Genomic DNA, 112880 nt, shown 5'->3' with positions numbered 1-112880 from the left:
CGGCCCTGTCGAGGATCGACGGCCCGCGCACGATCCGGATCAGGGCGAGCACGGCGGCGATGCCGAACACCACCATGATCAGCAGCAGGAGAATGTTCATCGGGCACCGCCCTTCGTCAGTCCGAGGCCCGCACGCTCGTCGGCCTTGAGGGCACGATACTGAGCGGGGTCTCCGAGCGCACGCACGACCCGCTGCTCCCAGCGCAGCACGCCCGCACGCTGCCTCTCCACGTCGTCGAGGTTCCGGACGCCGATCACGTGCAGGTACAGGATCCGGCGGTCGCGGTCGGTCTCCACGACCAGCGACCCGGGGATCAGAGACGACACGACAGCGACGTGCGTCATGACGAGGTCGTCCGCGTAGCGCAGCGGCACCGCGATGATGGCCGTCCCCGGCTGTCGGCGGAAGTCGAAGACCTGCACGGTGACCGAGAGGGCGCCGCTCAGCACGGCGAACAGGAACTGCACCACGAAGAGCGCCGCGTACCAGAGGTTGATCCGGCCGGAGAGCGCGACGGTCGGCAGGCGGAACACGCGGGTGACGAAGATCGCGACGACGAGTCCCGTGAGGAACGACAGCACCGTGAACTGCGCCCACAACAGCATCCAGAGCACGACGAGCCACGCGAGGAACGGCAGCTGCACGCGGATGTCGCGCCACAGGTGACGCCGGGTGTCACGCGCCATCAGCCCACCTCGTCTTCCAGTTGCACGAGGCTCACGGGCTGCAGCAGTCCGGCGCCGATGCGGTCGCAGAGGGCGTACAGGGGACCCGCGAACACGGTCAGAGCGAGGGTCACAGCGACCATGCCTCCGGTCGCGAGGGTCATGATCTTCGGGATGCGGCGACGCTCCTGCTGCTCGTCGGCGGCGGGGGCGTTACCCAGGTAGGAGATGCGGCCCTCGGTCTCGGTGGAGTCCTCCTCCTCGCGCCAGAAGGCGAGGTTCCATGCGCGCATCAGCGCGTACAGCGTCAGCAGCGAGGTGATGATACCGCCGAAGATCAGCACGATCATGATCGGAGTTCCGACGGAGGCCGCAGCTTCGAACAGCGCGAACTTGCCGATGAACCCCGAGAAGGGTGGCAGGCCGCCGAGGTTGATCGCGGGAACGAAGTACAGCACCGCGATGACCGGGGCGACCTTCAGCAGCCCCTTGACCCGCAGGATCGACGTGCTTCCCGCTCGGCGTTCCACGAGCCCGACGGCGAGGAACAGCGTCGTCTGCACGACGATGTGGTGAACGATGTAGTACACCGTCGCGCCGATAGCGGCGGGCGTCGCGATCGCGAGCCCGAAGATCATGTAGCCCACGTGGCTGACCAGCGTGAACGACAGGATTCGTTTGAGCTCTGCCTGCGCCACGGCGCCGAGCACTCCGACGATCATGGTCGCGAGCGCGATGATCAGCAGCAGGGTGTCGATGCTGTTCGAGGCGAAGAGCTGCGTCTCGGTGCGGATCAGCGCATACACGCCGACCTTCGTCAGCAAGCCGGCGAACACGGCGGTGACCGGGGCCGGAGCGGTCGGGTACGAGTCGGGCAACCAGAACGACACCGGGAAGATGGCAGCCTTGATGCCGAAGGCCACCACGAGCATCAGGTGCAGCACCAGCTGCGTCTCCTGGGGGAGCTCCGACATCCGCTCGGCGATCTGGGCCATGTTGACCGTGCCGAGCGCGCCGTAGATCATGGCGATCGAGGCGAGGAACAGGATCGACGAGACCAGCGAGACGACGATGTAGACCGCACCGGTGCGGATACGGGACTCGGTGCTGCCCAGCGTGATCAGCACGTAGGAGGCGACGAGCAGGATCTCGAATCCGACGTACAGGTTGAACAGGTCCCCGGCGATGAAGGCGTTGAAGATACCGGCCGCGAGGATCAGGTACGACGGGTTGAAGATGGAGATCGGCGTCTCGTCGGTGCCGTCCGCCGCACCTTGGCCGATGGAGAAGAGCAGCACCGCGAGCAGCACGATGCTGGAGATCAGCACCAGGAGCGCGGCGAGCCGGTCGACATAGAGCACGATGCCGAACGGAACGGGCCATCCGCCGACCGACACCGCGAGCGGAGCACCCGAATCGACGACGACCAGGAGCACGGCGGCGATGATCGAGACGGCGGCGAGGGTGGCGACGGTGACGACGACCTGGAGGCGCGCGTTCCGGCCGAACACGAGAGTGACGGCGGCACCGAGCAGTGGCAGTGCGACGAGGAGGGGGACGAGGGCGGTCATGGCCTGCCCTCCTCGTTCTCGTCGTGGTCATCGGGTTCGTCGGGGCGCGGTTCTCGACCCTCGTCCGCAGCAGAGGGTTCGCTCCCCCAACCGGTCGGAGCGTCATACGGCGCATCGTCGTGGATGGAGGGGTGGTCCCGCATGTGCAGCACCGTGATCGGCGCGGTCTGCACGCCGACGAAGTCCGTGGTCGCCTCGTCGTCGTCCGTCTCGGATTCGTCGTCCATGAGGTCTTCGTCGGCATCGGTGCGCTCGCGCAGGGCGATGTCGGCCTCGTCGTCCTCGACCGTGTCGGCCTGTCCGAGCTGCCAGGAGCGATAGATCAGTGCGAGGAGGAAGGCCGAGACCGCGAACGTGATCACGATAGCCGTGAGGGTGAGCGCCTGCGGGAGGGGGTCGCTCATCTCGCCCTCGGTACCGAAGAACGGGGCGTTGCCCGGCACGCCCATCACGATCAGCAGCAGCAGATTGGTGGCGTTGCCGAGCAGCAGGAAGCCGATCAGCACGCGGGTCAGGCTGCGCTCCAACATCGCGTAGACACCGCATGCGAAGAGGATGGCCATGATGACGATCAGGGTGAGGGAGACGTCCATCAGCTGCTCCTCCCGCCCCGCGAGAGGAATCCTTCAGGACCGGGCGTGGTGCGCAGGGCGGCCTGACGGTCGACCTCGGCCCCGAGGCTGCGGAGCACGTCGAGCACGAGTCCGATCACGACGAGATAGACGCCCACATCGAAGATGGTCGACGTGACGAACTCCATGTGTCCGATGAGCGGGATCTCCCACTCCCAGAACGTGCTGGTCAAGGGGGCGAGGCCGAAGAACAGGGGCACCACGGCCGTGCCGACGGCCAGGATGAGGCCGGTGCCGAGGAGGCGTCCCGCGTCCGTCGGGGCCGCGGCTCCCAGCTCCCAGCGACCGCCGGCGATGTAGCGCATCACCAGCGCCATACCCGCGACGAGACCGCCGGCGAACCCGCCACCCGGCAGGTTGTGCCCGGAGAACAGCAGGAAGATCGACACCACGATGATCGTGTGGAACAGGATGCGGACGATCACCTCGAGCAGGATCGACCTGTTCTCGGGCTTCATCTTCTGGCCGCCGACGAGCCATGCCCGCGGGCTGCTCTCGTTCTCGGACGTCTGGAAGCGGATGCCCTCGGTCGTCTCGACGAGGGGGCGGCTGCGCGCGGCCTTGCGCGTGGCTCGCGGCAGGTTCTTGGTGGCGGCCAGCAGATCGGCGCGGTGCGTGACGAACACGAGGGAGGCGACGCCCGTCGCGGCGAGCACGAGCACCGAGAGCTCGCCCATGGTGTCCCAGCCACGCAGGTCGACGAGCGCCACGTTGACGACGTTCTTGCCGTGGCCGATCTCGTACGCGAGCTTCGGGAACGCCTCCGAGATCGGTTCGGCGACGCGGGACTGGGTGGCGACGACGGCCACGAAGGCCATCGTGACGCCCACGCCGATGGCCAGCAGGGCGCGGGGGATGCGCCCGACCGAGGCGTTGTGCTCGCCCATGCGCGCGGGAAGACGACGCAGCACGAGGGCGAAGGTGACCATCGTGACCGTCTCGACCAGGATCTGCGTGAGCGCGAGGTCGGGGGCGCCGCTCGTCGCGAAGAGCACGACCATTCCGAGTCCAGTGACCGAGACCAGCACCACGCCGGTGTAGCGCTTGCGCGCACGGACCGCGAAGATGCCGGCGATCGCCATGATCGGCGCGACGGCGATCTGCGCCGGGGTGTGCCAGAGGGACAGGTTGTACCGATCGATGTCGCTCGCGATCAGCGCCGTGACCTCGGCGGCGACGAACACCACGAAGATGGTGCCGACGTACACGGGCAGCGAGCCGCGCTGCGTGAGCGTCGTGCTGAGCACCGAGAGACGGTCGACGCCGCGCATGACGAAGTAGTACACGTCGGCCGCGGTGAAGCGCAGGATGCGAGCCTTGCGGTCCCAGGCGGTCCTGCGGGTGAGCAGGAACAGCCCGATGCCGAGCAGGATCGACAGGATCGAGATGCCCAGCGCCGGTTCGAAGCCGTGCCAGAGCGCCAAGTGGCCAGGGCCCTCGACGGCTTCCCCGGAGTGATCGAGGCCGGGGGTCGCCGTGAGGGCGTATCCCTGCAGAGCGGTGTCCAGGGCGGGAGCGCCGATGCCGGTGGCGAGGGTGACCCCCGCGAGGATGATCGGCGCGGACAGGAAGCCCACCGGCGGATCGGGCCATGCGGTGTCGGGAAGCTGCTGGCCCTGGTCGTCGCGCTTCTTCCAGAACGCACCCCAGAGGAAGCGCACGCCATATGCCGCAGTCAGCATGGAACCGAGGACGATCCCGATCAGCGCGACGAGACCCCAGGCGGAGCCGCCCTGCGCGTCGTCGAGGAGCGCGGTGAGCGTCGATTCCTTGGCGACGAAGCCGATGGTCGGGGCGATACCCGCCATGGAGGCGACGGAGATGAATGCCGCTGTGGCCATAACGGGCGCCTGCCGACCGACACCGGAGAGCTCGTTGATGTCACGGGTCGACAGTTGGCGGTCGATCACACCGACGATGAGGAACAGCGCCGACTTGAACAGCGCGTGGCCGATGACCAGGGCGAGACCGGCGAGGGCGGTCGCCTGCGTGCCGTAGCCGACGACGATCGCGAAGAAGCCGAGCTGGCTCACGGTGCCGAAGGCGAGGATGCGCTTGAGGTCGGTCTCCCGAAGCGCCTGGATTCCGCCGAGCAGCATCGTGACGATGCCGAGCGTGATGACGATCGGTCGCCATGTCGTGCTGAACGCGAAGATCGGGGCGAAGCGGGCGATCAGGTAGATGCCGGCCTTCACCATCGCGGCCGCATGCAGGTAGGCGCTGACCGGGGTGGGTGCCGCCATGGCACCCGGAAGCCAGAAGTGGAAGGGGAACAGCGCCGATTTGCTGATGGCCCCGATCAGGAGCATCACGATCGCGGCGTCGATGAGCGGCCCACTGGGCGCGAGCTCGAGGATCTCGCGGATGCTCGAGGTGCCCGTGTCGACGACGAGCAGCACGACGCCGACGAACATCACGAGACCGCCGAGCGTGGTCACGAGCAGCGCCTGCAGTGCGGCACGACGGCTGGCAGCGCGCCGACGGTAATGGCCGATGAGGAGGTAGGAGAGGATGCTCGTGACTTCCCAGAACATGACGAGCATCACGAGGTCGTCGGTGAGCACGAGCCCGTACATCGCCCCGGCGAAGCCGAGCAGGACACCGGCGAACTGGCCGACCCCCGCGGAGTCCTCGTAGAAGTACCAGCGGCAGTAGAGGAGCACGAGCGCGCCGACGCCGGTGACGATCAGCGTGAGCACCCAGCCGAGCACGTCCATGTTCATGGAGAGGTTGAGTCCCAGCTGCGGGATCCACTCGACCGATTCGAACGGGACGGGGCCGTCGAGCACCCGCGGCGTCATGACGAGCGCGTGCACGAAGGCGGCTGCCGGAACGAGGGCGGCGATGGCGAAGGCCTGAGCTCCGAGCCAGCGCACCAGAACGGGCATCAGCAGCGACCCGAGGAGGAACACAGCGAGGAGCATCAGCATATACGCGGCTCCCTCAGGGCTCGTCGGCCATTTCGGCACAGGCGGGCGGGTGTCAGACCAGTTTACCGGCGCGAGAGGTTCCTGCGGTCCACAGTTGCACGATCGTGCGAGAGTTGGCCCATGCGGCGGGTCTGGGTGCGAGAGCTCGCGGGCTGGTCGGGAGCACTGGTCGTGGCGGTCATCACCGTCGCTCAGGTGGCTTCATCCGCCCGCGCGGAGCTGCTGTTCCGAGACGGAGATTCCCTGGTCGTGGGCATGTTCGCTCGGTCGCTGCTCTCCGGCGCACCGCTCGACTGGGCGATGTCGAGCGTACTGTTCCTGCCCGAGTCCGCGGTGTTCTCCGGGCTGGACGCCGCGCTCGGGCTCGATGTGAACGGATTGCTCACGGTGAATGCCGTGGTCAACATGCTGGCCCTCTACGGTGCACTCCGCGTCGCCGTAGGGCGTCGGCGGGACAGGACAGCCCCCGTCGCATGGGCGCTGCTCGGGATGGGCACCTTCGCGATCCTCGCCATGACCGATCTCTCGGGGTCCCGAGACGCCCTGGAACTGGCCTCACTGCTGCTGACTACCACCTACTACGCCGCCACCGTGGTCGCCGTCGTCCTCTGTGTGGGACTGGTCCGTCGTGTGCTCGACCGAAGCGCAGGAGGTATCGGCGCACTGATCGCGCTCGGGGCGATCGCCGCCGTGTCGACGCTCTCGAATCCCCTCTTCGCCGCCTGGGCCACGGTTCCGCTCTCGCTGCTGCTCCTCGTGATGCTCCTTCGCCCGCCACGACGAACACGCACCGCAACGATCCTCGTCGTGCTGGTCATCGGCACCGCGCTGGGCTTCCTCGGACGCATTCCGCTTCGGGCATGGATCGCCAACACCGGTGCCGGCTACATCCAGCCCGAACTCTGGACGGAATCCGCGGGCTACTACGGGGGCCTTCTCCTCGACCGCCTTGCGACGCCCGCAGGGATCTTCGGAGTCGTGGTCGTGGTGGCTCTGGTCGGCTGGGCGATCGCGAACACGGCACGCGTCGGAGACACCGGCTCCCGTTTCGTCGCCACGGTCGCGTGGGCCATGCCCGCTCTCGTCCTGGTCGGGGCGATCGCCCTCGGTACCCACGCCGCCCGTTACCTGCAGCCGCTCGCGTTCGGACCCGTGCTCGTGATCGTGGCCGCTCCCCATATCCCGCGGATGCCCGCCCGGGCACCCCGTGCCCTCACGGCCACCGCGGCCGTGCTCCTGCTCGTGGGCGGGGCGCTTAGTGTGCCTCGGCTCGTCGCGGCGAGCACGACGCCCGACCCCGATCTCACCTGCGTGACCGACTGGGTCGATGCCTCGGGCCGCATCGGCGGAGGACAGTTCTGGACCGTGCGGCTGCCGAAGCTGCATGTCGCCGATCCCCGCCACCTCGTGCAGGTCGATCACGAGCTCAACGCGTACGCATGGTTGGTGAACCGCGAGGACTTCGACGTCGACGGAGTCTCGTTCCTCGTCGAGGACTCCCAGACCGTCGCGTGGCAGCTCTCCACACCGGCGATACCCGACGATGTCGTCGAGTGCGGGCGATATCGCATCCTCGACTTCGGCGAACGCGTTCTGCCGCTCGGCTCACAGCACAGCTGAGCACTCGGCGAGGACGCCGCTAGCGCGGGACGGGGCCCGTCGTGGTGCCGGCTCGGAACGCGCAGGTGAGGTGCTGCGTGCTCCCGGGTTCGCCACGCAGCATGCGGGCGATCTGCTCCCCGGCAGCGCGCCCCTTCTCGACCGCGGGCTGCACGCTGGTCGTGAGCGTGAGATCGCCGAGTCCGTCGACCTCGATGCCGTCGAAGCCCGCGACGGAGAGATCTTCGGGCACGCGGAGACCCAGCTCCTCGGCTGCGCGGATGACGCCGACCGCAAGCAGATCGCTCTGCGCGAGCACGGCCGTGGGTCGAGTGGCCGGGTCGGTCAGGAGCATGCGGCCGACCAGCACGCCCTCATCGATGAAGCTGCCGGACGCCGAGATCGCCGGCGCATCCGGGAAGACCTGACGCATCCCCTCGAGACGGTGCACTGAGACGTCGACGGTCGCTTTCTCGACCCGTTCGGGCGTCACCAGCGCGCGCTCGCGCTCGCTGTCGAGCGAGAGGGTGACCAGCGCCACGTCCCGGTGCCCGAGGTCGTAGACGTGCTGGGCGACGTCAGCGGAGGCTGCGACGTTGTCGAGGGTGATGCGCGGGATGCCCTCTCCGGCGTCGCCTTCGATGACGACCACGGGCAGTCCGCGGCCGAGGACCACTTCGAGCGAGGCCTTCGTGCGCCCGGAACAGCCGATGAGCACGAAGGCGTCGACGGGGGCGTTGGTGATGGCTGCACCCTCCTCCCCCGGCTCGTCGCGCATGAGGAGGATGCCGGCGCTCAGGTCGGCGAGCCCGTCGGTGAGGCCGTCCATCATGGCGGTCGTCACGGGATCGAGGAATGCTGCACGCAGATGCCCTTCGAGCACCACGGCGACGATGCCACTGCGTCCTCGTCGCAGCGAGGCCGCACGAGGGTCCGGCCCCGCATAGCCGAGATCGGCTGCGGCGGCGAGGACGCGCTCCCTCGTGGCGGCGGCCACGTTCGCCTTGCCGCTGAAGACGACGGATGCGGTGGAGGTCGCCACGCCCGCCTCACGTGCGACGTCGGCGATCGTGGGCCGACGCGGCGTCTCCTGGCTGCTCATACTTCGAGGATAGCTCCCCGCGCTTCCCTACGGTCGAATCGATTCGATAGGCTGTCCGGCATGGAAACAGCCCTCTCTCGTTCGCAGTTCGTGCGCTGGCGCGCGGCGATCTTCGCCATCTTCCTCGCGAGCGGCCTCTCGATCGCGACCTGGGCGTCGCGCGTGCCCGGGATCAAGGAGGCGCTGGGACTCGACAACGCGCAGGTCGGTCTGATCCTGCTCGGCATGGGCATCTCGTCCATCCTCGGCATCTCGACAGGCCCCGCGGTGATGGCACGTCTGGGCGCCCGGCGCGGGATGCTCCTCACGATGCTGACGTTCGCGCTCGGCATCGTGCTGGTCGGCCTGGGCGCGAACGTGTTCGGTTCCGTCCCCGTCGTCATCGTGGGCATGGTGCTGTTCGGCTTCGGCAACGGGTCGGTCGACGTGATGATGAACGTCGAGGCGACCGCGATCGAACAGCAGATGGGCAAGACGATCCTGCCGGTCTTCCATGCCTTCTTCAGCTTCGGCACCGTCATCGGTGCGGGGATCGGCGCTCTCGCCGCGCAGCTCGCCGTCGACGTCGCGACCCACGCCGCGATCATGGGCGGGCTGATCGCCGTGATCGCGATCGTCTGCTTCTTCCAGGTCCCGGTGCGCGAGGCCGCCCTCGATCCCGCGGCGCATGAGAAGCCGGCCTTCCGCGTCCGCATGCACACGGCGCTCGAAGCGTGGCGCGAGCCCCGCACCTACCTCATCGGTGTGGTCATGCTCGGCATGTCTTTCGCCGAGGGCGGAGCCAACGACTGGATCGCCCTGGGCACCGAACAGGGTCACGGCTTCGCCGAGGGCACCGGAGCCGTATCCCTGGCCGTGTTCTCGGTCGGCATGACCGTCGTGCGCCTGTTCGGCGGTCCCCTCGTGGATCGCTTCGGCCGCGTCCTGGTCCTGCGCATCCTCGCTGCGACCGCAGCGTCGGGCATCCTGCTGTTCATCCTCGCCCCCACCTTCCCGCTCGTGCTGGTCGGAGCCGCGCTGTGGGGAATCGGCGCATCGCTCGGCTTCCCGCTGGGCATGTCGGCGGCGGCAGACGACCCCGCCAAGGCCGCGGCCAGGGTGAGCGCGGCCGCCACGATCGGCTACATCGCCTTCCTCGGCGGCCCGCCGGTGCTCGGAATCATCAGCGAGCACATCGGTCTGCTCAACACGCTGTTCATCCTGGTCGCGCTGGTCGTGATGTCCGGGCTGTTCTCGGGTGCTGCGCGTCCGCTCCGCGACGACGAGAAGAGCTCGGTCGCGACGGTCGCACAGGGCTGAGCATCAGTCGTCGCGGCCGCGTACGAGCGCGGCCGCATGCGACCGACTGCGTGCGCCGAGCTTGGTGAGCACGTTCGAGACGTGCGTCTTGACCGTGGGGACCGAGATGCGCAGTCGCGCGGCGAGCTGGGCGTTCGACCACCCCTGCAGGATCCCGTCGAGCACGTCCTGCTCCCTGGCCGTCAGCTCGACCATCCCCTCGCGGTGCCTGACCGGTGCCGGCATGGCGGCGATCTCGGCGACGGCGGCGAGCGCTCGTCGCGTCACACGCGGATCGAGCGCGCCTTCGCCCGCCGCGATCGCCCGCACGGCCCTGCCGAGCGTGGGGGCGTCGACCGTCTTGAGGAGGAAGCCGACGGCGCCTGCGCGGATCGCCCCGAACACCAGGTCGTCCTCGTCGAAGCTCGTGAGCACCAGCACGTCGCTCAAATGGCGCTCGACGATCTCCGCCGTCGCCGATATCCCGTCGCGTCCCGGCATCCGCAGATCCATCAGGACCACGTCGGGACGCAGCGCCGCGGCGTTGCGGACGGCGACGTCGCCGTCCGCCGCTTCGCCGACCACCGTGATCCCCTGCGCCTCGAGCATGATGCGCAGCCCCGCCCTGATCGCGCCGTGGTCGTCCGCGAGCAGCACCGTCGGCTCGCTCATGCCGCTGCCTCCGTCGGGATGCGACCTTCCACCGACCATCCACCGGCGACCGGACCGGCAGTGAAGGCGCCCCCCAGCGCGGCGACCCGTTCCCTGAGCATCTGCAACCCCCAGCCCCCATCCGCGGATGCGGACGCTCTGCTCGGCGAGCCACCCCTCGAACGCACCTCGACCCGCACCTCGGGACCGCTCCTGCGGATGATGACGTCGACCTCGGCGCCGCTGGCGTGACGGATGCAGTTGTTCAGTGCCTCCCGCACGATGCGGATGACGGCCTGCTCGAGCGCGGAACCGACATCGTCCACGTGATCGGCGACGAGTCGCACCGTGAGTCCCGCGCGTTCCGCCTCCTGCACGATCCCCTCGAGGTCCCCCCACCGCGGCGAGGACGCGGGACTGCCCTCACCGCGACGGAGCACGGAGATCATCGATCGCAGCGCCGCATGGGCATCGAGACCTGCATCACGCACGGCCTGCAGCGCTTCGCGGTCCCGCGGAGGATCGGGCGGCGTCGACAGGGCGGCCTCCGCGCGGATCGCCATCGCCATCACATGACCGGCCACCACGTCGTGCAGCTCGCGCGCCATGGTCTCGCGCTCCCGTTGCACCGCCTCCACTCGGTCGCGCTCGGCGACGGCTGCGGCATGCTCCGCCCGCTGCCGGTGCAACTCCGCGAGCTCGTGCGCTTGGGAGACCGCCACGGCCCACCAGTAGTCGGTGCCGAAGATCGCTCCGAACTGCACTCCGATGAGGAACGCGACCGGGAACGACACATCGGTGAGCAGCCAGGCGCAGAGGAAGAGGACGACGGTCGCCGCCCCCAGCAGCACCAGCAGCATCCTTCGCCCGCGGGAATCCGCCAGGAAAGCGGCCGTCCACAGGACGTCCAGGAGCACCACGAGGGTCCCGAGGCCACCCACGGTGAGCAGGTCCGCGACGAACAGCAGGGAGACGAGCACGAGCACGGTCACCGGCATGCGCCGCTTGAAGAGGGCGAGCGCACAGGCGGGAAGGGCGAGCACCAGCGCCCACCACGGCGACAGGGGCTCCTGCGGGAGCGAGAACGGCCCCCAGATACCCCGGAATCCGAAGGCCGCCATCACCACGGCGAAGATCGCCATGCCCAGCGGGTCCGCCCACCAACGGTGCCGGCGGTACCAGGCGCCGAATCCGCCTTCGACCTGCTCGTGCATGCCCTCATGCAATCACGACGGCCGCCGCCGCGCATCCGACGAAGGGATGAGTGGTTCTGCGGAGACGGTACTTTCGCCCGATCCGGATCCGTGGAGTGTCCGTGAACGTGGTGGCATGGAACTCTTCGGCGGACTGCCGCTCCCCCTCTCGCTCGCGCTCCTGGCGTTGATCGACGGGCTGAGCGTCGGCACACTCCTCATCCCGGTCTTCCTGCTGCTGCACCCGGGGCGGGTGCGCGCCGGGCGGATCCTGCTGTATCTGGGAACCATCGCCGCGTTCTATCTGGTCGTCGGCCTCCTGTTCCTGTGGGGCCTGGTGAACCTCGTCGACGTCGCGTCCGACTTCCTCGCGTCGCCCGCGGGACTGATCGTCCGGCTCGTCGTCGGAGCAGCGCTCCTCATCACGGCATTCGTGATGCCGACCGGCGGCAAGAACGAGAAGAACGCACCGGCGCCCGCACCGCAGACAGCATCCGCGCCTCCGGTGCCGCTTCGGGGAGGGACACCGGGCGCGCAGGATGCGAACGGCTCCCGCCTGGCTCCCCCGGATGCCGCGTCCGCGATCGCGACCGATCCTGCTCCTCGTCCCGGACGCATCACGCGGTGGCGGGAGCGGCTCCTCGACCCGCGCACCCGCGGCACCGCAGTGATGGCCGTCGCCATCGCCGCAGGGCTCGTCGAGATCGCCACCATGCTGCCGTACATCGTGGCGATGACCATGCTCGCGGATGCCGGCATCGACACGCCGCTGCGCGTGCTCTCGCTCACGGGATACTGTGCGCTGATGATCCTGCCCGCGGTCGTGCTGCTCGTGCTGCGGATGGTGGCCGCTCCACTCGTGCAACGGCCGCTCGAACGCTTCGCCACCTGGATGGAGCGCACCGGGGCGGAGAACACCGCCTGGATCATCGGCATCATCGGGTTCCTCATCGCCCGTTCCGCCGCCACCGAACTCGGCCTCTTCGAGGCGATCGGTTCGTTCCTCGACCGGTGACCGGCACACCCTCCGGGTGCGACCGCGCAGCGCTCCCGACGAAGTAGGCTCGACGAGTGCGTCTCGTCATCGCCCGCTGCTCGGTCGACTACACCGGTCGGCTCAATGCCCATCTTCCGCTCGCCACGCGTCTGCTCGTGCACAAGGGCGACGGGAGTCTGCTCGTGCACTCCGACGGCGGCAGCTACAAGCCGCTGAACTGGATGAGTCCCCCGTGTTCTCTCTCGAACGAGACTCCGGGTGAGGAAGAGGCGAGCGCCGGCGTCGTCGAGGTCTGGCGGGTCACCCACAAGAAGACCGGTGACGCGTTGCGCGTGCAGATCTACGAGATCATCCATGACACCTCACACGAGTTGGGCATCGACCCCGGACTGCAGAAGGACGGCGTCGAGGCAGACCTTCAGCGGCTTCTCGCGGAGCAGGTCGAGCGCATCTCCGAGGGTGCGACGCTCGTGCGCCGCGAGTACCCGACGGCGATCGGGCCGGTCGACCTGCTGGTGCGCGATGCCGACGGCGCGGCGATCGCCGTCGAGATCAAGCGCCGCGGCGACATCGACGGCGTGGAGCAGCTGACCCGCTACCTCGAGCTGCTCGGCCGCGATCCACATCTCTCCCCCGTCCAGGGTGTCTTCGCCGCCCAGGAGATCAAGCCGCAGGCGCGTGTACTCGCCGAGGATCGGGGCATCCGCTGTCTGGTGCTCGACTACGACGACATGAAGGGCATCGAGTCGGGCATCCCCCGCCTGTTCTGAGCAGACGGCCTCAACGGACGGGGATGAGCCGCGGCGTCGGCCCCTCCAGACGCGCGATCGCGATCTTCACCTCGAAGATCTCCTGCTCGACTCGATCGAATCGCGCATCCACGCGGTCGAATCGCGATTCGAGACTCGCGAACCGTGCGCTGAACTTCGCATCCTGCGCATCGAACCGTGCGTCGAGTCGTGCGTCCTGCGCCGCGAAACGCGCATCGAACCGCGCATCGAACTTCGCGTCCTGCGCATCGAACCGTGCATCGAGCCGAGCGTCCTGCGCCGCGAAACGCGCATCCATCCGGTTGATCGTCCAGCCGAATCCGCCGATGATCGCCACCAGCAGCGTCGCGGCCGTGGCCAACATCGTGATGATCTCCACCGACACGTACATACCCCCATTCTGACTCGCACATCCGCCGTTGTCACGACCTTATATGGGGACATAGAGTGCTCACCTGAGACGTGGATAAGCCCTGTTCGTGCACACCTGTGCAGGAAAGGCGACCGTCCTCTTCCGGGCCATAGGGTGGAGGGGTGCCTCACTCCCCTTACTCCTGCGTGCTGTGGGACGTCGACGGCACCATCGTCGACGCGTCCGTCGGCATCCTTCGCCGGCTCGACATCGCGCTCACGCACTTCGGCCACCCCGCGCCCACGCGCGAGCAGCTGGTGCACTGGATCGGTCCGCCCATGTTCCAGTCCTTCCAGGACCAGGCGGGAATGACCCCGGAGCAGTCCGCCGAGGCCGTGGCCTTCTACCGCACGCTCGGGAAGGCCGACGGCTACACGACCGATGTCGCGACCTATCCGGGCGTCGTCGAGCTCATCAACGAGCTGCGCGCCGCCGGGGTGCCGCAGGCGACCGCCAGCTCGAAGCCCGAGAACCAGGTCGATGCCCTCGTCGATCACTTCGGCCTGCGCCCCGCGTTCTTGACCACAGTCGGCGCGACCCCCGACGAGTCGACTCTCGCCTCGAAGACCGACATCGTCGCCGAGGCGCTTCGTCGGCTGCGCGCGCTCGGCGCCGACACGTCACGACCGGTTCTGGTCGGTGACCGCCATCACGACGTGGAAGGCGGGAACGCCAACGACGTCCCCGTCATCTTCGTCGAGTGGGGCTTCAGCGACAGACACGAAGGCGATGACGCCGCGTTCCGAGCGGCCTCGGTCGCAGAATTGCGCGCGCTGCTGCTGAGCTGACCCCACCTCCTCCCGCTGACGGGTATCAGCCGAAGCGGCGCTGAGAACCTCAGAAAGCACAGAACTCCCCGCCGGATGACGCATCGGGGACGCGATCCGGTGGGGAGTTCTGTGTCGCGCCCGTCTCAGACGGGGCGGATGTTCTCTGCCTGCAGGCCCTTCGGACCCTGCGCCACATCGAACTCGACTCGCTGGTTCTCTTCGAGAGACCGGTAGCCGGATGACTGGATGGCGGAGTAGTGCGCGAAGACGTCAGCGCCTCCGTCGTCGGGGGAGATGAAGCCAAAGCCCTTCTCCGAGTTGAACCACTTGACCGTGCCCTGGGTGCTCATGTACTGCCTGTTCTGCTGATGAAGAAGCCGACGCAGGGATGCCCCGACATCGCTAACGCTAGTGGAGGAGGCCCCGAGCGGAATAGCCGCTGCAAGAAGGTAATCCAAATGTTGCACGAGCGGCATCCGCCCGTCATGCGTCGCTTCGCGACCCGCACGGCGCCTGAGGCGCCCGGAAAATGGTGTGGCCCTCACCGCGGGGGGAGCGATGAGGGCCGAAGACGACCGGAGGGTGCGTCAGGAACAGCTTAGCTCCTTTCCGACGCTCTTGTCCCCCTTTTGGGGGACAAATCTGAACTTCGGTGCGAGACTGGACGATAGCGGCCCCCTCGAGTAGCCCATTGGGGACTGAACTACTCGAGAGGGCCCAATCGCATGCACGGATCGTCTGCCCCTGGGGAGGGCCGCCGTCTCCTGGGGAGAGACGGAGACGATCAATCCCCGTGTGCATGCACCTTCACCATAGGGGAGGATGCACGATGTCGCCACGGACTCTCGTCCACGCGATATCGGAGAAGGTCGGGGTACTGATCCCGCAGGGATCGCAGGTTTCGGGCGGAGACGGGACGCACAGCACGGAGGCACCTCCGTCGTCCTCTCTCCCCCGAATCCGCGGGCTCCGTCACTCGCGAGTAGCCTGATGCGGTGACTCTGCTCAACAAGGACATGACGCTGTGCATCTCGCTCTCCGCACGGCCCAGCAACAACGGCACGCGCTTCCACAACCACCTCTATGAGGCGCTCGGGCTCAACTGGATCTACAAGGCGTTCGCCCCCACCGATCTCGGCCAGGCCATCGCGGGCGTCCGCGGGCTCGGGATCCGCGGCTGCGCGGTCTCGATGCCCTACAAGGAAGACGTCATCGCCCTGGTCGACCGGATGGATCCCTCGGCGAGCGCGATCGACTCGGTCAACACCATCGTCAACGACAACGGTGTGCTCACCGCCCACAACACCGACTACTCGGCGATCGCTCAGCTCATCGAACGCGAGCACCTGGATCCTGCGAGCTCGGTGCTGCTGCGTGGGTCGGGCGGCATGGCCAAGGCGACCGCGGCAGCATTCCGGGACGCCGGCTTCTCGCGCGTGACCATCGTCGCCAGGAACGAGGAGAGCGGACGTGCGTTGGCGGACCTGTACGGATTCGACTGGTCGGCGGAGGTCGGCGAGGCCACGGCCGACGTGGTGGTCAACGTGACCCCGATCGGCATGGCCGGGGGCGCGGAGGAGCACGCGCTCGCGTTCCCCGAGGAGACGATCGCACGCGCGTCCGTGGTCTTCGACGTGGTCGCGCTTCCCGCCGAGACTCCGCTGATCGCCGCGGCTCGCACAGCGGGGAAGACCCTGATCACAGGAGCAGAGGTCGCGACGCTGCAGGCATTGGAGCAGTTCGTGCTCTACACCGGCATCCGACCGTCCGCCGAGCAGGTGCGCGATGCCGAGGAGTTCATGCGCGCAGGGAACGCCTGACGGCGAAGAGGGGAGTGGTGCGTCCATGAAGACGATCGGTGTCCTGGGCGGCATGAGCTGGGAGTCGTCACTGGAGTGGTACCGGCTGGCGAACGAACGGGTGCGCGCGCAGCGCGGTGGCCACCACTCCGCTCGCATCCTGTTGGACTCGCTCGACTTCGCGGAGATCGAGGCGATGCAGGCGCGTGGCGACTGGGACGCCGCGGGTGATCTGCTGGCGTCGCGCGCCGCAGCGCTGGAGGGTGCCGGTGCGGAGCTTCTCGTGCTCGCCACCAACACGATGCATCTGGTCGCCGACCGCATCCGAGCGGCGGTCGGCATCCCGTTCCTGCACATCGCCGATCCCGCAGGTGAGGCGATCACCGCCGCGGGCCTGCAGACCGTCGGGCTTCTGGGCACGGCCTTCACGATGGAGCAGCCGTTCTACGCAGAACGGCTCGCGCGGCACGGTGTCCGCACACTCGTCCCCGGCGCCGACGATCGCGCGCTTGTGCACGCCGTCATCTACGACGAGCTCGTGCACGGTGTCATCCGCGACGAGTCCCGTCGACGTTACGCGGAGGTGATCGAGCGCCTGGTGGGCGACGGCGCAGAGGGGATCGTCCTCGGCTGCACCGAGATCGAGCTGCTCATCTCCTCCGGCAATGCACCGGTACCCGTGTTCCCGACGACGGCGCTGCATGTGGATGCCGCGGTCGCCCTCGCTCTCGGCGGCGACGCCGCGGCCGATCGAGCGGACTCAGTCGGCGTGCCCCTGCGCGAGGTATGACAGGCGGTGGAGCGTCTCGGCATTGCGCCAGCGCAGGATCGGGGCGGTCAGGAACCGCGGGATCAGCGCCGCGGGCCCTGCGACGGGCTCCTCGTCGATGCGCACCTGACAACCGGAGGGGGTCGTGCGTGCTCGCAGCGTGACCGTCGCCTCGCCCATCGGCCAGCCGCGCGCCCTGAGCACGACCCGCCGCGGCGGATCCCACTCGCGCACCTCGGTCGTGTCGTCGAGCAGCACGGGCCAGACCCCGACGGAGTGATGCAACTGCGCCGCCACCGCCGGCCACGTCTCGTCGACGTCTCTCATGCGGGAAGCTCCGACCACCCATGCGGGGTAGAGCCAGCCGTTCGCGAGCACGCGGAACACGTCATCCGTCGTGCACGCCAGGTCACGGGTGTTCGTCGCCATGTCTCCTCCTTGCAGCGCCGTCCATTTGCAGCACCGTCTGTTTGCAGCGCCGTCTGCTCCTGCGGAGTCATCCTGCGCGGCATCCAGGCGCCAAGGGGACCCGCTTGACATCGCGGATCCGACGGAGATAGCACACTCCGATCCGGAGCGCTCCCCCCTGGAGGGATCAGGCGGCGCCTGGCACCGTCGGAGCATGTTGCAAAGACTGAGCTCACGCGTGGTGCAGGCCGTCACCGCGGTCGTCCACGACGATTCGCCCTCGCTCCTCACCCGGGGCTACGACTTCGGCGCACGCATCTGGCGGCGTGCGGAGCCCGGTGCACGGTCGGCTCCGATGCGACTGCTCGGAGACGACGCGGTGTTCGTGCGGGGAGTCGAGGGCATCGACCTGTTCTATGACGAGTCGCGCATCGCCCGCCACGGCGCCATGCCGAAGATCGTCCAGGAGACGCTGTTCGGACACGGGTCCGTGCACAGCCTGGACGGGTCGGCGCACCGACACCGCAAAGCGACGTTCGTGGAGGTGGCCTATGAGGATGCGCAGGTCGCGCGCCTGACTGCCTGGCTGGAGCGCGAGTGGAGAGTGGAGGAGGACGCCTGGCTCGATGGGGGAACCCGCAGTGCGTACGACGCGGCGGTCGGCGCCTTCGGCCGCGCGATCATGGGCTGGGCCGGGCTGCCGGGTACACCGGCAGCGAAGACCCGATGGGCGGCTCGGCTGGCGCAGATCGTCGACGGCTTCGGTGTTCCCTACTCACCCGAGTACGTGGCCGCCTTCGTGAACAGGATGTGGTCCGATCGGCATGCGGAGCGACTCATCGATGCCGTCCGATCTGGCTCACTGCACGCCGAAGAAGGCACAGCCCTGGCCGAGTGGGCCGACCACCGCGATCAGGACGGCTCGTTGCTCCCTGCCCGCCTCGCCGGCATCGAACTGCAGAACAGCATCCGCCCGATGATCGCCGCGGCGCGTTTCGTGGCCTTCGCGGCCAAGGAACTGCACGACAGGCCCGAATGGCGCGAGCGGATCGCCGCCGAGACCGTCGAACGGAATGCGCTGGTGAGCGGGCCTCTGGCCGTGATGTTCGCGCAGGAGGTGCGGCGCACCGCTCTGTTCGTGCCCATGCTGCCCGGGCGCGCGATCGTCGACATCGAGATCGGCGACGTGCGGGTGCCGGCAGGCGGGCGCGTGGTGCTCGACATCCTCGGCACCGACACCGACGAGCAATCGTGGGCCCACCCGCATCGATTCGCACCCGAGCGGTTCACCGACGTCGAAAATCACGAGTCGATCCGCACCTTCATCCCGCAGGGCGGTGCCGACGTCGCCACCGGGCACCGCTGCCCCGGCGAGAAGCTCGTGATCGCCGGCCTCTCTGCGGCGATCGCCGTGCTGAGTGATCCGCGTCTCGACATCCTCGACACCGGACTCGAGGTGAACCGGCGACGACTGCCGACCAGACCCGCATCGGGCGGAGCGGTGCGCAAGAGCGGATCGACCCGCGGCTGTCCGTTCCACTGAGACGCGCGTCCGCACGTCAAGAGGCAGCTGTCAACCCGGTGGCCGGTCGCCCTGGGAGCGACGAGCGTGGCGCGGACGAACGAAGACCAAGGATCGGAGGACATCATGAAGGCATTGACCTGGCAGGGCAAGCGCACGGTGACGGTGGAGGAGGTTCCCGATCCGGTCATCCAGCAGCCGGAGGATGCGATCATCCGGGTCACGTCCTCGGCGATCTGCGGTTCCGACCTGCATCTGTACGAGCTGCTGGGCCCGTTCCTCGATCGCGGCGACATCCTGGGCCACGAGCCGATGGGAGTCGTCGTCGAGGTGGGTGCGGACGTGAAGACGCTCGCCGTGGGAGACCGTGTCGTCATCCCGTTCAACATCGCGTGCGGAGAATGCTACCTGTGTCGACGCGGCTTCCAGTCGCAGTGCGAGACCACCCAGGTGCGCGAGTACGGCAGCGGAGCCGCCCTCTTCGGGTACACGAAGCTGTACGGGCAGGTCCCCGGCGGGCAGGCGGAGTATCTGCGGGTGCCCCTCGCCGACTACAACCACATCCCCATCGCGAGCGACCTGCCCGATGAGCGGTATCTGTTCCTCAGCGACATCCTTCCCACGGCGTGGCAGGGAGTGGAGTATGCACAGGTGCCGGACGACGGAACCCTCGTGGTGATGGGGCTCGGTCCGGTCGGACAGTTCGTCTCCCGCATCGGACGGCACCGGGGGCACCGGGTGCTCGCGGTCGATCCGGTGCCGGAGCGTCGCGCCATGGCGGAACGCCACGGCATCGAGACGTTCGACCTCACCGACACGATCGTGGATGAGCTGCGGGACCTGACCGACGGGCGCGGCGCCGATTCGGTGGTGGATGCCGTCGGGCTCGAGGCTCACGGCAACGCGGGCGTCGAGTTCGTGCAGAAGGCGGTGGGCGTACTCCCGGATCCGGCGGGACGACAGCTGCTCGACAAGGCGGGTGTCGATCGTCTGGCCGCCGTCTACGCCTCCATCGACACCGTTCGCCGCGGAGGGACCGTATCGCTGAGCGGGGTGTACGCGGGCGACGCCGACATCATGCCGATGAAGACGCTGTTCGACAAGCAGATCACCCTGCGCATGGGGCAGTGCAACGTGAAGAACTGGGTGGATGAGCTGGTGCCCCTGGTCGAGGACATCGCCGACCCGCTCGGTGTGATGGACCTCACCACGCACAGTGCGCCCCTCGACGACGCGCCTGAGCTGTACCGAACCTTCCAGAAGAAGGAAGACGGCTGCATCAAGGTGGTGCTGCGCCCGTCGACGGTGTGACGCGAGCCTGACAGCCGCGATTGACAGACGCGGCTGTCAATCGTGGGACGGAGACCTCAGGCCCGGCGGCCGGGGTCTCCGTCTTCGCGATTCCCCTCGTCGACATCGGGTCGACGGGTGCCGATACCCGGGTCGTCGTTGTGTGTCGACTCGTCAGGCACCGTCGAGCGGGATCCGGGTTCGACCCCGACCGCCGACGCGGCACCGGAGTCGGCACCCGCTCCTCCGGCCGGTACGTCACCCGGGTCCGCTGGCCGGTCGCCCCCGCGCTCGGCGAGGTGCTGGGCGATCCGGGATTCGGCGTCGCCCTCGACCGGCGAGGTCGCCGCCTCCGGACGCGTTCCCTCGCTCCCGCTCATTCGGTGCCGTCCCTGAGGTCGGTGGGAGCGTCACCGCTGTGGCCCGCGCCCTCGTCTTCCGGAGTGAGGTCACCCTGGCCCTCTTCGCCCAGCTCCGCCTCGATCGGGTCTTCGCCCTGCGTCTCCGGCTGCTCGCCTTCGGTGGGATACACGTCGGGATTCGACATCCTGCACTCCTCTCGTCGGGAGGACCAGGGTGGAACGGAATCCGCGGGTCCGCAGGACCGTTGACACCCGGACGACGGGCGACTAATCCCGAACACGGAGAACGTGAGCAACCTTGGTTGACAGCGCGGGGATGAGCAACGTAGGTTGACAGCATGGAATCCCTCGAGGTCGCACAGATCGCTGCAGACACCACCGATCCCCGAGCAGGGCTGCGCGCGGTCGCATCTCTGCGCCGACTCGCGGATGCGCTCGAACTGCGGCAAGTCGAAGCCGCACTGCGGTCCGGCATGAGCTGGCAGTCCATCGCCGACGCCCTGGGAGTGACCCGCCAGGCCGTGCACAAGAAGCACTCGAAGCGGATCGATCCGTCCATCGAGATTCCGCGGAGGGGATGATGAGCCGATTGGTGCAGGCGGCTGCCACGATGCACACCTTGTCGCTGGCCTCTATGGAAGAGGCCTCACGCTTCGGGGTGCGTGATACCGACATCGATCATCTTCTGCTCGCTCTGACAATCGATCCCGACACGGGTGGTCAGATCCTGCGCGGCATGGGTGCCGGGCTCGACACGGCCCGCGCGGCCGTCGCGGCTCAGCACGCCGCTCAGCTCGAATCCCTGGGCGTCGCCACAGGTGTGGACGAGCCAGGCCGCATCGTCTTCCACGAGACCTCGGGGTACGAGTGGACGGACCGGGCGCTCGCGGTGTGGACCGCGGCGTCGAGTGGCGACCGCCGCGGCGACTCCGCAGCGGTGCTGCGCGCGCTCGTGGATGAGCCGAGCGGTCTCGTCGAAGAGATCCTGCGACGACTCGATGTCGACCCGGACGCGCTGAGATCTCGCCTCGACGACACGCGGGTCGTCGATCCTGCGCGAACAGACAGGATCGATGAGAACAGCTTCTCCGCTAAGCGTTCGATCTTCGTCCCCGCCCCCATCGAGCACGTGTGGGAGTTGCTGTCGTCGGCCTCCCGCATTCCCGAGTGGGATCACGGGGTGGGCGAGGTGGGCTCAGCGATCGCACCCACCGGCCCTTGGGAGGCGCGGACGATCACCGTCCGCAACGGCAAGAACGTGTCCGTCAAAGACACCTACGTACGTCAGCGGATCTTCCTGGACCGGTTCGAGGACCGCGCATTCGTAACCTGGCGCTTCACCTATCCGGACGCGAGTGTCGACACGTCACGGGTGCTCGCATTCGCGCTCGAACATGCCGCTGGGGGAATACAGATCCAGGTGACGCTCACGTGGGAGGTCAGGGGACCCCGACGAGGAATTCTGCACAGCATCCGGCGTCGCGTGCTCCGCCCCGTCCGGCGGCCGGTCGCGCACGTCCTCACCTACTTCCAGCTCACCCAGACCGAGAGCGGCATCACGCGCGTGTTCCGCTGAAACCCCGGGTGGGCGCATCGCGCAGAACTCGCCGATGCGCCCACCGGGTCGAGTCCGCTCAGCCCTTCGCGCCCTTGCGGGGCTTGATGAACTCGGCCGGCGCGTTCTTCTCGCGCTTCGCGGCTCGCTTCTCCTTGAGTGTGAGCTGCGGTGCCTTCTTGGTCTTTCCGGACATGGTGTCTCGCTTCCCCTTCAGTGGCTGGCGTAACCTCCGACCATAGTGAGAATCCAGGGGAAGTCAAATTTCCTTTTGACCGGGAAATTTCCATCACTGACCGCCAGTGCGGCCCAGTCCTTCGAGAACCGCATAGGTTCCGAGCACCGGCGCCGCACCCGGCTGTGCGCCGTCGTCGAGGAGAAGGAGGACGTAGCCCGACTCCTGCGCCGCCCGCCCCCATCCCCGTGGCAGGTCGCTGATGCGATCGGCGAGGAGGGTCGGCCCAACACCGAAACCGTGAAGGTCACGCACCATCAGACTCCGGTCGCCTTGGAAAGCGACGCCGACACGATCGAACGCCCCGAGCGGCCCATCGAAGGGTGGCTCGAGGAGGCTCCATCCGCGCTCACGCAGATGCTCCGTCATACGCTCCGGATCCCCGTCGCCCATCCGGAAGCGCATCGCAGCGATCGCGACCCCGACTCCATCCAGAACGAGGAAGGTGCATTCCGATCTCGGAATGGAAGCATGCTGCCGCCGTGCACGTCGCACCGCGGCGATGCCGACGACGACAACAAAGGCCCCGAACGCTCCCGGAAAACCGCCCAACAGGAAGCCGAGCGCGACGCCGCACGCGGCGAGTGCGTGCGCCGCGCTCGGACGCCAGCGGTCAGCCTTCTCGGGAGTCGGCATTCCCGCTGTCCACGGCCTCGTGCTCGGATCGTTCATCAACGGTCTTCTCCGGCTCCCCGTAGTGCCCGTGCCCCGCGTCGACCGCGTCTATATCTGCCTGCGTGAGCGGCACCAGACGGTCTTCGAAGAACCACCGGGATACGGCCGAGCGCACGTTCTCGGTCCACGGGATGCGACCCTTCGCGTTCGGACGCACCACGAGCGGCTCGTAGATGTCGACGTCGATGAGCTTCCAGCGGTCGTACTCGTCGACGGGCTGGTGCACCTCGACGAACTCGCCGCCGGGGAGGCGGACGATACGGCCCGACTCGAAGCCGTGCAACACGATCTCGCGGTCCTTCTTCTGCAGCGCGATGCAGATGCGCTTGGTGATGAAGTAGCCGAGGATAGGTCCGAGGAGCAGCAGCGCCTGCAGCGTGTGGATGACGCCTTCCATCGTGAGCATGAAGTGCGTCGCGATGAGGTCGGAGGATGCGGCAGCCCACAGCACGGCGTAGAAGATGACGCCTGCGACGCCGATCGCGGTGCGGGTGGCCGCGTTGCGGGGGCGCTGTGCGATGTGGTGCTCGCGCTTGTCGCCGGTGACCCACGCCTCGATGAAGGGGTAGATCGCGACCGTCACGATGAACAGCCCCATCACGGCGACCGGGACGATGATGCCGAACGACCAGGTGCGATCGAACATCACGACATCCCAGTTGGGGGGTGCGAGCCGAAGCGCACCGTCGGCGAACCCGATGTACCAGTCCGGCTGCGTGCCGGCCGAGATCGGCGAGGGGTCGTAGGGACCGTAGATCCAGAACGGCAAGATCTGGAAGAAGGTGCCGAGCACCACGATCACCCCGAACACGATGAAGAAGAAGCCACCCATCTTCGCCGCGTACACCGGCATCATCGGGTAACCCACGACGTTGTCGTTCGTGCGGCCGGGGCCGGCGAACTGCGTGTGCTTGTTGATGATCATGAGCATCAGGTGCACCACGATCAACGCGATCACCAGCATCGGAAGGATGAGGATGTGCAGCGTGTAGAGACGGCCGATGATGTCGGTCCCCGGGAACTCGCCGCCGAACAGCATGAAGGAGGTCCAGGTGCCGATCAGGGGGAGGCCCTTGATCATGCCGTCGATGATGCGCAGTCCGTTGCCGGAGAGCAGATCGTCAGGGAGCGAGTAGCCCGTGAAACCCTCCGCCATCGCGAGGATGAACAACACGAATCCGATCACCCAGTTGAGCTCGCGCGGCTTGCGGAATGCGCCCGTGAAGAACACTCGGAGCATGTGAAGACCGATGCCTGCCACGAAGACGAGCGCTGCCCAGTGGTGGATCTGCCGCACCAGGAGTCCTCCGCGGATGTCGAACGAGATGCGCAGCGCCGAGTCGAAGGCCGCCGTCATCTCCATCCCGCGCATCGGTGCGTAGGCGCCGGTGTAGTGGGTCGGCACCATCGACGCCTGGAAGAAGAACGTGAGGAACGTGCCGGAGATGAACACCACGACGAACGCCCACAGAGCGATCTCGCCGAGCATGAACGACCAGTGGTCGGGGAAGACCTTTCGGCTCAGCTCCTTCAGGAGTCCGGAGACGCTGGTGCGCTCGTCGAGGTAGTTCGACGCGGCACCGACGAAGCGTCCGCCCAGAGGCGGCTCCTTCTTCTGCGCGGTCTGATCCAGAGTCGGAGACTCACGTGACATGGTTCGGTCCTCTTCGGTGGTGGCGGGCCAGGGAGCTCTGAGGCTGCGCATGCAGGAACGCGCGCGAACGATCGGTAGCGCGAGACGTCCGCCGACGGGCGCGACGAAGAGGCGTCCACGGGGGACGGCGAGCGGGATTCAGGGTGGTTCCACACGCACCTGGCAACACGGGACGACCTTCTGGTCAGTCTTGTCGCTGTGCGGGTACTGCGCCCTCGTCCGCCGGTTCAGGAACGAACCTGCCGCCAAGCTATCAGACAACGGACGGCTCCACGGGATCGGCCATCGTCGGACCGTGTTTGCTACCCTGGAGAGGACACGACGGCGGGGGACGACCTCCGACGGTGAGACAGACCGGGGACGACCCCGACAGGAGTCTCCCGTGAACCACCCATCCGCCTGGCCGGTTTGGATCGCATCCCGCGAACCCCGTACCGCCCGCGCCACACTCGTGCTGTGCAGCGCTTCGTTCGCGATGGTCAGCGCTGCGGCCCTCAGCGTCGGCCCGCAGGGGATCTGGCTCGAACTACTCCTCTCGACGGGATTCCTCGCGTGGGCGACCGCGCAATGGGTATGCGTAGAGCACCGTCGACGTCGCGAATCGGCGTTCCGCCGCGACGTGGAGCGTTACATCCGCATGCTCTCCGAGTCCTCCGCTCCGGAGTGACGGATCGCCGTCGTTCGCGAGGCCACCGCCGCGACCGACCGCGTACCATCAGATGCAGTGCGCTGACTCAGCGCCGCGGCCGGGACGACCCGGTCGTGTTCATCATTCGGGGACGGCCCCACCCGAAGGAGTCCGGCGATGTCACGCACGGAACTGAAGACGTTGATCGGCCCGACGGATATCGTCCGCGTCGTCCTGGGATGGGGAGCCTTCGCCGCCCTCCTTCTCCTCCACCCGGTACTGGAGCCTCCCGTGCCCACCCCGGTGCTCGTCATCGCGCTCGCGGTCATCATCGCGGTGATCCTCGTCTGCGCGTTCGGCGTCGTGAAGCAAGCGGAAGCCCTCGCGCACCGCCTCGGAGACCCCTACGGCTCGCTCGTCCTCACGCTCTCGATCGTCATGATCGAGGTGATCCTGATCTCGGCCGTCATGCTCGGACCAGGCGAGCACGCGACCATCGCCCGCGACTCGGTCATGGCCGTCGCGATGATCATCCTCAACCTCGTGATCGGGCTCGCCCTCCTCGTCGGCGGACTCCGCCACCGCGGCATGGCCCACAACCGCACCGGCACCTCCGCGTACCTGTCCATGCTGGTCGTGCTCGTCGCGCTCGCCTTCGGCCTCCCCGCCCTGATCGGCACGGACGGGTCCTACACGGTGGCGCAGGAGATCCCGATCATCGTGCTCACCCTCGCGCTCTACGCGTTCTTCCTCTATCGGCAGATGGGCGCGCAGGCGGGCGATTTCACCGAAGTCGACCCGGTTCTGCTGCAGAGCCCGCAACGCCAGGAGAACACGGAGGAGAACAGCGGGATCCGTGAGGTTCTCGCCGAGCATCGCACGGAGGTCCTCGTCCGGCTCGCCCTGCTGGTGGTCACCGTCATCCCGATCGTGCTCCTGTCCCACGACATGGCGGCACTGCTCGACGACGGGCTGGGCCGCCTCGGCGCTCCGGTCGCCCTCGCCGGCGTGCTCATCGCGGGCATCGTGTTCCTTCCCGAGTCGATCACCGCGGTCCGCGCCGCTCTGGGCGGAGAAGCTCAGCGCGTCACCAACCTCTGCCACGGTGCGCTCGTCTCGACGGTCGGACTCACGATCCCCGCCGTGCTGATCATCGGCATGTTCACCGGCCAGACGGTCGTGCTCGCGGAGTCTCCGGCGAACCTGTTGATGCTCGGCGTCACACTGCTGCTGTCGGTGACGACCTTCGCCGCGAAGCGCGTGACGGCGATGCACGGCGCCGCACACCTGGTGACCTTCGGGGTCTACCTCGTGGTCCTCTTCCGCTGACCTCCGAAGCGGAGTGCCCCGGAGTCACGTTCCGGGAGCTGCGCCGTCCAGGCGCAGAGGGGTCAGCGGCGCGGCACTGCAGACGGCGACGCGCCCTGGCCCCGGCTCGCACAACGGCTCGTTGAGATACTCGAACTCACCGTGTGTGACGGTACGCACGCAAGTACCGCACACTCCGACACGGCATTCGCTCGGCCAGTCGAGACCCGCACTCTCGGCGGCATTCAACAGGCTTCCCGCCGCGGGCTCCCACACGAAGGAGCCCGCAGCCGAATCGACGCGCAACGGGACGTCGGCGCGAGGCACGCGCGGCGGCCCCCACTCCGAACTCGCCGGAGAGGAGAAGAGGTCGACGTGGACGCGCTCGGGAGCGCACCCCGACTGCACGAGCAGGGCGCGCATGGCGGCAGCGAAAGTCGGCGGACCGCATACCGAGGCATCCGCTTGCTCGAGATCCAGGTCGGCCACGATGGACGCCAGGGCCGTGGCATCGATCGAGTCGCGGCGGGCTATCGCGAATGCCCGGTCCCCGCGGAGACCACGACCGGGATCGAGACGAACGGGGTCGCGTGCCGGCACGCCGGAGAGTCCCTTCACCGGATAGCGCACGATGCTGTCGATGGAACCTCGGCTCCTGGTCATGAACGTCCCTTTCCCCTGCTCTGACGATCGATCAGCATCATCGGCTCTCGGATCGTCCCCACCCTCGGTATTCCGGCATTGGATCTCGCGGTCGTCTCCGCTCGCGAGTGCACGGATCCGTGCCGACGTCTTCCGGCCGTGATATTTTTGGCATAGGCCAAAAATATCACGGCGCCGGAACCGGCACGGAGGGAGCATCATGACCACCAAAATCGCCATCAACGGCTTCGGTCGCATAGGACGGAACTACTTTCGAGCCCTGCTCGCGAAGCGATCGGATCTCGAGGTGGTCGCCGTCAACGACCTCACCGACACGCGCACGCTCGCGCACCTGCTCAAGTACGACGCGGCGAACGGCACCCTGGCCGGACCCGTGCAGCATGATGAGGCGCACCTCTTCGTCAACGGACAGGCGATCCGCGTGTTCTCGGAGCGCGATCCGCTACGCCTGCCCTGGGCCGAGCTCGGTGTCGACATCGTGATCGAGTCCACCGGGCTCTTCACGAAGGCGGAACTCGCCGCGAAGCACGTGGAGGCAGGAGCCCGGAAGGTGATCATCTCGGCCCCGGCCACCGGTGACGACGGAACCTTCGTCCTGGGCGTGAACGAGCACACCTACGATCCCGAACGGCACCACATCATCTCGAACGCCTCCTGCACGACGAACTGCCTCGCCCCTGTGGCCAAGGTGTTCCACGAAGCGTTCGGGATCGAGGCCGGACTGATGACGACCGTGCACGCGTACACCGCCGACCAGAACCTTCAGGACGGCCCGCACTCCGACCTGCGGCGCGCGCGCGCCGCAGGAGTCAACATCGTGCCGACCAGCACCGGGGCGGCCAAGGCGATCGGCCGTGTCATCCCCGAGTTGGAGGGCAAGCTCGACGGCTTCGCGCTGCGGGTGCCGGTGCTCACGGGATCCATCACCGACCTCACGGTCACCGCCTCGCGGCCCGTGACTGTGGATGAGGTGAAGGCCGCGTACCGCGCCGCCGCCGAAGGCCCGCTCAAAGGGATCCTCCGTTACACCGAGGAGGAGATCGTCTCCGCCGACATCGTCGCCGACCCGCACTCGTCGATCCTCGACGCCGGACTCATCCGGGTCATCGGCGATCAGGTGAAGGTCTCGGCCTGGTACGACAACGAGTGGGGGTACTCGAACCGCCTGGCAGACCTCACCGAGTATGTCGCCGAGCGGCTGCCGGCACGCGAGGAGGACGCGCGTGCCTGAGTCGACCATCGACACGGCGGCGTTCACCCTCGACGTGTCGGAATGGGTGAACAGCGCTCCGGTCAGCCCGGAATCGCTCCACGGACGGGTGGTGGTGGTCGAGGCCTTCCAGATGCTGTGTCCCGGATGCGTGAGCCACGGACTTCCCCTCGCTCAGCGCCTCCACGGCATGTTCGACCGCAGCGAGCTCGTGGTCCTGGGGCTTCACACCGTGTTCGAACATCACGAGGTCATGGGAAGGGAGGCGCTCGAGGTGTTCCTGTCGGAGTACCGTATCGAGTTCCCCGTGGCGATCGACCGCCCGATCGACGGTCAGGCCATCCCCGCCACCATGCAGCACTACGGCCTCAGAGGAACGCCGTCGATGATGATCGTCGACAGGGAGGGGCGCGTGCGGCAGATCGCGTTCGGCTCCGTGGACGAGCTGGCGCTCGGGACGTATCTGGGGCGACTCCTCGCCGAGCAGACTCCATACTCCGCCCCGTCGATCTCCGGCGGGGCGGAGCGGACCGGGGAGTCCTGCGACGTCGACGGTTCGTGCACCTGACGCCCAGGGCTAGCTCACGGCACCTCGCCGACGACGGATCAGGACCGCTCCCGCGAGGAGCAGCAGCACCCCGATACCGGCCAGCAGCGACGCGGAGGCTCCGTCCACCCCTGTCGTCGGGAGCCCGCCGCCACCGTCCGGTAGCGGGCCGGGGGGCACGACCGGGTCGGGGGGCAGGATCGGGTACACATTGGTGATGGACGCCGTCTGGGTCGTCGGCGGCTCTGCGTCCGCCACCGAGGGTGTCGTGATCGTCACGGTCTGACCGTCTCCGAGTCGGGACTGCTCGCCGTGGGCTCCGACGTCTCCGACTTCCGAGACCACACAGGTCGAGCCCAGTGGCAGAGCGTCGAGCCGCCCCTTCAGCTGGCTCTGCTCCGAGACGGTGATGATCCCGCCGGCGGGGAGCGCCAAGGGAACTCCCGCGACCGAGCATTCGAGTCGGAAGTCGAAGGTGGTGGGCGCCCGCCCTGTGTCGCCGACCACGACCTTCTGCACCGCGAGATCGCCGTCCTGCAGCAGGACCCCGGCCTGCACAGGGGCCACCGAGTACTCCCGGCCCCCGGCGTCGGTCCCCACGGCGCCCATCTGGTTCCATGCGATGCCGCCCGCGTCGGGGACGGCGATCGGGGCGAGGTCGGGGTAGGTGGTGGACTCGGGCACGTTCTGCGTCTCGTAGTGCAAAGACAGCACGTCGCCGGGGCCGAACGAACCGGTGGCGGTACCCGTGAAGTCGATCATGACGCGGATGCCGGTGACGTCCTCCCACGCTCCGCCGTAGGAGTCGGCCGGAGTCCAGGTTGCCGTGGTGTCGCAGAGCAGGTCGTCGAACCACGCAGAGGTGGGTCCGGTGCCCACACACGGGGAAGCGGAGGTGGTGACGTCGAGAGTGAACACCGCACCGCTGGGCAGCACGTTCGCGGTGAGCGAGTCGGGCAGGAGCACCGGCGCGTAGGTGCTGTTGCGCGCCGTGCCGGTCGCGAGCAGACGATCACCGATCCTCGGCAGGGGATCCACGATCGACACGGTCGGGAACCCGACGGTGCCCCCGTTCACGACGGACAGCCGCCAGTCGTCGGTCGCACCCACGGCCGTGTAAGCGGCGCAGGGGGTGCGCGTGTACCCATCGGGGTCGAGCGGGCAGGCAGCGTCCGGATTGTTCAGGTTGACCTGCCCATCGACCAGATCGCCGTCGATCTCACCCTTGACGTACTTGTATGCGGCGAGCGCGCCACCGGGCGATGGCTGCACGTAGTTCGTCGTCCCGCACTGGTCGGCGGCGAGATCCGGAACCGTGCCCTCGCCGTTGCCGGAGGCATTGGTGCAGGAGTCGAGGTCCTCAGCGGTGGTGACGACGAAGCTGTTGGTCGTGAACTGATCGAGAGCGAGCCCCGGAGCCAGCACCAGGTTCACCGTGATCGTGAAGACCTCGCCGGGAGACATTCGGTCACCGCCCTCGGGCCAGGTGAACGTCACGTTCTTGCCCGTGTCGTCGATCAGAGCCGACACGTCGGTGGAGAGCGTTCCTCCCGCAGAGGTCTGATAGGTGGGCGGTGAGAAGTCCCAGTCGAGGTACTCCGGCAGCTGATCGGTGAGCTGGTCGATCGTGACGAAGCCCGTTCCCGTGTTGGTGAACTGCAGCGTCCAGGGCAGGCTCGCGCCGATGGACACCACATGACTCGTTCCCGGCTGCGACTTCACGACGTCGAGCTGGTGGGTCCCCGGGTCGATGGCGAGCTCGGCGTCACCTTGGTCTTCTGCCGCAGGGTAGAGGCCGTCGAGTCTCGCGCTCTCCGCGGTCGCCGCGTTCGGGACGGTGGCGGGCAGCACCAGGGGCGAACCGTCTCGCTGCGTGGTGAGCACCACGACGTCGAAGGAGAGCTGAGCAGTCCAGTCGTCCGGCGGCGCGTTGCGGGAGAACACGTCGCCCGCGGCGTTGCGGAGCACAGCCCTCACCCCGACCACCGTCGCCGGATCGATTCCGGCGGGGAAAGCGGCCGTCGCAGCGAAGGCTCCCTCCGCCCAGGTCGTCCCGACGAGGACGTCGATGCGCACCTGATCGGCGCCGGCGGGGAGGACCACGCTCAGTGCCGGATCGGGGGCGAGGCGCACGGTGTTCCAGAACTCGGCGTCCGCATCGGTGATCGTGACCTGCTGCGTGGCGGCCGTCGAGACGCCGTCCGTCGCATCGAGCGTCACGGTGACCGGGTTCGCCAACTCGGTCTCGAGGATCGCGTCCGGGGTGATGGTCTTCGCGAGAGTCACATCGAGGAACGCACCGATCAACTCGACCGTGTCCCTGGCCGTGTCGTTGGGCCTGGACGCAGAGCCGGACGGGGTGAGCACCGGATCATAGGACTGGGCGATCACGTCATTGGCGACGGTGCCCGGTTCCACGAGCTGGCCGGCATCCGAGCGCTCGTACTGTCGCACGCGCGTCTCGATCTGCACCTCGAGAGCCTCTCCGGCACGGATGCTTCCACCGTCGGTCTCGGGGTCGATGCCGTGGAAGACGACACTGACACCGACCACGGTCGCGAGGTCGGCTTCGGCGAGCGATGACGCTGCCGTGACGGACATCGTGCGCGTGCTCAGGGTGCCGTCGGCGGCGCGATCCCACAGCGTGACGGTGGAGGTCGCCGGGTCGACCTGATCGGCAGGGTAGCTGAACGCGAGCGACAGCACGTCGAGCCGTTCGTAGGGGTTCGTCCCCGCGTCGTAGTCGGCCCCGTCGAAGGGGTCATCCGCCCAGGCATCGGCTGCGCTCACACACTGGTCCGCCGCTCCGGGCGTGCACGGGATCGGATCGGTCACGCGCACGTACGATGCGCGGGCCGTGCTGTCGTTCCTGGCGGCGATGTCGAACATCACGGTCGGATAGTTCGCGGGGTCCACATCAGCCGACTCCGGGATCGTCACAGTCGCCGGCGTGACGGTCTTGTCGACGGACACGAGCGGCGGCTGATCGATCAGCGTGATGTTGTCGCGCTCCGTGTCGCTGCCGTTCCCTGCCGCCGAGGTCCAATCCCCGCGCAGCGTGTTCCACACGACTCCGGGGTCGGCGTCGTTGAAGGTCTGGTCGGCGCTCACCCAGCGGTCGGCGGTGGCACTGTCGTCACGAACGACGTTGCGCAGCTCCCACGTGAGGAATGTCGGTCGGTACTGTCCGACGGCGGAGGTGGCGAGCCCGGAGCCGGGTTCCGGCCTGGTCGGGTCGGAGCTGGCGGTGCGGGCGGCGTCATCCGGACGGTAGACGAGCCGCACACCGGTGGTTCCGGCGGTCTGCTCCGGGGTGAGGGTGTAGCCGATGAACCCGTCCGCTCCCATCCACGAACCGCCGGGCGCAGAGATGGGTGTCCACGCGCCGTCGACGAACAGCCAGACCTCGGTGATGTCGTCCCAGGCCAGCAGCGGATCGTCGGCGAGGGTGACGGGGTCGATGCTCAGCAGATCGAACGCCTGGAAGACAGTCGTCGCCGCGCCGGCGGGATCGGTGTCCGGGGCGGTCGCGGGATCCGTCAGGTTGAGGACGTCGATCCCCGGGGTCCCCGTCCGCCACTCGTTGCGGGTGGACACGATGGCGCCGGACTGCGCATCGACGAAGTCGACGTCGGTGGTCTTGTCTCCGGTCTCGACCCAGCGCTTCTCGGCGTCGACTCCCGCGCCCTCGCCGGTCGCCGGCGTCTGGACGCCGATCGTGTCCTGATCGGTGACCACGGCGCTGTCGATGCCGTCGGGGAGGCCGTCGACATCGCCGTGGCTCTGCGCCGTGGCCTCGTTCTCGTACACGGTGGGTCGCTGCGCCGACTGCTCGTCTTCGGGATCGTCACGCGGGTCGGTGGGGCCCGATCCGTCGCGCAGGTCCGTCCGCGCCTCGAAGACGAGGTTCGGCTCGACGCTGAAGCCCTGGGCGAAGCCGTCCGGATTGTCGAACGTGAAGCGGACGCCGGTGACGTCTGCGGGCGTGTCCGGAGGTGTGAGGGCGGCTGCGAACTCCGCGCGGCTCATCTGGAATGTCTGCGCCGTCGCTCCGGTGCTCACCGTGGCGAGCGTGACCCAAGTGCCGTCCGGGCGCTGATACTCGGCGGTCGCCGTGGTGTTCGGCGGCACCTGTGTCGGGGCGATGCCCACGAGGTCGAACGCGTTCCAGAAGTCGTCGACCTGGTCTTCACGCCAGGTGTCTTCGACGACGATCTGCGTCGGATCGACCTGCGCCACACCTGTCGCCGTCGTGGCGGTCAGACTCGCGACGACGCTGTTCCCCGGCTCGACCGCACCCCTCGGGCTGATCCGCTTGTCGAGCGCGACATCGATCTGCGGGAAGTAGACCGCGATGTCGGCGGAGGCGGAGTCATCTGCCGTTCCCACGTCGTTCGTAGCCGTGACGTCGATCGTGTTCGTGCGCTGATGGGTCGGCGCCTCGGTACTCACCAACGAGAGGGAAGGGTCGATCGCGACGTCGATCGTGGCGGCCGCGTTCGCGGGGATCTCCCCCGTGAACTCGATGACGAACCCGGTGACGGTCCCTGACGGCGGAGCCGGAGACGCGGAGTCGGCGAACGGCACAGGCGCCTGGGCGACTCCGTCGATGTACCAGGTGATGGTTCCCGCTGTCGCTCCCGCGGGGTAGTCGATGCCGGACGGGAATCCGCCGAACACCATGTCCGCGTCGAAGAAGCCCAGATCCGAGATGGTGAGGCTGTCCACGGGACCGTTCGAGGTGTTGGTCGCCGTGAGCTCGGCGGTCGCCTCGCCCCCTGCCGCGAGCTCGGCGGGGGTGATCGTCTTGCCCGCGAGCACCCCGATCGTCAGCGGTCCGATCTCGTAGGGCGCGGTGGCGTCGTCGCTCGCCGTCGCTCCGCCCGGGGCGTTGACGGTCGAGGTGATGCTGTTGGTGACGGAGTCGCCGGTCGCGAGCGTGCTGCCGTCGTTGCGATCCGTGGCGCGTTGACCGACGGAGAACGCCGTGGACGCGGTCGCATCGGAGCCGATCGTGCCGCCCGAGTACGTCAGCCGGATGCCCCCGACGTCTGCCGGGGCGACACCGGTGGGAAGAGCCGGGGTGGCCCCTGGCGTGCCCGCCTGCCAGCTCCATGTGCCGGATCCCTCGTCGTAGACATAGGCGTCGACCTGCACGGCTGTCGCTGCCGGAGGCAGGGTCGTCGCCCCGAATCCCTGGAAGTCGACGACGCGGAACGGGTTGTCGGACGCCAGCGTCGTCGCGCCGTCGGCTGCCGTCGTCGGCTCCTGGATGACGAGCGTCTCCGCGCCGATGTTCGACTGGTTCTGCGCGCCGAGCGTGATCTCCGACGTCTCGCCCGGATCGAATTGCTGGGACGCGGGCGTCCAGCTCTTGCTCGCCTCGACCCCGATGACGGTGTCGACCGTGACGACTGCATCCGCGGAGTCCGTGATCGTCGCCGGCAGGTCGCCTGGACCGTTGTCCCAGTCGGCCGATGCCGTGTTCGTGACGGTGTCGCCGTTGTACTGCCAGTCCGCGGGCAGATCGAGGGGTGCCCGGAGCACCACGCTGAGTTTGAGGGTCCCGCCCGCTTCCAGCCCGATACCGCCATCGACCGGTTGCTGGAAGACCACGCGGACGGTGCAGTCGTCGCTGACCTCGACGGGGACGCCGTTCTCCTCGACGCACCCCGTGGTGGTCGCGGTGAGCGGCAGGTCAGACGGCGTATAGGAGGATCCGACGAACTGGAACCCCGCGAACTCCGCCGGGAGCGTGTCGGTGAGCACGACGTTGAGACAGTCGACGTCGTCGCAGACCAGGTCGACCGTGTAGGTGAACTCATCTCCGGGGCCGAGGGTGTCCTGCGTATCCAGCCCGTCGACGCGCTTGTCGATGCGGAGCGAGGACTCGGCCGCCTGGGCTGCCAGGGGAACGACGAGGCCCGCGCCGACCAGGGCGAAGACCGCGACGAGGGAGAGGAGGAATTTCCGCAGTCGACCCTCAATGGGCTGTGACGTCGTCGACATGGTGCTCGTTTCGTGGGGAAGCCACAAGGGCAACGAAGGAGTGCAGGCCGCCGACAGGTCGATGGATCAGTGATGAGGCCGGGTCGGAGACCACGTGTTCATGTTCTGGCGAGTATAGGAGCGTCAGTCCGCGCCGTTCTAGGGGGATTCTCCAGGTCCTCATCCTGCCGGGGTGAGGACGAGAGGCCGCGGAAACCAATAGTTGCCGCACGCAACTGAGCTGTTATTATGGAGTCATGGCTGTCCACGACGAGCTCGATGACATCCGTGACGCGCTGGTCCGAGTGGTCGCGGAGTGGACGCAGAGCGAGCTGCAGGTGCGTATCGCCGAGAGCGTCGACGACTCCCTCGACGCTCTCGAGGTGCGGGCGCTGTATCTGGTCGGCATGAGCGGGGGTTCGCTCGGATTCGGCCACCTGGCCGATCGGGCGGCACTGTCGCGTCCCACCACCTCGAAGCTGGTCTCGCGCATGTCCGCTCGGGGACTCTTCGACCGGATCCGATCAGGACGCACGGTCGACGTGCGGCTGACGGATGCCGGGCGGGTGGCGTATGCGCGCCTCGTCGACGCCGGGCAGCAGATGGTCGGCGGAGCTCTCGCGGGGTGGTCCGCACAGGAGATCACCCAGTTCCAGGCCCACCTCAGCCGATTCGTCGCCGCCCTCCCCGGGGCGACGCTCGCGACCATATCCCGGTCGTCCGATCCCGTCTCACCACCCCTGGAGGAACAATGACCCGCACTTATGTCGTCACCGGCGCCGCATCCGGTATCGGCGCAGCCACTGCCGAGTTGCTGCGCACGCAGGGACACTCCGTCATCGGCGTCGATCTGGCCGGAGTGGAGGTCACGGGCGACCTGTCGACGCCCGCAGGCCGCCTCGCCGCCGCGGACGCAGTGATCGCGGCCGCCGATGGAGGCATCGACGCGGTCATCGCGTGCGCCGGGATCTCAGCGCCCATCGCCAAGACCATGGCCATCAACTACTTCGGCGTGACCGAGTTCCTGACCGCCCTGCTGCCGAGCCTGAGCCTGGCGGACCAGCCTCGTGCCGCGGTCGTCTCCTCGATGGCCTCGTTGCAGCCCGTCTCGGCTGACCTCGTCGATGCAGCGCTGAGCGGCGACGAGAACCGCGCGCTCGAGATCGGAGACCAGCTAGCCGCCACGCCGGAGGGCGGATTCCTGAACTACTCCTCGAGCAAGCGCGCACTGTCGCGGTGGGTCCGCCGCGCGTCCGTCTCGGAGGAATGGGCCGGTGCCGGCATCCCCCTGAACGCCGTCGCACCGGGAACCGTCATCACGGCGATGACCGCCGGATTGCTTGCGAGCCCTGAGGGACTGGCGCAGGTCGACGCCGCCGTGCCGATGCCGTTGAACTACCACCAGCCGGCGTCCTCGATCGCCGAACTGCTCGTGTGGCTGACGAGCCCGGTCAACACCCACATGGCGGGCCAGACCATCTACTGCGACGGCGGAGCCGATGCCGTGCTGCGCGGCGACGACATCTGGTCCTGGAACGACGCACCGCGCGACTGATCCCCGCGAGACGAGAAGGCCCGATCCGGTTCACGGATCGGGCCTTCTCGTCGTATCCCTCACGCGGCGTCCCCGCGCTTATTTTGAATCACTAAAAATAGCGTGCTACTGTCGGAGAGAACCGGACGGCCAGATCGTCTTTCCCTTCATCGACATCCGACAGCTCTTCGGGAAGGCACCTGGCCGCAGGACGAGCATGCCGTCCATCGGGGGCGCATCGTCCCGGGATGGTTTCGGCGTGCCCGCGCACAGGACCGAGCGCGCCCGCATTCGACGGCGCCCGGCGAGACGAGAGGAAGCACTGATGAAGGAGACCCGAGACGGCTGGAAGCCGAACCCGGTGTTCAGCTCGATGCCGCATTCGATGGGCCGAGGCTCCCGCGAAGACATCGTCTGGGAGGCTCTCGACCGGGTGAACGGCAAGCCCGCCCCCACGATGGGAACGATGCAGGCCGCGATGGGGAACGAGGCGCAGATCCGCATCGTCCATGACACGATCCGCGCCTATCTCGACGCGCACGGTCTCGACGACACCAGCGAGCTCGGTGTCCGCGCCGGAGACGTCGCATGAGGGGGAGGGCCGGCGAGGCCGACCTGACGATGCGCATCCGCCCGACCGAGCTGTGCCGCACTCCACCCGAAACACTGAACGGGGACCAGTTCATCGCCCGACTCGGGTCCGTCGGTCTCGGCAGCACCTCCTATGTGGTCGGACGTCGCGACCCGCACGCCCCGGATTGGATCGTGCTCGACTACGCCACCGGCGCACACGAAAGGGTGTGGAGACACACGGGCGGCGATGCGGCAGGCGTGCTCACCTACGTACTGGTCGACGACGACTCCTCGAAGGGGTACGTCTCGGCTGCCTGACGATCGCTGTCCGAGGGTCATCCGCCGAACACGACCACCGCTCCGGGCCGAGCACGCGCGGCCCGGAGCGCCACGGCGGCCAGGGCTCCGGTGGCGAGGATGCGCGTCAGGATCAGCACGTTGGAGACCGTGATCATCGCGTTCTGGTCGGATACGCCGCCCGACATGACGGCGACCTCCATCAGCGAGCCCAGCACCACCGCGGCGAGCGCGATCGCCGGGATGAGCCTCCAGGGTGTCACCAGCGTGCTGCGCAGAACTCCGGCGACGATCGTCCCCGACAGCGCCAGTTCCACGAGGGCGTTCACGTAGATCGGCACGGCGGAGCTGAAGTCGAACGATGCCGTCAGCAACAGCGGACCGATGGGCAGCCAGCCCGCGAGAAGAAAGAAGGAGACGACCGCAGCCCTCGGCAACCGCGGGGTGTCGTCACGGCGCGCAGCTCCGATCCCGGCGGCGACGAGCGCGAGGCTGAAGGCGAGGGTGGCCGCTGTCGACATCCCGACGAGAGCTTCGACATCGAGGGACCCGGGAAGACTGCGGAAAGCTGCCAGCAGAGCTGAGACGACGAACAGCCCGCCGGATGCCAGCCACCAGGGCGACCACCGCGATGACACGCCCTCGACCGTCACCCCCGAGGTCTCAGATCCACTCATCGCTCACCACTTCATCGTCGGGGACAGGTCCTGCACCCACCCTGTCAGATGCCGCGGGGAGCCACGAGTCGAGCGATCGGCCCAACCGCGTGGCAACCTGGGTGAGGCACCGTCCGACCCCGAGCCGAGAGCGTCACGACCTTCGATGGATATCCGCATCACGCATGTCGACCCGCAGAACACCGCGCTGTTGAACCAGTGGAACGGCATCCTCAGCGGCGGATACGCGGCCGGACGCCGGAAGGTGTGGTCTCGCAGCGATGAGGCGACGCGTCGGCAGTTCCAGAACCCGCATCCGACCCGCAGGTCAGTGCTGTTGCTCGCGGAGATCGGCGGAGTGCCGGTGGGTGCCGCAGAGGCCCACGTGCACCCCGGAGATCCGGCCGACGTCGAGATCGCTGTTCTCGATCGCTTCCGTCGCCGCGGGATCGCCCGCGCCCTGCTCCGCGCTGTCCGCGACGCAGTGCGCGGCACCGCCACACTCGTGCGCACCGAGACGTACTCCGAAGCGGGGGTCTCGTTCGCGCAGTCGGAGGGGCTGCGGGTCGGTATGCGCGAGAGCCGGCAGGTGGTCGACCTGCCTCTGCCGGCGGGAACGCTCGAAAGCCTGCCCGCTGCGCACCCTGATATCGAGGTCGTCTCGTGGGTCGGCGCGTGTCCGGACGAGCTGCTCGCCGACTGGGCGCGGCTTCGCACAGACATGTCGGACGACGTGCCGATGGGCGACCTCACCCGAACTGCAGCAACTGCCGACGTCGCAGCGGTTCGCCGGAACGAGCAGCGCATGTCGGAGCAGGGCTATGCGCTCGTGCGGAGCGTCGCACGAATCGAGGGGAACGCCGTCGGCTACACGGAGATCCTGCTCTCCCGACCCGACCCGACGATCGTGCTGCAGGACGACACCTTCGTCGAGGAGCGGGTGCGAGGTCGCGGCATCGGGCGGGCCCTGAAGGTCGCCAATCTGCGACTGCTCATGACCCTCCCGGAGAGCTCGGCGTCACGATTCCTGCAGACCTACACGGCGCCGGCGAATGCGCCGATGCTCGCCCTCAACCGATCGGTCGGCTTCACCGAGGTCGACGTCCTCACGGTTCTCGAAGGTCCGCTGGGCTGACGACTCGCTCCCGCATGCCGGGTCGATTCTCCGCGTGGTTCCGGTGCCCTCGGTCAGGCGACGGTGTCGGCCTCGGCATCGGCATCGGCATCGGCATCGGCATCGGCATCGGCATCGTCATCGTCGGGGAGGGACCCTATGCTCGTGGAGGACGTCGTAGAGGGGGCGAGTGAAGCGCAGGCCGCGAGTTCGAGCGCCGAGGTGCTGAGTCCGACGGCGGCGAGCGCGAGAGCGAAGCGAGGACTGGGGGTGCGTGAGGTCACGGGATGCCTTCCCTGAGGACGGGAACTTCCATCGTCGCGCCGACGACGGCGTACGGCATCCGCCGAAGGTAGGGACGATGTCGTCCTGCAGACGGATGTTTCACGACCCACCCCTCGGAACCACCTCGGACCCCCGCCCGGATAAGGGCAGGGGTCCGAGCGCTACGCAACCTACCGGCGCACCAGTTCCGCGCTCACCGGCTTCGGGATGAACATCGAGAACACCAGCGCGCCGACGAGGACGACGGCCCCGGTGATCAGCGCCGCGACATATCCGCCCGCCGGCACCTCGCTCGAGGCGAAGGAGGTCTGCGCCGCGTAGATGACGACGAAGCTCAGCCCGGCGCCGAGATTGATGGCGCCGGTGTTCAGGCCGGGGAGTGAACCGGGGCGATCCTTCGGCGAGAGCACGACACCCAGACCGTTGAGCATGATGTTGCCGATTCCCGCGTAGGTGATCCCGACCGCGATCGAGAGGAGGAGCAGCACGAATCGCGATGAGGTCTCCACATTGGCGACCATGAGTCCGAGCACGAGCACGGTTCCGCCCAGCCCGATGCGCAGCATCGTGCGGTATCCGACCGTGGCTGCGAGCCGACCGCTGAGCGGACCCATGAGGAGCCCGGCGAGGGCGTAGGGCATCAGGATCCACAGCGACACCTCCTCCGCACTCATCGAGAGGTTCATCGCGGTGTCCTGCGCGAGTGCGGGGACCACGCCGTTCATGATCGCGAAGATCCCCGACAGGGTCAGGAGCGAGGTCGCGCTCAGTGCCCAGGTAGCCCTCTGCTTCAGCTGGGGGATCGACACGAGCGGATCCGCGATCCGTCCCTCGAGCTTCCAGAAGGCGGCGAAGGATGCAACCGCGACGATGCCGAGGACGACGACGAGCAGCAGGTCCGCGCCGGCGAGCTTGCCGAGCTCGTTGAGCGCGACGAGCATCGATCCCACCGAGACGACGAGCAGCAGCGACCCCCACCAGTCCATGCGGGGACGGTCATCGGCCATGGTCTCCGGGGCGAGCAGGCGCACGGTCAGGGCGGCGACGATCGCCACACCCGCCATGGTCCAGAAGATCGACGCGAAGCCGTGGTTCGTCGCCAGATATCCGCCGAGCAGAGCGTCACCTCCGGCGATCCCTCCGTTGACGGCGGTGACGACACCGAGGAGGGTGCCGTACGCCTTCGGATCCTTCACCGCAGCTCGCAGCATGATCAGGCAGAGCGGAACGACCGGTCCCGACACGCCCTGGATCAGCCGGCCGACGAACAGCATCGGGACGTTCGTGGCCAGCGCCGCCACGACGCAGCCCACGGCCATCACCACGAGCATGCCGACGAGAACCCGTCGACGTCCGATCAGATCACCCAGGCGGGGGAGGAACAGGGTGAACAGCGCGGCAGCTGTGAAGAACACCGTCTGGGTCGCGGCGATCTCGGTGGAGGTGGCGTCGAGTTCGCGCTCCATCGTCACCAGCGCGGGGCTCAGCATGCTGGCGTTGAGCTGGAACGCGAGGCAGGCGGCGAGGAGGGCGATCATCAGCGCCACCACGTTCGTCCGGGTGCGAACAGCTTGTGTGTGGTTGGTCATTGCTCACTTCTTCGTGTCTGGTGGGGGGCTTGTCGGTGGTTGGTCGGTGGCTGATCGGGGGCTGATCGGGGGCTGATCGGGGGCTGATCGGGGGCTGATCGGGGGCTGATCGCGTGCGTAATCCTTTACGCACGCCATATCTTTGACTGATGGTGTCGACGGCGGCACCGATGGGGGGTCGTGTCGTGGTGAAGAAGGCGTCGGTCACGTTGCACGAGGTGGCGGCAGCCGCCGGGGTGTCCATCGCGACCGTCTCGCGGGCCCTCAACGGGAAGGACCGCGTCTCCGGCCGCACCGCCGAGCACGTGGCCGAGGTCGCCGAGCGTCTCGGCTACCGCGTCAATCTCATCGGTCGCGGACTGCGGGCGGGCAGCGGTGCCACGATCGGCGTCGTGGTCCCGGTGATCAGCAACCCTTTCTACGGCGAGCTCATCCACCGCCTCGAAGACCATCTGCAGCGCCGCGGCTTCGATCTCGTCATCGCCGACTCGCACGGCGAGGTCGACCGCGAACGCGACCGTCTCCGCATGCTGGTCGAACGTCGCGTCGAGGGGATCTTCGTCGTGCCCTCCGATGCCGAGCTCTCGTACGACGCCGTCGCGGACACCGCCCGCAGAGTGCCGCTGGTGCAGCTCGACCGCCGCGTGATCGACCTGTCCGCCGACTTCGTTGGAGTGGACAACGACGCCGGCATCGATCTCGCCGTCGACCACGTCACCTCCCGCGGAGCGCGTCGGGTCGTGCTCGTCTCGGGCAACGACGTCACCTCGGTGGGCCGTGAGCGACGCGCCGCGTTCGAGGCCACGGTCCGCACCCGGTCGCTGTCCCGCGAGGACAACATCTTCGGCGAGTACCTGCTCGCCTTCGGAGAGCGGGCCGCGGAAGAGCTGCTCGCCCGCGGGCCTCTTCCCGACGCGATCATCGCCGGAGACGACCTCGTCGCGGCCGGCGCCATCGCGGCGTTGAAGCGCGCGGGCAGGAGCGTTCCCTCCGATGTGCAGGTGACGGGCTTCGACGGGACGATGCTCGCCGACGTCTGCGAACCGCGGCTGACGACCGTCGTGCAACCGTTCGACGGGCTCGCTCAGGAGGCGACCGAGGCCCTGGTGCGACGGATGGAAGACCCCGAGGCCCCGTACGTGCTCCGTCGCCTCGCGCCGAGTCTGCGCGTGGCCGAGTCGACGACGCCCGCCGTTACGCACTGATCCTCATGCCAGCGCGCCGACGGCGTCGGTGACCAGGTTCCAGAACTTCGGCACGTCGAGGGTGATCGCGACGTCGGTGTTCGGCTCCTTGCCGAGCATGTCGTGGAGATCGACGCAGGTCGCACCGGCTGTGAACTCGCCCGTGGTCTCGATGTCCACATGGCAGCGCTGCACGGAGGCGACGGCGCGGTCGATCGCGATGGCCACGGTGATGGGGTCGTGCAGAGGGCCCTCGGGCATGCCCTCCGCCTTCTCGTAGGTGCTGCAGAAGAACCGGAGCAGCTCGATCCCGAAGGCTGCGGTGTCGTTGCCGACCGCACCGATGCGCTGGATGACCTCTTCGGTGATGAGGGCCTGGTGGGAGATGTTGAGCCCGACCATCGTCAGCGGCAGTCCGGAGGCGAACACGACGGCTGCGGCTTCGGGGTCGGCCCAGGCATTGAACTCCGGGTACGCGCCCACGTTGCCGCGTCCGGTCGAGCCGCCCATCCAGATGATCTCCTTGATCTGCGACGTGACGTCGGGGCGCTGCTGCAGCAGGAGCGCGATGTTCGTCAGCGGACCGGTCGGGATCAGCGTGATCGGCTCCGACGAAGCGGCGAGCGTGTCGGCGAGGAAGTCGACGGCGTGGCGCGGATCGAGGGGCACCGTGGGTTCGGGGAGCACCGGACCGCCCAGCGCGTTCTCGCCGTGGATCCACGCCCCGGGGGTCAGTTCACGCGTGAGGGGCTTGTCGGCACCGGCGGCGACCGGCACGTCCGTGACCCCGGCGACCGTGAGGGCGATCCGCGCGTTGCGGGTCGTGTGCTCGAGGTAGCCGTTGCCGCCGACGGTCGTCACACCGCGCAGGTCGATGGCGTCGTTTCCGGCCGCGAGCCAGATCGCGAAGACGTCGTCGTGGCCCGGATCGCAGTCGAGAAGGACGGGAGTGGTCATGGTGCTCCTTTGCAGATGTTCGTGCGTAAACGTTTACACTTTCTTGCAGGAACGTCAAGTCGGGTGCACCGTCGTCGTTGCCTACCCCATCCCACGATCCGAAAGCCGCCGCCATGACCACCCTTGTCTCTGCCTCACTCGTCGTCGTCGGCAGCGCGAACGTCGACGTCACCGCGTTCGTCGATCGCCTCCCCACCGCAGGTGAGACCGTCGCCGGCGGAAGGCTGTCCCGAGACCTGGGAGGGAAGGGCGCGAATCAGGCCGTCGCCGCCGCGAAGCTCGGCGGGAGAGTCCGCATGATCGGCGCCGTCGGGGATGACGCCGACGGGGCCTGGACCCGAGACGAGATGGATCGGGCCGGGGTGGACACCACCAACCTCCGCACCGTCGATGCCCCGACCGGAACGGCACTGATCGTCGTGGATTCCGACGCCGAGAACCAGATCGCGGTGTGCCCGGGAGCGAATGATCGGGTGAGTCTCGACGGCGTGACCTTCCGAGAGGAGGCGGTGCTCATGCAACTGGAGATCGCGCTCAGCATCGTCGAAGAGGTCGCCGCAACGGCGCCCGGCTTCATCGCCGTCAACGCCGCTCCCGCCCAGCCGCTCCCCGAAGCGCTGCTGAGTCGCGTCGATCTGTTCATCGTGAACGAGACCGAGCGCGAGCTCATGCCCGAGCTCGCCGAGGCCGAACTCGTCGCGGTCACCTACGGCGCGGCCGGCGCCGCCCTGTATCGCCGTGGCGAGGAGATCGCCCGGGCTGACGGCATCCCCGCCGAGGCCGTGAACACGGTCGGCGCGGGGGATGCGTTCTGCGCGGCACTCGTGCTCGCGCTGCGCGCAGGGCACGCGCCTGCCGACGCTCTCGAAGCCGCGTGCACCGTGGGGTCTGCGGCCGTGTCGCACCTCTCATCGCAGCCGCCGTTCGAGCACCTGAGTCGGTACCTGCCGGTGCGGTGACGGGAGAAGGCTCCGACGCGCTACTCCCAGACCGTGATGGTCACGTCGACGGAGTTCGCGTCGTAGCGAAGCACCTGGATCGCTGCGTACCGATCGGATTGGAGCCGGACGCACGTCGTGGGTGCCTCCAGCTGGTGGGGGTCGAGGGACGACCCGCGCGACCACCCCGTCGCCGCGGCACACGTCGCGTAGTCCGCATTACCCGAACCCAAGACCACGGTGGAGGCGCCGTACCCCAGGATCAATCTGTCACCGCTGTAAGAAAGAGTGTCCGAGTAGACGAAGTCCGCGGCACCGAAGTTCGGGAGCGCCGAGTTCAAGTCGAGCGTGTCCCCCCGCTTGGCGAGCGTCAGAGTGGCCGTCGCACGGATGTCGTGAACGTCTTCCGGCGCGACCGTGTACGGCAACGCCGCGCGGAGCTCCCTGTTCTCATCGCGCAGTTCGGCGATCGCTTCCTGCCGGACCTCGAGTTTCGCGTTCGCGGAATCCAGTTCCTGCTCGAGTTCATCGATCTTCTGATCGCGGGCCGTGATGGTCCCATCCCGATCCACGACGGTGTTCAGCAGCGGGATCACCACCGCCGCGAAGCCGATGATCGAGGCGGCGAGCGTGATGAGCGCGGCTCGCCATCCCATCAGGGAAGTGCGGTACTCGCTGCGTTTCATGACCAGACACTAGCGGTCGATTCGCGACGCCCCACCACCGTCATCGACGACCCGAAGCATGCGGAAAGAAGAAGGCCCGGCTTCCTCGAAAGGAACCGGGCCATCTTCAACTGTGCGCGAGGGGGGACTTGAACTGATCTCGACCCCCTCGCGCCGCGAATCTCGGTATGACGTTCTGCCGCATAAAGTCAACGATCTACAGCACGTGAACTGTGGATAACTCCACCGAGCTACCCCGAGCTACAGGTTGCTTAGCACTTTCGCTAGCACTTTTTCGGGCGCACGCCGAGCTGCGCGGGCCCGGGAACTCGCGATGCTCAGCTACGCGCTTCAGAGAACACCGCATGCAGCTGTTCGAGGGTCGGTGACCCGGCAAGCCCGTTCGGTGTCCGGAAGACGCGGCAGGCGAGTCCGACGGGCGCGCTTGGTTCGGCGAACGGGTCGATGCCGTCGATGAGGATCGTCGGGGAACCGTGAAACCCGAGACGAACTGCTTCCTCCGTGGTCCCGACTCGTTGACGGATGATGCTTGCATCGGTGCGCCCGTGGAGTGCTTCGGCGATCCTGTGGTCGAGTACCTCCCAGTTCGGGCAGCCGTCGAAGTATTGCAGTGTGATCTCCATGATGGTCCTCTCAGTTCTCGGCGCTGCGGAGCATCAGGAGCGCTCCGGCGATCGCGGCGATGACGATGACGATGTCGGCGACGTTCCCGATGAACCAGTTGCCGTAGGCGAGGAAGTCCACGACGTGCCCCTGCGCGAATCCTGGTTGGCGGAAAAGCCGGTCGCCGGCGTGCGAGGCTGCGGCCCCGCCGAGCGCACCGATCACGATCGCCCATCCGGGGCGTCGGACTCGGAAGGCGAACACGATCGCGGTGACCGTGGCCGCGACGGCGATGAGAGCGAACACCCAGGTGGAGCCCTCGCCGAAGGAGAATGCCGCGCCGGGGTTGTAGGCGAGTTGCAGGCCGAGCAGGTCGCCGATCAGCGGGATGCGCTCGTGCTCCGACAGAGTGGCCTCGGCCCATGCCTTCGTCCCCTGATCGATGAAGACGACGACCACGGCGATCAGGAGTGCCCAGGCAGTGAGCCGCCAGCGCCCCCTCTGCGGCCGCTGTTCCGATGCCGACTCAACGTCTGCGTTCGTGTCCGGAGTCATGCGAGGACCTCGAAGAGACGGACGATGACGCCGGACTCGATCAGGATGAACAGGCCCAGGCCGATGAACACGACCGGGACGAGCCAGTGCTCGACGCGCTCGAGCGTCTCGGTGACCGCCTTGTGCGTGCCGATCAGGCGTCCGGCGGCACACCAGACGGCGACGAGGATCAGGAACACGACGATCATGATCACGACGTCGCCGGGAGTGCTGGTGCGGAAGATCGGCGTGTAGAGGGAGATGTTGTCCGCCCCGTTGGCGATCGTGATCCCCGCGACGCCCCACAGGCCTACTGCGCTGATCTTGTCGTCGTCGTCATCATCGTCGCCGTTGCGGCGCAGGCCGCGCACTAGGGTCCAGATGCCGATGCCGAGCGGGATGAGACCGAGGAAGCCCACCCATTCGTCCGGGACGATCGTGAGACCGAGCGCGGCGATCACGCTGATCACGACGAGGGTGATGAACCCGAGATACTGGCCAGCAATGATCTGCCACGGCCGTGGCTTCCCCCGGCTGGAGGCAAGGAACAGCACCGTGAGCACGACGATGTCGTCGATGTTGGTCGCAGCGAACAGGCCGATCGCTGAGCCGATGGTCGCGAGCATCAGCTCGCCAACCGTGGTGTGCGGGTGCGTGCGGCGCGCAGGCCGTTGAGGATCACGATGACCTCCGCGACCTCGTGGACCAGGACGACAGCCGCAAGTCCCAGCACACCGAACAGCGCCAGCGGGAGCAGTGCGGTGATGATCAGCAGCGACAGGATGATGTTCTGGTTGATGATCCGCCGGCCCCGCCGGGCGTGGTCGAACGCCCGCGGGATGAGACGCAGGTCATGGCCGGTGAAGGCCACGTCCGCGGACTCGATCGCTGCATCGGAGCCGGTCGCCCCCATCGCGATGCCGATGTCCGCGGACGCCAGGGCCGGGGCGTCGTTGATGCCGTCGCCGATCATCGCGACCGATCCCGCCTTCGACAACTCGCCGATCGCGGCCGCCTTGTCCTCGGGACGCAGCTCCGCGCGCACGTCACCGATCCCCGCCTGCGCAGCCAGCGCACGAGCAGTGCGGGCGTTGTCCCCGGTGAGCATCGTCACGCCGATACCCTGATCCGCGAGCGTGCGGACGACTTCGGGGACTTTGGGGCGCAGCTCGTCGCGGACACCGATCGCGGCGACCGCCACTCCACCGCGGTGGACGATCACGACGGTCATGCCCTGTTCCTCAAGAAGCGCGACCCGGTCGCCGAGCTCGCCGGCGTCGAGCCAGCGGGGGCTGCCGACGGTGATCGTCACGCCGTCGACGGTGCCTTCGATGCCGTGTCCGGCCTGCTCGGTCACGTCCGCGGCCGCGGGAACGCCCGGGGCGGCGGCGGTGATCGCGGAGGCGAGGGGGTGCGTGCTGTGCTGCTCCAGCGCCGCCGCCCAGGCCAGTGCCTGCGTCTCGGTCACGCCGTCCGCGGTGAGGACGGCGGTGACCGCGGGCTCGTTGCGGGTGAGGGTTCCGGTCTTGTCGACCGCGACGTGCCGGACCGTTCCGAAGCGCTCGAACACCGCGCCGGATTTGATGATCACGCCGAACTTGCTCGCCGCGCCGATCGCGGCGACGACCGTCAGCGGCACAGAGATCGCCAGCGCGCACGGAGAGGCGGCGACCAGCACCACGAGCGCGCGGGTGATCCATACCTCCGGGTCGCCCAGCAGTGACCCGATGATCGCGACGAGGGCGGCGAGGATCAGCACACCCGGGACCAGCGGCCGCGCGATCCGGTCGGCGAGACGCGCCCGCTCGCCCTTCTCGGTCTGCGCCTGCTCCACCAGCTCGACGATCGTGGTGAGCGAGTTGTCGGTGCCCGCCGCGGTCGTCTCGACCTCCAGCGCGCCGGCGCTGTTGATCGCGCCGGCCGACACCGCAGCGCCGGGCTCGACCTCAACCGGGATCGACTCTCCGGTGATCGCCGAGGTGTCCAGGCTGGAACGCCCCGCACGGACAATCCCGTCGGTCGCGATCCGCTCACCCGGACGGACCACCATGACCTGGCCGACCGTCAGCTCTTTCGCCTGAACCTGCACGGACACCCCGTCGCGCAGCACTGTCGCCGTCTCCGGCACGAGCTTCAGCAGCGCCCGCAGTCCGCCACGGGCGCGGTCCATCACCTTGTCCTCGAGGGCCTCTGCGATTGAGTACAGGAACGCCAGCGCCGCGGCCTCTTCGACGTAGCCGAGGATGACCGCGCCGATCGCGCTGATCGTCATCAGCAGCCCGATGCCGAGTTTGCCCTTGAACAGCTTGCGAATCGCGCCGGGCGTGAACGTCGACGCGCCCAGCAACAGGCCGGCCCAGAACAGCACGAGCGCCGGGATCTCGAGAACGGACCACTCGAAGACCAGACCTGTCAGGAACGCAACACCGGAGAAGACCGGCACCATGATCCCGCGGTCCCGCCACCAGGGCCGCTCCACCTCTTCGGGCTCATCCGCCGCAACGGCAGGCTCGTGCTCGCAGCCACACGCCGCACTCACGCGTCCGCCCCTGTACCGCAGCAGCCCGGCACCGTGCACGACGAGTCCACGCACGGCGCATGCTCATCGACAGCCAGCGTCACATCCACCAGCGCGACGAGTGCCGCGGCAAGGTGCGGATCCGCGATCGCATACCGCGTCTGTCGCCCCTCAGGCTCCGCGACCACGATCCCGCAGTCACGCAGGCACGTAAGATGGTTGGACACGTTCGAGCGCGTCAACTCCAGTTCGCGGGAGAGCACACCCGGATAACTCGGGGCGTCGAGCAGAGTCATTAGAATCTTGGAGCGCGTCGGATCTGCCATGGCCCGGCCGAGCCGGTTCATGACGTCGAGGCGTGAAGCAATAGTCAGCATGCACTGAACTATACAGTAAACGCTGACATACTGACAATTCGCCGATTCGAGCAGCGGCGCGCGGATTGCCGCTTGCATCGGTCCAGTAACTGGTCGTGGCCAGCACCGCGCAGCTCCGTTGTCGGCTCGATGTGGGTGTGTCGCCCGGTGTTTAGCTGATGCCGGAGTAGGCGTGCAGGCCTTTGAAGAAGAGGTTGACGATCGCGAAGGTGAACAGCACCGCGGCGAACTCGATCAGCGACAGCCCGGCGGACTTCGTGCGGCGCCAACCGAAGCCCCAGTAGCGTCCCCACGGCTCGTTCGCCCAGATCACCCCGGCGATAAGGGTGAACGTACAGAAGATGAATCCGAGTATCGCGAAGCGGTAGGCGAGGGTCTCCAGTGCCTCGGAGTTCGGGAGTATGCGGAGGCGGCCGCGGCCTAGACCGGCGGGACCCGCGCCCCGCGCCTGTTGTCGTTCCCGCCGTGCCCGCAGTGCGAGATCAACGGCTACCCCTCACTTTCCGCGATCGCCGCGTCGAGCGTGAAGGTGCTTTCCGCGCCGACCCGCACCTGATCCACAGGCCGGATTGCCGCACCACATCGAGCATCATGCCGCGATCCCCGGAACCAATGCCCCTTCCGCCAGCTCCGTGCTCACGCGGTGCGCACGCAGGAGCACTGGGATGCCGCGAGGGTGCCTTCGGCGGCTTCGGTCTCCTCACGGAGCGCCGGGTCGCCCGTCGCCGTTTCTGCGTCAGTGCCGGCGACGATGGCCTTCGTTCCCTTCTCGCGGGGCCAGAGCATCTGCGCCGCGATGGCGCCGGTGATGGCGAGAGCCGCAAGGATCGACCATGCGAGAGTGAATCCGGACGCTGTGCCGACCCATCCGGCAATCGGGTAGGTTACGAGCCAAGCCAGGTGGGACAGTGAGAACTGTGCTGCGAAGGCTGCAGGGAGTTCGAGCTTGGGAGCCGAGCCGCGAATCACCCGTCCGGTGGGCGTGACGATCAAGGCCATGCCGCCTCCGATGGCGACCCAGATGGGTGCCGTGATCGTCCAGGAGATCGCCTGGGCGGCGGTCATCGCTACGGCAGCCAACACGCCGGCAAGCAGCACGACGGCACCGGTCATCATGACGACCCGCTCGGCGATCCGATCGAGCACGCGTGGCAGGAACAGCGCGACCAGCAGTGTGCCGCCGCCGGAGGCTGCGAGCATCCAGGCGACGTCGGCCTGCGTGCCGCCGAGCTGATCTCGAACGTAGTTGACCGTGTTGACGACGACGATCGATCCGGCTGCGGCGACCACCAGATTCAGGGCCATGACGCCGCGCAGGCGCGGAGTGGAGAAGAAGACCTTCATGCCCGAGGTGACGCGGTTCCAGGCGCCCGCCTGCCCACTCGGGGCAGCGTTAGGGATGCGAGTGGAGAGCACCAGGATGGCGGAGAGCACGAAGCCCACCGAGGTGCCCACGAATAGCCAGTTGAACGTCATGAACGTCAGGGCCACCGCAGCCAGAACCGGGCTGAGCAGGCTCTCCATCGTGTATGCCACCTGCGACGCGGACAGCGCCCGGGTGTAGTCGGACTCCTCGGGCACGATATCGGGGATGACTGCCTGGAATGTCGGCGTGAATGCCGCGGAGGCTGCTTGCAAGACACCGATGAGGACGTAGATCTGCCAGATCTCCGTGACGAACGGCAACGCGAGCACCACCATCGCGCGCACCACATCGAGCAGGGTCAGGAACATCCGTCTCGGGAGGCGGTCGGCATAGGCCGCCGCCAGCGGAGCGATCAGGACGTACATGACCATCTTGATCGTCAGCGCCGTCGCGAGCACCGCCCCCGCGCTCGCGCCGGCGAGTTCGTAGGACAGCAGGCCGAGAGCGACGGTCGCCAACCCGGTACCGAACAATGCGATGATCTGCGCGCTGAACAGATGCCGGAAGTCGCGGATCGCAAACAAACGCATCGGGTCCTCCTGACGGTCTCAACCACTTCTGCACCTCCAACCATATACCCCCCCTGGGGTATTCCACTCGGGTTGAGTCTGGTAGCCCAGCCACCCGTCCAGTACCCCGCGGGTCCAGCAGCCTCGGTCGCTCCCGACCGCTCCGGCGCAGACTCGATCCACACGGAGCCCGTAAACTGGGGTGCGTGGCATCAGTGGCAGCAGCGCGCGGCAGGAAGGGCCTCCGGGGCTTCTTCCAGTGCGTGGTGCTCGGAGGTCTGCTGGTAGCGACCATCATCTTCGGACTGCTAGCGATGCACACGCTGAACCTGCACGGAACCCCTGCCGCCCACGCGCCGGCCGTCGTATCGGCTTCTGTCGTCGATGCAGGCGCAGCCCATCACGGCGCGGTCGGTGATCACGAGCCCAATGGTGCGCTCGGCGATCCCGGTGCCTCATGCGCGGACTGCGGTGCTGGCGATCATCTCGGTATGGCGATGGCATGCGTGCTTGCGCTGCTGCTGGTCCTCCTGGTCCTGCTGCCGCCGCGGCTCCTTCCGGGGTGGATGCGTACCGTGCCCCGACCGTTGCTCGTGTGGCGCGGCATCGACAGGCAGGTGAGCAGGGCGCCGTTGTTACACGTTCTCTGTATCAGTCGCACGTGATCGAGAGATGAACCGGCGCACACCAGAGCTACCGGTTCACTCACTCACTCACTAACGCGGCGACCCTTGCGGGCGCCGCGTCACCGAAGCGACTGTAGATACTGGAGAACACTCATGAAGTTTCGTACTGCGGCGACCGCAGCACTCGCCCTCTCCGCTGCCCTCACGTTGGCTGGATGCTCGACTGGAAGCGGGGAAGACTCGATGCCGGGCATGGATCACGGCTCGTCCGAACAGGCGGCGGACGTCAACGATGCGGACGTGATGTTCGCCTCGATGATGATCGTCCACCACGAGCAGGCCATCGAGATGAGCGACATCGTCCTCGCCAAGGACGGCGTCTACCCCGAGGTGGTCGAACTGGCCGAGGCGATCAAAGCCGCCCAGGGTCCCGAGATCGAACAGCTCCAGGGCTGGCTGAACGCCTGGGGCGTGAACCCCGAAGAGCACCAGACGGACGGGATGGATCACGGAGACGGCATGATGACCGAGGATGATCTCGCCGCCCTCGAATCAGCTGAGGGTACCGAGGCGTCGAAGCTGTTCCTGGAGCAGATGATCGGCCATCACGAGGGAGCGGTCGAGATGGCCCAGACGCAAGTCGACGACGGCAGCAACCCTGACGCCGTCGAGCTCGCGCAGACGATCATCGACGCCCAGACCACCGAGATCCAGCAGATGCAAGACCTCCTCGCCACCCTCTGATCGACCGGTCATCCCGGTTGGCGCCGGGGCGACAGCCCCGGCGCCAACCCCCATCACTCTTCGAAGGATCACGCCATGTCTCACCTCACCACTCCGCGACGACGGAAGCTGATTGTCGCCGCGACCGTCATGCTCGTCTCCGGTCTCGTTCTCACCGCATGCTCCACGACGACGTCTTCACCCGAATCTGATTCGCCCTCGGCGGGCACTCAATCAGTCGACAACGACTTCCTGGCGGCACACGACCTGGACGGCCTCGATGCCGCGCAGGTCATCGAACGGCTCGACACGATGCCCGTCGCTGACCGCCCCGCCGATCTGATCGCGTCCGTGCAGCCGGATGCACTCGTCCTCACCGATGACCAAGAACGCGAAACACAGCTGCCGATGCCCGATGACGAGGTATACATCTCGATCGCCCCCTACCGAGATCAAACCCACGACTGCTACTTCCACAGCCTGACCACCTGCCTCGGTGAGCTCGCCAATGCTGAGGTTCAGGTCACGCTCACCGGCGATGACGGTGAAGTGCTCGTCGACGAGGTGCGGCAGACCTACGACAATGGCTTCATCGGCATCTGGGTACCCCGCGGCACAACGGCGACCCTCACCGTGGAATACGACGGCCAGGCGGGAACGGCAGACATCTCCACGATGAACAGTGACGACCCGACCTGCATCACCACCCTGCAACTGACCTAACCCTCCGACACCACGACTCCGAACACCCGGTTTCCTTCTGAATGAACCCCTGGTTTCATTCTGAATGTTCCTTCTGAATGAACGTATGCTACCATGGTAGATACACTAGTTTCTATAGTAGAAACATCAGGTGGTGAGCTTCATGCATGGCGGCGTGATCTTGTTCCGGGGCACCGGAGCCGACGCGATGCGCTATGTCGAGGCCGACCGCAGCCGCGCCGATGACTACTACCTCAGCGACGGAGCAGGCATCGCGTACGCCGTGCTCGACGCGAGCGGAACGGCGGTGAAGGTTCGGCCGCTGTCGAACGAGGAGTACGCCGGGTGGGTGGACTGGATCCACCCGGATACGGGTGAGCGGATGGGCACACCACGTCTCGCCGGGCAGGATCGCTTGGGGTCGCCCAGATTCGCGGAGATGACGATCAATGGCCCGAAATCACTGTCGATCGCCGCAGCGCTGCACCCCGAGGTATCTGAGGCGTTGGACCGTGCGCAGCAGGATGCGCTGGCGGAGATTCGGCGGTGGTTGGCGCTGCATTCGGTGACGCGGGTCGGCCCACGCGGCAAGCAGGAGGTGATGCCGGTCGAGCATATGCAGGTGGTCGGCATCACGCACCGCACCTCCCGGGCCGGTGACCCGCACCGGCACATCCACATGCAGATCGGGACGAGGGTGTGGGCTGCCGGGAAGTGGCGGGCGCTCGATACCGCCGCGGTCTTCCGCCAGCAGGGCGCGATCCGAGCCCTCGGCACCGCGGTGATCGCGGCGCATCCTGAGCTTGCGGAGGTGCTGGATCGGCACGGCCTCACCCTCGATCCCGTCACCGGTGAAGTGGTCGAACTGGAGCCGTATAACCACCTGATGAGTAAGCGCGGCGAGCAGGTGCGCCGGAACCTGGAACGCCTCGAAGCCGAATGGGAGGCCGCGCATCCCGGCGAGACGATGGGGCCGGTCGTCTCGTCGCGGTTGATGGCGCAGGCATGGGCGCACGAGCGGCCTGCGAAGAAGCCCACGACCCTGCGCGAAGAAGAAGCCTGGCTCACCGAACTCCGAGAGGCCGGCTACGACCCCGCGACCCTGCGACGGGCCACGCCCCGCGAGCCGGTTGCGCTGGATGAGCTGTCGGTGCAGCAGATCGCATCGCGCGCACTTGACCGTTGCGCGGCAGGCAGCTCGGCGTGGACGCGGCACACCGTGCAGGAGCACGCCACGCAGATCATCACCGAGGCCGGGGTGCGCGCAACCGGTCAGGAGTTGCGCGACCTCATCACCGTTGCGACGTGGCTGGCGCTGGAAGATTGTTTCTCCGTGCTCGCCCCTGGCGCTGCGACACCCGAGCATGTGGCGCATCTCACCTCTGTGCGCGTCGTGCAGGCCGAGGCCGAGCTGCGCGACCTGATCGCCGCACGAGTGCCGAAGCGCGAGCCGCGGCACCCCGACGTGCGCGAGGCGGCGCAGGCGCGCGGTATCGATGCGGGGCAGCAGCAAGCTGCTGCCGCCGTCGCATCTCCCGATCCGCTCGTGATCGTGGAGGGCGCAGCAGGCGCAGGCAAGACCACGATGCTGGGTGTCGCAATTGAAGTCGCGGCGCATCACGGCAGACCGTCGCGGGTGGTGGCACCGACGTTGCGCGCCGCGCAGGTCGCGCATGAAGAACTCGGCGTACCCGCCGCGAGCGTGGCGGCGTTCGTGCACGCGCACGGATGGCGCTGGAACGATGACGGCGTATGGACGCGCCTCACCCCCGGCGACACCGACCCCGAGACCGGACGCACCTATCGCGGACCCTCCCAAGACGCTCGGCTCGCCTGCGGCGAGCGGGTGATCGTGGACGAGGCCGGAATGCTCGACCAAGACACCGCAATCGCCCTGCTCACGGTGTGCGCCGAAGCCGGGGCGACGGTCGCGCTGGTCGGAGATCGCGCGCAGCTCGCCGCAGTCGGGCGCGGCGGGGTACTCGATATGGCCGCGCAGCTCCGGGGCCGCACGTTCGACATGGCCGAGGTGCACCGCTTCACCGACCCCGCCTACGCCGACCTCACGTTGCGGATGCGCGACGGGAAGAACCCCGGCGAGGTGTTCGACCAGCTCGCAGCCCTGGGGCTGGTGCGCCTCCATGCGAGCAGTGACGAGGCCAGGGAGCAGATCGCCCGCTACCGGCACAACGGCGAAACGGTCACCGTCAGTACGAACGACGAGGCCCGTACCGTGAACTCGAGTATCCGTGACGAACGAGTCGCGTGCGGTGAGGTCGACGACACGGCGACCGTGGACGGCAGCGACGGCCTCCCCATCGGCGCGGGTGACCTTATCCAAACCCGCAAGAACAACACCAGCATTGGCGTCGCGAACCGGCAGCAGTGGATCGTGCAGCACGTCGCAGACGATGGATCGCTGAGCCTGCGCGAGGTGGGGAACGGGCGGAAGCGGCAGCGCACCGTCCGCCTCCCTGCCGACTATGTGTCTGAGCACGCCCACCTGTCCTATGCGGCCACCTCTTACGGCGTGCAGGGCACGACCGTCACCGGGTCGCACACGCTCCTCACCGACCAGGCCAGCGCCGCGAGCGTCTACGTCGGCATGACGCGCGGGCGCGAGACGAACCTGCTGCACGTCGCCGCGGGAAGCGAAGCGGACGCGCGGGCGCAATTCGTGGCGGCGATGGAGCGCGACCGCGCCGACCGCGGCCTCGAAGACGCCACCCAGCGCGCCGCCGAAGCAGTCGCAGGCCTCGTCGCGGACGGCCCGGCGCGGCGGGTGCGCATGGCGATTGGACGCTTGACCGAGCGTGCCGAGCAGGCCGAGCAGCGCGCCGCCCGGTTCGCGGAGTTCGCGGAGCGATTCGACCGGCTCAGCGCGCAGCACCAGCAGGAACGCGCCGACGTCGAAACCACCGCGCAGGCGGCGACCCAGGCTGCTGAGCAGCTGCGCGAGAGCATCCACGGCCCGCTCCGAGCAGCGGCCTTGACGGACGCACAGGGAGTCCTGCGCCTGGCCGACGCGCAGGAGCGGGCCGGGCAGCGCATGCGGGCAGCGGGGCTGTTCGCACGGCGGAGCGCCCGGAAAGAGCACGCCACCGCACAGCACCAACTCACTGCTGCCCGCGCCCGCCTCACCCGCGAATGGGGAAACCCGAGCACGCTCTACACCGGGAACATCGAGCAGTGGGCAGACGCCGCAGCTGCCCACCGCACGGACACCGATCCGCGCATCACCCAAGCTGACCAGAACGCGACCGCCGCACGTGAACGCCTCCAAACAGTAGACGCCGAGCAGCGGAGGGCGAGACAGCGGCTCGCCGCGCTCGTCTACGGGGCCGAGCGCGTCAGAACCGACCCCGTGCGCGCTGAACTCAACATGCCAGCCCGTGACGCCGCCACCTGGGCGGCGAAAGCGCGGCGCGACCGCGCCGAAGCCGCGAAGCTCACCGCGATGACTCCCACGGAGGCCGGGCAGTACCTCGACGCCCGCGCCGCCGCTGTCAAGGCTGCGAAGGAGGCACGGGAAGCGCGAGCGCGGCAACTGCGTGACACGACACGCACCCACGACCCCGCGACCCCTCACCGGCCGGGGCCAGGCCTCAGCCTGTAGGTCTGCGCTGCGAACAGCAGGCTTTCGCACGTGGAACGGCTGCGGGCGCGTTCCCTCATCTGCCGAGGCTCGGGCCGCGCCGGTCGACACCGTGACGCTCGCCCGTAGTCGGTTGTCCGAGGTCGCGGGGTGGCCTCGGCGGGAACGTGCCGGAAGGGAGGCGATGTTCCAGATCGAGCTGGCGGCGCTGATGCTCGTGGAGCAGGAACTCCGGTGCCATCGCCCGGCCGGAGAGGATACGGAGCATCTGCGCCGCATCGTCTTGCAGGCGAGCATACGTCGGGACAGTCTGCGCGCCGAGGTAGCCCGGTCTGCGTTTCGCTCGCGCGTAGACGGATGAGTAGTCCTTCAACCACTGAGCGGCCGTGCCGGGTGGCAGCGGGCGCTGCTGCTCGTGCCGGAGGGTGTGCGCGGCGGCCGGCTCCCGTTCCCATTCCCCGGCGGCATCCCGTTGGTTGTCGAAAAGCTGGGCTTCGCGGGAGAACACCCGCACTCGCGCGATGTGCGGGAGCGCTTCAAGAGCGGAGAGCACCCCGGCCGACCCGGCGAGGGCGGTTTCGTGTGCTTCGGGCGGTGTCCAGCGGCCGGGCTCGTTCGGGCCGTCGCCGAGAGATCGCATCTCGGCCGACAGCCGCGACACCGGAGCCGGGGTCGCGACGGCGACGACTTCGACCCGGTATCCGGCTTCCGCGAACCGGGTCGCGGTGCCGGTGACCATGCCCGGGTCGCGGAAGGTGCCTTCCAACAACACCGAGTACCGCCGCTCCAGGGCGTGATCCAGAGCGAGCTTCACCAGGCCGCCGGAGACGGGAGCGGTCGCCGCGGGCATCTCGAACGGGGCCCGGGTCGCGAGCCGCCGAAAGTCGGGATGGTACTCGCGGAGGTCGTCTCCCGTGATCTCGACCAGATCATCCGCGACGTGCTCGGCGAGGATCGCGTGCTGGGCGCGGGTCTTGCCCGCTGCGGGCTGCCCACCCAGGAGCACGAGCACCGGCTGCTCTTGCGGGGCGTGACCTGCGAACAGGTCATCCCGGGCCTCCTCCTCGAAGACCCGGCGCAACCAGGCACTGCTGCCGACCGTTTCGGTCATGCAGCGGCGGGGAGGGCGAGGTTCTCGAGTCGCCACACCTCGTTCTGCGCGATGATCTCGGCCCGATCCTCCGGGTTCAGCACGCGCGCCTGCTGCTTTACGAGGCGACGCCTGGCAACCCAGTGGCCACGGTCCTCATCGTCCTTGGCGTTGCGGGCCAGGTTCAGCAGTCCTGCGGACAGTACCGAGGCGTTGTGGCGGGCGATGTCGTAGAGCATGGCATCGGAGATTCCCGTGTAGTCCGGCCGGGCCTGCGGGGCAGGGGCAGTCAGGATGGTCTGGCTCATCGGCTGTTCCTCCGTTCCTGAACTCTTAGTCTACCGCGGCACCCTGACCGTGCCCAGGGCACGGCGGTGCCGAATCGGCACACCCGCACCCGGGGGGCGTTCAGGACTCGCGGCCCGGGGTGTCGTCGGCGAACAGGGCGAGGAACTTCTCGCGCGGGATCACGACCCGACGGCCAAGCCTCACCGACGGGATCGTACCCTCGTTGATGCTCGTGGTGATCGTGCGCGGATCGACGCCGAGCGCTTCGGCGGCTTCCTTGCGGGTGATGACCAGGCTGCGCCGCTTGCGCAGGTCTTCCATATCGAGAGTGCTCTGCCGCATCATCACACCATCCGTTCCAATCCACGCGCGAGAAGGTGCCCACCAGAATAGATCCACGGGTCTTGCGCTGTCAAGTATCGCAGTGTAGATTTCTTGTATGGAAACAGTACGGGTGCGGGGCAACCCCGCAGGACTCACGAACACGCACGTCGCCAACAACATCCGCGCCGCCAGGCAGGCGATCGGCATGGACTTGCGCACGCTTTCCGACGGGATCGCCGCCGCGGGCCGCAAGCTCTCCCCGTCGGGGATCAGCAAACTGGAGGCCGGGGATCGCCGGGTAGACGTGGACGACCTCACCGTCATCGCCTACCTGCTGCGCACCACCCCCGCCGCCCTCCTCACACCACCCGAGGGACAGACGACCCTCACCGGGGTGCCCGACGAGTACGAGTCGGAAGAGATCGACCGGTGGATGCGCGGCGAACTCGTCCTCACCGATGAGGGGCTGTTCAACTACTGGCAGCAGGAATGGGTGATCTGCACCGACCGTATCCACCACCTCGAAACCACCCTCGCGGGCATGACCGCGCCGAGCCCCGACGATCCCGAGAAGCCCAGCGCGCACCCGAAGACCATCGCCGCGTACCAGGAGCGCCTGGATACGGCGCGAGCCCGTGCGCGGGTGATCCGGGAGCGGGGTGTGCAACTCGACCCGGAGGGGCGCGTGTTCAACGCCGCCGACTACATCGACAACTACGCCGACACCCACCAGCCCGGCACGACAACAGCAAGGAGTAGCCTGTCATGACCGTCAAGAAACCATCCGCCCCCGAGCAGAACGGCGGAGGTGAGAAGCAGCAGCGTCGTTCGCGTTCCCGGCAGCCCGGCTCGATCCAGGAGTACCAGACGGACAATGGCAAGCGGTGGCGGTTCCAGATCTACGTCCTGAAAGACCCCGAGTACCCCGAGATGGGATCGCGCCGTCTCACCCGTTCCGGGTTCACGAGCACCGACGAGGCTAACGACGCCTTGCAGGAGGCGTTGAAGCAGCGCAAGCAGAACGAGAAGTTCGGAAACAAGGTGCCCGCCCTGGGCGCGTACGCGGATGAGTGGGTGGCGGGCTTGAAGCTCGCGGCGTCCACGATCAAGGGCTACAAGAAGATCATCCGCAACCACATCAAGCCCCAGCTCGGCACGATCCGGCTCGACAAGCTCACCGCCACCAGGATCGCCCGCCACTACCGCGACCTCGAAGACCACGGCCGCAAAGACGAATACGGCAAGGGCAAGCCCTTGTCGGCCAACTCGGTGCACAAGGTGCATGTCGTGCTCGGTGCGATCCTCGATGCCGCGATCGACGACGGACACCTGAAGGTGAACCCGGCGAAGAAGAAGCGCACCGTCAAGCCGCCGACCACGAGCGAGGTACGGGCGCAGAAACCCGAGATCGTCACCTGGAGCGCCGACCAGCTCACCCTGTTCCTCACCTGGAACCGCGACGAGCGAGAAGACGAACTGTTCCCGCTGTGGCGCCTCATCGCCTACACGGGCATGCGCAGAAGCGAAGCCCTCGCCCTGAAATGGAGCGACCTCAACACCAAGACGATGCGGGTCAGCATCCGCCGCGCGGTCGATACCGACGACTGGACGAAGACCAAGACCACGAAGACCGGCAACGCGCGCGTGATCGACGTGGACGAAGACACCCTGAAAGTGCTCGCCTCCTACAAGGTCGCCCGCGCGGAACTCTCGTTCACACTCGCCAAGGCCGACGCCTACATCTTCGGCGACGACGACGGCAAGCTCCGCTCACCCGACGCGATGACCAGCCGCTGGGATCGCCGCATGAACTGGCTCACCAAGAAGTACGACACCATGAACCGCGTCACCATCAAAGGGCTCCGTCACACCCACGCGACCCTGCTGCTCGAACTCGGCGAGCACCCCAAAGTCGTGCAAGAGCGCTTGGGGCACTCAACGATCACCACGACGATGAACATCTACTCCCACGTCACCCCGACCATGCAGAGGTCGGCCGTAGACCGCTTCGCCAACCATCTCCGAGGAACGTGACCCCAGAGCTACCGGAGCGGTTTCGTCAGATAGACGAACTCAAGATCGTCGTTGATCCTCTCGCGGCGAGACTCGACATACCCCTCACGCTGGTAGAGACGGATGTTCCCCTCGCTCAGATGCCCGGTGAACAGTTCCGCAGTCCTCGCACCGGCCTCACGCTCAGCAAGGTTCAGCAGCCGGGTGCCCCACCCCTGACGTTGCTGGTCGGGCGCGACGATCAACCGGCCGATACGCACGACATCGCTGTCGACCACCCACCGCACAGACGCCACAATCCGACCGCTCGCAACCCCGACCAGTCCGTCACTGCTCGTGAGTTCGTCTCGAAGCTCTTCAAGCGACTGGACAAGTGGAGGCAGAAACGGGTCGCCGTACAACTGCGCCTCGGTCGCGTAAGCGGCCCGCTGCAGAGTCAACACTTCACCTGCATCGGCCATCTCGATCGCTCGGGTTGCTGCCTCGGTCATGCCCCTATCTTCTCAGGCCGCGCCGGGCAGCCGAGAGTCATCCCCGGAGGTTGCAAGGCCCCGCACGGGGCACATCATACAGAGGCTTAGCACTTTTTCTAGCACTTCCAACGAAAATGGCCCCCGACCCGGAGTATAAAACTCCTAATCAGAGACCATTTTCCATTCGTGCGCGAGGGGGGACTTGAACCCCCACGTCCTTACGGACACTGGCACCTGAAGCCAGCGCGTCTACCATTCCGCCACTCGCGCGAGTGGTCTCGTTCCGAAGAACTCAACTTCCCAAAGATATCATGCGTTTTCGGGCTCGTTGCACACTCGACGGGGGTCTTCGGCGGCGTTCCCCCAGGACACCTGGCTACGATGTCCCTACCAGCCGGCATGCCAGAGGAGCCCAGTGGGACTACTTGACAGCTTTGAGAAAGGTCTCGAGCGCGCAGTGAACAGCGCGTTCGCCAAGACCTTCCGCAGCGGCATCCAGCCCGTGGAGATCGCTTCGGCGCTGCGGCGCGAAGCCGACACGAAGGCCGCTGTCGTGAGCCGCGACCGCATCATCGCGCCCAACAACTACATCGTTCGCCTCAGCGACGACGATGCCGAGCGGATGCGCGGGCTCGGTGGCGCTCTCACCGATGAGCTACATGCTCTTCTCACCAAGCACGCCACGTCGCAGGGGTACAGCTTCGCCGGGCCGCTCTCGATCACCCTCGAGGCCGACGAGAAGGTCGCCACCGGCACGGTGCGCGTCAGCTCCGGCACGGTCGAGGGCCGCGTCAGCTGGCAGGCCGTGGTCGACGTCGACGGCCGCCGCCACTCGATCTCGCGCGCTCGCACGGTGATCGGACGCGGTTCGGATGCCGACATCACGATCGCCGATGCCGGTTCGAGCCGCAAGCATGTCGAGATCCTGTGGGACGGCGAGCGCGCCATGATGCGCGACCTGGGATCCACCAACGGCACGAAGGTGAATGGCCAGAAGCTGCGCGAAGCCGCGCTCCCCACCGACACCACGATCACGATCGGACGCACCGACCTGGTGTTCCGCATCGTCCCCGTGGCCGCCCCCTCGCGGCCGACGTCCCGAGGCGACGACGCCACCCGAGCGTTCGGAGCCCTCGGGTGAGTGAACTGATCCTCCTTCTGCTCCGCATCGGGTTCCTTCTCCTGATGTGGTTCTTCGTGTTCGGGGTGGTGTACTCGCTCCGGGCAGACCTGTTCGGAGTGCGCGTGCGCAAGTTGCCCGCCGAGGCGACCGCCGGAGCCCCCGCACAGGCGGCTGCACCCGCGGCACCCGTCGCGAAGCCGGCTTCCGCCCGCCCCTCCACGGGCCCGGCGACGGTCGCGACAGCCAAGCGGCTCGTGATCACCTCCGGCCCGAAGGCAGGCCTGGAGCTGCCGCTCAGCGCCGACTCCCTCACGATCGGCCGCTCCAGCGAATCCGCTCTCGTGATCCGCGACGACTACACGTCCAGCCACCATGCGCGCCTGATGCTGCGCGGCGACGCCTGGGCGATCCAGGACCTCGACTCCACCAACGGCACCTTCGTCGCAGGCCAGCGCGTCTCCGGCTCGCCGGTCGCCCTCTCGCTCGGCACCCCCATCAAGGTGGGCGCCACGACCTTCGAGCTGCGAGCCTGACGCCGGCATGGTCTTCGAGGGCTCGAGCGTCGCGATCTCCCACACCGGGAAGGTCCGCTCCAACAACCAGGATTCCGGCTACTCCGGAGCGAACCTCTTCGTCGTCGCCGACGGCATGGGCGGTCACGCCGGCGGTGACGTCGCATCCAGCATCGCGATCCAGCGCCTCGAGCCGCTCGATCAGGCGTATGCGACGACGGAAGACGCACAGGCCTCGCTGCAGGCGGCGGCGACCACGGCCGCGGGCGACCTCATCCGTGCCGCGAAGGACCGTCCAGAGCTGGCGGGTCTCGGCACCACCCTCAGCGCGATCATCATGGTCGACGAGTACGCGGTCATCGGCCACATCGGCGACTCGCGCATCTACCTCTATCGCGACGACGCCCTGACGCAGATCACCGCCGACCACACGTTCGTGCAGCGTCTGGTCGACTCGGGCCGCATCACCCCGGAGGAGGCGCGCTACCACCCGCGCCGATCCGTGCTGATGCGTGTGCTCAGCGACATGGACTCCGACCCCGAGCTCGACATGTTCGTCATGCACACGCAGCCCGGCGACCGTTGGCTGCTCTGCTCCGACGGACTCTCCGGCGTGGTCGACGAGCCGCACATCCTCAAGGCCATGCAGCTCGGTCTCGCCCCCGGACGTACGGCCGACATCCTGCTCAAGCAGGCACTCGACGGCGGCGCGCCCGACAACGTCACGATGGTCCTGGTCGACGTCGGCGGACAGCACCCGATCCATTCGGGAACCCCCACGATCGTCGGCTCAGCGTCGAACCCCGACGGCGTGTACGTTCCTCCCGTGCGGGCTCCCCGCGGCAACTGGCTGCACCCGGTGCGACAGGCCGCGAACGAGCCCAGCCACTTCGAGCCGGCGCCCGAGTACCTCGAGGAGCTCATCGAAGAGGACCGTCGTCGCGCCAAGCGCCGGCGCCTCGGGTGGATCGCCGGCGCTCTCGTGGTGATCGTGATGCTCGGCGTCGCGGCCTTCGCTGCCTACAGCTGGACCCAGACCCGGTACTTCATCGGCGCCGATGAGGACAGCGTCGTGATCTTCCAGGGCGTGCAGCAGAACATCGGTCCGATCACGCTGTCCACCCCGATCCAGGACACCGACATCCTCCTCGCGAACCTGCCTCCGTATCAGCGGGCATCGGTCGAGCGCACGATCACCGCGCGCTCGCTGTCCGACGCGATGGCGATCGTGGACCGGCTCAAGGCGGGTGCCGACGCGAACACGATCGAGCAGACGCCGCTGCCCACGCCCATGCCGACCCCTGTCGAGACTCCGGCCGGGGGTGACGGATGACCACCGACGTCACAGCCGACACCAGCGTCATCAAGGCCCTCAAGCGCATCCGCATGCCCCAGAGTCAGCGCAACCGCGAGTTCTGGCTGCTGCTCTTCGCGTGTGCGATCAGCGGTGCCGCGCTCACGCTCGTCCAGCTGGGCGCGCTCGGGGTGATCGACCCGATGATCCTGGCGATCGGCGGTGGCCTCGCCGCCCTCGCGTTCGCGCTGCACATCGTGTTGCGCTTCGTGGCATCCGACGCCGACCCGTTCGTCGTACCGATCGCGACCCTGCTCACCGGACTCGGCATCGCGATGATCTACCGCATCGACATCGCCTTCAAGAACACCGGCTGGAACGCCTACTCGACCAAGCAGCTCGCGTGGACCGCCATCTCGCTGGCCGGTGCGATCGTGGTCGTGATCCTGCTGCGCAACTACCGGATCCTCTTCCGATACACCTACATCTTCGGACTCGCCGGAATCCTGCTCCTGCTGCTGCCCTTCGTCCCCGGGCTGCGCATCCCCGACGCGAACGCTGCGGTGTGGGTGTCGCTCGGCGGGGCCTTCGCCTTCCAGCCGGGCGAGCTCGCCAAGATCTGCCTGGCCATCTTCTTCGCGGGATACCTCGTGCGCACCCGTGAGAGCCTGACGTCGGTCGGCAAGCGGGTCCTTGGCATCACCTGGCCACGCATGCGCGAGCTCGGACCCGTGCTGGTCGTCTGGCTGATCTCGCTCGGGATCATCGTCTTCCAGCGCGACCTCGGAACCGGAACCCTGATCTTCGGGATGTTCGTCGCGATGCTCTACGTCGCGACGGGGAAGACCAGCTGGGTGCTCATCGGCCTGACCCTCGTGGTCGCCGGCGTCGCGCTCGCGACGCAGATCCTCAGCTACGTGCAGGGTCGCTTCATCAACTGGCTCTTCCTCTTCGACGCCAACCAGGTCGACCCTGACGGTGCCGGGTACCAGCCCATGCAAGGGCTCTTCGGCCTCGCCCGTGGCGGTCTGATGGGCACGGGTTGGGGCCAGGGACGCCCCGAGGTCACTCCGCTGGCCCACAGCGACTACATCATCACGAGCCTCGGCGAAGAACTCGGGCTGATCGGACTGTTCGCGATCCTCTGCCTCTACATGGTGTTCGTCAGCCGCGGCATGCGCATCGGCCTCGCCGGTCAGGACGACTTCGGCAAGCTGCTCGCGACGGGTCTCTCGTTCACGATCGCCCTGCAGGTGTTCATCATGGTCGGCGGTGTCACGCGCCTCATCCCGCTGACCGGTCTGACCACCCCGTTCCTCGCGGCGGGTGGATCCTCCCTCGTGGCCAACTGGCTCATCGTGGCTCTCCTGCTGCGCATCTCCGACGGTGTGCGGCGCCAACCCCGGGTGGTGATCGGCTGACATGACGAAGGAACTCCGCCGCCTCAGCATCATCATGCTGTTCATGTTCATCGCGCTGTTCGCCGCGACCAGTTGGATCCAGGTCGTCGAAGCGGATGCGCTGGCCCAGAACAGCAACAACAAGCGCACCCGGCTCGACAGCTATGAGATCCAGCGCGGATCGATCATCGTCGACGGCGTCGCGATCGCGAGCTCGGTGCCGAGTGATGACCGCTACCAGTTCCAGCGCACCTACGCGGATGCTCCCATCTGGGAACCGGTGACGGGATACTTCAACCCGGCTCTGGGCTCGAGCACGGGCATCGAGAAGGCCATGAACGCCGAGCTCTCCGGCACGGGGTCGAATGCCTTCCTCGGCGAGGTCGAGCGCATCCTCTCAGGCCAACCGCAGCGCGGGTACAGCGTCGAGCTCTCACTGAACACCGCGGCGCAGCGAGCGGCCTACGAGGCCCTCGGCGGCCTCAAGGGTGCTGTCGTGGCCATGGATCCGAAGACCGGACGGATCCTGGCCATGGTCTCCACGCCCGGCTTCGACACGAACCTGATGGCCACGCACGATGCCGATGCCGCGAACGCCACCTACGACCAGCTCGTCGCCGACGCCAACAAGCCGCTGTCCAACCGCGCCATCGCCGGCGACCTGAATCCTCCCGGTTCCACGTTCAAGGTCGTGGTCGCCGCTGCGGCCTATGCGAGCGGCAAGTGGACCCCGGAGTCGACGCTGCCCAACCCGGCCGTCTACACCCTTCCCGGGTCGTCCAACCGCGTCTCCAACGCGTGGGGCGGCACCTGCGGCCCCGGAGAGACCGTCACGATCGCCGAGGCGATCCGCCTCAGCTGCAACATCCCCATGGCCGAGCTCGCGGTCGAACTCGGCGACGACGCGATCCGCGAGATGGCCGACAAGCTCGGGTTCAACCGATCGTTCGACACGCCCCTGACGTCGACACCCTCCAGCTACCCGCGGGCCCTCGACGACGCACAGACCGCTCTGACCGGTTTCGGCCAGGGAAAGGTCACCGCCACTCCGCTGCAGATGGCCATGGTCTCCGCCGGACTCGCGAACGACGGCGTCGTGATGAATCCGCGGATGGTCGACGCCGTGATCGGCAACGACCTCTCGGTCATCAAGGCGTTCCAGGACAGCGAGTTCGGACGTGCGATGGAGGCCGATGTGGCGAACGACGTGACCGCCGCGATGGTCGCGAGCGTCGCAACGGGAGCGGCCCAGGGTGCAAGAATAGACGGGATCGACGTGGCCGGTAAGACGGGCACCGCAGAGAACGGAAACAGGCCGCATACGTTGTGGTTCACCGGCTTCGCGCCGGCGAACGATCCAGCGGTCGCAGTAGCGGTCGTCGTCGAAGACGGCGGCGGACAGGGACAATCAGGCAGCGGCGACACCATCGCCGCTCCGATTGCGAAGAAGGTCATAGAGGCGGTGCTGGGCAGATGAGGCCGACGCAGGGTGTGTCGTTCGGTGGTCGTTACGAGCTGCAGTCGCGTATCGCGATCGGTGGCATGGGCGAGGTGTGGGAAGCGACGGATCACGTCATCGGACGTACCGTCGCCATCAAGATCCTCAAGGACGAGTACATGGGGGACCCCGGGTTCCTCGAGCGCTTCCGAGCCGAGGCTCGGCACGCCGCACTCGTCAACCATGAGGGCATCGCCAGCGTGTTCGACTATGGCGAGGAGAACGGCAGCGCCTACCTCGTCATGGAGCTGGTGCCCGGCGAGGCTCTCTCGACCGTGCTCGAGCGCGATGGAGCACTCAGCGCCGACAAGACCCTCGACATCGTCGCCCAGACCGCGTCCGCTCTGCAGGCCGCTCACGCGGCGGGTCTCGTGCACCGCGACATCAAGCCGGGAAACCTGCTGATCACGCCCGACGGCCGCGTCAAGATCACGGATTTCGGCATCGCCCGTATCGCCGACCAGGTACCGCTCACCGCGACCGGCCAGGTCATGGGCACGGTGCAGTACCTGTCGCCCGAGCAGGCGTCCGGTCACCCGGCCTCCCCCGCCACCGACACCTACTCGCTCGGCATCGTCGCCTACGAATGCCTGGCGGGCAAGCGTCCGTTCACGGGTGAGTCGCAGGTGGCCATCGCCATGGCGCAGATCAACGAGCAGCCCCCGCCGCTGCCCCCGACCGTGCCGATCCCCGTCCAGAACCTCGTCATGGCGATGATCGCCAAGAAGCCCAGCGATCGCCCCTCGTCTTCTGCGACGGTGGCGCGCGCGGCTCAGGCTCTTCGCCGAGGCGACCTCAACTCCGCGGCCATCGCCGTGCCCGCGATCGCGACCGGCGGCATCGCCGGCGGAGACGACGCGACACGGATCCTGACGGCATCGGGAGACGACGGCACCACGCGCATCCTTCCCACCACGGCTCAGCTTCCCACCGAGGCTACTGCCGAGGAGGAGAAGGAGAACAAGAAGCGCAGCCCCTGGACCTGGCCGCTGATCGCTCTGATCGCTCTGCTGGTGATCGTGCTCGGCGGCACGTTGTGGGCGATGCTGGCGAACCAGGGCGGCGATGCCGATCCCACGGGTTCGCCGAGCAACACGCCGACCCAGACCCAGACGCAGACGACACCGCCGCCGACCACTCCGACGCCGGAAGTGACGCGTGTGGACGTGACAGCCCTGAACCTGAACGGCATGGACTGCGGCGCCGCCACCTCCACTCTCAAGGAGGCGGGCTTCAACAGCGAGATCACCTGCGTCGACGGCGATCCTGCGCCGACCGATGCAGACGTCGGCAAGGTCTACCGCGTCGCGCCGACCGGTAACGTCGAGACGACGCAGGCCATGACTCTCACGGTCTACGCGGCTCGTGCGGGCATCCCGACGCCGACCGACGCGCCGACGATCACCGGAAACCCGGTCGCGGGTTCGACGGTGACCATCTCCTGGGGAACCGGATTCACGTGCCCGAGCGGAACGACGCTCTCCGGCTACGTCGTGTCGGTGCAGAACGGCAGCTTCGTCTCCGGTGGGCCGAACTTCCAGCCGACCCAGCGCAACACGCAGGTGAAGATCGCCGACGCCGAGGGGCAGCAGCTCATCGTCACGTACCAGGGCATGTGCTCCGGTGGCGATCAGCGCACTTCCGCGGCATCGCCCCCGCTCTCGGTGACGATCACGGCGGCCCCCGGCGATGGGGACACCGACACCGACGGGTAACCTGTAGTTCAGTTCAGCAAGCGTAGTTTTCCAGGGGGGTCATCCGTGTCCACAGAGCCACGAATCGTCGCGGGCCGGTACCGCGTCGACGAGCTCATCGGGCATGGCGGTATGGCGAAGGTCTACCGCGGGTACGATCTGACGCTCGGTCGAGACGTCGCGATCAAGATCCTCGACGCCGATCTGGCACGGGACACCACGTTCCGCAATCGATTCCGGCTCGAGGCCCAGGCCGCGTCACGGATGTCTCACCCTTCGATCGTCCGCGTGTTCGATGCCGGCGACCCCTCGACGAGCGACATCGGTTCCGACGAGCCGCCCTATATCGTGATGGAGCTCGTCAAGGGCACCCTCCTCAAGGACATCATCGCGGCGGGACCGGTGCCGGCGGCCGACGCCGTGCGCTATGTCGACGGCATCCTCGAGGCGCTCGACTACTCGCACCGCGCAGGCGTGGTGCACCGCGACATCAAGCCGGGCAACGTGATGGTGACCGACAAGGGTCAGGTCAAGGTGATGGACTTCGGCATCGCCCGTGCCGTCTCCGACTCGTCCTCCACGGTGGCCGAGACGACCCAGATCATCGGCACCGCCGCCTACTTCTCGCCGGAACAGGCCAAGGGCGAACCCGTCGATGCGCGAGCCGACCTCTACTCCACGGGTGTCGTCCTGTACGAGCTGCTCACCGGACGCCAGCCGTTCCGTGGCGAGTCACCGGTGGCTGTCGCCTACCAGCACGTCAGCGAGACACCAGTCCCTCCGACCGAGGTCAACGAGGACGCTCCACGGACTCTCGACCCGATCGTGCTGCGCGCACTCGCGAAGGACCCCTACCAGCGGTATCCGGACGCCGCTCACTTCCGCGCCGCCCTGGATTCCGCCATGACCGGCAATGCCCCGACGCGCAAGGAACTCGGAGCACTGACCAGCGAACTGTACGGCGCGAGCCCGCGGCAGGCGCAGGAGACCGCGCGGTCGCTGCGGCAGTTGAGTGCGGACACCACCATGACCCGAACCCAGTCCGGACCACCGGTCGCCTGGATCTGGGCCGGAGTGGCACTGCTCGCGGTGCTGCTGGCATCGGTGCTGTTCTGGGTCGTCACGATCAGCATGCGCCCTCCCGAGGTGTCGAGCACGTCGCGAACGATCCCGAACCTCGTCAACGTGTCATCCGAGCGCGCACAGGACGACCTCGCGAACCTCGACCTCTCGTCGAAGATCGTGATCGAGACGAGCTCCGAGGTCTCCGAGGGAAACGTGATCCGCACCGACCCCGAGGCGGGGGTGTCGGTCGAGGAGGGCTCCACGGTCACGCTGTACGTCTCCAAGGGCGAGGAGACGGTCGTGATGCCCAAGATCGAGGGCATGGCACTCGACGACGCCACGAACGCGCTGAAGGCCGCCGGGCTCGAACTCGGAACGGTCATCCAACGCAACGACAAGGCGTTGGCCGCGAACACGGTCATCTCCGCCAGTGAGAAGGCCGACGCCGAGCTCGATCCGGGTACCGTCGTCAACCTGGTGGTGGCCAGCGGCACGGTGACGCTCACCGACCTCGCCGGCTGGACCGTCGACGCCGCCACGGCCAACCTCACCGATCTCGGCCTGGTGGCCGTGCCGACGGAGACGGCGGAGTGCCCGGCCACGGAGCCGCCGACCGTGCACTCCATGTCGGTCGCACCCGGTGACGTCCCGGTCGGCTCGTCCGTCCAGATCTTCTTCTGCACCGGTTGACGCGCAGGTCCCGGTGACGCTCAGCCGCCGGTGAGCCGGACCGTACCTTCAGCGTGACAGGGGGTGCAGCGTCTCGGCGCGCGCGACCGCTCCGCCGTCGCCGCACAGTTCCAGCCAATTCGCCAGGAGTCGGTAGCCGCCCTCTGTGAGCACGCTCTCCGGGTGGAACTGCACGCCCCACACCGGCAGGTCGCGGTGGGCCAGCGCCATGACCGTCCCCTCCTCTGTCCAGGCCGTCACCATGACCTCGGGCGGCAGGTCGGAGGCCGCAAGCGCGAGCGAGTGATACCGCCCTGCATCGAACGGCGAGGGGATTCCTGCGAACAGGGGAGAAGCGTCGTGCGTGACCGACGAGACCATCCCGTGCATGAGTTCGGGAGCTGCGGTGACGGGAGTCCCGAAGGCCTCTCCGATCGCCTGGTGTCCGAGGCACACACCGAGCGTCGGCACCCGCAGCCGCGTGGCGACGCGCACGGCATCGATCGACGCTCCTGCATCGGCAGGTGCACCTGGGCCCGGAGAGAGCATCACTGCGTCGTATGCCGGCACCAGCTTCTCGAGCCGGGCGGCATCCGTCGCATCCGCTTCGATCATGTCGGCGTCTGCGCCGAGCTCCTGCAGGTATCCGACCAGGGTGTGCACGAAGCTGTCGTGGTTGTCGACCACGAGCACTCGCGTCATTCGACGTCGACCTCGCCGGGCGCGATGATCGGGCTCACCCAGGGGAACACGTACCAGAACAGTCCGTAGAGCACGGCGGCGATGACGATCACGAGGATGAGGACCCGCAGCCACCACGGGCCGGGCAGCAGGCGCCAGAGGGCGGCGTACATCAGGCTTCTCCCTTTCGGATGTCCATGATCACACCGAGGGTGCGGCCGGCGGAGGCGGCGGATCGGTCAGTGCGGTCGGCGGACCCTCGGCGCGTGGCTGGAAGCTCTCGAACACCCCGTAGGCGACGATGCGCTCGGCCAAGGAGTACAGCGGAGAGCAGGCCGTGAGCGTGATGTACTGCTCCCCGGTCTGCTGCTCGGGCATCTGCGGCACGTCGGCGAGCACATCGGTCTGGCTGGGCTTCACGTACTCGAGCGTGCGGAACCGGTAGGTGTACCAGCCGTCAGGTGTCTCCACGACGATCGCGTCGTTCAACTGCAGCTTGTCGAGCTGGTTGAACGGCTTTCCCCACGTGGTCCGATGCCCGGCCAGCGAGAAGTTGCCGACCTCGCCCGGCATCTTCGAGTTGGTGTAGACCCCGATCCCCTGCTGGTCGAGCGTGCGGGCACGGCTCGTCCCGCCGAAGATCCCGAAGTTGTAGTCCGCGCCGAAACGCGGGATGTGCATCTGTCCGAACCACTGCGCATCGGCCGGGGCCGCGGGCACGGGGGGCACGTATGCCGTGGTTCCGTCGTCTTCCTCGACGACGGGCGGGAGCGCCGGGGGCTCGGCCTGTGCCAGCGCCTGGGACACCGCTGCACCCTCTTCGTTCTTCTGGGCGCTGATGATGATGTCGCCGATCCACATCTGCCATGCGACGAAGAGCAGCACGATCACGCCGGCGGTGAGGAGCAGCTCTCCGAGCACGCTCGCGAACGTCGCGCGCGAGCGCGGCCGCTGTCGCCGCGGACGCCGCCCCCCAGGCACGACGGATGCAGTCATGCGGTGATCATATCCGGGAACGCTGAGCGCGTGCCGTGGCCTCTCCGTCTGCGGAGGCATCCTGGCCTCGGCGGAGGACAGGTCTCATGGGTACAATGACGGAATGGCACGTGACCGCAAGACTGAAGAACCCGCCGTCGAGCGCGCCGAAGGCGACGCCGCTCCCAACGCCGTGTGGTTCAAGCCGGTGATGATCGGCTTCATGCTCCTGGGGCTCGTGTGGATCCTTGTCTTCTACATCTCCGGCATGCAGTACCCGATCCCGGGTCTCTCGAACTGGAACCTGGCGATCGGTCTCGGCATCGCGCTGATCGGCTTCCTGATGACCACTCGCTGGCGCTGACGCCTCTACTTCCAGAAAGGCCCCCTCGCATCGCGAGGGGGCCTTTCTCATACCCACCCCGGATCCACTCCGCTTCGGCGTACCGAGGCAACGCCACCGAAGGTCGTAGGCGGGTTCCCGAAGTGAGCATCGGGAGGGACCAGCGAAGCGGGAGAGAGCCCGTTCTGGGAACGAAGGGAGCCCGCCTGCGGCCGTCCCCCGCAGACGCCTGCCCCACAAGTCCAGCCAGAGCGAAAGTTATCCACAGGTCCATCCACAGCCTGGGGAGAATTACACCGGTGTTATTCACAGGGGTTAACAACCCTGTTAACAACTCGGGATCAGGACAAAAGGATGAGCGGCGGCACGAAGGCGACGACGACGATCAACAGGACGACCAGCGCGGACAGCAGAACGATCTGCAGGGTTCGCTGGTCTCGGCGCTTCGTCTTTACATAGATGAAGGCCACCAGCGCGCCGATGACGAGTCCGCCGAGGTGCGCCTGCCAGGAGATCCGTCCACCCCCGAAGACCAGGCCGTAGACGAAGTTGATGCCGAGGATGACGAGAAGCCCGGTGACGTTGGCGCCGAGGTGCCGGCCGACGATGAGCAGAGCGGCCATCATGCCGAAGATCGCTCCCGAGGCCCCGACCGTGGAGGTCAGCGGGGCGAGCACCGCCACCATGACCGAGCCGCCGAGACCGCTGATGAGGTAGAGGGCGAGGAACCGGACGCGGCCGAGCATGGGCTCGAGGCTCTGTCCGAGCATCCACAACGCGAGCATGTTGAGTGCGAGGTGGATGAAGCTGCCGTGGGCGAAGACGGCGGTGAGCAGTCGCCAGGGCTCGAATGGCAGCGGCGAGAGGTTCGGGTACAGATACGGGGCCGCGAAGAGCATCTGCCCGGTGATCTGCTCGCCGATGCCGGGGATCAGCTGCAGCAGTCCGATGAAGGACGTGACCGCGAGGAGAGCGTAGGTGACGACCGGCTTGCCGCTGCGTGCCATCGCCATGGTCGCGCCGTTGCCGCCCCAGCGCCGGGCAGCCTTCTTCTGAGCGGGGGTGCGGTTCTTCTTGTCCGCGTTCATGCACTCGGGACAGATGACGCCGACAGCCGCCTGCGTCTGGCACTCGGGGCAGATGGTGCGCATGCACCGCTGGCAGAGCACGAAGCTCTGCCGATCCGGATGGCGGTAACAGAAGTTGTCGCGATTGCTCGTGAACTCTGGCGTGGTCATCCGGATCGGCCGCAGCTGTCGTCAGGCCGCGACGATGTCGATCGACTGCAGCACGACAGGCTCGACCGGACGGTCGCCCGGGCCGGTCTGCACGGCGCCGATCGCGTCGACGACTGCGCGGGAAGCGTCATCGGCGACCTCGCCGAAGATCGTGTGCTTGCCCTGCAGCCACGGGGTGGGGTCCGTCGTGATGAAGAACTGCGAACCGTTGGTGCCCTCGGGCTTGCCGGTGATGGCGTTGCGACGCAGGCCGGCGTTGGCCATCGCGAGGATGTACGGCTTGTTGAAGTCGAGCTCCATGTTGATCTCGTCGTCGAAGTTGTAGCCGGGGCCGCCGACGCCCTGTCCGAGCGGGTCGCCGCCCTGGATCATGAAGTTCGGGATGATGCGGTGGAAGATGACGTCCTTGTAGAGGGGTCCGTCGCCGGGCTTGCCGGTGGCGGGGTCGGTCCACTCCTGGGTGCCGTCGGCGAGGCCGACGAAGTTCTTGACCGTCTTCGGTGCGTGATCGCCGAAGAGGTTGATGACGATGTCACCGTGGTTGGTGTGCAGGGTTGCGACATGAGAAGCGTGAGCCATGCCTTCATTCTCGCAGAGCTTCCGGTGAGTTGGCCGAGGCCTGTACCCCTGATCAGGCGAAGAAGCAAGGGTCGGGCGATTCCCTCCCGGCTTCCAGCCTGTCGTGGCAAGATGGGGAACCCGTACTCCAATGGACAGGAGAGCATCGTGAGCCTCAGCCGCAAGCGGAAGAAGGAACTGCGTCGTCTTCAGAAGGAAGCGAACCAGCTCTGGGAGAACCAGCAGGTGCTCGTCGGTCACGCCGCCGATGTCGCCCGGGAGGCCGGACGTCAGCTCGGCAGCCTCAATCGTGAGCAGGTCGTCCCGGTCATCCAGGACACGTACAACCGTCGCGTCGCCCCGGTCGTCGACCGTGGCGTCAAGATCGGCAAGCACGTCGTCGACGACAAGGTCGTCCCGATCGTGGGCGGAGTCGTCGGTTCCGCCCTCACCGCGTGGGATGTCGCCAACGCGAAGCGCCACGGTGTGGCCGTCCCGGCACCCCGCGGTGCTTTCGGGAAGAAGCAGAAGTCGGGCCCGGGTCTCGGCTCCGTCATCGCTATCGTCCTCGGCGCGGCCGCGGCCGTCGGCGTTCTCTACGCCGCTTGGCAGGCACTGCGCGCCGACGACGAGCTCTGGGTCGCGGACGACCCGCTCGCCGCACCCGACGCGTGACCCCGTCCGATGTCGCCTCCGTCGCCCCGGGTGACGGAGGCGATCGGCATGCGCGGGTGCGTGAAGCGGCCGCAGCCCGCGGTCTCGAGATCGAGATCCGTGAGCGCCCGGCGGCAGGCAGCCTGTTCGAGGCAGCCGAGCTCCTCGGCATCCCGCCGTCGGGCATCGTCAAGACACTCGTCGTGAAGCGCTCCGACGACACTTTCCTGTTCGCGCTGATACCGGGCGGACGCTCGATCTCCTGGCCGAAGCTCCGCGCCCTGGTCGGAGTGAACAAGCTTCGGCTTCCGGAAGCGGAGTTGGCTCTCGCGGCGACAGGCTACGAGCGCGGCACCATCGTCCCGATCGGCAGCACCACCGACTGGCCGATCTACGCCGACGAGTCCATCGTCGGTCAGCGCATCGCCATGGGTGCGGGGGCCCACGGATACAGTCTGTTCGTCGACGCAGACGACCTGATCGCCGCCTACGGGGCGACCGTCGCAGACATCTCCGTTCCCGAAGAGCGCTGACCCCGGCCGGGACTCGGTCGGTTCAGAGGATCCCGGCCATCCGCATGGCGATGTCGACCAGCCGCACCCGCTGCAGCTCGGCCACCGCCTTCAGCGGAAACCACTCGGCCATGTCGGTCGAACCGCCGGTCTCGAAGCGCAGCTTGCCACCGGTGACCTCGGCTCGGTAGACGATGCGCAGCGTGTGCAGCGGTTCTGCTGCCTTCTGCACTCGACGACCCGCGGGAATCACACGGGAATGGATGCCGAGGAGCTCGCCGACCTTGACCGTGTAGCCGGTCTCCTCGCGGAGCTCTCGACGTACGGCGTCTTCCGGAGATTCACCCGGCTCGAGCCCACCCCCGGGCATCGTCCACGCGACGCGACGACCCTCCGTCCAGCGCGCCAACAGCAGCCGTCCGTCGTCATCGGTGACGACCGCGTACGCCGCGACACGCAGGTCCATGGACACACACTATCCGTCAGCGAAGGCGGTCGATGACCGTGCGTCACGCTCCGGAAACCGACGGTCCGCTCCGATCGATCAGGAATCGAGAAGCGCTCGGTCCTCCGTCCTCCGTAATGTGATCTCCACAACGGACAGCACCCGGAGAGGACCGATCATGGCCGAGAAAGAGAAGAACTTCAGCGCCGAGGAACGCGAGGCCATGCAGGCTGCCGCGAAGGAAGCGCGCACGCGCCGTTCCAGGGCGAAGAAGTCCCCGGAGGAGCTCCGCGCCGCGGGGGAGGCCGACATCAAGGAGGCGATCGAGAAGCTCACACCCGAAGACCAGGCCCTGGCGAAGAAGCTGCATGACCTGGTCTCCGAGGTCGCCCCCGACCTGGTCCCCCGCACCTACTACGGGATGCCGGCGTGGGGTCGCGACGGCAAGGTGCTCTGCTTCTTCCAGCCGGCCAGCAAGTTCAAGGTCCGCTACGGAACGTTCGGGTTCGAACCGATCTCGAACCTCGACGACGGAACCGTGTGGCCGACCGCCTATGCCGTGACCGACCTCACGAAGGCCGACCTCGACTTCCTGGCCGAACGCATCAGACAGGCGATCAGCTGACGACACCCTGGTGCCCCGAGTCCGCTCGGGCAGTACCGTTGAGCCGTGAGCACACTGCCCTTCCCCGCATCCGTGTACGCCGCCCGCCTCGCCGACGCCGCAACGCTCGCGGCTGAAGCGGGAATCGATGCCGTCATCGTGGGCCCTGGACCCGACCTGCAGTACCTGCTGGGCGTGGAGGGCGACACCATCGAGCGGCTCACCGCACTCGTCATCGGTCCCGGAGTCACGCCCACGGTGGTGGTGCCGCGGATGGAACTCGCCAAGCTGCGAACCACGGCCGCCGGTGAGCTCGGCATCCGCGTCGCGGACTGGGTGGACGGAGAGGATCCCTACGCGCTGGTCGGCGAGGCAGCGGGTGCGGTGGCACGCGTCGGTGTGTCCGACGCCCTCCCCGCCCTGCACGTCATCCCGATCGGTAAGCGCCTGGGTGTGCGCCTCGAGCTCGCCACACCGGTGCTGCGCGAGAGCCGCATGATCAAGGATGCCGAGGAGATCAGAGAGCTGCGCCGTGCCGGAGACGCCATCGACGCGGTGCACCGGCGCGTGCCTGAGTGGCTTCGTGCCGGACGCACCGAACGCGAGGTGGCTGCCGACATCGCCGAGGCGATCGTCGCCGAAGGGCACCGCACGGTGGAGTTCGTGATCGTCGGATCGGGCCCGAATGGTGCGGACCCTCACCACGAGGTCTCGGACCGCGTGATCGAAGAAGGCGACGTGGTCGTGGTCGACATCGGTGGGGCTGTCCCGAGCGGCTACAACTCCGACAGCACCAGGACGTACGTGGTCGGAACCCCCGACCCCGCCGCAGCTGAGCGCATCGGAGTGCTGGTGCGCGCGCAGCAGGCTGCGGTCGATGCCGTGCGCCCCGGAGCCACCGCCTCCGAAGTGGATGCCGCAGCGCGAACCGTTCTCGACGAAGCAGGCCTCGGGGAGGCGTTCCTGCACCGCACCGGCCACGGAATCGGAGTCTCGGTGCACGAAGAGCCGTACATCGCCCCTGGCAACGATCTGGTGCTCCGCGAGGGCATGGCCTTCAGCATCGAACCTGGTATCTACTTCGCCGGCGAATGGGGTGCCCGCATCGAGGACATCGTCGTCGTGACGGCCGAGGGTGGCCAGCGACTGAACGTCGCACCGCACGGCCTGACTTCGGTCGGCTCCGACTGAGACGCACCCGGATATGCAGCGCCGTCGCAAGGTATCATCCGCCAATGCGTCGCCGGCGACCCGCGCGCGCTACGCCCGACGTCGACAGAATCGCCTCGCGCGCGTGGACAACGACCTCACCGATGAGCAGTGGTACGCCCTGATGGACGCCTGGGGCGGGTGTGCGTATTGCGGGGGAGACGGCGCCGCTCTGCAGCGCGACTGCATCCAACCGGTGTCCCGCGGCGGCCGCTACACGCTCGAGAACGTGGTTCCGGCGTGCGCCTCCTGCAATGCGAGCAAGCACAATGACGAGGTGACGGGTTGGCTGCGCCGCAAGAAGCTCGACGAACGGACATTCCTCGTGCGGCACGCCACGATCCTCCGGGGGCTTCGACCCGCCGAATGAAGCCGGTGCGCGCACTCGCTACTCTCGACTCATGACGACGATCGCTGCGATCACTGCCGAGGACCGCCCCGAATGGGAGGTGCTCTGGAAGGGGTATCTGTCCTTCTATGAGACCGACCTCGATGACGCGACCACGTCGGCGACCTTCAGGAGACTCGTCGACCGCGGATCGGGGATCCGTGGTGCGATCGCCCGCGATGACAACGGCGTCGCGGTCGGCATCGTCCACTGGCTGACGCACGCCGGCACCTGGACGATCACGGACTACTGCTATCTGGAAGATCTCTTCGTCGCGCCAGACGTGCGCGGCGGTGGTGTCGGCAGGGCGCTGATCACTCACGTGCGCGCATGGGCGGAGCAGCACGGGTCGTCCAAGCTCTACTGGCTCACGGCGGAGTCGAACACCACGGCGCGGGGCCTCTACGATCGTGTCGCGTCGCGGTCGGGCATGATCCACTACGAGATCGATCTCGACTGAGACGGTGACCGAAGGAAAGAAGCCCCCGGCAGGTGCCAGGGGCTTCTTCATCCTGTGGAGCCTAGGAGATTCGAACTCCTGACATCCTGCTTGCAAAGCAGGCGCTCTACCAACTGAGCTAAGGCCCCGTGAGGGATTTCTTGAGTTAAGGAGTGGGGCTACCAGGACTTGAACCTGGGACCTCTTCATTATCAGTGAAGCGCTCTAACCGCCTGAGCTATAGCCCCGTCAACCTCCAAGACTTTACCGGAGAAAGACGGAAAATCCGAATCGAGGGGGAGCACCCGGGAGTGTCTCCCCCTCGATCGTCTTCAGCGACCCGGTCGGATGGTCGCGGTGCCGGCCGAGAGGGAGACGTCGATCGTCCTCCGCGAACTCGACGCCTCATCCACTTCGGCGTTCAGCGTGCCCGCGCTGATCTCCTGGGAGATCGCGTACTCGACGTCGGGAACGGTCAGATCGAGGGTGCCGGCACTGACGTCGATGGATGTCAGCGCGGGAGGCGTTCCCGTCAGCTCCACGGTGAGATCGCCCGCGGAGACACCGAGGTCGGCCTGGGTGATGCCGTCGAGCAGGATGTCGGCACGACCGGCGCTCATCTGCACGTCGAGCTCTTTCGCGGCTCCTTGGATGTCGAGAGCACCCGCGTTCACACTGACATCGAGGATCCCGAAGTCTCCGGCCACATCGAGGCTGCCCGCATTGAGGTTCAGGTCGGCATCGAGTCCCGCGTCGCGAAGGCTCTCCGGGAGCGTGAGCACAGCGATCTCCTCCTCACCGAACCAGCCGCCGATCCACCATCCGAAGACCCCCTGCGGGCTCCGCACGACCAGCTCATCGCCGTCACGTTCGAATCTCCACGGGGTACCGCGTCCGTTCGTGATGGCGAGTGTGGCCTCGTCGACGTCGCCGAACTCGACCCGCATGCTGCTGGCGTCGGCGGAGAGGTCGATGCTCTCCAGCCCAGCGACACCCACGCTCTGCACGGAGTCGGCACGGTTCGAAGTGGCGATGGTGCCGACGGCTGCCGCGGCTGCTGTTCCGCCGGCGCCGAGAAGTGCGAGCCCACCGACCACCGCCGTCACGACCATGACCGCGGTCGCACCGGACGAGCGGCCGGCGGGAGGAGGGGTCGGAGCCGCGTGCGGAGCGTCAGGATGCGGAACGGAGGCGGGTGGCGGGGTGAGCGGGGTGTGCCCGCCCTGGTCCCCGTTGTTGTCGGTGGTCATCGTGCCACTCCTGTCTGGCCGGTCGGCGGCGTCGTGCCACCGGTGTTCTCGATGTGGGCGAGGGCGGCGAGCACACGGCGGTTGCCCGACTCGTCCTGTTCGAAGCCCAGTTTCTGGAAGATGGAGGTGATGTGCTTCTCGACGCTGGCTTCGGAGAGGAACAGCAGTCCGGCGATCGCCTGATTCGACTTGCCCTCGGCGATCAGTGCGAGCACGGTGCGCTCGCGCTCGGTGAGCCGCAGCATCCGATCATCACGGTTGCGCCGTGTCAGCAGCTGGGCGACGACCTCGGGGTCGAGCACGGTGGCTCCCTCGGAGATCCGCTGCACGGAGGCGAGGAACTCCGAGACGTCGGCGACCCGATCCTTCAACAGGTAGCCGAGAGGGCCACCCTGCGCCGCGATCAGGTCGGAGGCGTAACGCTCCTCGACGTACTGGGAGAGCACGAGGATCGCGAGCGACGGGTGGGTCGACCGCAGACCGAGAGCGGCCCGGATCCCCTCGTCTGTGAAGGTCGGAGGGAGACGCACATCCAGGATGCACAGATCGGGTTCCTCCGTGACGACGGCCTGGTCGAGACCCTCGATGTCGGGAAGAGCGGCGACCACCTGGTGACCGGCGTCTTCGAGCAGACGGACCAGGCCCTCGCGCAGCAGGACCGAGTCCTCGCAGATCAGGATGCGCACGGGACGCTCACCTCCAGGCTGGTCGGACCGCCCTGAGGACTGTCGAGGCGGAAGGTTCCGCCGGCGGCGAGGATGCGGTTCGCGATGCCGTCGAGACCACCGCCCGGCTGCACCTGCGCTCCTCCGATGCCGTTGTCCTCGACCCGCGCCCACAGCGTGTTGCCGTCACGCAGCCGCACGACCACACGGGCCTCGCTGGCTCGGGAGTGCTTCGCCGCGTTGGTCAGGGACTCGGCGATCGAGAAGTACACGGCGGCCTCGGCCTCGCGACTGCACCGACCGTCCATCCGCACGTCGAGGTGCACGGGGATGTGGGAGCGTCCCGCGAGTGCCGACAGCGCGGCGTCGAGCCCCCGGTCGTCCAGCACAGAGGCATGTATGCCGCGTGCGAGCTGACGCAGCTCGGTGATGGCCGCCTTCGTCGAGGTGTGAGCCTCGTTGATGAGTTCCTTCGCCGCACCGGGATCGCTGTCGATCTTCTGCTGAGCGAGCCCGAGCGTCATCCCCACGGAGACGAGACGGGGCTGGACGCCGTCGTGCAGATCGCGCTCGATGCGGGTGCGCTCGACATCGGCGGCGCGCACGGCCCCCTCGCGCTGGGCCGTCGAGGTGCGGACACGCTCGGTGAGCTCCGTCTCCCTGCTGCGGATGACGATCGCGAGCGACAGGGTGCGATGCAGCAGTGCGAGGCCGATGATCCCGACGACGCAGGCTGCGATGCCCAGGATCCCGATGAGCGGGGCCCACTCGGCAGGAATGCCCCCGCCGCCGAACGGTCCCATCACGGAGTCGACTCCGGTGAGCGGTGCGAACGAGACGACGATCGACCAGATCAGGCCCCAGAACAGCCGAAGCACGACCCACCCGAGCACGGCGGAGATGGCGAAGTTGGCGACAGCGCGCCACATGCGTCCATCGATCGCCTGCCGGCCCAATGCGCGCAGCCATCCGACGAAGCCGGGGCGGTCGCGTGGCTGCAGCCGCAGGGGGCCGACCGGAGTCCGGTACAGAGACCCGACCCGAGCGATCTCGAACCAGCCGAGACCGTAGAGGGCATAGACCAAGCCGACGAGCAGGACCAGACCGATACCGGCGACGAAGAGGAGTCCGAGTCCGGTACCGAGGAGGCCTCCGAGCGTGCCGAAGATGGCGCCGCCCAGGACGCCGACGCCTGCCAGATGCAGGATCGTGAGGAAGATGCGCAACGGCGGCTTCACCGCTGTTGCGGAAGCCGGGGTCGCAGTCTGAGTGGTCATGGTTCCAAGGTACGGCGGTGGGGGAGGCCACGACAGCGAGCCAACCGGACACTCCGATTCGGGTTTTCCGTAAGAGTTCCCGTGGTCGTCGCGGTTCGACCACGACGGTTCTGCTTCACTGGGGGCATGAGTACGCATGAGGGGGAACCGCACGGCACCGGTCTCGGTCAGCGGCTGAACTGGCTGCGCGCAGGAGTGCTCGGCGCGAACGACGGCATCGTCTCGGTCGCCTCACTCGTCGTCGGGGTGGCCGGCGCCACGACCGACAACGCCGCACTTCTCACAGCGGGAATCGCCGGCCTCGTCGGAGGCGCGATCTCGATGGCCCTCGGCGAGTACGTGTCGGTGAGCAGTCAGCGTGACAGTGAGAGGGCACTGATCGCGAAGGAGCGCGAAGAGCTCCGTACGATGCCGGCCGTGGAGCTCGACGAACTCACCCAGCTCTATCGCGACCGCGGGCTCTCGCCGGAGACAGCGCGCCAGGTGGCCGAGGAACTCACCGCGCACGACGCCCTCTCCGCCCATCTGGAAGTGGAACTGGGCATCGATCAGGATGACCTCGTGAACCCGTGGCACGCGGCCCTCTCCTCCGCGGTGGCGTTCACTCTCGGAGCACTGCTGCCGTTGCTGGCCATCCTCCTTCCCCCTCCGGAATGGCGCGTGCCCGTGACGTTCGTCGCAGTGCTTCTCGCGCTCGCGGTGACGGGAACCCTGTCGGCGAAGATCGGCGGCTCCGCTCCGATGCGCGCATCCATACGGCTGGTCGTCGGCGGCGGACTCGCGCTGGCGGCGACCTGGCTCATCGGCACCCTGCTCGGTACGACCGGCGTGGTCTAGCGATCCCGCGCCGAGCAACGACGAAGGGCGGGTGCCGCAGCACCCGCCCTTCGTGGATCCGTACCGAGGATCAGTTCGACATGAAGCCGACGAGCAGTCCGCCGGTCACCTTCACCGCGAGGTTGTAGATTCCGGCGACCACGGCGCCGAGCACCGTGAAGACGATCAGGTTCAGGATCGCCACCACGGCGGCGAAGGCCATTACCTGCGGCAGTCCCACGACCTCGGACAGCACGAACGTGTTGTCCGTGATGCCGAGCAGGAAGCTCTCCGCCGTCGTCATGATCCCCGTCGCCTGGAACACGAGGAAGATGAGGAAGAACGAGACCATCGTGACGACCGCGAGGGCCACGGCTCCGAGGAACGAGAGCTTCACGGCCGACCAGAAGTCCACGTAGACCAGTCGGAGGCGTACCTGCTTTCCGCTGGTCTTGCGGGTCGACTTCTTCGCCAGCTTGTCGGCCACTGTGCTCATGCGTCTGTATCCTCAGGGGTCTGGGTCGTCTCGGGGGCCTGGGTCTCTGCGTCCTCCGCATCGGCCTCTTCTTCGGCGAGGCCGCGCTCACCGTTACGGGCGATGGCGAGGATGCGGTCGGCCTCCGTCGTACGGGCGAACACCACTCCCATGGTGTCTCGACCCTTGGCGGGGACCTCGGCCACGGCAGAGCGTACCACCTTGCCGCTGGACAGAACCACCAAGACCTCGTCGTCCTCGGAGACGATCAGACCACCCGCGAGAGTGCCCCGATCATCGTTGAGTTTGGCGACCTTGATGCCCGTTCCGCCGCGACCCTGAACCCGGTACTCCTCCACCGCGGTGCGCTTCGCATAGCCGCCGTCGGTGACCACGAAGACGAACTTCCCCGGCGCGGCGACGGATGCCGAGAGCAGGCAGTCCTCATCGATCTTGAACTTCATTCCGCGGACACCGGCCGTCGCCCGGCCCATCGGGCGCAGGGCTTCATCTGTCGCCTCGAAGCGCACCGACATGCCTCGACGGCTGATGAGGAGGATGTCGTCCTCGGCGTTCACGAGCAGCGCGCTGACGAGCTCGTCCTCCTCGTTCAGACGGATCGCGATGACACCGCCCTGACGGTTGGTGTCGTAGTTGTCGAGACGGGTCTTCTTGACCAGTCCGTCACGCGTCGCGAGCACCAGATAGTCCGCCACCTGGTAGTCGCGGATGTCGAGCACCTGGGCGATGTTCTCGTCGGGCTGCAGGGCGAGCAGGTTCGCCACGTGCATGCCCTTGGCGTCGCGACCGGCCTCCGGCACCTCGTACGTCTTCGCGCGATAGACGCGACCCTTGTCGGTGAAGAACAGCAGCCAGTGGTGCGTGGTCGTCACGAAGAAGTGCTCGACGATGTCGTTCGCCCGCAGCTGGGCACCCTTGACGCCCTTGCCGCCGCGGTGCTGCGAACGGTAGTTGTCGCTGCGCGTGCGCTTGATGTAGCCCTCGCGCGTGACGGTGACCACCATCTCCTCTTCGGCGATGAGGTCCTCCATCGAGACGTCGCCGTCGAAGCCGTGCAGGATATGGGTGCGGCGCTCGTCGCCGAAACGCTCGACGATGCCGGTCAGCTCTTCCCGGATGATGGTCCGCTGACGGCCCTCGTCGGCCAGGATCGCCTTGTAGTCGGTGATCTGCGCCTCGAGCTCGTTCGCCTGATCGATGATCTTCTGACGCTCAAGGGCTGCGAGCCGGCGCAGCTGCATCTGCAGGATCGCATCGGCCTGGATCTCGTCGATGTCGAGAAGCTTTTGCAGGCCCTCGTTGGCGTCGGCTGTTGTCTGCGAACGACGGATCAGCGCGATGACCTCGTCGAGCGCATCGAGCGCCTTCAGGTACCCGCGCAGGATGTGCATGCGCTTCTCGGCCTCGCGAAGGCGGAACTCGGTCCGTCGCACGATCACGTCGATCTGGTGGGAGATCCAGTTCGAGATGAACCCGTCGATCGCGAGCGTCCGGGGGACGCCGTCGACGATCGCGAGCATGTTCGCGCCGAAGTTCTCCTGCAGCTGCGTGTGCTTGTACAGGTTGTTCAGCACGACCTTGGCGACCGCGTCGCGCTTGAGCACCACGACCAGGCGCTGACCCGTGCGGTCCGACGACTCGTCACGGATGTCGGCGATGCCGGTGATCTTGCCGTCACGGGCGAGGTCGCCGATCTTCACCGCCACGTTGTCCGGATTGACCTGGTACGGCAGCTCGGTGATGACGAGGCAGGTACGACCCTGGATCTCCTCCACATTGACGACCGCGCGCATGGTGATCGAGCCGCGGCCGGTGCGGTAAGCCTCGTGGATGCCCTTGGTGCCGAGGATCTGCGCGCCGGTGGGGAAGTCCGGGCCCGGGATGCGTTGGATCAGGCCTTCGAGCAGTTCCTCGCGGGAGATGCCGGGGTTGTCGAGTGCCCAGAGCGCCGCGTCGGACACCTCGCGCAGGTTGTGCGGCGGGATGTTGGTGGCCATTCCGACCGCGATGCCGACCGAGCCGTTGACGAGCAGGTTCGGGAAACGGGCGGGCAGGACCGTCGGCTCCTGCGTCTGGCCGTCGTAGTTGTCGGTGAAGTCGACGGTGTCTTCTTCGATGTCGCGCACCATCTCGAGCGCGAGCGGAGCCATCTTGGTCTCGGTGTATCGCGGAGCCGCAGCACCCATGTTGCCGGGGGAGCCGAAGTTGCCCTGCCCGAGGGCCAGCGGATACCGCAGCGACCACGGCTGCACCAGTCGCACGAGGGCGTCGTAGATCGCCGAGTCACCGTGCGGGTGGTACTGACCCATGACCTCGCCGACCACACGGGCGCACTTCGAGAACGACTTGTCAGGACGGAATCCACCGTCGTACATGCCGTAGATGACACGGCGGTGCACCGGCTTGAGGCCGTCGCGCACATCGGGGAGCGCACGCCCCACGATGACGGCCATGGCGTAGTCGAGGTAGCTGCGCTGCATCTCCGACTGCAGGTCGACCTGATCGATCTTGCCGTGGTCGTGTTCCGGCTCGGTGCGTTCTTCGTCAGTCATCAATCAATCTCTCTGTCACACATCTGGTCTGAGCCCGCGGGCATCAGATGTCGAGGAAGCGGACGTCCTTGGCGTTGCGCTGGATGAAGCTGCGTCGGGACTCGACGTCTTCGCCCATCAGCACACTGAAGATCTCGTCGGCCGCGGCCGCGTCTTCGATGGTGATCTGCTGCAGGGTGCGCGTGGTGTGATCCATCGTCGTCTCCCACAGCTCCTTCGGGTTCATCTCACCGAGACCCTTGTAGCGCTGGATGCCGGCATCCTTCGGGATGCGCTTGCCGTTCTCGATGCCGTGCTTCAGCAGGGCGTCGCGCTCGGCGTCGCTGAACACGTACTCGTGAGCCGAGTTCGACCACTTGAGCCGGTAGAGCGGCGGCATGGCGAGGTACACGAAACCGGCCTCGATGAGCCCGCGCATGTAGCGGAAGAGGAGCGTCAGCAGCAGGGTGGTGATGTGCTGACCGTCCACGTCGGCATCGGCCATCAGCACAATCTTGTGATAGCGCGCCTTCTCGATGTCGAACTCTTCGCCGATGCCGGTGCCGAAGGCCTGGATCATCGCCTGGACTTCCTTGTTGCCGAGCGCCTTGTCGAGACGCGCGCGCTCCACGTTGAGGATCTTTCCTCGGAGGGCCAGGATCGCCTGGGTGTGAGGGTCTCGACCCTGCACGGCGGAACCACCTGCCGAGTCACCCTCGACGAGGAAGATCTCGCTGATCGACGGATCCTTGCTCGTGCAGTCCTTGAGCTTGTCCGGCATGGCCGCCGACTCGAAGACGCTCTTGCGACGCGCCGTCTCACGGGCCTTCCGCGCGGCGAGACGAGCCGTGGCCGCATCGATCGCCTTGCGGATGATGTTCTTCGCCTGGTTCGGGTTGCGCTCCAACCAGTCGCCGAGCTGATCGCCGACCACTTTCTGCACGAACGCCTTCGCCTCGGTGTTGCCGAGCTTCGTCTTGGTCTGCCCCTCGAACTGCGGCTCGCCGAGCTTGATCGAGATGACTGCGGTCAGTCCCTCGCGCACGTCGTCGCCGGAGAGGTTGTCGTCCTTCTCCTTGAGGAGGTTGTTCGCTCGCGCGTACTTGTTGACCAGGGTCGTCAGTGCCGCACGGAAGCCTTCCTCGTGCGTTCCGCCCTCGTGGGTGTTGATGGTGTTGGCATAGGTGAACACGTTCTCGGTGTACGAGGTCGTCCACTGCATCGCGACCTCGAGCGAGATCTTGCGCTCGGTGTCCTCCGACTCGAAGGCGATGATCTCGTCGTTGACCACTTCGGCGTGGCGCACCTTGTTGAGGTACTCGACGTAATCCACCAGACCGCGTTCGTAGAAGAACACATCGCCGGGCTGCTTGGTGACGGTCGCGCCGTCCTCCTCGACCTCGTAGGCCGACGACTCGCGCTCGTCGCGCAGCTCGATGCGCAGCCCCTTGTTGAGGAACGCCATCTGCTGGAACCGCGTGCGGAGGGTGTCGTAGTCGAACTCGGTCGTCTCCTGGAAGATCTCCGCGTCGGGCCAGAACGTGATGCTCGTCCCGGTCTCGTCGGTCGCCTCGCCCTTCTCGAGCTTCTGCTGGGGGACACCGCCGTCGGCGAAGCTGTGCCGCCAGACGAAGCCCTTCTGCTTGACCTCCACGTCGAACCGCGTCGAAAGGGCGTTCACGACGGAGGAGCCGACGCCGTGCAGTCCACCGGAGACGGCGTACGCGCCGCCGCCGAACTTTCCGCCGGCGTGCAGGATCGTGAGGACGACCTCGACCGTCGACTTGTTCGGGTCCGACGAGTGCGGGTCGACCGGGATTCCTCGGCCGTTGTCGACGACGCGCACGCCGCCGTCGGCGAGCATCGTCACCAGGATCGTGTCGGCGTAGCCGGCCAGCGCCTCATCGACCGAGTTGTCGACGATCTCGTAGACCAGGTGGTGCAGGCCTCGGGGACCGGTCGACCCGATGTACATGCCAGGGCGCTTGCGCACAGCCTCGAGGCCCTCGAGGATCTGGATCGAATCCGCGCCGTACTCTCCGGGCTGCTTCGCCTTGGGTGCGGGCTGTGGAGTCTGGGTCCCTGAGCCAGTCGAAGGGGCGGGGGTTCCCCCGGTGTTCGATTCCGTCTCGTCAGCAGGGGATTCAGGCGTCATCAGAGGGCATTCTCCACATCGATATCACGAACTCCCATTCTAGCGGAGTTTCGTCGAGAAATGCCGCTCAACGGCCGTGTGTGGGCCTCTGAGCGTTTCGACCCCCTCGGATGGTGCCCTACCCGTAGGTATCGCGTGGGCCCCGTCCTGGAACGGCTCTGGGACCCCATTTCCACGAGGGGACGTCCGGTCCGATGAACCGGAGGTTCTCCACGCCCGCATCCGGATACCGTCGACCGATCTCTGTGAGGATCGTCGCCCGCATGAACTGCAGGTTCTTCGCCCACGCCGTCGAATCGCACTTGACGGTGAGCAGACCGCGCTCCAGAGACACCGGCTCCGAGTGCTTCGCGGTGTCGGCACCAGCGAGGTCGGCCCACTGCCGAACGAGGTCCTCCCGCGCGAGGGTGATCTGCCATCCCGAGTCCCGACTCAGCTTGTCGAGCACGGCGCCGAGCGCGCCGGGATCGCGCCCCGGCGTGAACGGAGCGTTGTCGTCGTCCGTGGTGATGCTCCGCTTGCGCTTCCAGCTCTTCGAGCTCGGCTGCAGGCCGCGCAGTCGCAGGTACGTGCCGATCGTCTCCGGGACGTCAGCCGGCGGAGTGGAGATCGGGGGGTTCGATGCCGCGTCAGTCATCCGTCCCCCTCTCGTCGCTGATCGTTCCAGCGCTGATCCGCACCACGTGCGCGTGCAGCACCTCGGGGATATCCTCCTCCACCGCTGCCGTCACCACCACCTGTTCGTATCCTGCCGTCAGGGCGGCGAGGCGCTGTCGACGATCGGCATCGAGTTCCGCGAAGACGTCGTCGAGGATGAGGACGGGATCTCCGGCCGGGGACTCGCTGCGCAACAGCTCGGCCGAGGCCAGCCTCAGCGCGAGGGCCACAGACCACGACTCGCCATGCGATGCATAGCCCTTCACAGGGAGGTCGCGAACACGCAGCACGAGGTCATCGCGATGCGGACCGGTGAGGGTGAGTCCGCGGTCGAGTTCGTTCGACCGCTTCGCCGCGAGCGAGGCGCGGAACAACTCGGCGATGTGCCCGGGATCTCCGAGCCGGTCGACCGATGATCCGGCGTTTCCTCCGTCCGCGGCATCTTCGCCCTCTTCGGGATCTCCTCCGCCGACCGAGAGGGCCCATTCCAGCTGCGGGCGGTGGTCGGCCCCGGCGATCGCCTCGTACGCATCGGCGACCGGCTGCTGCAGATCCACGGCCAGGCGCTGTCGAGCGGTGATGATCTCCGAACCGAGGGAGACGAGCTTGTCGTCCCATACATCGAGAGTGCTCAGCGCCTCGCCGCGGATTCCCCTGGCCCTGGCCGACTTCAGGAGGGCGTTCCGTTGCTTGAGCACACGGTCGTAGTCGGCGAGGACGGCGGCGAGTCTCGGGGTGCGCTGGATGAGGAGCTGATCGGTGAACCGACGACGAGCCGAGGGATCGCCTCTCACGATCTGCAGGTCCTCCGGAGCGAACAGCACGACGTGTGCATACCGGGGGAGCTCGTTCGGCCTCGACGGCGACCCGTTGATGCGCGCCTTGTTCGATCCCTGCCGGTTCACCTGCACCTCGGCGAGGACACGGCGCTCCCCGTGAGAGAGGCGAGCCCTGATGACGGCGAACTCCTGTCCGTCGCGGACCATCGGAGCGTCCGAGGAGACACGATGCGACCCCAGAGTCGCCAGGAACACGACCGCTTCGGCGAGGTTCGTCTTGCCCTGGCCGTTCCTGCCCACGAGGACGTTCGGACCGCGGTGGAGAGCGAGTTCGGCGGTCGCGTAATTGCGGAAATCGACCAGACTCAGGTGCTCCACAATCACGGAGTCAGCCTACCTTCGGTGTCCGACACCTGATTCAGTGTCGGTGAATCTCGGGGATGGGGAGGCGTTAAGCTCCCTGCTCGCGCCGAGCGGGGTCAGCGCAGGAGGAGGTTGGGCTGCAGCAGGTACTTGAACGAGTCGAGGCCGGCCTGATCGACCGAGGTCTGACTCGTGATGAGGACCGGGCTGAGCTTGTTGGCGTTGTCGCTCGATGTGAAGGTGACGCGCACGAACTCGCTCTTCACGGCGCCGAGAGCCTCGATCAGGTACTGCGGATTCAGTCCGAGCGTGACCTCGTCACCGCCGGAGAGGATCGCGTCGACCGACTCGGAAGCGCGCGCGTGGTCTCCGCCGGAGGCGTCCATGGTGACGCTGTCGTTCGAGAACGTGAAACGCAGCGGAGCGGCGCGATCGAGGACGAGCGATACGCGGCGGACCGCTTCGACCAGGTCGGCGGTGTTCACGACCGCGTAGTGGTCCGTCTGCTCGGGGAACAGACGACGCACCGGCGGGAAGTTGCCCTTGATCAGGAGCGAGGTGACGGTCTTGTTTCCTGCAGTGAACGCGATGATCTCGCGGTCGCCGGCTCCGGAGAACGCGACCTGGATCGTTCCGGCGTGTCCGAAGGTCTTCCCGACCTCCAGCAGCGTGCGCGCGGGAACCAGCGCGGTGGCCTCGACCGCTTCACCGTCCCACGGCACGTCGCGGAGCGAGACGCGGTAGCGGTCGGTGGCGACAAGACTCAGGGTCTGACCGGAGACCTCGAGCTGCACACCCGTGAGGACCGGCGTGACGTCATCGCGTGAAGCCGCGAATCCGACCTGCGCGATGGCGGTGCCGAAGTCGTCGGCGGGAACGACTCCCGACGAGCCGGTGACCTCGGGGATGGAGGGGTATTCCTCGACCGGCATGGCTGCGAGGGTGAACCGCGCGGAGCCACAGGTCACCGCGATGCCGCCGTCTTCCTCGACCGCGATCTCGATCGGAGCGTTCGGGAGGCGGCTGGCGATGTCCGAGAGAAGTCGACCGTGGACCAGGATCGTGCCCGGGGTCTCGACCGTGGCCTCGATGGTGGTTCGAGCGGAGGCCTCGTAGTCGAATGCCGAGAGCGTGAGGCCGGAACCGTCCGCCTCGATCAGCACTCCCGCGAGGATCGGCTGTGGGTTGCGCTGCGGCAGGAGCTTGACGACGAACGAGACAGCCTCGCTGAAGACATCGCGGTTGACCTGAAACCTCACGGGTGCTCCCTTGTCGTCGAACTGTGACGCGTTGTCGTCGGCCCTGCCGGTGCAGGGCTTCCCATGCTAGCCCCACAGTCCGGCGTATCCCTACGCCGAGGTTCCCGTCATTCGACGGTCGGCTCTCCACACCGTCTGGTGATCGGATCGCGCCCTGAATGACTTAACTCCTTAACGGTGTTAACAGCTGTGGATACTGTGGATAAGTCGGTGGATAGCAAGAGCGAGTAGGGAACTACACAGTTGTCAGTTGTGGAAACCCTGAGGAATCCGCGGGTTGGCGGGGGTGAGGTGCTCGAAGCCCCTCCCGGAGTTATCCACAGGTTTGGGTGATCGACCCACATTCGTCCCGATCGAATCCACGGTCATCCACAAGTTATCCACATGTGCATAGAGGCATCAATCGAGAGATCAGAACCCCAGTCCGCGTGACAAAAAAGGGGAGGTCCACACCCGATCAGGTGCGGACCTCCCCTTTTTCCGAGACGCGGCGTGTCAGCGCCGTCCCAGCTGGGTCGTGATCTCGGTGACCTGGTTGTAGATGGAGCGACGCTCCTTCATGAGCTCGCTGATCTTCTTGTACGCGTACATGACGGTCGTATGGTCGCGGTTGCCGAACAGCTGCCCGATCTTGGGGAGGGAGAGGTTCGTCCGTTCCCGGCACAGGTACATGGCGATCTGTCGAGCGGTGGCGATCTGCTGCGAGCGGCTGGACCCGTACAGGTCGTCGACGGTGAGCTTGAAGTACTGCGCGGTCGCCGTGATGATGTCGGTCGGCGAGATGATGTTGTCCTCTGCCGTGTCGATGATGTCGCGCAGCACGGTCTGGGCGAGCGCGATGTCGAGAGGCGATCGATTGAGGCTCGCGAACGCGGAGACTCGGATCAGTGCCCCCTCCAGCTCGCGGATGTTGGATGACACCACCGTGGCGATGTACTCGAGCACCTCGTCGGGGATGTGCAGAGACTCGCTCTGGGCCTTCTTGCGGAGGATGGCGATGCGGGTCTCCAGGTCGGGCGCCTGGACGTCGGTGATGAGACCCCACTCGAAGCGGCTGCGCATCCTGTCCTCGAAGCCGGTGAGGAGCTTGGGAGCCACGTCGCTGGTGATGACCACCTGCTTGTTGTGGTCGTGCAGGGTGTTGAACGTGTGGAAGAAGGCTTCCTGGGTCTCGGCCCGCCCCTGCAGGAACTGGATGTCGTCGATGAGGAGGATGTCGACTTCCCGGTATCGCGCCTGGAACGCAGCACCCCGGTTGTTGGCGATGGAGTTGATGAAGTCGTTCGTGAACTCCTCGCTGGAGACGTATCTGACCTTCACCCCCGCGTAGAGGGACTGCGCGTAATCGCCGATGGCGTGGAGGAGGTGGGTCTTGCCCAGTCCGGAGTCGCCGTAGATGAAGAGGGGGTTGTACGCCTTGGCCGGTGCTTCGGCAACCGCGACGGCGGCTGCATGGGCGAAGCGGTTGGATTGTCCGATCACGAAGTTGTCGAAGGTGTACTTCGGGTTGAGGCGCGACTCGTGGCGCATCGGGGTGGGCGCAGGCTCCATGGGGGATTCGCTGCGCGTCTGCTCCTGACGACCGAAGTCGCCGACGGCGATCGGCGCGGTCTGCTGCTCGGCGAGCTCGTGGTTGACCACGACGCGGTAGGAGGTGACCTCCTCGCCGATGTGCGAGAGGGCCTCCATGATCGGGAGACGCAGACGCTTGTTGATCTGCGCGGCCGTGAGATCGTTCGGAACCTCGAGATAGAGCGTGGCCGACATCACTCCGGCCGGAACAGCCAGGCTGAGGAAGCCCTGCAGTTGGGGTGTCACCCGGTCGTCGTCGACCAGAAGCTCCTGCACCGTGGTCCAGATGGGGACATCGGGCTGGGCAGGTGAGGACATGACGCTCCGGACGGGTGATCGAGGCGGGGTCTACGTGCCGTGTCCCCTGTGGATAACTTAGGATGCCACGGTAGTCATCCCGGCTGTGAACGGCAACCTGCCCTTGGAATCACGCGGGCGTGTTGCGTCGACGCGAGGTCCGGAGGTTGTGGATAATGGCTGTGCACCCGGTACCGCGCGACGGCTCCGTGAGAGCCCAGATTTGCTCTGTGCGCCGGTAAGACGTACCCTTACTTGGTTGACTTATGCCATTTTTGGCAGTACCCCATGTCTCCGGTCGAAGTGAACCCGGTGGCAGCATTCCCGGAGTGATTCCATGAGCAAGCGCACCTTCCAGCCCAACAACCGTCGTCGCGCCAAGAAGCATGGCTTCCGCGCCCGCATGCGTACGCGTGCCGGCCGTGGCATCCTCGCCGCCCGCCGCGCGAAGGGCCGCACCGAGCTCTCTGCGTAGTCCGCTGTGCTCGCCCGCCCGTATCGGCTGACTCGCGGGAGCGACTATCGTCTGGTCGTTCGTCGCGGATCCCGTTGTGGCGGGGCGCGTGTCATCACCTCGGTGTTGACCACGGGCGAGAACAGAGCCGCGAGGTTCGGATTCATCATCAGCAAGCAGGTGGGCACCGCAGTGGTGCGCAATTCCGTGCGTCGTCGGCTCAAGGCGGTGTGCGCGGAGGCGCTTCCACGGGTTCCTGAGGGCACGGATGTCGTCATCCGTGCCCTTCCTGCGTCTGCGACCGCCTCTTACGCGGAGCTTCGAGCCGATGTCGATCGGTGCCTCCGCCGCCTGGAGCCGGCGGCTTCCGCGGTGTCGGCATGACCGCCCTTCCGGCGTCGTCCGTCGGGACCGCACATCTGCATGCGCAGGACCTGGTGCGGAGCATTCCGGTGATCCCGCGGAATCTCGTGCTGGGGTTCCTCACCGCCTACCGCAAGGTCATCTCGCCGATGTATGGAGATGTCTGTGCGTACTACCCCAGCTGTTCCGCCTACGCTGTAGGTGCGGTGCAGCAGCACGGCGCAGTGAAGGGGGCGGCGCTCTCCGCATGGCGCATCCTCCGCTGCAACCCCTGGACCACCGGCGGCGTCGATGACGTCCGTCCGCACGAACACTTCCGTTACGACCTGACCGCACACGGTTTCGTCGTCCCTTCCCGAAAGGACTGATCGGTGGGTCTTGACCTTCTGCTCGCCAGCGCGACTCCCAGCCCTCAACCGGCGGGGGGTGGCTTCGATCTGATCGGCACCATCCTGTGGCCGCTCAAGTGGGTGGTCGAGCTGATCCTCGTCGCCTGGCACTGGCTTCTGGCGGCTGTCGGTCTGCCCGCGGCCTCCGGCATCACCTGGGTGCTGTCGATCGTCGGACTCGTGATCGTCGTCCGTGCTGCTCTCATTCCGCTGTTCGTCAAGCAGATCAAGAGCCAGCGCAAGATGATGGAAATCGCTCCTGAACTGCGAAAAGTTCAGGAGAAGTACCGCGGCAAGAAGGATCAGCTCTCTCGTGAGGCCATGAGCCGCGAGACCATGGCGCTGTACAAGAAGCACGGTACGACACCGATGTCGAGCTGTCTGCCGCTTCTGGTGCAGATGCCGATCTTCTTCTCGCTCTACAGCGTGCTGAGCGATGTCAGCAAGCACGCTCGAGACAACATCGGTGGTGTCGGTCTCCTCAGCCCGGAGCTGACGAAGGAGTTCTACGACGCGAAGCTGTTCGGTGTGGCGTCGCTGCACGAGACGCTGGGTAACGCGATCGATGCGCAGAACACGACGGCCATCATCATCCTGGTCACGCTCGTGGTGCTCATGATCGGGTCGCAGTTCTTCACGCAGCTGCAGATCATCTCCAAGAACCTGTCGCCCGAGGCCAAGACCGGCCAGGCGTACCAGATGCAGAAGATCATGCTGTACGTGTTGCCGCTGGGCTTCATCTTCTCGGGTGTCTTCTTCCCGCTCGGAGTCGTCGTGTACTGGTTCATCTCGAACCTCTGGACCATGGGTCAGCAGTTCCTCGTCATCCGCGAGATGCCCACTCCCGGTTCCGAAGCTGCCAAGGCACGCGAGGAGCGTCTTGCACGCAAGGGCAAGGCGATCGATTCCTCCGGCAAGGTCGTTCCGATGGCTGCCTACGAGGCTGAGCAGCAGCGTCTGCTCGAAGAGGCCGAGAAGGCGAAGGCAGAAGCACCGAAGCGTCAGCAGCCGGTCGGCAAGAAGCGTGCGAAGAAGAAGGGGAGCGGTTCATGAGCGAGACCATGACCGACAACACCGAGCCGACTGTGGCCCAGCTCGAGAACGAGGGAGACGTCGCGGCGGACTACCTCGAGGAGCTTCTCGACATCGCGGACATCGACGGTGATCTGAACCTGGATGTGCGGCAGGGTCGGGCATACGTCTCCGTCGAGGCTGAGGGCGATGCGCTGGCGTTGCTCTCCGCTCCGGAGACCGTGCAGGCTCTGCAGGAGCTGACTCGTCTCGCGGTGCAGAGCAAGACCGGTTCCTTCTCACGACTGATCCTCGACATCGCAGGCTCGCGCGACACGCGTCGTCGCCAGCTGGAGACCCTGGTCGACGCCGCGGCCGCCAAACTCGACGAGGGTTCCTCCCAGGCATCTCTGCCCTCGATGTCGAGCTATGAGCGCAAGCTCGTCCATGACATCGCCGCCGACCGGGGCCTGGTCTCCGAGTCCTACGGCGAGGGTGCTGACCGTCACACGGTCCTGCGCCGACGCTGACGTTTCACGTGAAACATCGGTCGAACGGGGACGCTCATGAGTGATCTCGAGCAGGAGCCCTCCTCCGCTGCCGGTCTCTTCGGGGATCGTATCGACGCGGCGCGTGCCTTCACGGCTGCTCTTTCGCGCGAGGGGGAGGAGCGCGGCCTCATCGGCCCCCTCGAGCTCCCGCGTCTGTGGACGAGACATATCCTCAACAGTGCGATCGCCGCTCCGCTGTTCCACGGTTCGGTGGCGGATATCGGTTCGGGGGCCGGCCTACCGGGGCTCGTGCTCGCAATCGCGCGTCCTGATGTGCAGTGGACGCTGATCGAGCCGATGGAACGACGGGTCACCTGGCTCAACGAGCAGGTGGAGGCGCTGGATCTGCCCAACGTCGTGGTGCTGCGAGCTCGCGCGGAGGACGTACGTCCTCCGGAGGGCTTCGATGTGGTCACCGCTCGTGCGGTGAGTGCGCTCCGTACCTTGATTCCGCTGACCGCTCCGCTGGTTCGCGATGGTGGTGAGCTCGCCCTGCTCAAAGGCATGAATGCAGCGAACGAGATCGATGCCGCACAGAAGCAGATCAAGAAGTTCCGCGTCTCGGACGTTCGCGTCGAGGTGCTGGGTGAGGGAGTCATCCCCGAGACGACTCGGGTGATTCGCGCGCGCGTCCGCTAGTCACGTCTTCATCGAAGGGGGATGTTTCACGTGAAACATCCCCCTTCGTGTTCATCGGCAGGGCGTCATCGCTCGGGCATCACCGTCTCCGCGCTTTGGCGCCCGTAATGCCTCGCTCCGCGCGCGACCAACCAGGGCTCTCACGACCTCGACGAGACCGACTGCCCACCTGAAGGCGCGCGCCGCACGCAGCGCGATGTTCGCCGGGAGGGGAAGCCCTATCGCCGCAGCTCCCCAGTTAGGACACCTCACCATCGCCATCGCCATCGGCATCATGTCGCTCGAATGGTTCTGCATCGCTGGGAGAAGCTCGGAATCGTTGTGCACTACGTCTCGTGAGCACCACTAGCCAGGCATCCTCGTGCGCTGCGTCGTGATGGCTCTGGTGCCGTCCGCGTACGCGGTGTTTCACGTGAAACGGGTACGCCAAAGAGGGGGAGTTCCGGGCGCGCGGCGTCCTGGGAGGAGAGTTGTCGACTCGGACATCTGGCGTGTAGCCCCGAGACATCCGTGGCGCGACATTCGAGGCACAACACCCGTGACGTGAAGCCCTGGCATAGACCCGGGGTGTTCGTGTTGCGCTAGCCCCGCATGATGGGGCGGTCCACTGTGAGAGATCGGTGGCTGGGAATCGTCCGGCCTAGGTTCAAGCGAATCCCGACATCGAAGGGTGGCGGCTTCATAATGTTGCTCTTCTACCGTGTTTCACGTGAAACATGCAGATCGCACCGTTGATGAAGCCCTCTGCGTCGAGGAGGGGGCTTGCTCTGCGCGGTAGAGAACAGATCTGTCGCGCGCCCAAGTCCTTGAGACTAGACGGAGTGTCGCAGACAGCCGGCAGTGAGAAGCTCCTGGTTACTGCCCGGCGGATGGCCTACGCCGGCCTCATGGTCTTGCCTCTCGACGGTGTTTCACGTGACACATGCAGACCGGACCACCTATGCCGGCCCCCTGGTCGAGGAGAGTTGGCCGAGTCATCCTCTGTCGCGCGTCCGGTCCCTGACAACAGACGGAGTGTCGCAGGCAGCCGGCGGTGAGAAGCTCCTGGTGGCTGCGCGGCGGATGGCATACGACGGCTTCGTGGTTTCGCCGCTCGAAGGTGTTTCACGTGAAACATGCAGACCAGACCGCCTGTGACGGCCCTTTGGTCGAAGAGAGTGGGCTGAGTCATCCTCTGTGCGGTATAGAACAGATCTCGACGTGCGCCGGAAGCGCCTGAGGATAGACGGAGTGTCGCAGGCACCCGGGGGATAGAAGTTGTTGGTGGCTGAGAGTCGGACGGCGCCCGCCGGCTCTGCCGACACAGGGACGTCTGAAACCACACACGTGGCGCAGCGCAGGGGCGGAGTTCCTCGCCGTGGCCGGCCAGAGACGTGAGAACCACTCCCGTCTGAGTCAGTGGGTGGTGACACTGAAACATGACCGGCGTGGCGGTGCCGAGCGCAGCGAAGCTCGTCACTCTGTCGGCGATACCATCAGGCGGCCCCGGCACACTCCGTCTACTGTTGAGACTCCTGCAAGTGGGGTGCGCTGTACCCGCCAGCACCGGGAGAGGGCAGCCCGGCACGCTAGCTGATGTCATCATCGCCACAGTGCGCACTGTTTCACGTGAAACATCCGCCGTCCGGCGCATGAAGCGGAGCGGGAGAAGCCGGTATCGCGGAGACTGGCCGCGGGAACGAGGACCCCGACGCGCTTCCCTCGAGCTGCGACAGTGCTCTCGTCATCGAACGTCTCTGCTTGCGATTAGAGTGGAACGCGGCCCCGAAAGGAGTGGATGTTTCACGTGAAACCATCCGAGAAGACATCCTCGAGCGAATCGTTCGGGATGGACACGCCGCTTGCGCGGGAACTCGCTGACCTCTCCGCCCGCAGGCGCGCACTCGAAGGGGTCGCCGTGGAGTTCACCGGCGAAACCCGCGTTCTCACGGTGTCGAACCAGAAGGGTGGAGTGGGAAAGACCACCACCGCCGTGAACATCGCTTCCGCACTGGCAGGGATGGGCGGAAAGGTGCTGGTCATCGACCTCGACCCGCAGGGAAACGCATCCACAGCCCTGGGAGTACCCCACAGTGCTGAGGTCTCCAGTGTCTACGACGTGCTGATCGACGAGCTTCCGCTGGCAGACATCGTGCAGCAGAGCCCGGAGGATCCCAACCTCTTCTGCGCACCGAGCACGATCCACCTCGCGGGGGCGGAGATCGAGCTGGTCGCGCAGGTCGCTCGAGAGCATCGTCTTCGTCGCGCGCTCGACGTGTACCTCGCAGAGCACCCGATGGACTTCGTCATCATCGACTGCCCACCCTCCCTGGGCCTGCTCACGATCAATGCCTTCACCGCCGCGACAGAAGTGTTCATCCCCATCCAGTGCGAGTACTACGCACTGGAAGGATTGAGCCAACTGCTCGGCAGCATCCAAATGATCCAGAAGCACCTGAACCCGGTGCTCCACCTCTCGACGATCCTGCTGACGATGTTCGATGGGCGTACCCGTCTAGCACAGCAGGTCGCGGAGGAAGTGCGGACGCATTTCCCCGAGCAGGTGCTGGAGACCGTTATCCCTCGATCCGTGCGGGTATCCGAGGCCCCGAGTTTCGGCCAGACTGTGATCGCCTACGACGCCCAATCCGCCGGCGCGATCGCATACCGTGAGGCCGCTGTTGAGATCGCGTCGCGCAGAGCGACGCAGAGCAAGGAGAAATGATGGCGAAGCGCACTGGACTGGGCCGGGGCATCGGTGCCCTCATCCCCACGGCGGATCAGTCGGAACGTCCCGTCGATGTCTTCTTCCCGGGCGCGAGCCTGCGACAGACGAGCACCGAGGAGGCTCCCGCGGCCGATACCGAGGCGCCGGAGCTCGAGAATGTGCCCGGCATTCATCTGGTCCAGGTCGACCCGAACAGCATCGTCGCGAATCCGCGTCAGCCTCGGACGCACTTCGACCCCGAGGATCTCGCAGAGCTGGTGCACAGCGTCCGAGAGTTCGGGGTGCTGCAGCCCGTCGTGGTTCGTAAGAACGCCGATGGCGAGTACGAGCTCATCATGGGGGAGCGCCGCACGCGTGCTGCGCGCGAGGCCGGCCTCGACGTCATCCCCGCGATCGTCCGTGACACTGCAGACGAGGATCTGCTGCGCGACGCCCTGCTGGAGAACCTCCACCGTTCGGAGCTGAACCCGCTCGAAGAGGCCTCTGCATACCAGCAGCTGCTCGACGACTTCGGAATCACCCAGGAGGAACTGGCCACGCGCATCGGCCGTTCCCGCCCGCAGATCAGCAACACGATTCGACTGCTGAAGCTCCCCGTCCCGGTGCAGCAGCGGGTGGCCGCCGGAGTGCTCACCGCCGGACACGCGCGAGCGATCCTGAGTCTCGAGACACCGGAGTCGATGCAGCGCCTTGCGGACAAGGTCGTGAATGAAGACCTCTCGGTGCGCGCGACGGAGGAAGCGGCGAAGGCACAGCCCCGTGCCGGGTCGTCCGCGAAGCCGACCCCGGGTGCGCGACGCGCGTATCTGGATGAGGTGGCCGGCAAGCTCGGCGACCGTCTCAACACGCGTGTGAAGATCGCATTGGGAGCGCGAAAAGGGCAGGTCACTATCGATTTCGCTTCCATCCAGGATCTCAATCGGATTCTCGAGGAGCTCGGAGAAGGCGGTTACGGCTCGTCGAAGTGAGGTCCCGCCAGCGGCAGCGCTAGCCTAGACTCGCGTCATCGTGACGACGAGGGGGATGTCATGTCGAGAACAGCCGGTCCAGCAGCCATCAAACGCCGCGTGATCGCGGTCAGTATCGCCGCAGCGTTAGGTGGATTCCTCTTCGGATTCGACACGGCTGTGATCAACGGCGCGGTCGACGCGCTCGCGGGCGACGTGTCCGGATTCGACCTCGGTACTGCGCTCAAGGGCTTCGCCGTGTCGTCGGCCCTCATCGGATGTGCCGTGGGCGCCTGGTTCGCCGGCCCCGTCTCCAACAAGTACGGACGCATCCCCGTGATGGTGGTCGCAGCCACCATGTTCTTCATCTCCGCGATCGGATCCGGTCTCGCCTTCAGCGTCGTCGACCTCATCATCTGGCGGGTGATCGGAGGACTGGGGGTCGGTGCCGCCTCCGTGATCGCGCCGGCGTACATCGCCGAGGTGTCACCCGCAGCGATCAGAGGTCGCCTGGGCTCGCTGCAGCAGCTGGCGATCGTCACCGGTATCTTCGCCGCGCTGCTCTCCGATGCGCTGCTCGCAGGCATCGCCGGTGCGGCAGACCAGCCGCTGTGGGGACTCACCGCCTGGCGCTGGATGTTCATGGTCGCCGCGATCCCTGCGCTGGTCTACGGCCTCGTCTCGCTGCGGCTCCCGGAGTCTCCGCGCTATCTGGTGCGCAAGGGCGAGCTGAAACGGGCGGCAGACGTGCTGGAGACCGTCACCGGCACGGTCGATGTCCAGGGCAAGATCGAGGAGATCACCGGCACGATCAACACGGAGCGCTCGGAATCGTTGCGTGATCTGCGTGGCAATCGACTGGGGCTGAAGCCCATCGTCTGGATCGGCATCCTGCTGTCCGTGTTCCAGCAGTTCGTCGGTATCAACGTCATCTTCTACTACTCGACGACGCTCTGGCAGTCGGTGGGCTTCGATGAGTCCAGTGCTCTCCTGACCTCCGTCATCACCTCGGTCACGAACATCGTGGTCACGATCGTGGCGATCCTGCTCGTCGACAAGGTCGGTCGCCGGATCATGCTGCTGGTGGGCTCGGTCGGCATGACCGTGACGCTCGGCCTCATGGCAGTGGCCTTCTCGTTCGGCACGCTCGATGCGCAGGGGACCGCGACGCTCCCCGATCCGTGGGCCACGATCGCCCTGATCTGTGCGAACGGATTCGTGGTGTTCTTCGGTGCGAGCTGGGGGCCGCTGGTCTGGGTTCTGCTCGGCGAGATCTTCCCGAACTCCATCAGAGCCGGAGCCCTCGCGGTGGCCGCAGCGGCACAGTGGGTCGCCAACTTCTTCATCTCCACGACCTTCCCGGCCTTCGCCGAGATCGGCCTCACGTTCGCCTACGGGTTCTACGCGTTCTTCGCGCTCCTGTCGTTCTTCTTCGTGTTCTTCAAGGTGCCGGAGACCAAGGGCAGGGAGCTCGAGGACATGACGGAGAACATGAAGGTGGAGCGCCGGCGGGGTCCGCAGCCGACGTAGGCTGGGAGTATGACCGAGTCCGTACAGCGCCGCGCCAGCCTGGAAGTGCTGCGCGCCGAAGCATCGGACGAACTCGCGGTCCTCATCCAGGAGCGGCTTCTCGGGGGAGAGGATCCGTGGGAGTTCATGGAGGAGCTCCCGAGCGTCGACGAACTCGTCGTCTACCTGCTGCGCGCGGACAACATCAATGCGAACGACGGTGTGCGCCCGAACGCGGCGAGGCACTACCGGGTGCTGCGGCAGATCGCCCTGGAGTACCCGGAGCTGACATCGGCGGTCTGGGGCCTCCTGGACGAGAAGCAGCGCCACCGCCGCTGGGATCCGACCGTCGCCGACGCCTCCTGACGTGGAGGCCGTGCTCGTTCCGCACGACCCGACGTGGTCGGAGACCTTCGCACGTGTCGCGGCGGAACTGCGCAGCCACGGGAATCCGGACTGGCTCGTCGAACACGTCGGATCCACGGCGATCCCCGGGATGAGCGCCAAGCCGATCATCGACGTCGCGGTGCGCATCGCCGACGACGAGGATCTCGATCTGCATCGACCTGGGCTCGAGGCCGCAGGATGGGCGGTCGGGAGCAGTATCCGAAGCCATCGGGTGATGATCATCGAGGAGAACGGTGTACGCACGCGAATCGCCCACTTCTTCGAAGCCGCCGATTGGGATCAGGTGAACCAGCGCATCCTTCGCGACTGGCTGTTGCAGAACCCGGAGGATGCCCGGCTCTACGAGCGGGCGAAGCACGCTGCGGTCGACGCCTCGCGCAGGGGAGACGAGTCGTACAACGCGGGAAAGACCGCGGTGGTTCAGCTCCTCGTCGACCGTGCACGTGCTGCTCGCGGGCTGCCGTCGGTCTCCGTGTACGACAAAGACTGAGCAGAGCGGTTCGCGGGACGACTCGGGGCGGATACGAGAAAGGGCCACACCTCCCCGGGAGGTGCGGCCCTTTCTCTCTGGGGACTCAGCCGATGAACGCGGCCAGGTCCTTTTCCAGCGCGAACTTGGGCTTCGCGCCGATGATGGTCGTCTTGACCTCACCGCCGTGGAAGACCTTCATCGCCGGGATCGACGTGATCTGGTACTTCATCGCCAGCTCGGGGTTCTCGTCGACGTTGAGCTTGAGGATGGTGATCTTGTCGGGGTTGTCCGCCTGGATCTCGTCCAGGACCGGCGCGACCATACGACACGGACCGCACCACTCAGCCCAGAAGTCCACCAGCACGGGACCGTCGGCCTGCAGAACGTCCTGCTCCCAGGTCGCCTGGCTCGTAGCCTTTGCACTCATCAGAGTTCTCCTTGATTCGAGGTTCGCCTGCTACAACAGCGGGCGAGGGAAAAGTGTTCCCGCCCCTACGCGGTGGCGGTGAGGATCTCCGCGGCCTCGGCGGCCGGAACCTCCACGGAGGGGTCTTCGAGGTCGGCCAGGAAGTGCTCCGCGTCGAGAGCGGCGACCGTGCCGGAGCCGGCCGCCGTGATGGCCTGACGGTACGTGGGGTCGATCACGTCACCGGCAGCGAAGACTCCCGGAACCGACGTCTTCGACGAGCGGCCGTCGACCCAGATGGTGCCCTCCGGGGTCAGTTCGAGCTTGTCGTGCACGAGGTGCGTGCGCGGGTCGTTGCCGATCGCGATGAAGAGCCCGTCGAGCGGGAGATCGCTGAGCGTGCCGTCGACCGTGGAACGCAGCTGCACACCGGTCACGGAGTCGCCTCCGAGGACCTCGGCGACCTCGCTGTTCCACACGAACTCGATCTTCTCGTTCGCGAAGGCACGCTCCTGCATGATCTTCGAGGCCCGCAGGGTGTCCTTGCGGTGGATCACGTAGACCTTGTCGGCGAAGCGGGTGAGGAACGTGGCCTCTTCCATGGCGGAGTCGCCACCGCCGACGACGGCGATCGTCTTCTCGCGGAAGAAGAATCCGTCGCACGTGGCACACCAGGAGACGCCGTAGCCCGAGAGGCGCTCTTCGCCCGCGATGTCGAGCTTGCGGTACGCCGAGCCGGTCGCGTAGATGAGGGACTGCGTCTCGTGTTCCGCACCGCTGCCGAGGATGACCTTCTTGACGGGCCCCTCGAGCTGGAGTTCGGTGACATCGTCGTAGACGACCTCGGTGCCGAACTTCTCCGCCTGCTCCTGGAACTTGGCCATGAGCTCAGGTCCCTGGATCCCTTCGGGGAAGCCGGGGTAGTTCTCGACCTCGGTGGTGTTCATCAGCTCTCCGCCGACCTCGACGGAGCTCGCGATGAGCAGCGGCTTGAGGTTCGCCCTGGCCGCGTAGATGGCAGCCGTGAATCCGGCGGGGCCGGAGCCGATGATGATGACCTGACGCATGTGATCTCCGTCTTAGAAACTGCAGTCGAATGACCTTCGAATGCTTCAACCCATGGTAACCGCGAGGCATTCCCTGCGCAGGGTGGGGCGCAGGCCGCGGAGCGGGGTGGGTGGGTGGATCAGCGCCCGGGGAGGAACCGGCGGACGAGAGCAGTGCCGGCCTTGAGCTCGGGGGCGCGCATCACGGCGAGGATCGCGACATAGACGACCACCACGACGAGGCCGATGATCGCGGTACCTACGGCACCCTGGATCTTGTCGACCATCATCCATCCTGAGGTACCGCCGAGCAGGACGAATGCTCCCCAGCCGGCCAGCCCCGCCGGGATGCCGGCGATCGCGAACCGGCCGATGGCCGACATCCAGGAAGCCACCTGCAGGCCACCGATCTTTCGATGCAGCAACCAGGTGGCGAGGATCGTCTGCAGGATGCTCGCGATCGACTGTCCGAGCGCGACCGCAGCGGCGAGCGACGTCAGAGGGATGATCCCCGCCTCCCGCATGCCGAGGGCGACGAGAGCGGTGACGACGATGAGGACGCACTGGATGATCGTGAACCAGAACGGGGTACGGGTGTCGTCGTAGGCGTAGAAGGTTCGCTGCACGATGAAGAGGATCGTGAGGGGGATGAGTCCGACGAGGTAGGCGATGAGCACCAGAGCAGCCGCCTGAGCGTCGTCGGCGGAGTCGGTGAATACACGGGATGCGGGGATGGCGGCAGCGGCGACGGCGGCGGCTGCTGCCACGATGAAGAACAACAGGGTTCGAATGCTTCGTGCGATGTCGGCCCGGACCTCATCGTCGCGTCCGGCGGCGGCGTGACCGCTGATCTGGGTGAAGTACGGAGTCCCGATCGAGAGCACGATCACCGAGTACGGCAGCATGAAGATCAGCCAGGCGTTCGCTGTCACCGTGGCGGACGCGCCGAGACCGGCCACCTCACTGACGATGTACCCCTGAAGAACCCCGGCGGAGAGGCTCGCGAAGGCCATGAGGAACGTCCAGCCCGCCAGGCGACCGACGTTGCCGAGCCCCACCCCCCGCCAGTGGAAGTCGGGTTTCAGTGCGAGGCCGGTGCGACGCCAGAAGACGAGGAGGACGACCGCCTGGAGCGCGATGCCGAGGGTGGCAGTGGCACCGAGCAGCGTGATCATCTCCGGCGTCCAGTCGGAGGCCTTCGTGGACACGGGACCGAACAGTGCTCCGAGCGCGAGGAAGCCTGCGATGGACACGATGTTGTTGACGACAGGAGCCCAGGTGAACGGGCCGAAGATCTTTCGTGCGTTGAGTGCCTCGCCCAACATGGCGTAGAGGCCGTAGAGGAGGATCTGCGGCAGGCACCAGTAGGCGAGTGCCGTGGCGAGGGCGAGAGTGGACTCGTTCGCCTTGCCGGCGACCAGATGCACCAGCCATGGAGCTGCTGCCGTCGCGAGTCCCGTCACCACGACCAGAACGACCGTGCCCAGGGTGAACAACTTGGAGATGAAGGCGTTGCCGCCGTCGGCGTCCGCCGTCGCCTTGACGATCTGCGGGACGATCACGGCCGTGAGGATCCCCACGGAGATCAGGGAGAACACGCTGTTCGGAAGCTGGTTCGCGTAGGTGAACGCGTCGGCCGCTTCGGATGCGACAGATCCGAGCACACCGACGAGGACGATGCTGCGCAGGAGCCCGGTGACGCGTGAGACGAGGGTGCCGGCGCCGATGATGGCGCTCGCCCGGCCGAGGCTACTCATTCGTATCCGGGGTCGAGGACGTGTCGTGGGCCGATGACGTGCCGTTGCTCGGTGTCCCATCCGGTCGGGCGTTCACGGCGTCCTCTTCCAATGACTCGATCTCCGCTTCCACGGCTGCCTCTTCGGCGGCCTCTCGGCGCTTGCGGCGGACGGTGCGGATCACGCCGAGCGCGATGAGGAGTGCGGCGAGACCCCCGAAGACGACGAGGCCGATGGTCTCCCACTCCGCCCGCACAGCCACCCGGATCTTCTGCTGATCCTGGATCTGCACGCCGGTGGGGCTGTAGAGGCTGAGGCGCAGGTCGACCTCGCCGCTGCCGACCCGTGCGGACACCGGGACCTTGACGCGCTTCGTGGAGTTCGCCTCGACGACCGTCTCCGTCATCGGCTTCACCTCGAGCCGAGGGTCGGTGGGGGAGACGAACAATTGCACCGTCACCGGCCACGGCAGATCGTTGCGCACAGCGATCGGCAGATCAGCGTTGGCGGTGAGCAGTTGGATCGTGCTCGACGGGGGGATGCTCACGGCGGCGAGCGTCTCCGAGGTGCGCTTCTGGTGCTCCTCGACCTTCTTCGCGAAAGCCTTCGCCGACGATCCGACGGACAGCGTCCGGAGGATCCTGATGCGTTCAGGGCTCAGCAGCACCTGCGGGTCAGCGAGGATCGACGAGAAGGCGGTGAGCGTTCCCTCGTCGGCCAGGAGGGTCGTCACCGCTGCCGCACGCGCGGGATCGGCTTCCGATGTGAGCGCGGCCGATGCGGGCGGGGTGGCGCGCAGTGCCGAGAGTTCGAATCCGATCGAATCGGCCGTCGAGATCGCGTCGCGCAGCGCGTCCGCATTGCGGTTCTCGTCGCGGTCGAGCCCGATCAGCAACGGGGCACCCGCGACGCGGCTCTCAGCCAGTGTCAGGAGCGCGGCGGCTTCGGCCAGGAGCCGTTGACGATCGACGGAGTCGGCCTCCGCGGCGACCTGGGAAAGAGTCTGCGACAGGCCGCTGTCGGTGACCAGGAGGTCGTGCCCGCCGGCGGTGGCGTGCGCGGCGCTCTGTCCGCCCAGCGCTGCGGAGGAGACGATGGTGCTCGTCCCCTCACCCAGGTAGCTCGCGAAGGTGTCGAGATCCTCTTCTCGCAGCTCGTCGTCCGGCCACAGGATCTGAGGGAGCGCGCCATCGATCGCCGTGAGCTCCGCGTCGTCGGGCAGCTGAGGAGTGCCGGTCGGGCTGGGCGTCGGGCCTGGTGTCGCGGTCGAGTCCGTCGGCGGCGACGACGTGGCAGGCGTCTGCGGAAAGTCGGCGGGGTTCAGGAACGTCGCCAACGTCGTCGGCTGCAGCAGCGCGGGTAGACCCGCCTGCGCTTGCGCCGTCGCATCCGCATCGCCGAACTGCAGTGCGAACCGCGTGTTCGGCAGAGCTTCGAGTCGGTCGAGCCACTCCCGCGCGGTCTCCGGAGCCGCGGAACCGAGAGCGCGGATCGCGGCGAGAATGGCGGGATCGATGGCGAGCACCGCAGTGGTGCCGGCCACACCGTCGAGCTGAGTGGTCAGGGCCCCCTCGGGTCCGGTGAGAGTACTGAGTTCCTCCGCGCTCAACAGCACGCCGTTGTCGGGAGTCGCCGTGAGCGGGACCATCACGCCGACCTGAGCGGTCTGGGAATCGGCGACGACGAGCACGCTGGTCGCCGTGGCCTCGACCGTCGCCGTACGATCCTCAGGTGTGTTCACCGTCTTGGCACCCGTGAGCTCCGCCCGCAGCGGGTAGACACCGGGGGCGAGGGCGCCGAGGGTCTCGGCAGGGACGAAGACCGTGGTCATGCCGGAGGCACCGGCATCGAGCGCGGCCGTCGTGTCTGAGCCGATCGTGTCGAAATCGCCCGGTGCCTCGCCCTCATCGAGCCAGTTCGTGACGGAGGCTTCGTCTGTCAGGGGAGTCCTGCTGAGCTCCACCTGCACCTGACCGCTCGACAGCTTCGATTCCGTCTCGTTCTGCACCGTGAGCATCGCCGTGGTGGAGGAGCCGGGGGCGACGAGGCCGCGCAGACCTGCGGAGACATGGAAGGCGACGCTCGCTTCCTCGTCTGAAGCGGACCCGCCGGCGGCGACGGCCGTGCTCGGTGCGACGGCCGCGCAGGCGCCCAGCACGATAGCGAGGACGGCGGTCCTGCCTGCGAGTCTTCGCAGGCGCGCACGGAGGCCGTGCTCGGGGGTGATGGCGGTCATGAGGGTCTTCCTCGAACGCCCGGAACGGGGCTGCTCGTGAGTACTGACCTCCTGATTCTAGGAGGCACAGGGAAGGAGAACCCTGAAGACGCGTAGAGTGACGGCCGTGTCCGACACCCCCACACCTCACCCAGACCCTCTTCGCACCTCCGCGCTGGCCGCTGATCTCGATGCCGCCGACTTCCGGTCCGCACCTCTCCGTCGCCTGTGGGGCGAGGAGGCGGACGACGCCCTCGCCAGGGGGATGCGCGAGCCGATCCTGCGGGCCATCGCCGAGGACTCCGGAGTTCTGGCCACCCTCGGCCGTCTGCTGGTGCTCGGCATGAGTCAGCCGCGTGCGGCGGTCGCTGCCGCGCTGCCGAAACTCGGCGTGGAGGGACTCCAGGCGCTCGGACTCGCCACCGCGGATGCCGAGACGGTGACCCCGACGGCCCTGTTGCGTCCGCAGTCCTTCGTGGATGCCGAGGGTGTCGGCGAGTGGTGGATCGCCAGCGACCTCGACGAGGTCGCCCTCGACGGCCCTCTCCCCGCCGATCATGTGCTCGGCGTCGGCGGAGCCTCGCGCACCCTCGCCGAGACGATCGTGCCCATCCAGGTCGATCGCGCTCTCGACCTCGGCACCGGGTGCGGGATCCAGGCGCTCCTCGTCGCCCGTCGTGCCGGCACGGTGGTCGCAACCGACATCTCGGTCAGGGCACTGGCGTTCGCCGAGCTCAACGCGCGGGTCAACGGGGTGACCAACATCGAGTTCCGTCACGGCAGCATGTTCGACCCCGTCGCGGGCGAAGCGTTCGATCTGATCGTCTCCAATCCGCCGTTCGTCATCACACCGCGGGTGGAGGGCGTTCCCGCGTATGAGTACCGCGACGGCGGACTGGTGGGCGATGCCCTCGTCGAGCAGTTCGTGCGGAGCGCTCCGGCGCATCTGACGCGGAACGGAATCGCGCAGCTGCTCGGCAACTGGGAGTCGCGGGCAGGGGTCACCGGTCTCGCCCGTCTGGAGGCCTGGGTGCCGAGCGAGCTCGACCTCTGGGTCGTCGAACGGGAGGAGCTGTCGCCGTTGGGGTATGCCGAGCTGTGGATCCGCGACGGGGGCACCACCCCGCGTGACCCGGCATTCACTCCGTTGCTGACCGCCTGGCTCGATGATTTCGCCGCCCGCGGCGTGACCTCGATCGGCTTCGGCTACGTGCTGATGCGTCGAGGTCTGTCGTCCCCTCCACTCCGGCGCACGGAGCGGATCTCCCAGCAGGTGTCGAACGTCGGTGCCGCGCTCGGAACCGGGCTTGCCGCGCATGACGCGCTCGCCGAGGGGATCCCCTCGACACTGCTGACGGCGCCCGATGTCACCGAGGCCCGCCACCTGCTGCCGGGCAACGACGACCCCAGCGTCATCGAACTGCGACAGGGTGGCGGTTTCGCGCGCACCGTGAACGTGGACCCTGCGCTCGCCGGGTTCGTCGGGGCCTGCGACGGCGACCTCACCGTGGTGCAGATCGTCTCGGCCCTGGCCGACCTCTTCGAGGTTCCCCTCGCAGACCTGTGGGCCGAACTCGAGCCCCGCATCAGATCGCTCGTGCTGGACGGCATCCTCGTACCGGGGGAATAGCTGAGGGATACATGCGTTGGAATAGATCATGAAGGCTTTCGGATTCCTCTCCTTCGGGCACTATGCAGACGTGCCCGGCTCAGCTACCCGCACCGCGGGCGACATGCTGAAGCAGACCATCGAGATCGCCGAGGGCGCAGACGAGATCGGTGTGAACGGCGCCTACGTGCGCGTGCACCACTGGGCGCGTCAGGCCGCCTCGCCGATGCCCCTGCTGAGCGCCATGGCCGCGCGCACGAAGCGCATCGAGGTCGGGACGGGCGTGATCGACATGCGCTACGAGAACCCGTTCCAGTTCGCCGAGGAGGCCGCCGCCCTCGACCTGATCTCCGACGGCCGCATCGCCCTGGGCGTGAGCCGCGGTTCACCCGAGACGGCTCTGCGCGGCTATGAGACCTTCGGATACGTCGACGAGGAGGACACCGAGCGGGGCAGCGTGATCGCTCGGGAGAAGTTCGACCTGTTCCTCCGTGCGATCGACGGCGAAGGTATCGCCCCCGGAGATCCCCGCATGGTGGGTGCCGGCCGCTACCTCGCGATCGAGCCGCAATCCCCGACCCTGCGCGACCACATCTGGTGGGGATCAGGTTCACGCCCGACGGCGATCGAGACCGGCCGCAAGGGACTCAACATGATGAGCTCGACCCTGGTGACCGAGGCCACAGGGCAGCCTTTCCACGAGTTGCAGCGCGAGCAGATCGACCTCTTCCGCTCGGCCTACAAGGAAGCAGGGCACACGGGCACGCCGCGCGTCTCCGTCAGCCGCAGCGTGTTCCCTCTGGTGTCCGACATGGACCGCGCCTACTTCGGACTTCGCAGCGAGGAGAACGCCGATCAGATCGGCATCATCGACGGATTCCGTTCCACGTTCGGCAAGACCTACGCGGCAGAACCCGACGTGCTGATCGAGCAGCTCCGACAGGACGAGGCGGTGATGGCGGCCGACACGCTGATGCTGACCATCCCGAACCAGCTCGGGCCCGAGTACAACCTGCACGTGCTGGAGTCGTTCGCGAAGCATGTGGCTCCGGCGCTCGGGTGGAAGCCGAACACGGAGGGTCCCGTCCAGGGCGATCCGGTCTGAGCGGGATCGCCGCTCTTGACACGACTTGCTTGACAAGGAGCGCTGGAGCACTGACGCTGGGGAGGCTGCGCCGATCGACGCAGGCTCCCTTCATGCCTTCGGAGGCAGACCATGACCCGTGTTCGCGTCGATCTCAACATCTCGCTCGACGGTTTCGCCACGACGACCGACCAGACCCCGGAGAACCCCTTCGGCGAGGACTGGGGTCGGTTGACGGCGGCATACACGGCCACGCGCACGTTCCACGAGCGTGTCTTCCTCGACACCAGCGGGGCGGGAACGACAGGCGTCGACGAGAAGTACGCCGCGCACTACTTCGAGAACATCGGCGCCGAGATCATGGGCGCCGGGATGTTCGGGCTCCACGCCAACCCGCACGACCCGGACTGGCGCGGCTGGTGGGGCGAGGAGCCGCCGTTCCACGCCCCGGTGTTCGTGCTGACCCACACCCCGCGGCCTTCGATCGAGTTCGCCAACGGCACGAGCTTCCACTTCCTCTCTGCTTCTCCCGAGGAGGCGCTGCAGAAAGCGGTCGAGGCGGCCGCCGGAGCGGACGTGCGGATCGGTGGAGGACCCACGACCGTGCGCGAGTATCTGCGCGCGGGGCTGGTCGACGACCTGCATGTCGGCATCACCCCGATCCTCATCGGCAGCGGGATCCGACTCTGGGACGACCTGCGCGGACTCGAGTCCGGTTACCGCGTCACCTCGGAGGTCGCGGAGTCGGGCGTCACGCACATCACCTTCTCCCGCGAGGATTGACGCCCGCGGCAGGGCGGATCTGGGAGGCTGGACCGGTGCGCATCCGACCCTTCCACCCTGAAGACACCGATGCCGTCGTCGCCCTGTGGGAGGCGGCGGGGCTCACGCGGCCGTGGAACGATCCTCGGAAGGACATCGCCCGGAAGCTGACGGTGCAGCCCGAGCTGTTCGTCGTGGCGGAGGACGAGACGGGGCGCATCCTCGGCTCGGTCATGGCGGGCTACGACGGGCATCGAGGGTGGATGAACTACCTCGCCACGCAGCTCGACGCGCGCGGACTCGGAGTGGGCAGGGAGCTCGTGGCCCACGTGGAGGCCCGTCTGCGAGAACTGGGGTGCCCGAAGGTGAACCTGCAGGTGCGTTCCGGCAACGCGCAGGTGGTCGACTTCTACCGCAGGCTCGGCTACGAGATCGATGACACCGTCGACCTGGGCAAGAGGCTCATCGCCGACGTATAGCTCTGACGTATAGCTCTGACGCATAGCTCCGACGGGTGGTGCGTCAGCTGCCCTCGGGCGGTCCGAACAGCTCTTCGCCGTGCTCGTGGAGGAGCTTGTAGGCGTCGGCGAAGGTCTCCGGTTCCGGCTCACCAGGTTTCCCGTAGCGCGCGAGGAGCAGGCCGAGCAGTCCGCGTGCGGGCGGAGTGAGCGGCTTCAGCTGATCCTTCTCACCGGGCTGGGGTGCCGTGTCCTCCGGATTCGGAGGCGTGTAGGCGGGCGTGGTCACCGGCCAGTCGGACGGGTGCCGGGGTTTGTCGAGATTCACCACGTTCAGGAGCGTGTTCGCCGACGCGTCGCGGTCGTTGAGCGGCTTGAGTCCGTGCAGGCGCGAGAGGGTGGCGGTCACCGAGCCGTGATGCATCTCGTCGTGGATGATGCTGCCGCGCTTCGTGTAGGCCGACACGGCGATGGCCGGGACACGGCAGCCCAGTCGATCGAACGTGAACCCCATCTCGCCCGGTCCGGTATCGGGGGTGGGCTTCGTCACCGCGGGCGGCGGCACGTGGTCGTAGCAGCCGCCGTGCTCGTCGAACGTGATCAGCAGCAGCGTGTTGACGGCGTTCGACCCCTTCGGGGAGGCACTCGTGCGCACCGCCTCGTAGATGTCGTGGATGAGCCTGTCGCCCGCCCGCACATCCGAGATCGCGCTGTCGAACACGGGCTCGCCGTCGACCTCGCTCTCACGCGGCGACCCGAAGGGCGGATGGAAGTCGTTGTGGTCGTAGACCATCCGCGGCTCGATGAAGGCGTAGGCGGGGAGGGTGCCGGCCTTCGCCTCGGCGTAGAAGTCCTCCATCGTGCCGAAATGGTCGGTACGCCAGTACTTCTCCAGCACCGCCGCATGCAGCATGCCGGTGAAGGAGACGAGCTGGAGCTTGTCGATGTAGATCTTCCAGCTCACCTTCTCGTCCTCGAGCCGGTTGAACACCGTCGGCGCGGCCGGTGCATCCAGCCACTTCCGGTAGCCGCCGCCGGCCTGATTGGTCACGAAGCCATGAGACGTGGAGGCGTGGAAGAACGAGCGGTTGCAGAACGTCTGAGATGGGACGCCGGCGTACCAATGGTCGAACACCGCGAACTCCGCGGCGAGCGTGGACAGGACCGGCAGCATCTCGGGCGAGAACGAGCCCATGATGTGCGCCGCCTCTTCGGGCTTCGGGTCGACGCCCTTGCGTAGTCGCCGGAAGTTGATGATGTAGTCCTCGAGAAACCCCGACATCGTCGCCTTCTCGCCGTGGGTTGGGGCGTTGAAGGGGGCGGTCATCTCGTCGACGAAGAGGTCGGCGTTGGTCTTCGGGTCGACCGTGCCGAAGATCTGCGTGTTGACGTGCGGATACTCCTCGCCCGGATCCGGGTCGGGGAGGCTCATGATCCGGTCGGTGTCACCGGTGTACACGTGTGCATCGACGACCGTGCCATCGGACGAGGTGTTGCTGTACGAGCCGAAGTCGAGCCCCTCGAACGTCTCACCCTGCGGCAGGGTCTGCTTCCAGTAGAGGTAGCCGAGCAGGTTGTCGAACGAGCGGTTCTCGCCCATCACGACCACGAGATGGTCGAACCCCGGCTCGCTGCGCGGAGTGAGGGCGGCGAAGGGGTCGGCGTCGGCCGCGAAGCCGTCACGTGCATTGCCGGCGATCGACGCGCCGATCGCTGCCCCACCCGCGCCGCCGACGACCGCGCCCGCGAGAGCGGCTCCGCCGACCTTGAAGAATCCCCGGCGGGAGGCATCGCGGGGAGCATCGGGGGAGGGGGACTCTTCTTCGGCCATGTCGCGATCCTACGACCGCGGGACGGTTGCCGTAGGGAGGACTAGGTGTGATGTCCAGGGACGTTGT

Annotated in this window: 110 protein-coding genes, 3 tRNA genes, 2 pseudogenes and 1 riboswitch (1 of these 116 running past the window's edge); of the genes and pseudogenes, 58 read left to right on the top strand and 57 right to left on the bottom strand. The window is 67.1% G+C overall.

From position 1 onward, the window contains the following. The 5 genes in view from AAY78_RS09410 to AAY78_RS09390 are tightly spaced (each overlapping or abutting the next) and all read right to left on the bottom strand, a layout consistent with a single transcriptional unit that may run on beyond the window. A protein-coding gene (locus tag AAY78_RS09410; protein ID WP_021200077.1) for a monovalent cation/H+ antiporter complex subunit F crosses the window boundary here: on the bottom strand, nt 1-100 show its 5' portion. The gene continues 170 nt to the left of window position 1, outside the view; only the first 100 of its 270 coding nucleotides appear in the window; its start codon is at nt 98-100; the stop codon falls past the left edge of the window. Further along, nucleotides 97-687, bottom strand: a complete 591-nt coding sequence (locus tag AAY78_RS09405; RefSeq protein WP_046748039.1) for a Na+/H+ antiporter subunit E — start codon at nt 685-687, stop codon at nt 97-99. Before AAY78_RS09405 ends, AAY78_RS09410 begins: the two co-directional genes overlap by 4 nt. Then, on the bottom strand, nt 687-2237 hold the full coding sequence (locus tag AAY78_RS09400; RefSeq protein ID WP_045262651.1) for a Na+/H+ antiporter subunit D: 1551 nt from the start codon (nt 2235-2237) through the stop codon (nt 687-689). Before AAY78_RS09400 ends, AAY78_RS09405 begins: the two co-directional genes overlap by 1 nt. After that, nucleotides 2234-2830, bottom strand: coding sequence for a Na(+)/H(+) antiporter subunit C (locus tag AAY78_RS09395; protein ID WP_046748038.1), 597 nt, complete (start codon nt 2828-2830; stop codon nt 2234-2236). Before AAY78_RS09395 ends, AAY78_RS09400 begins: the two co-directional genes overlap by 4 nt. After that, a complete protein-coding gene (locus tag AAY78_RS09390; protein WP_046748037.1) occupies nt 2830-5799 on the bottom strand; it encodes a Na+/H+ antiporter subunit A in 2970 nt (989 codons plus the stop codon). The genes AAY78_RS09395 and AAY78_RS09390 overlap by 1 nt, the downstream gene beginning before the upstream one ends. Nucleotides 5800-5919: 120 nt before the next feature. Between AAY78_RS09390 and AAY78_RS09385 the strand changes: the two genes are divergently transcribed. Next, on the top strand, nt 5920-7419 hold the full coding sequence (locus AAY78_RS09385; RefSeq protein WP_046748036.1) for a hypothetical protein: 1500 nt from the start codon (nt 5920-5922) through the stop codon (nt 7417-7419). A gap of 19 nt (nt 7420-7438) precedes the next feature. Here AAY78_RS09385 and AAY78_RS09380 read toward each other — a convergent pair whose 3' ends face one another. Then, a complete protein-coding gene (locus AAY78_RS09380; protein WP_046748035.1) occupies nt 7439-8500 on the bottom strand; it encodes a LacI family DNA-binding transcriptional regulator in 1062 nt (353 codons plus the stop codon). A 60-nt stretch (nt 8501-8560) separates the two neighbouring features. Here AAY78_RS09380 and AAY78_RS09375 point away from each other — a divergent pair, with 60 nt between their 5' ends. Next, nucleotides 8561-9799, top strand: coding sequence for an MFS transporter (locus tag AAY78_RS09375; protein WP_046748034.1), 1239 nt, complete (start codon nt 8561-8563; stop codon nt 9797-9799). A gap of 3 nt (nt 9800-9802) precedes the next feature. Here the strand turns inward: AAY78_RS09375 and AAY78_RS09370 are convergent, their stop codons facing one another. Together AAY78_RS09370 and AAY78_RS09365 are read right to left on the bottom strand one after the other, a co-directional pair. Next, nucleotides 9803-10450, bottom strand: coding sequence for a response regulator transcription factor (locus AAY78_RS09370; RefSeq protein WP_046748033.1), 648 nt, complete (start codon nt 10448-10450; stop codon nt 9803-9805). Continuing rightward, nucleotides 10447-11643 carry a sensor histidine kinase gene (locus AAY78_RS09365; protein ID WP_046748032.1) on the bottom strand — a complete coding sequence of 399 codons (1197 nt, stop codon included), beginning with the start codon at nt 11641-11643 and terminating at the stop codon, nt 10447-10449. Before AAY78_RS09365 ends, AAY78_RS09370 begins: the two co-directional genes overlap by 4 nt. Before the next feature lie 115 nt (nt 11644-11758). On the opposite strand from AAY78_RS09365, the gene AAY78_RS09360 reads away from it, so the two are divergent. Together AAY78_RS09360 and nucS are read left to right on the top strand one after the other, a co-directional pair. After that, nucleotides 11759-12637, top strand: coding sequence for a GAP family protein (locus tag AAY78_RS09360; RefSeq protein WP_046748031.1), 879 nt, complete (start codon nt 11759-11761; stop codon nt 12635-12637). A 56-nt stretch (nt 12638-12693) separates the two neighbouring features. Then, nucleotides 12694-13389: an endonuclease NucS gene (gene nucS, locus AAY78_RS09355; RefSeq protein ID WP_045262658.1), complete on the top strand. Its 696-nt coding sequence runs from the start codon at nt 12694-12696 to the stop codon at nt 13387-13389. A 10-nt stretch (nt 13390-13399) separates the two neighbouring features. Here nucS and AAY78_RS09350 read toward each other — a convergent pair whose 3' ends face one another. Next, the gene (locus AAY78_RS09350) at nt 13400-13780 is read right to left on the bottom strand and encodes a hypothetical protein (RefSeq protein ID WP_046748030.1); all 381 of its coding nucleotides are present in this window, start codon (nt 13778-13780) and stop codon (nt 13400-13402) included. Between the two features lie 143 nt (nt 13781-13923). On the opposite strand from AAY78_RS09350, the gene AAY78_RS09345 reads away from it, so the two are divergent. Next, nucleotides 13924-14589: an HAD hydrolase-like protein gene (locus tag AAY78_RS09345; RefSeq protein ID WP_046748029.1), complete on the top strand. Its 666-nt coding sequence runs from the start codon at nt 13924-13926 to the stop codon at nt 14587-14589. A gap of 125 nt (nt 14590-14714) precedes the next feature. Here AAY78_RS09345 and AAY78_RS09340 read toward each other — a convergent pair whose 3' ends face one another. Next, the gene (locus AAY78_RS09340) at nt 14715-14921 is read right to left on the bottom strand and encodes a cold-shock protein (protein WP_017203899.1); all 207 of its coding nucleotides are present in this window, start codon (nt 14919-14921) and stop codon (nt 14715-14717) included. A 645-nt stretch (nt 14922-15566) separates the two neighbouring features. On the opposite strand from AAY78_RS09340, the gene AAY78_RS09335 reads away from it, so the two are divergent. Together AAY78_RS09335 and AAY78_RS09330 are read left to right on the top strand one after the other, a co-directional pair. Then, nucleotides 15567-16391, top strand: coding sequence for a shikimate 5-dehydrogenase (locus tag AAY78_RS09335; RefSeq protein WP_267901533.1), 825 nt, complete (start codon nt 15567-15569; stop codon nt 16389-16391). A gap of 25 nt (nt 16392-16416) precedes the next feature. After that, entirely contained in the window at nt 16417-17160 is a 744-nt protein-coding gene (locus AAY78_RS09330) for an aspartate/glutamate racemase family protein (protein WP_046748028.1), read from the top strand. On the opposite strand, the gene AAY78_RS09325 is transcribed toward AAY78_RS09330, so the two are convergent. Next, a complete protein-coding gene (locus tag AAY78_RS09325; protein ID WP_046748027.1) occupies nt 17131-17568 on the bottom strand; it encodes an SRPBCC family protein in 438 nt (145 codons plus the stop codon). The genes AAY78_RS09330 and AAY78_RS09325 overlap by 30 nt on opposite strands. Nucleotides 17569-17761: 193 nt before the next feature. On the opposite strand from AAY78_RS09325, the gene AAY78_RS09320 reads away from it, so the two are divergent. Both AAY78_RS09320 and AAY78_RS09315 read left to right on the top strand, forming a co-directional pair. Next, complete coding sequence (locus tag AAY78_RS09320) at nt 17762-19090, top strand: cytochrome P450 (protein ID WP_046748026.1); 1329 nt, start codon at nt 17762-17764, stop codon at nt 19088-19090. A gap of 105 nt (nt 19091-19195) precedes the next feature. After that, a complete protein-coding gene (locus AAY78_RS09315) occupies nt 19196-20380 on the top strand; it encodes a zinc-dependent alcohol dehydrogenase (protein ID WP_046748186.1) in 1185 nt (394 codons plus the stop codon). Nucleotides 20381-20436: 56 nt separating this feature from the next. Here AAY78_RS09315 and AAY78_RS09310 read toward each other — a convergent pair whose 3' ends face one another. Both AAY78_RS09310 and AAY78_RS19730 read right to left on the bottom strand, forming a co-directional pair. Beyond that, the gene (locus AAY78_RS09310) at nt 20437-20739 is read right to left on the bottom strand and encodes a hypothetical protein (protein WP_046748025.1); all 303 of its coding nucleotides are present in this window, start codon (nt 20737-20739) and stop codon (nt 20437-20439) included. Continuing rightward, a complete protein-coding gene (locus AAY78_RS19730) occupies nt 20736-20906 on the bottom strand; it encodes a hypothetical protein (RefSeq protein WP_156172634.1) in 171 nt (56 codons plus the stop codon). The genes AAY78_RS09310 and AAY78_RS19730 overlap by 4 nt, the downstream gene beginning before the upstream one ends. Nucleotides 20907-21059: 153 nt before the next feature. On the opposite strand from AAY78_RS19730, the gene AAY78_RS09305 reads away from it, so the two are divergent. Beyond that, nucleotides 21060-21302, top strand: a complete 243-nt coding sequence (locus AAY78_RS09305; RefSeq protein ID WP_046748024.1) for a hypothetical protein — start codon at nt 21060-21062, stop codon at nt 21300-21302. Beyond that, nucleotides 21302-22297: an SRPBCC family protein gene (locus AAY78_RS09300; RefSeq protein WP_046748023.1), complete on the top strand. Its 996-nt coding sequence runs from the start codon at nt 21302-21304 to the stop codon at nt 22295-22297. The genes AAY78_RS09305 and AAY78_RS09300 overlap by 1 nt, the downstream gene beginning before the upstream one ends. A 268-nt stretch (nt 22298-22565) precedes the next feature. Here AAY78_RS09300 and AAY78_RS09295 read toward each other — a convergent pair whose 3' ends face one another. Then, nucleotides 22566-23147 (bottom strand): hypothetical protein, encoded by a 582-nt coding sequence (locus AAY78_RS09295; protein ID WP_046748022.1) that lies wholly within the window; start codon nt 23145-23147, stop codon nt 22566-22568. After that, nucleotides 23125-24840: a cytochrome bc1 complex cytochrome b subunit gene (qcrB, locus tag AAY78_RS09290; protein ID WP_082108638.1), complete on the bottom strand. Its 1716-nt coding sequence runs from the start codon at nt 24838-24840 to the stop codon at nt 23125-23127. Before qcrB ends, AAY78_RS09295 begins: the two co-directional genes overlap by 23 nt. Before the next feature lie 179 nt (nt 24841-25019). Then, nucleotides 25020-25084, bottom strand: a riboswitch (guanidine-III (ykkC-III) riboswitch). Nucleotides 25085-25222: 138 nt separating this feature from the next. Between qcrB and AAY78_RS09285 the strand changes: the two genes are divergently transcribed. Next, nucleotides 25223-25507, top strand: coding sequence for a hypothetical protein (locus AAY78_RS09285; RefSeq protein ID WP_046748021.1), 285 nt, complete (start codon nt 25223-25225; stop codon nt 25505-25507). A 138-nt stretch (nt 25508-25645) separates the two neighbouring features. Beyond that, a complete protein-coding gene (locus AAY78_RS09280) occupies nt 25646-26797 on the top strand; it encodes a calcium:proton antiporter (RefSeq protein WP_046748020.1) in 1152 nt (383 codons plus the stop codon). A 24-nt stretch (nt 26798-26821) separates the two neighbouring features. Here AAY78_RS09280 and AAY78_RS09275 read toward each other — a convergent pair whose 3' ends face one another. After that, on the bottom strand, nt 26822-27439 hold the full coding sequence (locus tag AAY78_RS09275; protein ID WP_046748019.1) for a 2Fe-2S iron-sulfur cluster-binding protein: 618 nt from the start codon (nt 27437-27439) through the stop codon (nt 26822-26824). A gap of 199 nt (nt 27440-27638) precedes the next feature. On the opposite strand from AAY78_RS09275, the gene gap reads away from it, so the two are divergent. Together gap and AAY78_RS09265 are read left to right on the top strand one after the other, a co-directional pair. Beyond that, nucleotides 27639-28670, top strand: a complete 1032-nt coding sequence (gene gap / locus AAY78_RS09270) for a type I glyceraldehyde-3-phosphate dehydrogenase (RefSeq protein WP_046748018.1) — start codon at nt 27639-27641, stop codon at nt 28668-28670. After that, nucleotides 28663-29217 (top strand): peroxiredoxin family protein, encoded by a 555-nt coding sequence (locus tag AAY78_RS09265; RefSeq protein ID WP_052748713.1) that lies wholly within the window; start codon nt 28663-28665, stop codon nt 29215-29217. The genes gap and AAY78_RS09265 overlap by 8 nt, the downstream gene beginning before the upstream one ends. A gap of 9 nt (nt 29218-29226) precedes the next feature. Here the strand turns inward: AAY78_RS09265 and AAY78_RS09260 are convergent, their stop codons facing one another. Beyond that, nucleotides 29227-35205, bottom strand: a complete 5979-nt coding sequence (locus tag AAY78_RS09260) for an LPXTG cell wall anchor domain-containing protein (protein ID WP_046748017.1) — start codon at nt 35203-35205, stop codon at nt 29227-29229. A gap of 236 nt (nt 35206-35441) precedes the next feature. On the opposite strand from AAY78_RS09260, the gene AAY78_RS09255 reads away from it, so the two are divergent. From AAY78_RS09255 to AAY78_RS09240, 4 genes are all read left to right on the top strand, one after another. Beyond that, nucleotides 35442-35939, top strand: a complete 498-nt coding sequence (locus AAY78_RS09255; RefSeq protein WP_046748016.1) for a MarR family winged helix-turn-helix transcriptional regulator — start codon at nt 35442-35444, stop codon at nt 35937-35939. Continuing rightward, on the top strand, nt 35936-36739 hold the full coding sequence (locus AAY78_RS09250) for an SDR family oxidoreductase (RefSeq protein ID WP_046748015.1): 804 nt from the start codon (nt 35936-35938) through the stop codon (nt 36737-36739). Before AAY78_RS09255 ends, AAY78_RS09250 begins: the two co-directional genes overlap by 4 nt. Before the next feature lie 304 nt (nt 36740-37043). Next, entirely contained in the window at nt 37044-37310 is a 267-nt protein-coding gene (locus tag AAY78_RS09245) for a hypothetical protein (RefSeq protein ID WP_046748014.1), read from the top strand. Next, nucleotides 37307-37609 (top strand): hypothetical protein, encoded by a 303-nt coding sequence (locus AAY78_RS09240; protein WP_046748013.1) that lies wholly within the window; start codon nt 37307-37309, stop codon nt 37607-37609. The genes AAY78_RS09245 and AAY78_RS09240 overlap by 4 nt, the downstream gene beginning before the upstream one ends. A gap of 17 nt (nt 37610-37626) precedes the next feature. Here AAY78_RS09240 and AAY78_RS09235 read toward each other — a convergent pair whose 3' ends face one another. Beyond that, complete coding sequence (locus tag AAY78_RS09235) at nt 37627-38265, bottom strand: hypothetical protein (RefSeq protein ID WP_046748012.1); 639 nt, start codon at nt 38263-38265, stop codon at nt 37627-37629. A gap of 145 nt (nt 38266-38410) precedes the next feature. On the opposite strand from AAY78_RS09235, the gene AAY78_RS09230 reads away from it, so the two are divergent. Beyond that, complete coding sequence (locus AAY78_RS09230) at nt 38411-39379, top strand: GNAT family N-acetyltransferase (RefSeq protein WP_046748011.1); 969 nt, start codon at nt 38411-38413, stop codon at nt 39377-39379. A gap of 53 nt (nt 39380-39432) precedes the next feature. Here AAY78_RS09230 and AAY78_RS09225 read toward each other — a convergent pair whose 3' ends face one another. Then, the gene (locus tag AAY78_RS09225; protein WP_046748010.1) at nt 39433-39642 is read right to left on the bottom strand and encodes a hypothetical protein; all 210 of its coding nucleotides are present in this window, start codon (nt 39640-39642) and stop codon (nt 39433-39435) included. Nucleotides 39643-39813: 171 nt separating this feature from the next. Then, nucleotides 39814-41232, bottom strand: coding sequence for a uridine transporter UriT (gene uriT / locus AAY78_RS09220; RefSeq protein WP_046748009.1), 1419 nt, complete (start codon nt 41230-41232; stop codon nt 39814-39816). 149 nt (nt 41233-41381) lie between these two features. On the opposite strand from uriT, the gene AAY78_RS09215 reads away from it, so the two are divergent. Beyond that, nucleotides 41382-42437, top strand: coding sequence for a LacI family DNA-binding transcriptional regulator (locus tag AAY78_RS09215; RefSeq protein WP_082108637.1), 1056 nt, complete (start codon nt 41382-41384; stop codon nt 42435-42437). A gap of 3 nt (nt 42438-42440) precedes the next feature. On the opposite strand, the gene AAY78_RS09210 is transcribed toward AAY78_RS09215, so the two are convergent. Next, on the bottom strand, nt 42441-43373 hold the full coding sequence (locus AAY78_RS09210; protein WP_046748008.1) for a nucleoside hydrolase: 933 nt from the start codon (nt 43371-43373) through the stop codon (nt 42441-42443). 113 nt (nt 43374-43486) lie between these two features. Between AAY78_RS09210 and AAY78_RS09205 the strand changes: the two genes are divergently transcribed. After that, a complete protein-coding gene (locus tag AAY78_RS09205) occupies nt 43487-44332 on the top strand; it encodes a ribokinase (protein WP_046748007.1) in 846 nt (281 codons plus the stop codon). Between the two features lie 20 nt (nt 44333-44352). On the opposite strand, the gene AAY78_RS09200 is transcribed toward AAY78_RS09205, so the two are convergent. The 8 genes and pseudogenes from AAY78_RS09200 to AAY78_RS09165 all read right to left on the bottom strand — a co-directional run bounded on the left by AAY78_RS09200 (nt 44353) and on the right by AAY78_RS09165 (nt 50985). Further along, complete coding sequence (locus AAY78_RS09200) at nt 44353-44997, bottom strand: hypothetical protein (RefSeq protein WP_156172633.1); 645 nt, start codon at nt 44995-44997, stop codon at nt 44353-44355. A gap of 317 nt (nt 44998-45314) precedes the next feature. Beyond that, nucleotides 45315-45620, bottom strand: coding sequence for an alkylmercury lyase (locus AAY78_RS09195; protein ID WP_046748005.1), 306 nt, complete (start codon nt 45618-45620; stop codon nt 45315-45317). Nucleotides 45621-45630: 10 nt separating this feature from the next. Beyond that, nucleotides 45631-46155, bottom strand: coding sequence for a signal peptidase II (locus AAY78_RS09190; protein WP_046748004.1), 525 nt, complete (start codon nt 46153-46155; stop codon nt 45631-45633). Next, nucleotides 46152-46760: a cadmium resistance transporter gene (locus AAY78_RS09185; RefSeq protein WP_046748003.1), complete on the bottom strand. Its 609-nt coding sequence runs from the start codon at nt 46758-46760 to the stop codon at nt 46152-46154. Before AAY78_RS09185 ends, AAY78_RS09190 begins: the two co-directional genes overlap by 4 nt. Further along, the gene (locus AAY78_RS09180; protein ID WP_197077686.1) at nt 46760-48673 is read right to left on the bottom strand and encodes a heavy metal translocating P-type ATPase; all 1914 of its coding nucleotides are present in this window, start codon (nt 48671-48673) and stop codon (nt 46760-46762) included. Before AAY78_RS09180 ends, AAY78_RS09185 begins: the two co-directional genes overlap by 1 nt. Continuing rightward, complete coding sequence (cmtR, locus tag AAY78_RS09175; protein ID WP_046748181.1) at nt 48670-49029, bottom strand: Cd(II)/Pb(II)-sensing metalloregulatory transcriptional regulator CmtR; 360 nt, start codon at nt 49027-49029, stop codon at nt 48670-48672. The genes AAY78_RS09180 and cmtR overlap by 4 nt, the downstream gene beginning before the upstream one ends. Before the next feature lie 151 nt (nt 49030-49180). Next, nucleotides 49181-49525 (bottom strand): annotated as a pseudogene (gene ccsA / locus AAY78_RS19525) (cytochrome c biogenesis protein CcsA); the annotation flags it as partial. Between the two features lie 140 nt (nt 49526-49665). Next, a complete protein-coding gene (locus AAY78_RS09165) occupies nt 49666-50985 on the bottom strand; it encodes an MFS transporter (protein ID WP_046748002.1) in 1320 nt (439 codons plus the stop codon). 185 nt (nt 50986-51170) lie between these two features. Here AAY78_RS09165 and AAY78_RS09160 point away from each other — a divergent pair, with 185 nt between their 5' ends. From AAY78_RS09160 to mobF, 4 genes are all read left to right on the top strand, one after another. Continuing rightward, a complete protein-coding gene (locus AAY78_RS09160; RefSeq protein WP_230977764.1) occupies nt 51171-51629 on the top strand; it encodes a DUF6153 family protein in 459 nt (152 codons plus the stop codon). Nucleotides 51630-51743: 114 nt separating this feature from the next. Next, entirely contained in the window at nt 51744-52334 is a 591-nt protein-coding gene (locus AAY78_RS09155; RefSeq protein ID WP_046748000.1) for a DUF305 domain-containing protein, read from the top strand. A 75-nt stretch (nt 52335-52409) separates the two neighbouring features. Beyond that, a complete protein-coding gene (locus AAY78_RS09150; RefSeq protein WP_046747999.1) occupies nt 52410-53036 on the top strand; it encodes a CueP family metal-binding protein in 627 nt (208 codons plus the stop codon). Between the two features lie 142 nt (nt 53037-53178). After that, nucleotides 53179-56631, top strand: coding sequence for a MobF family relaxase (gene mobF / locus AAY78_RS09145; protein ID WP_046748179.1), 3453 nt, complete (start codon nt 53179-53181; stop codon nt 56629-56631). Nucleotides 56632-56686: 55 nt separating this feature from the next. On the opposite strand, the gene AAY78_RS09140 is transcribed toward mobF, so the two are convergent. The 3 genes from AAY78_RS09140 to AAY78_RS09130 form a co-directional block, all read right to left on the bottom strand. Continuing rightward, on the bottom strand, nt 56687-57721 hold the full coding sequence (locus AAY78_RS09140) for a zeta toxin family protein (protein WP_046747998.1): 1035 nt from the start codon (nt 57719-57721) through the stop codon (nt 56687-56689). Then, nucleotides 57718-58008, bottom strand: coding sequence for a hypothetical protein (locus AAY78_RS09135; RefSeq protein ID WP_046747997.1), 291 nt, complete (start codon nt 58006-58008; stop codon nt 57718-57720). Before AAY78_RS09135 ends, AAY78_RS09140 begins: the two co-directional genes overlap by 4 nt. Nucleotides 58009-58108: 100 nt before the next feature. Beyond that, nucleotides 58109-58333: a helix-turn-helix domain-containing protein gene (locus AAY78_RS09130; RefSeq protein WP_197077685.1), complete on the bottom strand. Its 225-nt coding sequence runs from the start codon at nt 58331-58333 to the stop codon at nt 58109-58111. A gap of 94 nt (nt 58334-58427) precedes the next feature. On the opposite strand from AAY78_RS09130, the gene AAY78_RS19230 reads away from it, so the two are divergent. Both AAY78_RS19230 and AAY78_RS09120 read left to right on the top strand, forming a co-directional pair. After that, entirely contained in the window at nt 58428-59081 is a 654-nt protein-coding gene (locus AAY78_RS19230) for a helix-turn-helix domain-containing protein (RefSeq protein ID WP_141368129.1), read from the top strand. Next, nucleotides 59078-60346, top strand: a complete 1269-nt coding sequence (locus tag AAY78_RS09120; RefSeq protein ID WP_046747996.1) for a tyrosine-type recombinase/integrase — start codon at nt 59078-59080, stop codon at nt 60344-60346. The genes AAY78_RS19230 and AAY78_RS09120 overlap by 4 nt, the downstream gene beginning before the upstream one ends. An 8-nt stretch (nt 60347-60354) precedes the next feature. Here the strand turns inward: AAY78_RS09120 and AAY78_RS09115 are convergent, their stop codons facing one another. Both AAY78_RS09115 and AAY78_RS09110 read right to left on the bottom strand, forming a co-directional pair. Further along, a complete protein-coding gene (locus AAY78_RS09115) occupies nt 60355-60816 on the bottom strand; it encodes a GNAT family N-acetyltransferase (protein WP_046747995.1) in 462 nt (153 codons plus the stop codon). 169 nt (nt 60817-60985) lie between these two features. Continuing rightward, a tRNA-Leu gene (locus tag AAY78_RS09110) sits at nt 60986-61068 on the bottom strand. 145 nt (nt 61069-61213) lie between these two features. On the opposite strand from AAY78_RS09110, the gene AAY78_RS09105 reads away from it, so the two are divergent. From AAY78_RS09105 to pknB, 7 genes are read left to right on the top strand one after another with little or no spacing between them, the layout of a single operon-like run. Continuing rightward, entirely contained in the window at nt 61214-61939 is a 726-nt protein-coding gene (locus tag AAY78_RS09105; RefSeq protein ID WP_046747994.1) for an FhaA domain-containing protein, read from the top strand. Next, a complete protein-coding gene (locus AAY78_RS09100; RefSeq protein WP_046747993.1) occupies nt 61936-62454 on the top strand; it encodes an FHA domain-containing protein FhaB/FipA in 519 nt (172 codons plus the stop codon). Before AAY78_RS09105 ends, AAY78_RS09100 begins: the two co-directional genes overlap by 4 nt. A 7-nt stretch (nt 62455-62461) precedes the next feature. After that, nucleotides 62462-63766: a PP2C family protein-serine/threonine phosphatase gene (locus AAY78_RS09095; RefSeq protein WP_046747992.1), complete on the top strand. Its 1305-nt coding sequence runs from the start codon at nt 62462-62464 to the stop codon at nt 63764-63766. Next, entirely contained in the window at nt 63763-65148 is a 1386-nt protein-coding gene (locus AAY78_RS09090; RefSeq protein ID WP_046747991.1) for an FtsW/RodA/SpoVE family cell cycle protein, read from the top strand. The genes AAY78_RS09095 and AAY78_RS09090 overlap by 4 nt, the downstream gene beginning before the upstream one ends. Nucleotide 65149: 1 nt before the next feature. Then, nucleotides 65150-66604 carry a peptidoglycan D,D-transpeptidase FtsI family protein gene (locus tag AAY78_RS09085; RefSeq protein WP_046747990.1) on the top strand — a complete coding sequence of 485 codons (1455 nt, stop codon included), beginning with the start codon at nt 65150-65152 and terminating at the stop codon, nt 66602-66604. Beyond that, nucleotides 66601-68340: a protein kinase domain-containing protein gene (locus tag AAY78_RS09080; RefSeq protein WP_046747989.1), complete on the top strand. Its 1740-nt coding sequence runs from the start codon at nt 66601-66603 to the stop codon at nt 68338-68340. The genes AAY78_RS09085 and AAY78_RS09080 overlap by 4 nt, the downstream gene beginning before the upstream one ends. A 45-nt stretch (nt 68341-68385) precedes the next feature. After that, nucleotides 68386-70074 (top strand): Stk1 family PASTA domain-containing Ser/Thr kinase, encoded by a 1689-nt coding sequence (pknB, locus tag AAY78_RS09075; protein ID WP_046747988.1) that lies wholly within the window; start codon nt 68386-68388, stop codon nt 70072-70074. A 48-nt stretch (nt 70075-70122) separates the two neighbouring features. Here pknB and AAY78_RS09070 read toward each other — a convergent pair whose 3' ends face one another. Genes AAY78_RS09070 through AAY78_RS09060 form a run of 3 tightly spaced genes read right to left on the bottom strand, consistent with a single transcriptional unit; the run spans nt 70123 to nt 71730 of the window. Next, nucleotides 70123-70755: an anthranilate synthase component II gene (locus AAY78_RS09070; protein WP_046747987.1), complete on the bottom strand. Its 633-nt coding sequence runs from the start codon at nt 70753-70755 to the stop codon at nt 70123-70125. Beyond that, entirely contained in the window at nt 70752-70907 is a 156-nt protein-coding gene (locus AAY78_RS19915) for a membrane protein (protein ID WP_046747986.1), read from the bottom strand. The genes AAY78_RS09070 and AAY78_RS19915 overlap by 4 nt, the downstream gene beginning before the upstream one ends. A gap of 28 nt (nt 70908-70935) precedes the next feature. Next, on the bottom strand, nt 70936-71730 hold the full coding sequence (locus tag AAY78_RS09060; protein ID WP_046747985.1) for a class E sortase: 795 nt from the start codon (nt 71728-71730) through the stop codon (nt 70936-70938). A gap of 103 nt (nt 71731-71833) precedes the next feature. Here AAY78_RS09060 and AAY78_RS09055 point away from each other — a divergent pair, with 103 nt between their 5' ends. Continuing rightward, nucleotides 71834-72073, top strand: a complete 240-nt coding sequence (locus AAY78_RS09055) for a cell division protein CrgA (RefSeq protein ID WP_045263578.1) — start codon at nt 71834-71836, stop codon at nt 72071-72073. 320 nt (nt 72074-72393) lie between these two features. Here AAY78_RS09055 and AAY78_RS09050 read toward each other — a convergent pair whose 3' ends face one another. Together AAY78_RS09050 and AAY78_RS09045 are read right to left on the bottom strand one after the other, a co-directional pair. After that, nucleotides 72394-73290, bottom strand: a complete 897-nt coding sequence (locus AAY78_RS09050; RefSeq protein ID WP_046747984.1) for a rhomboid family intramembrane serine protease — start codon at nt 73288-73290, stop codon at nt 72394-72396. A 21-nt stretch (nt 73291-73311) separates the two neighbouring features. Next, on the bottom strand, nt 73312-73869 hold the full coding sequence (locus AAY78_RS09045) for a peptidylprolyl isomerase (RefSeq protein WP_046747983.1): 558 nt from the start codon (nt 73867-73869) through the stop codon (nt 73312-73314). Nucleotides 73870-74016: 147 nt separating this feature from the next. Between AAY78_RS09045 and AAY78_RS09040 the strand changes: the two genes are divergently transcribed. Together AAY78_RS09040 and AAY78_RS09035 are read left to right on the top strand one after the other, a co-directional pair. Then, nucleotides 74017-74523 (top strand): hypothetical protein, encoded by a 507-nt coding sequence (locus tag AAY78_RS09040; RefSeq protein WP_046747982.1) that lies wholly within the window; start codon nt 74017-74019, stop codon nt 74521-74523. A 56-nt stretch (nt 74524-74579) separates the two neighbouring features. Further along, nucleotides 74580-75035, top strand: a complete 456-nt coding sequence (locus AAY78_RS09035) for an aminoacyl-tRNA deacylase (protein ID WP_171011004.1) — start codon at nt 74580-74582, stop codon at nt 75033-75035. Nucleotides 75036-75057: 22 nt separating this feature from the next. Here the strand turns inward: AAY78_RS09035 and AAY78_RS09030 are convergent, their stop codons facing one another. Next, nucleotides 75058-75480 carry an NUDIX hydrolase gene (locus tag AAY78_RS09030; RefSeq protein ID WP_046747981.1) on the bottom strand — a complete coding sequence of 141 codons (423 nt, stop codon included), beginning with the start codon at nt 75478-75480 and terminating at the stop codon, nt 75058-75060. Between the two features lie 157 nt (nt 75481-75637). Here AAY78_RS09030 and AAY78_RS09025 point away from each other — a divergent pair, with 157 nt between their 5' ends. From AAY78_RS09025 to AAY78_RS09010, 4 genes are all read left to right on the top strand, one after another. Further along, nucleotides 75638-76084 (top strand): iron chaperone, encoded by a 447-nt coding sequence (locus AAY78_RS09025; protein ID WP_046747980.1) that lies wholly within the window; start codon nt 75638-75640, stop codon nt 76082-76084. 45 nt (nt 76085-76129) lie between these two features. Further along, a complete protein-coding gene (locus AAY78_RS09020; RefSeq protein ID WP_046747979.1) occupies nt 76130-77254 on the top strand; it encodes a M24 family metallopeptidase in 1125 nt (374 codons plus the stop codon). A 103-nt stretch (nt 77255-77357) separates the two neighbouring features. Beyond that, the gene (locus AAY78_RS09015) at nt 77358-77642 is read left to right on the top strand and encodes an HNH endonuclease (RefSeq protein WP_307723489.1); all 285 of its coding nucleotides are present in this window, start codon (nt 77358-77360) and stop codon (nt 77640-77642) included. A gap of 31 nt (nt 77643-77673) precedes the next feature. Further along, the gene (locus tag AAY78_RS09010; RefSeq protein WP_046747977.1) at nt 77674-78120 is read left to right on the top strand and encodes a GNAT family N-acetyltransferase; all 447 of its coding nucleotides are present in this window, start codon (nt 77674-77676) and stop codon (nt 78118-78120) included. Nucleotides 78121-78175: 55 nt separating this feature from the next. On the opposite strand, the gene AAY78_RS09005 is transcribed toward AAY78_RS09010, so the two are convergent. From AAY78_RS09005 to AAY78_RS08985, 5 genes are all read right to left on the bottom strand, one after another. Beyond that, nucleotides 78176-78248, bottom strand: a tRNA-Ala gene (locus tag AAY78_RS09005). A gap of 25 nt (nt 78249-78273) precedes the next feature. Next, nucleotides 78274-78347 (bottom strand) — tRNA-Ile (locus AAY78_RS09000). Between the two features lie 84 nt (nt 78348-78431). After that, nucleotides 78432-79349 carry a hypothetical protein gene (locus AAY78_RS08995; protein WP_046747976.1) on the bottom strand — a complete coding sequence of 306 codons (918 nt, stop codon included), beginning with the start codon at nt 79347-79349 and terminating at the stop codon, nt 78432-78434. Then, nucleotides 79346-80035, bottom strand: a complete 690-nt coding sequence (locus AAY78_RS08990; protein WP_046747975.1) for a LuxR C-terminal-related transcriptional regulator — start codon at nt 80033-80035, stop codon at nt 79346-79348. Before AAY78_RS08990 ends, AAY78_RS08995 begins: the two co-directional genes overlap by 4 nt. Continuing rightward, the gene (locus AAY78_RS08985; protein WP_046747974.1) at nt 80023-81291 is read right to left on the bottom strand and encodes a sensor histidine kinase; all 1269 of its coding nucleotides are present in this window, start codon (nt 81289-81291) and stop codon (nt 80023-80025) included. Before AAY78_RS08985 ends, AAY78_RS08990 begins: the two co-directional genes overlap by 13 nt. Before the next feature lie 126 nt (nt 81292-81417). Between AAY78_RS08985 and AAY78_RS08980 the strand changes: the two genes are divergently transcribed. Next, a complete protein-coding gene (locus AAY78_RS08980; protein WP_046747973.1) occupies nt 81418-82128 on the top strand; it encodes a VIT1/CCC1 transporter family protein in 711 nt (236 codons plus the stop codon). Between the two features lie 70 nt (nt 82129-82198). Here AAY78_RS08980 and AAY78_RS08975 read toward each other — a convergent pair whose 3' ends face one another. The 7 genes from AAY78_RS08975 to dnaA form a co-directional block, all read right to left on the bottom strand. Further along, nucleotides 82199-82603 carry a DUF3566 domain-containing protein gene (locus AAY78_RS08975; protein ID WP_017829919.1) on the bottom strand — a complete coding sequence of 135 codons (405 nt, stop codon included), beginning with the start codon at nt 82601-82603 and terminating at the stop codon, nt 82199-82201. Continuing rightward, nucleotides 82600-85155 (bottom strand): DNA gyrase subunit A, encoded by a 2556-nt coding sequence (gene gyrA, locus AAY78_RS08970; protein ID WP_046747972.1) that lies wholly within the window; start codon nt 85153-85155, stop codon nt 82600-82602. Before gyrA ends, AAY78_RS08975 begins: the two co-directional genes overlap by 4 nt. Nucleotides 85156-85198: 43 nt before the next feature. Then, nucleotides 85199-87289, bottom strand: a complete 2091-nt coding sequence (gene gyrB / locus AAY78_RS08965) for a DNA topoisomerase (ATP-hydrolyzing) subunit B (protein WP_082108635.1) — start codon at nt 87287-87289, stop codon at nt 85199-85201. A 118-nt stretch (nt 87290-87407) separates the two neighbouring features. Next, entirely contained in the window at nt 87408-87926 is a 519-nt protein-coding gene (locus AAY78_RS08960) for a DUF721 domain-containing protein (protein WP_046747971.1), read from the bottom strand. Beyond that, nucleotides 87919-89109: a DNA replication/repair protein RecF gene (recF, locus tag AAY78_RS08955; protein ID WP_046747970.1), complete on the bottom strand. Its 1191-nt coding sequence runs from the start codon at nt 89107-89109 to the stop codon at nt 87919-87921. The genes AAY78_RS08960 and recF overlap by 8 nt, the downstream gene beginning before the upstream one ends. A 95-nt stretch (nt 89110-89204) precedes the next feature. Then, nucleotides 89205-90347, bottom strand: coding sequence for a DNA polymerase III subunit beta (gene dnaN / locus AAY78_RS08950; protein WP_046747969.1), 1143 nt, complete (start codon nt 90345-90347; stop codon nt 89205-89207). Nucleotides 90348-90842: 495 nt separating this feature from the next. Then, nucleotides 90843-92237: a chromosomal replication initiator protein DnaA gene (gene dnaA, locus AAY78_RS08945; RefSeq protein ID WP_046747968.1), complete on the bottom strand. Its 1395-nt coding sequence runs from the start codon at nt 92235-92237 to the stop codon at nt 90843-90845. A 316-nt stretch (nt 92238-92553) separates the two neighbouring features. Here dnaA and rpmH point away from each other — a divergent pair, with 316 nt between their 5' ends. The 11 genes and pseudogenes from rpmH to AAY78_RS19225 all read left to right on the top strand — a co-directional run bounded on the left by rpmH (nt 92554) and on the right by AAY78_RS19225 (nt 101684). Then, on the top strand, nt 92554-92691 hold the full coding sequence (gene rpmH, locus AAY78_RS08940) for a 50S ribosomal protein L34 (protein ID WP_013584598.1): 138 nt from the start codon (nt 92554-92556) through the stop codon (nt 92689-92691). 6 nt (nt 92692-92697) lie between these two features. Next, nucleotides 92698-93054: a ribonuclease P protein component gene (rnpA, locus tag AAY78_RS08935; RefSeq protein ID WP_082108634.1), complete on the top strand. Its 357-nt coding sequence runs from the start codon at nt 92698-92700 to the stop codon at nt 93052-93054. After that, nucleotides 93051-93401 carry a membrane protein insertion efficiency factor YidD gene (gene yidD, locus AAY78_RS08930; protein ID WP_046747966.1) on the top strand — a complete coding sequence of 117 codons (351 nt, stop codon included), beginning with the start codon at nt 93051-93053 and terminating at the stop codon, nt 93399-93401. The genes rnpA and yidD overlap by 4 nt, the downstream gene beginning before the upstream one ends. Nucleotides 93402-93404: 3 nt before the next feature. Then, on the top strand, nt 93405-94475 hold the full coding sequence (gene yidC, locus AAY78_RS08925) for a membrane protein insertase YidC (protein ID WP_046747965.1): 1071 nt from the start codon (nt 93405-93407) through the stop codon (nt 94473-94475). Beyond that, nucleotides 94472-94963: a Jag family protein gene (locus tag AAY78_RS08920; protein ID WP_046747964.1), complete on the top strand. Its 492-nt coding sequence runs from the start codon at nt 94472-94474 to the stop codon at nt 94961-94963. The genes yidC and AAY78_RS08920 overlap by 4 nt, the downstream gene beginning before the upstream one ends. Beyond that, a pseudogene (rsmG, locus tag AAY78_RS08915) lies at nt 94929-95623 on the top strand (16S rRNA (guanine(527)-N(7))-methyltransferase RsmG). The gene AAY78_RS08920 and the pseudogene rsmG overlap by 35 nt, the downstream one beginning before the upstream one ends. 1828 nt (nt 95624-97451) lie before the next feature. Continuing rightward, a complete protein-coding gene (locus AAY78_RS08910) occupies nt 97452-98327 on the top strand; it encodes a ParA family protein (RefSeq protein ID WP_227751222.1) in 876 nt (291 codons plus the stop codon). After that, nucleotides 98327-99298 (top strand): ParB/RepB/Spo0J family partition protein, encoded by a 972-nt coding sequence (locus tag AAY78_RS08905; protein WP_082108633.1) that lies wholly within the window; start codon nt 98327-98329, stop codon nt 99296-99298. Before AAY78_RS08910 ends, AAY78_RS08905 begins: the two co-directional genes overlap by 1 nt. Before the next feature lie 60 nt (nt 99299-99358). Next, on the top strand, nt 99359-100807 hold the full coding sequence (locus AAY78_RS08900) for a sugar porter family MFS transporter (RefSeq protein WP_197077684.1): 1449 nt from the start codon (nt 99359-99361) through the stop codon (nt 100805-100807). A gap of 9 nt (nt 100808-100816) precedes the next feature. Beyond that, the gene (locus AAY78_RS08895; protein ID WP_046747959.1) at nt 100817-101152 is read left to right on the top strand and encodes a hypothetical protein; all 336 of its coding nucleotides are present in this window, start codon (nt 100817-100819) and stop codon (nt 101150-101152) included. 1 nt (nt 101153) lies between these two features. Next, nucleotides 101154-101684 (top strand): GrpB family protein, encoded by a 531-nt coding sequence (locus tag AAY78_RS19225; RefSeq protein ID WP_052748710.1) that lies wholly within the window; start codon nt 101154-101156, stop codon nt 101682-101684. Between the two features lie 85 nt (nt 101685-101769). On the opposite strand, the gene trxA is transcribed toward AAY78_RS19225, so the two are convergent. The 4 genes from trxA to AAY78_RS08870 all read right to left on the bottom strand — a co-directional run bounded on the left by trxA (nt 101770) and on the right by AAY78_RS08870 (nt 107090). Continuing rightward, nucleotides 101770-102093, bottom strand: a complete 324-nt coding sequence (trxA, locus tag AAY78_RS08885) for a thioredoxin (RefSeq protein ID WP_021201395.1) — start codon at nt 102091-102093, stop codon at nt 101770-101772. A 65-nt stretch (nt 102094-102158) separates the two neighbouring features. Then, nucleotides 102159-103139, bottom strand: a complete 981-nt coding sequence (trxB, locus tag AAY78_RS08880; RefSeq protein WP_046747958.1) for a thioredoxin-disulfide reductase — start codon at nt 103137-103139, stop codon at nt 102159-102161. 119 nt (nt 103140-103258) lie between these two features. Next, on the bottom strand, nt 103259-104875 hold the full coding sequence (gene murJ, locus AAY78_RS08875) for a murein biosynthesis integral membrane protein MurJ (protein WP_046747957.1): 1617 nt from the start codon (nt 104873-104875) through the stop codon (nt 103259-103261). Beyond that, the gene (locus AAY78_RS08870; RefSeq protein ID WP_046747956.1) at nt 104868-107090 is read right to left on the bottom strand and encodes a DUF6049 family protein; all 2223 of its coding nucleotides are present in this window, start codon (nt 107088-107090) and stop codon (nt 104868-104870) included. The genes murJ and AAY78_RS08870 overlap by 8 nt, the downstream gene beginning before the upstream one ends. 97 nt (nt 107091-107187) lie before the next feature. Here AAY78_RS08870 and AAY78_RS08865 point away from each other — a divergent pair, with 97 nt between their 5' ends. From AAY78_RS08865 to AAY78_RS08850, 4 genes are all read left to right on the top strand, one after another. Continuing rightward, nucleotides 107188-108699, top strand: coding sequence for a DUF7059 domain-containing protein (locus AAY78_RS08865; protein ID WP_197077683.1), 1512 nt, complete (start codon nt 107188-107190; stop codon nt 108697-108699). 28 nt (nt 108700-108727) lie between these two features. Then, a complete protein-coding gene (locus tag AAY78_RS08860) occupies nt 108728-109783 on the top strand; it encodes an LLM class flavin-dependent oxidoreductase (protein WP_046747955.1) in 1056 nt (351 codons plus the stop codon). Nucleotides 109784-109894: 111 nt separating this feature from the next. Continuing rightward, nucleotides 109895-110545, top strand: a complete 651-nt coding sequence (locus tag AAY78_RS08855; RefSeq protein ID WP_046747954.1) for a dihydrofolate reductase family protein — start codon at nt 109895-109897, stop codon at nt 110543-110545. A gap of 35 nt (nt 110546-110580) precedes the next feature. Then, nucleotides 110581-111003 (top strand): GNAT family acetyltransferase, encoded by a 423-nt coding sequence (locus AAY78_RS08850; RefSeq protein ID WP_046747953.1) that lies wholly within the window; start codon nt 110581-110583, stop codon nt 111001-111003. 43 nt (nt 111004-111046) lie between these two features. Here the strand turns inward: AAY78_RS08850 and AAY78_RS08845 are convergent, their stop codons facing one another. Further along, the gene (locus tag AAY78_RS08845) at nt 111047-112813 is read right to left on the bottom strand and encodes an alkaline phosphatase family protein (RefSeq protein WP_046747952.1); all 1767 of its coding nucleotides are present in this window, start codon (nt 112811-112813) and stop codon (nt 111047-111049) included. Nucleotides 112814-112880: the final 67 nt, after the last annotated feature.

Source organism: Microbacterium sp. Ag1, assembly GCF_001005635.1.
GTDB lineage: Bacteria > Actinomycetota > Actinomycetes > Actinomycetales > Microbacteriaceae > Microbacterium > Microbacterium oxydans.
Note: the sequence above shows the minus strand (reverse complement) of the source record. Positions and strands in the feature narration are given on the sequence as shown.

What these genes read in the sequence shown, in the direction of transcription:
- AAY78_RS09405 (WP_046748039.1), bottom strand. Translation starts at nt 687, where the DNA reads ATGGCGCGTGACACCCGGCGTCACCTGTGGCGCGACATCCGCGTGCAG.
- AAY78_RS09400 (WP_045262651.1), bottom strand. Translation starts at nt 2,237, where the DNA reads ATGACCGCCCTCGTCCCCCTCCTCGTCGCACTGCCACTGCTCGGTGCC.
- AAY78_RS09395 (WP_046748038.1), bottom strand. Translation starts at nt 2,830, where the DNA reads ATGGACGTCTCCCTCACCCTGATCGTCATCATGGCCATCCTCTTCGCA.
- AAY78_RS09390 (WP_046748037.1), bottom strand. Translation starts at nt 5,799, where the DNA reads ATGCTGATGCTCCTCGCTGTGTTCCTCCTCGGGTCGCTGCTGATGCCC.
- AAY78_RS09385 (WP_046748036.1), top strand. Translation starts at nt 5,920, where the DNA reads ATGCGGCGGGTCTGGGTGCGAGAGCTCGCGGGCTGGTCGGGAGCACTG.
- AAY78_RS09380 (WP_046748035.1), bottom strand. Translation starts at nt 8,500, where the DNA reads ATGAGCAGCCAGGAGACGCCGCGTCGGCCCACGATCGCCGACGTCGCA.
- AAY78_RS09375 (WP_046748034.1), top strand. Translation starts at nt 8,561, where the DNA reads ATGGAAACAGCCCTCTCTCGTTCGCAGTTCGTGCGCTGGCGCGCGGCG.
- AAY78_RS09370 (WP_046748033.1), bottom strand. Translation starts at nt 10,450, where the DNA reads ATGAGCGAGCCGACGGTGCTGCTCGCGGACGACCACGGCGCGATCAGG.
- AAY78_RS09365 (WP_046748032.1), bottom strand. Translation starts at nt 11,643, where the DNA reads ATGCACGAGCAGGTCGAAGGCGGATTCGGCGCCTGGTACCGCCGGCAC.
- AAY78_RS09360 (WP_046748031.1), top strand. Translation starts at nt 11,759, where the DNA reads ATGGAACTCTTCGGCGGACTGCCGCTCCCCCTCTCGCTCGCGCTCCTG.
- AAY78_RS09350 (WP_046748030.1), bottom strand. Translation starts at nt 13,780, where the DNA reads ATGTACGTGTCGGTGGAGATCATCACGATGTTGGCCACGGCCGCGACG.
- AAY78_RS09340 (WP_017203899.1), bottom strand. Translation starts at nt 14,921, where the DNA reads ATGAGCACCCAGGGCACGGTCAAGTGGTTCAACTCGGAGAAGGGCTTT.
- AAY78_RS09330 (WP_046748028.1), top strand. Translation starts at nt 16,417, where the DNA reads ATGAAGACGATCGGTGTCCTGGGCGGCATGAGCTGGGAGTCGTCACTG.
- AAY78_RS09325 (WP_046748027.1), bottom strand. Translation starts at nt 17,568, where the DNA reads ATGGCGACGAACACCCGTGACCTGGCGTGCACGACGGATGACGTGTTC.
- AAY78_RS09320 (WP_046748026.1), top strand. Translation starts at nt 17,762, where the DNA reads ATGTTGCAAAGACTGAGCTCACGCGTGGTGCAGGCCGTCACCGCGGTC.
- AAY78_RS09315 (WP_046748186.1), top strand. Translation starts at nt 19,196, where the DNA reads ATGAAGGCATTGACCTGGCAGGGCAAGCGCACGGTGACGGTGGAGGAG.
- AAY78_RS09310 (WP_046748025.1), bottom strand. Translation starts at nt 20,739, where the DNA reads ATGAGCGGGAGCGAGGGAACGCGTCCGGAGGCGGCGACCTCGCCGGTC.
- AAY78_RS19730 (WP_156172634.1), bottom strand. Translation starts at nt 20,906, where the DNA reads ATGTCGAATCCCGACGTGTATCCCACCGAAGGCGAGCAGCCGGAGACG.
- AAY78_RS09305 (WP_046748024.1), top strand. Translation starts at nt 21,060, where the DNA reads ATGGAATCCCTCGAGGTCGCACAGATCGCTGCAGACACCACCGATCCC.
- AAY78_RS09300 (WP_046748023.1), top strand. Translation starts at nt 21,302, where the DNA reads ATGAGCCGATTGGTGCAGGCGGCTGCCACGATGCACACCTTGTCGCTG.
- AAY78_RS09295 (WP_046748022.1), bottom strand. Translation starts at nt 23,147, where the DNA reads ATGCCGACTCCCGAGAAGGCTGACCGCTGGCGTCCGAGCGCGGCGCAC.
- qcrB (WP_082108638.1), bottom strand. Translation starts at nt 24,840, where the DNA reads ATGTCACGTGAGTCTCCGACTCTGGATCAGACCGCGCAGAAGAAGGAG.
- AAY78_RS09280 (WP_046748020.1), top strand. Translation starts at nt 25,646, where the DNA reads ATGTCACGCACGGAACTGAAGACGTTGATCGGCCCGACGGATATCGTC.
- AAY78_RS09275 (WP_046748019.1), bottom strand. Translation starts at nt 27,439, where the DNA reads ATGACCAGGAGCCGAGGTTCCATCGACAGCATCGTGCGCTATCCGGTG.
- gap (WP_046748018.1), top strand. Translation starts at nt 27,639, where the DNA reads ATGACCACCAAAATCGCCATCAACGGCTTCGGTCGCATAGGACGGAAC.
- AAY78_RS09260 (WP_046748017.1), bottom strand. Translation starts at nt 35,205, where the DNA reads ATGTCGACGACGTCACAGCCCATTGAGGGTCGACTGCGGAAATTCCTC.
- AAY78_RS09255 (WP_046748016.1), top strand. Translation starts at nt 35,442, where the DNA reads ATGGCTGTCCACGACGAGCTCGATGACATCCGTGACGCGCTGGTCCGA.
- AAY78_RS09250 (WP_046748015.1), top strand. Translation starts at nt 35,936, where the DNA reads ATGACCCGCACTTATGTCGTCACCGGCGCCGCATCCGGTATCGGCGCA.
- AAY78_RS09245 (WP_046748014.1), top strand. Translation starts at nt 37,044, where the DNA reads ATGAAGGAGACCCGAGACGGCTGGAAGCCGAACCCGGTGTTCAGCTCG.
- AAY78_RS09240 (WP_046748013.1), top strand. Translation starts at nt 37,307, where the DNA reads ATGAGGGGGAGGGCCGGCGAGGCCGACCTGACGATGCGCATCCGCCCG.
- AAY78_RS09235 (WP_046748012.1), bottom strand. Translation starts at nt 38,265, where the DNA reads ATGAGTGGATCTGAGACCTCGGGGGTGACGGTCGAGGGCGTGTCATCG.
- AAY78_RS09230 (WP_046748011.1), top strand. Translation starts at nt 38,411, where the DNA reads ATGGATATCCGCATCACGCATGTCGACCCGCAGAACACCGCGCTGTTG.
- uriT (WP_046748009.1), bottom strand. Translation starts at nt 41,232, where the DNA reads ATGACCAACCACACACAAGCTGTTCGCACCCGGACGAACGTGGTGGCG.
- AAY78_RS09215 (WP_082108637.1), top strand. Translation starts at nt 41,382, where the DNA reads ATGGTGTCGACGGCGGCACCGATGGGGGGTCGTGTCGTGGTGAAGAAG.
- AAY78_RS09210 (WP_046748008.1), bottom strand. Translation starts at nt 43,373, where the DNA reads ATGACCACTCCCGTCCTTCTCGACTGCGATCCGGGCCACGACGACGTC.
- AAY78_RS09205 (WP_046748007.1), top strand. Translation starts at nt 43,487, where the DNA reads ATGACCACCCTTGTCTCTGCCTCACTCGTCGTCGTCGGCAGCGCGAAC.
- AAY78_RS09200 (WP_156172633.1), bottom strand. Translation starts at nt 44,997, where the DNA reads ATGAAACGCAGCGAGTACCGCACTTCCCTGATGGGATGGCGAGCCGCG.
- AAY78_RS09195 (WP_046748005.1), bottom strand. Translation starts at nt 45,620, where the DNA reads ATGGAGATCACACTGCAATACTTCGACGGCTGCCCGAACTGGGAGGTA.
- AAY78_RS09190 (WP_046748004.1), bottom strand. Translation starts at nt 46,155, where the DNA reads ATGACTCCGGACACGAACGCAGACGTTGAGTCGGCATCGGAACAGCGG.
- AAY78_RS09185 (WP_046748003.1), bottom strand. Translation starts at nt 46,760, where the DNA reads ATGCTCGCGACCATCGGCTCAGCGATCGGCCTGTTCGCTGCGACCAAC.
- cmtR (WP_046748181.1), bottom strand. Translation starts at nt 49,029, where the DNA reads ATGCTGACTATTGCTTCACGCCTCGACGTCATGAACCGGCTCGGCCGG.
- AAY78_RS09165 (WP_046748002.1), bottom strand. Translation starts at nt 50,985, where the DNA reads ATGCGTTTGTTTGCGATCCGCGACTTCCGGCATCTGTTCAGCGCGCAG.
- AAY78_RS09155 (WP_046748000.1), top strand. Translation starts at nt 51,744, where the DNA reads ATGAAGTTTCGTACTGCGGCGACCGCAGCACTCGCCCTCTCCGCTGCC.
- AAY78_RS09150 (WP_046747999.1), top strand. Translation starts at nt 52,410, where the DNA reads ATGTCTCACCTCACCACTCCGCGACGACGGAAGCTGATTGTCGCCGCG.
- mobF (WP_046748179.1), top strand. Translation starts at nt 53,179, where the DNA reads ATGCATGGCGGCGTGATCTTGTTCCGGGGCACCGGAGCCGACGCGATG.
- AAY78_RS09140 (WP_046747998.1), bottom strand. Translation starts at nt 57,721, where the DNA reads ATGACCGAAACGGTCGGCAGCAGTGCCTGGTTGCGCCGGGTCTTCGAG.
- AAY78_RS09135 (WP_046747997.1), bottom strand. Translation starts at nt 58,008, where the DNA reads ATGAGCCAGACCATCCTGACTGCCCCTGCCCCGCAGGCCCGGCCGGAC.
- AAY78_RS09130 (WP_197077685.1), bottom strand. Translation starts at nt 58,333, where the DNA reads ATGATGCGGCAGAGCACTCTCGATATGGAAGACCTGCGCAAGCGGCGC.
- AAY78_RS19230 (WP_141368129.1), top strand. Translation starts at nt 58,428, where the DNA reads ATGGAAACAGTACGGGTGCGGGGCAACCCCGCAGGACTCACGAACACG.
- AAY78_RS09120 (WP_046747996.1), top strand. Translation starts at nt 59,078, where the DNA reads ATGACCGTCAAGAAACCATCCGCCCCCGAGCAGAACGGCGGAGGTGAG.
- AAY78_RS09115 (WP_046747995.1), bottom strand. Translation starts at nt 60,816, where the DNA reads ATGACCGAGGCAGCAACCCGAGCGATCGAGATGGCCGATGCAGGTGAA.
- AAY78_RS09095 (WP_046747992.1), top strand. Translation starts at nt 62,462, where the DNA reads ATGGTCTTCGAGGGCTCGAGCGTCGCGATCTCCCACACCGGGAAGGTC.
- AAY78_RS09090 (WP_046747991.1), top strand. Translation starts at nt 63,763, where the DNA reads ATGACCACCGACGTCACAGCCGACACCAGCGTCATCAAGGCCCTCAAG.
- AAY78_RS09085 (WP_046747990.1), top strand. Translation starts at nt 65,150, where the DNA reads ATGACGAAGGAACTCCGCCGCCTCAGCATCATCATGCTGTTCATGTTC.
- AAY78_RS09080 (WP_046747989.1), top strand. Translation starts at nt 66,601, where the DNA reads ATGAGGCCGACGCAGGGTGTGTCGTTCGGTGGTCGTTACGAGCTGCAG.
- AAY78_RS09070 (WP_046747987.1), bottom strand. Translation starts at nt 70,755, where the DNA reads ATGACGCGAGTGCTCGTGGTCGACAACCACGACAGCTTCGTGCACACC.
- AAY78_RS19915 (WP_046747986.1), bottom strand. Translation starts at nt 70,907, where the DNA reads ATGTACGCCGCCCTCTGGCGCCTGCTGCCCGGCCCGTGGTGGCTGCGG.
- AAY78_RS09060 (WP_046747985.1), bottom strand. Translation starts at nt 71,730, where the DNA reads ATGACTGCATCCGTCGTGCCTGGGGGGCGGCGTCCGCGGCGACAGCGG.
- AAY78_RS09055 (WP_045263578.1), top strand. Translation starts at nt 71,834, where the DNA reads ATGGCACGTGACCGCAAGACTGAAGAACCCGCCGTCGAGCGCGCCGAA.
- AAY78_RS09050 (WP_046747984.1), bottom strand. Translation starts at nt 73,290, where the DNA reads ATGACCACGCCAGAGTTCACGAGCAATCGCGACAACTTCTGTTACCGC.
- AAY78_RS09045 (WP_046747983.1), bottom strand. Translation starts at nt 73,869, where the DNA reads ATGGCTCACGCTTCTCATGTCGCAACCCTGCACACCAACCACGGTGAC.
- AAY78_RS09030 (WP_046747981.1), bottom strand. Translation starts at nt 75,480, where the DNA reads ATGGACCTGCGTGTCGCGGCGTACGCGGTCGTCACCGATGACGACGGA.
- AAY78_RS09025 (WP_046747980.1), top strand. Translation starts at nt 75,638, where the DNA reads ATGGCCGAGAAAGAGAAGAACTTCAGCGCCGAGGAACGCGAGGCCATG.
- AAY78_RS09010 (WP_046747977.1), top strand. Translation starts at nt 77,674, where the DNA reads ATGACGACGATCGCTGCGATCACTGCCGAGGACCGCCCCGAATGGGAG.
- AAY78_RS08995 (WP_046747976.1), bottom strand. Translation starts at nt 79,349, where the DNA reads ATGACCACCGACAACAACGGGGACCAGGGCGGGCACACCCCGCTCACC.
- AAY78_RS08985 (WP_046747974.1), bottom strand. Translation starts at nt 81,291, where the DNA reads ATGACCACTCAGACTGCGACCCCGGCTTCCGCAACAGCGGTGAAGCCG.
- AAY78_RS08980 (WP_046747973.1), top strand. Translation starts at nt 81,418, where the DNA reads ATGAGTACGCATGAGGGGGAACCGCACGGCACCGGTCTCGGTCAGCGG.
- AAY78_RS08975 (WP_017829919.1), bottom strand. Translation starts at nt 82,603, where the DNA reads ATGAGCACAGTGGCCGACAAGCTGGCGAAGAAGTCGACCCGCAAGACC.
- gyrA (WP_046747972.1), bottom strand. Translation starts at nt 85,155, where the DNA reads ATGACTGACGAAGAACGCACCGAGCCGGAACACGACCACGGCAAGATC.
- gyrB (WP_082108635.1), bottom strand. Translation starts at nt 87,289, where the DNA reads ATGACGCCTGAATCCCCTGCTGACGAGACGGAATCGAACACCGGGGGA.
- AAY78_RS08960 (WP_046747971.1), bottom strand. Translation starts at nt 87,926, where the DNA reads ATGACTGACGCGGCATCGAACCCCCCGATCTCCACTCCGCCGGCTGAC.
- dnaA (WP_046747968.1), bottom strand. Translation starts at nt 92,237, where the DNA reads ATGTCCTCACCTGCCCAGCCCGATGTCCCCATCTGGACCACGGTGCAG.
- rpmH (WP_013584598.1), top strand. Translation starts at nt 92,554, where the DNA reads ATGAGCAAGCGCACCTTCCAGCCCAACAACCGTCGTCGCGCCAAGAAG.
- yidD (WP_046747966.1), top strand. Translation starts at nt 93,051, where the DNA reads ATGACCGCCCTTCCGGCGTCGTCCGTCGGGACCGCACATCTGCATGCG.
- AAY78_RS08920 (WP_046747964.1), top strand. Translation starts at nt 94,472, where the DNA reads ATGAGCGAGACCATGACCGACAACACCGAGCCGACTGTGGCCCAGCTC.
- AAY78_RS08910 (WP_227751222.1), top strand. Translation starts at nt 97,452, where the DNA reads ATGGACACGCCGCTTGCGCGGGAACTCGCTGACCTCTCCGCCCGCAGG.
- AAY78_RS08905 (WP_082108633.1), top strand. Translation starts at nt 98,327, where the DNA reads ATGGCGAAGCGCACTGGACTGGGCCGGGGCATCGGTGCCCTCATCCCC.
- AAY78_RS08900 (WP_197077684.1), top strand. Translation starts at nt 99,359, where the DNA reads ATGTCGAGAACAGCCGGTCCAGCAGCCATCAAACGCCGCGTGATCGCG.
- AAY78_RS08895 (WP_046747959.1), top strand. Translation starts at nt 100,817, where the DNA reads ATGACCGAGTCCGTACAGCGCCGCGCCAGCCTGGAAGTGCTGCGCGCC.
- trxA (WP_021201395.1), bottom strand. Translation starts at nt 102,093, where the DNA reads ATGAGTGCAAAGGCTACGAGCCAGGCGACCTGGGAGCAGGACGTTCTG.
- trxB (WP_046747958.1), bottom strand. Translation starts at nt 103,139, where the DNA reads ATGCGTCAGGTCATCATCATCGGCTCCGGCCCCGCCGGATTCACGGCT.
- murJ (WP_046747957.1), bottom strand. Translation starts at nt 104,875, where the DNA reads ATGAGTAGCCTCGGCCGGGCGAGCGCCATCATCGGCGCCGGCACCCTC.
- AAY78_RS08870 (WP_046747956.1), bottom strand. Translation starts at nt 107,090, where the DNA reads ATGACCGCCATCACCCCCGAGCACGGCCTCCGTGCGCGCCTGCGAAGA.
- AAY78_RS08860 (WP_046747955.1), top strand. Translation starts at nt 108,728, where the DNA reads ATGAAGGCTTTCGGATTCCTCTCCTTCGGGCACTATGCAGACGTGCCC.
- AAY78_RS08855 (WP_046747954.1), top strand. Translation starts at nt 109,895, where the DNA reads ATGACCCGTGTTCGCGTCGATCTCAACATCTCGCTCGACGGTTTCGCC.
- AAY78_RS08845 (WP_046747952.1), bottom strand. Translation starts at nt 112,813, where the DNA reads ATGGCCGAAGAAGAGTCCCCCTCCCCCGATGCTCCCCGCGATGCCTCC.